Below are 115,343 nucleotides of genomic sequence, written 5' to 3'. Positions count from 1 at the left end.
TTACCGTATCCTGTTTTGTAAAAAAGTCCAACCAATTGATCTTGCCTTCTTTTGGGAGTTTTACGGGTAAACATATCATGGATGTCGAAGAAGGAGATCAGATTTTTGCAGTTACCGATGATGAGGTAATACGTATACAATAGTTATTTATTCTGTTAAAGGTGAATCAATCACTTCTTTTTTGTTTAACTATTTATTAAATTTGTTAAACAATGTTTTGCTGATGAAAAAAAGTAACCTTCCCCAAAAAACCTGCATTGCTTGTAAAAGACCTTTTACCTGGAGGAAAAAATGGGAAAAAGTATGGGATGAGGTAAAATATTGTAGTGAAAGGTGTAGAAGAAACAAAAAAATGGCAGTATGAGTAAGACGGGACTGGTTTGGTTTAGAAATGATCTACGCACAAAAGATAATACTTCATTACAAAAAGCGGTATCGGAGAACACGAATGTGATCGGGATGTATTTTTTTGATCCTAGACTTTTTGAAACTGATAGATTTGGGTTTAGGAAAACTGGAAAGTTTAGGGCCAAATTTCTACTAGAATCTGTTTCGGAGTTAAAGGAGAACTTAGCACAACTCAATATACCATTGTTTGTTTATCGACAATTCCCCGAGGATGTATTACCACAGTTTTTTGAAGATAGAGACATAGCTGCAGTATACCTGCAAAGAGAATGGGCTCAAGAAGAGAACGACGTCCTGGCTGCAGTCAAAAGCTCATTGAAACATTATACTGTTGATTGGTTTGAACACTACGATCAGTTTTTGTTTCATCCAGAAGATATTCCTTTTGAGATAACAGATATCCCAAAGGTGTTTACCAATTTCAGAAAGAAGTGTGAGAAATATAGTAAGGTGAGACCCGAAGTGGATATCGAAAGACTTCCGGAGTCTAATATGATTACAAATGATACAACATTTCCCTCCTTAGTTGATCTGGGTTTTGAAGCATTTCAGCCAGATCATAGATCAGCATTTCCTTTTAAAGGAGGCGAGAATGAAGGATTGCAACGAATCACCTCTTATTTCTGGGACACAAAAAAATTGTCATATTACAAAAAAACCAGAAACGGATTAATTGGTACTAACTATAGTTCAAAATTATCTGCATGGCTGGCAAATGGGTGTATTTCGCCACGAACTATTTACCACGAGGTAAAAAAGTATGAGCAACAAATCGCAAAAAATGATTCTACCTACTGGTTAATTTTTGAACTAATATGGAGAGATTTCTTTAAATACATCTCTCTGCAATATGGAAATGCAATTTTCTGGCAAAAAGGAATATTAGAACGTTCGTATGATTGGAGTGATAATAAGGAAGCTATACAAAAATGGATAGATGGAGAGACGTTTGAACCTTTTGTAAATGCCAATATGCTGGAGTTGAAATATACAGGATGGATGAGTAATCGAGGTCGTCAGAATGTAGCCTCATTCTTTGCCAAAGAATTGGAGTTGGATTGGAGAATTGGAGCGGCATATTTCGAGTCACTTTTGATCGATTATGATGTACATAGTAATTACGGCAACTGGATGTATGTGGCTGGAGTAGGTAACGACCCCAGAGATCGAAAATTTAATATAAAACTACAGGCAGAGCGCTACGACCCCCAACAAAAATATCAAAGCATTTGGCTTCAACCTACATTATTTTAATATGGTATTACGATTAATTCTTGGTGATCAACTCAATCAGCAGCATTCCTGGTTTCAGGATATTGATGAAGAAGTATGTTATTTCATGGCCGAGATGCGTCAGGAAACAGATTACGTAAAGCATCATATCCAGAAAGTAACCGCATTCTTTTTGTCGATGCGTAATTTTTCTGAAGGGTTAAAAAATCAAGGATTCAATGTCATTTATTATACACTTGATGATCCCAGAAATCAACAAGATTTGGTAAAGAACCTTTCGCAAATTATCACAGAAAAAAGTATTACCAGATTCGAGTATCAATTACCAGACGAATACCGTTTGGATCAACAATTGAAAGGTTTTTGTGATACTATTGATATAGATACCAATGCCTTTGATACCGAACATTTTTTGACCTCTCGTACTGATTTTAAAAACTTTTTTGATGGGAAGAAGCAGTACGTGATGGAATACTTTTATCGCTATATGCGCAAAAGGTACGATATTATGATGTTGGACTCCAAAAACCCGGAAGGAGGAAAATGGAACTTTGATCAAAGCAATCGAAAGAAATGGACAGGGTCTCCTGAAATTCCAAATGAGAAAACCTATAATCACGATGTTGCATCTATTGTCAGTTTGATTAGAGATCAAGATGTACAGACGATAGGAAATATTGACTCCAAACGGTTTAATTGGCCAATAAGTAGAGAAGAATCATTGGATTTATTGAACTACTTCTGTAAACACTTATTACAGTTTTTTGGGGACTATCAAGATACCATGCATGAAGAGCAAAGATTTCTTTTTCATAGTCGACTTTCCTTTGCTATGAATAGCAAGATGTTGAGCCCAAAAGAAGTCATTGGTACGGTGGTAACCTATTGGAGAGAACATCAGGATGATATTAGCATTTCTCAGGTTGAAGGTTTTGTGCGTCAAATTTTGGGATGGAGAGAATACATGCGCGGGATGTATTGGGCGAAAATGCCGGATTACAAAGGTTTAAATGCTTTAGATAATCACAATACGCTCCCAGATTTTTCTGGACCGCCGATACAAAGATGAATTGCATGCACCATGCAATCAAACAAAGTTTGGACGAAGCGTATGCCCATCACATCCAAAGACTTATGATTACGGGTAATTACGCATTGCTTACACAAATTCATCCCGATGCGGTAGACGAATGGTATTTGGGGATTTATATCGACGCTATAGAGTGGGTAGAAATCACGAATACGAGAGGTATGAGTCAATTTGCAGATGGGGGATTGGTCGCCACAAAGCCCTATGTATCTAGCGGTAGTTACATTAATAAAATGAGTAATTATTGTAAAAATTGCCATTACAAAGTGTCTAAAAAAGTAGAAGATGATGCATGTCCTTTTAATTCCTTGTATTGGAATTTTTTGGATGAAAAAAGAACTTACTTTTCATCCAATCAGCGAATGCGAATGATGTTGAATCTATTGGACAAAATGGACACGGATCAACTGATGAGTTTAAAGAAAAGAGCAAACGATATAATACAGAATGCGGATGAGTACTAATGTAAAAGAGCAGGTGAATGTAGTTTGGTTTAAAAGAGATTTGCGCTTAGAGGATAACGAAGCGATCCATAACGCAATATCTTCGGGTAAACCTACTTTACTATTGTATGTTTTTGAAAAATCGTTAAAAGAGGATCACCATTACAGTGAGCGGCACTGGAACTTCATTAGACAATCACTTATTGATTTGAATCATGAGTTAACGGCTTATAATACCAAAGTACTGGCGGTTTCTTCTGAGGTGATTCAGGTTTTTAGTACACTCCAGCAATTTTGGAAAATAGATACTGTGTTTTCTCATCAGGAAACAGGAATACGTAAAACCTATGATCGAGATAAAGTGTTCAGGATATTCTGTAAAAACAATTTGATTACCTGGATCGAAAATGGTAATAATGGAATCATCAGAGGATTAAAAAACAGAAGCACGTGGAAGGAAGATTTTGAAAAATACCTAACGGAACCCCAATTTGAATGTAAGGCTACCAAGGATAATTTTATCCCATTGGAGAAAATAAAAGGCCTGGAAAAAGTATTTAATATTGAATCTTTGGAAGTAGATGAGGCCTCCAAATTTCAACGGGGAGGTACCGAAACCGCTATGAGATATTTGAAATCTTTCTTCTATAAAGGAAGGTATAAAAATTATAGTTTTCACATTTCAAAGCCTGAACTATCCCGGAAAGGATGTAGCCGTCTATCTCCATATCTGGCATGGGGAAATCTATCGATACGTCAAGTATTTCAATATGCGATAGAATTTCGAAAGGTATCCGAAAACAAAAAACAAATTGATGCTTTTACCTCTAGGTTGCATTGGCAGGTCCATTTCATACAAAAATTCGAGATGGAAGATGTTATGGAATTCGAAAGTATAAACAAGGGATATCACAGACTTAAAAAGAAAGTGTCTGCGGAGTATCAAAATGCCTGGCGCGAAGGAAAAACAGGCTATCCTTTGATCGATGCTTGTATGCGCTGTCTGAAGGAAACAGGATATCTCAATTTTAGGATGCGGGCGATGGTGGTATCTTTTTTTACACATAACTTATGGCAACCCTGGCAAGAAGCGAGTGCCTATTTATCTAGTTTATTTCTGGACTTCGAACCGGGAATTCATTTTCCACAACTACAGATGCAAGCAGGAGAAACTGGAATCAATATGCTACGGGTATACAATCCGGTAAAGAATAGTATTACGCATGATCCAGAAGGCGAATTCATCAAAAAATGGGTGCCAGAACTGCGCAATGTTCCAGCAGAATTTATCCATGAGCCTTATAAGATGACCACCTTGGATCAAAAGTTTAACAACTTTGTGTTAGGAGAAGACTATCCATTTCCAATAGTAGATATTCATTCCACTCGGAAAACGGCAAGTAAAGCTTTATGGGATATGAAAGATGATCCCTTGGTACAGCGTGAAGCAGTACGAATTTTGAAAAAACATACCCTTCCTGGAAGAAAAAAATAGAATAGATGAAAGAGTTATCCATACGAGATATTGACAGAATTATAGAAATGGCATGGGAAGACCGTACGCCTTTTGATGCCATTTTATTACAATTTGGGCTCAAAGAGCAAGAAGTAATACAATTAATGCGCCGACAGATGAAACCTTCGAGTTTTAGAATGTGGCGAAAACGTGTACAGGGTAGAAAAACCAAACACCTGAAGAAGCGCTCTTTTGAAGAAGGACGTTTTAAGTGCACAAGACAAAAACAAATAACACATAATAAGATTTCAAAGCGATAATTGGTGCATACGATCAATAATTATTATTTTGTAATCAAAGGAGTATTATATAGCCAAGATAGATGAAAAAGAAAAAACCAGACCATATCGTATATAATGAGGAAAGCGAAAGTTATGATGCAGCCCTCAAGCCTTATGCAACAGATTTGGGAGCGCCAGTGATTACTACGAATGATACTGTTGCCTGGAAAAACACCAATATTCATAAGGTAAATAAACAAATTAAAGCTCGATATGATGAGCTCAAAGCAGCATATGATGCTTTGCTAGAAGAATACGAGTATAACAATTTGGTCTACAGTGCCAAATTCACTTTTGAACCCATTGTAGGAGAGATGTATCACTTGTATCGTAATAAAGATCAGAATCCTTTTTTATCCATCATTTCTCCAGATGAATGTACTTTTGATCATTTAGGCAGTTTTCGATTAAATGCCGACAAAATCTGGGAGAAAGTGTAATTTTTATGTTTTAAACTTCGGTCAAAAAGTCATTACATGTTAACCTTTTGTGGAATTCCGCATAAAGGAGTGTAAAGACTAAAATTATGACCAGAATTTTCACACTCTTATTCATTTTGAATTGTTCTTTTGGAGCTTTTTACAAACCAAAACCAAGTTTTGCTTATTGGCTTCCCAAAAAAATAATCGAAATCAATGAGGAACATCCAGAGCAACAAACGACCACAGCTTTTGGATATGATGAGTATCATCGTTTACTATCCATTATCAGATCCAATTCGCATAATCATCATATAACCACGGCGTTTATCCGATATAATGATGAAGACAATATCTCAGAAATTACAGAAACTTCTACGAATCCGGCAGTTTCAAAATCAAACTTTCGATTTGTATACGACCAGGGAATCCTTACTCAAATATACCTTCATAGAGGTGAGGAGTTTTTTAACATGCGGGTACATTATGATCTGCAGAATCATAGTTATTTGGTTACCAATGATACCAAAAAATCGCATTTCTTTCTAGGTGAGAATAATGACTTAAAAACCATTCTTACTGGTGATATCAAAGCTTTAGAAATCAATACTAATTCCAATTTGGGATTGTGCAAAGATATAATGGTCCCAACAGCTTTAACATTGATACAAGATCAACTACAAACCGCGAATTCGATGGCCATGTTGTTCTATCAAACAAGAGAAGTTACCTCAATCTTGTATGATGGATACCAACTCGTTTCAGAACATCAATATGATGAATATGGGAATATTGTTGAAGTGAAACTGCAAAATCATCCAAAAGGGATATTTACTTACAAGATTGAATACGATCATCAAAACATAAAGCTATAGATCAATAGCATATCAACACAAAATACATATTAAACATAAAAACAAGAAATCATGAGGGGATTAACAATAATACTCGTAGGAATAGCATTGTGTATATCACAAAATGCAGAAGCACAATTTTGGAAAAAAATAGCAAAAAAGGCTGAAGAAAAGGCCAAAGAAGTAGTCATTCAAAAAACCGGTGAAAAAGTAGCTCAAAAAACAAGTAAAACCATTGATAAAACCTTAGAGAAAAACCCTAGAGGAACATCCAATGAAAATGGGAATCAAGGAACTATAGAGCCAGAAACAGAAACGGTTTCAGAAAAGGAATATGGCAACATTACCATGTATACCAAGTTTGACTTTGTAGCAGGGAACGATATTCTGTTTTATGATGATTTTACCTTGGATAATTTGGGGGATTTTCCTTCAAAATGGGATACCGATGGTACTGGCGAGTTGGTAGAAGTATTGGGAAGAAAATGGTTAAAAATGAGTGATAAATCCAACTATTTACCACTGTTGGATCAAAAACTACCTAAAGAATATACGATTGAATTTGATATGATGCTAACCAATTACCCGGCAAACAATGGAGGGGTAGGATCGCGTTTCTGGGTCTGTTTAGATGAGGACGAGTCCTATAAGTTTAGAGGGAAGAATCGTGTTGAGGTTTCAGTTGGTTTTTGGACAGCCTTAAAGAACCAGGTATGGATTAATAATAGAGTTAACGGTAAACATCTCATTGCGAACAATATTGATCATGTGATCCATAAAGAGTTTTATCAGCCCGCCCATATTTCGATAGCGGTAAATAAGACCAGGTTTAGAATGTGGGTAAACAAAGTAAAAATTGTTGATGTACCGAGACTAGTTCCCAATGTGCAATTATCGAAGATAAAATTGCATATGAACGGGTATGCAGATGATTTTTTGATCTCCGACTTTAAATTTGCGGTTGGAGGGCAAGATATACGCAGTCAACTCATCGAAGAAGGAAAATTCTCTACCAATGCTATCCAGTTTGATTCGGGATCTGCAGTACTTAAACCGGAGTCTTTTGGAATTTTAAAGAGGATTGCAAATGCTTTACAGCAAGATAATTTTACTATTCATATTATTGGTCATACCGATGATGAGGGTGATGAGGAATCGAATCTAATACTGTCGGAACAGAGAGCTGAGGCAGTAAAAGATATATTGGTATCCCAGTTCAATATTGACGAAACCTTGTTGAGTATCGAAGGCAGAGGAGAGACAGAACCTGTAGCCGATAATTCTTTATTAGAAGGTAAAGCCAAAAACCGCAGGGTGGAATTTATAAAGTTGTAATCCGTAAATAATTGATTTGAAATGATTTAGTTAATTTACAATTGGTTACTTTTATAGACCATAGATAACCCTAAAGCAATACAATAACATCAATAATAAACATGCACACAATGAAAACAATAATAAAGCAAGGTTTACTTACATTCTTAATTGTCCTTTTAGGTAATGGATACATGAATGGACAGGTGAAAAATGATAAAATAACTACTAAAGTAAACATAAAGAATAGTAAAATTTCCCAGGATAAATTGAAGGGGAAAGAATGGAAATTAAGAATTAAACCAGAAAAAGGTGGTTATGTTATGCTTGAATCTGAATTATACAAGGGCTACTTAAAAAGTGAATTAACTACCTTAGAAAGCAGGAAAAAGGTTTTGTTGAACATCAATACTTCAAACAAACCACTGAAGAAAATTAAGAAAATAGATCTTAAAATCAAGAAAGTAAAGGTCGAGATGAAGAAGGCTGATATTAAACCTACAGACACACAAGTTTCAGATCAGGAAGAGGGGTGTAAAGGGGTTTTTACAACAGAACAGTGTAATAAATTAAGAGATATAATTGATGCTCAACTTGCAAGGGTGATCGATGAAGAGCTGGATGATCTTAGGCCATGTCCAGATGATAATGGTAGTCATTGCTTACCACTACCATTTGTTGCTAATTTGAGATATATTTTGGTGTCTCGAGATTTTGAAAGATTTGAAGCGAGTTTTCACAATGAAAATGGTAAGCAAATTGGAAAGACAGGTAAACCAATTTCTATAGAAGGAATCAAAAAGTATGTTGCTTACCCCGTGTTTGTCAAAAATGTTGGAGAAAGAGTTTCAATAAATATTTCCAAATCTGGATCAAAGTTTAAAAGAAGTTATACAGCAGAGATCTTAGTTAAGTGATATTGTATGATCTTCTTGTGTAATAAATTACGAGTTTAATTATTTCATAATTAATATATTAGCCTTAAATAATTTTAAGGCTTTTTTTATGCGTTATTTATGTGTTATTATATATTCAGTATTTACATTTTGTACTTATGGGCAAGGAGAAAATACAGATGTAATAAAGAAGGCAGAGGATCTTTTTGCAAAAGGGAAATCTTTTAGATTTAAGAATAAAGATTCTGCTTATTATTATTATAGAAAGTCTTATAAATCTTTCGTGAAACAAAAAGATTGGTTAAGCAGTATATATGCTCTTAAGGGAGTGAGTTTTACGAGTAGTTATCATTATGATTTAGAAATCTATAAACAAACCTTACAAACTATTGACTCTCTTATTTATTCAAAGTCTAAACATTTTGATACAATTTCAAGAATAAAATTAATCAAGAATCATAATCTTGTTGAAAAAGCAAACTACTACTCAAAAATTCGCGATTATAAAAACACAAGAGTTTATGCTACTCAGTTGAAAGGAATAATTGAAAAGATACCTGATTCAATTCTTACAGCTATCAATATTAGAAGATTATGTACTGCATTAGAATATGAGGCAGAATCATACAAATATGAGGGAGAATACACAAAAGCAGAGGAGCTATATAACAAAAGTTTACGGTTAATCTCAGAACATTTAGATGAGAGTTTTGCTATACCCACATATCGATTATTAGGAGATTTATATAGGAAAAAAGAGGAGTATTCAAAATCGAATACCTATTTAAGAAAACGTCTGGATCAGGAGATTGAGAAAGGCTCTCCCTCCAAAAATAGAATTGTAAAATCGTGTTTTGCCATCGCCGATAATCATGTAAAAATGAACCAAGCTGATAGCTCATTTTATTATCTGGATATTGCATATCAACAACTATTAGAAAACGATCCGCTAACGTTTCAGTATCATGAAAAAACTGGTAAAACTTATTTTTTACAGGGTAATATTGAAAAAGCAATAGAAGAATTAAACACTGCTATTAGACTGCTAAGTGCTGAACATTCCGATTCTAAAAGAATTGATATAGCAAGACTGTTTAGATTGAAGGGTACCGTGCTTAACGAAGCCAAAAAATATGATCAGGCCTTACAGAGTTATCAAAAATCCTTGTCGGCATTGGCTACGAATTTTGATAGTAATAGTTTTTCTGAAAATCCACTTCCAGAAACGGTTCAAAATAAAGTAGAATACTTAAAAGTATTGATAGAAAAAGTCAAAACATTGAATGCTGCAACCAACTTTGAAGACGCTCTACAATCGGCAAAAACAGGGATAAAAGTTATGGATGAGATCAGACTAACTTTTGAAAATGAAGAGGATAAGCAATTTTTGATCGAGACCTTTTATCCTATTTTTGATAATGCTCTAGCTGCTGTTTATGCTTTGCTTCAGAAAACAGGCGATGACAGTTACATTGATGAAGCTTTCTTTTTGTCTGAAAAAAGTAAGAGCACTATATTGTTACAAGCAATTCTTAATTCAAAAGCATATACGTTCTCCAATATTCCAGAAAAGTTGTTAGAAGAAGAACGCCAATTAAAGGCTTCAATCTATTATTTGCAGAAAAGTATATTAAAAAATAAAAAGGATCCAACTTTACAAGATCGGTTATTGTTAGCCAAATCAAATTATCACGCTCTGATTCAAGATTTGGAGACGCGTTTTCCATCGTATTATGATTTAAAATACAATACCGAAGTTTTGTCTCTAAAAGATTTTCAAAAAGGATTGGACCAAAAAACAACCGCGATTTCTTATTTTTTGGAAACAATACGGTATACGCTGTTACTATTTTAGATACCCAAAAGAGATTGATAAAAATAGAAGGATCAAAGGATCAGGGAGAACAAATTTTGCGTTATCATCAACAACTTGCAAATCCATTATCTTCAATAGATAGTTTACAGCAATCTTCAACTTTATTGTATGATCAATTGATAAGCCCTTTATTACAAGACAATGATGACACAAATGTGTTAATCATTCCTGATGGGATATTAAATTACATACCTTTTGAAAGTTTATATGATGGTAATACATATCTAATAGAAAATTATAACATCGCTTACGCAAATTCTGCTACTCTATGGCTACAGCAAAGAGAAAAAGAAATAGATGCAACCAAAATTTTGGCGTTTGCTCCAGATTTTTCCGAGGCATATCCATCCTTACCGCATACTCAAAAGGAGGTGAACAACATATTGTCTTACTTCAACGGGAAAAAGTATTTGGGTGGACAGGCTACTTTGGAACGATTTACTAAGGAAAGTCCAGCGTATAGCGTTTTGCATTTGGCTACTCATGCTATTTTGGATGATAAACAATCTGAAAACTCCCATTTGATTTTCACCCCTCAATCTACTGAAGAAAAGTTATATGTGAGAGATATTTATGCGATGCCAATCAATGCGTCTTTAGTATCATTAAGCGCTTGCGAAACTGGAATTGGTAGTTTAAGAAGAGGAGAAGGAATGCTGAGTCTTTCTAGAGCTTTTTTCTATGCAGGAGCTGCAAGTTTAACTAGTTCCAAATGGCAAATAAATGATTTGCCTACAGCAGAAATTATGGGTGATTTCTATAAGGAATTGTCAAAAGGAAAGAGAAAAGACGAAGCTTTGCGATTGGCGAAATTGACTTTCCTGAAAAAGAATTATGACAACAATTATGTCCATCCATATTATTGGTCTGGATTTGTTGTTATAGGTGATACCAGTGCTATCACAACTAAAACTTCAATCTGGATATGGATTGGATTAGGCATTTTTATGGTAGTGATTATTTTTCTGATCAGTAAGAAAATAAGAACTAATTGATCTGTTCCAACAATTTCTCAGCTTCTACCACTTTATATCCTTTTGTAGAACGAATTGATTCTAATGCTTTGATAGCGTTCTCTATATCTTCGTTTTTGAGATACGAAAGAGCTAAGTACCATTGCGCTTCTTCAGAAAATTGCTGCTGCTTTGAAATGATTTCTTGAAATTGAGTGATCGCTTCCTGGGCTTGATCATTATTCAAATACGATTGCCCCAAATAAAAATCGATATAATCAGCACTTTGCTCTTTTTGAAGTGTCTTAAACAATTCAATCGCCTTTGCATCATCATTCATTTCATAGGCTTCAAAAGCCTGGAATTCAGTTGATTTGTTTTGGTCACTTCCGCGGGTGATAGGAAAGACAGTGTTCGGATATTTCTGATAACTTTCTGCATACAAGCGCGATGGATCATCATTTTTAAAAGGATTAAAAACATAGATTCCTAAAGAGAACAAAAGTGCAATTGAAGCTGCAATTAATAAGGGTCTCCAGATAATCACTTTACCTTTAGGAGAGATATTCGATTCATTTTCAAATTCTTGAATTTTTTCCTGTAATTCTTTCCGTTTCTTACTCTTGATTGCACGTTGTACACTGCGTTCAAAATCGAATTGCTCCTTGAACTCAGCATCCTTTTCTAATAATGCTGTAAATTCAGAGTGTTCTTCTTGGGAAAGCTCCTCTAAAAAATATTTATGTAGCAATTCCTCCTTCTTCATAATCGTTTTGGGGTGTTGTTGAATAGTTGCTTTAGTGTTTTTAAACACCTTGATTTCTGGCTCTTAACTACATTTTCTGAGTTGTATTTGCCAGCTTTCATGATCTCCCGGATGCTGTATTTCTTGTAGTAAAATAAGATCAATATGTTCTTGCACTTTTCGCCTAATTGATCAAAGTATTTCTCCAACAAAACCTCTTCGGGGGTCAGTTCTTCGGTCTCTAAGTCAAAAGATTCCAGATACTCATCTTTTTGTTTGGTGAGCTCCAAAACCAATTCACTGTTTACGTGTTGTTTGTTCTTTCTTAATCGATCCAGGATTTTGTACTTACCAATACTAATTAGGTAAGTAGATAAGGTACTGGATAACTTGACCAGTTTCCCTTCTACTACATTTTCAAATAAGGTGATGTACGAATCCTGATAAATATCAAGCAAATCCTGCTGTTCTAACCCATATTTTTTGGCAAAGCTTAAAAACTTATTACGGTTGTCCTGATACACCTGTTTAAAGGCTTTATCATTCCCCTTTTTAAGCTCTTCGAGTAGAATATCGTCTTTGCTTCTATTCATTATTGTTTTTTAAAGATAAAGGTTAACACAAAAAAAGTATAAAGAATGTTAACCTTTTTGATTTTCTGTATTAAGAAAACAAATAACGCTTTGTAGCAGTCAAGGTAATAACATTTTTAAACCCCACCAATCGGATTTAACATTATTTGAATAACAAAAAATAAAAACCAATGAAAACAGTAGTAGTATTAATAGGGAGCTTATTCCTTTTTGGAATCACCGACATGTCTGCTCAGGTAAATCTGGATGAGGGCAGGATGATCATTAATGGAGTACAACTTTTACAGGATAGTAATGACAGTAGTAAGTATTATTATTTACCTGATTATCCCCGGTTAGCATTAAAAGATGATGGAGATTTTGAGTTAATGTGTATGAAATACATCGGCCAAGGAGGAAAAGCAAGCGGAGGACTTTTTCATGCTTTGATACAGTTTGATTTACCTGAAGAAGTAGTTGCTGGTTTGGAAAAAGAACTGAAAAATCGCACAGGAAATGGTGAAATAGCCGGTGTTGTTCCCATGAAACAAGCCATAAAGGATGGAGAAGATGGTTTGGCAAGTTTTAAAATTGTTTCTTCGATTCTCAATAATACAGATGGAGAAGAGGCTTTTACAGCTAATATCATTACTTCTGGTCATGCTCCTTTATATAAAAATTCTAAGGCAGCTATAGCAGCCAAACTCAATCAGGAAGGAGCAACCCTGTTGTGGGAATCGCTACAAGGACAAACATCTGATGTTTCGGTAGTTGTAAATGGCTATTATGAAGCAAAAGTGAAAGGGTATAATGCCGTTGTCAATGCGGAGATGTCAAATATCTATGAGCATTACAGTAAGATTTTAAGCCAACAGAAGGAGTTTACCAAACGACAGATCCGAAAGATCAATGATGATATGTTACAGGATCAGGTGCTGAAAATCGATGTGTTTGATCGATCTGCAGGATTGGGGATCAAGACGGATGATATCGACGGAATTTTAAATATCGTTACTGATAAGTTGATCGAACTCATGTTTGATGCAGAAATGGGATGGGCCAAGCAACCCGAAAAAGAAGTTGTAGTAGAACAAGGTCAAATCAAAGGAAGACGCGAAAGAGGTTTTTTCAGTAAGGTGTTTGGCGGAGCTCGTAACGAAAAATATGTAACTGATGATCAGTTTGTACTAAAAAAACGAAAAGATGTAAGAACCAATAAATTTTACCTAAACCTAAGCAAATCTACAACCATCAAGGTGCCTGTATATTCTTCTGGGAATATTAGCGGTTTGTATCAAACATTTAGCGAGGACCCTAAGAGTGTGGATAAATACTTCAGAGTAGTTAATCTTGAGGATAAAGACTTTCTGAAAAGGCAGGTGATATTTCAATTGGATGGAGAATATATAGATTCCTTCAAAGAAATTTTAAACTCTGTATCGGTGAGTTTCAAAAAAACATATGGAGAGGGGCAGGAAGATGTTACCAGAGATATCGTGATAAGCAGGAATGATCTCGAAAAAGGAGCGGATTATCAAAATGTATTTTATCCCAGATTAGGTATCGAAGACGCCAGTTGGCTGAATTTTGATTATAAGATCAGTTGGAATTTAAAAGGTGATGATAAAACCATTTACATCCCCAAAGGAAAAGGAAAATGGATGACTGGCAATGATGCTTCTATTGCACTTACTCCTCCTTTCAAAAAAGAGTAGTTCAGATCGACGCAGATCGTACTTTTTTCAAAGAGAAAAATATCCAGGCGTGCTCTGTTCGATTCTTTACCATACTTAATGGGAATCCGACACCGCAAAAAGCGGTTGTACTGCGCAAAAACGATACAGAAAATACCACCAGGATCAACCTTTATCATGACAAAGATGAACCGATCATCTATCAAGTAAGTTGGTATAGTACAAATGGTCCTATAGAGCTAGAAGCTAAACCACTAGAGAGTGATTACGTGTTTTTATTACCACCTCAAGAGCTTTAATACAACTTAAAAAACTTCACAAAAATGAGAACTTTAAAAACCATAATGTTCTACATCCTAATGGCTGTAGGTGCGCTAAGCGTAGAAGCTCAGCAAGTATTGATAGATCAGGGAGTTTCTGCCAATGGATTGATGTGCTTTCCGATTCACAACAAAGAAAATACGTATCTCTATCTCCCCCAAAGGGCGAGACTGTCCTTACAAAATGACTCGATTCCTGAGTTTTCATTCCTAAGGTATGTCTTAGAGAAACCTACAGAAAATTCTTCAAAATCCATCACCAAGGCTGACGGTGGAGGGATCTTAAATTTTTTGGTGCTGTATGATACACCAGAAGATGCCATTCGTAAAGCAGAACGTGTGCTGAAACAGAAAATGGAGAATGATTCTATCAAGCTTCAAGGGCCTGTGATTTTTGAAAGAGGGAAGTATACTTTGGTTTCTTCTATTGTAAACTCAAAATCAGGGAAAAATGAAAAGAAAATAATAGGGAGTGGTTCTGCACCAATTTTGGAGAATAGTAAAATCCCACTATCCTTTCAGTTAGATCCGGTAAAGTCAAAACTATTGCTAGAAAGTTTTAAGATGGCTACACCAGACATCTCATTGTTGTTTGAGTTGTCATTTTCTGGACTTACCGATAATTATGAAGCAGAGTTAGAAGTAGATTGGTCCGAGGTTAAAAAAAGCCATGCTTTTGATGCAGGTGGATCGATCTATTTTGTGGGGGTAGATGTAAGTCTAGGGTTTGACAAACTAAGAAAAGACCAAGCTATAAAGCTAACATCTACAGGTAGCGATGAATCCATGGAAAGCCTGGTAGAAACAGTATACTCTAAGCTTTTGGAATTGATGTTTGAACCGGTAGAGGCCTCAGAAGTACCTGAAGATCAAAGGGGAGGATTACAAGACGCTCTGGGATCATTAATTGGGCAAAATGGAACCATGGGAAGCTCGAACACCACAGGTTTTGGAATCAATGTTGGATATCAATACAAAGAACACCGTACTACCGGAAAAAGCAATATGACCTTTAACGGTCGTAGTGCTGTGAGTCGTAACCATTATATCACCTTTAATGCCGGAGATCTCTACAAAAAATTCGGTAAGAACAAAAGAGTATTCAAAGATGTTCCGCTTTGGGACCCCGTATTTCAGCAGCGAGATGTGCATGTGGGAGTAGATGGAAATCTGGAGAAAGAGTTCGACAGAATGCTGAATAGTGTAACGGTAAAACTCAGAAAAAACCATCAAAACGGAGATCAGACTTCAAAAGAGGTATTGCTAACTAAGAACACCTATGCAGATGCCAACGGAAAAATCTCTATGAAGTATCTCAACCACGATGATGCAGAACGAGAAAAATGGTTGGATTATGAATATCAAACCATATGGAAATTTATAGGTGGAGGTTCGTATTCAGAAAACTGGAAGAAAGAATCTGCTGCAATGATCAATTTATATACGCCTTTTAAAAGAAGAAAAATAGAGCTCTCTGGAGACTATTCGGTATTGGTAAGGGAACAGGTAAGGGCTGTGTCGGTAAAAATAGCCTACGATTTTTTTGAAGATCAACGTACCGATATGAAAACCATATATCCGGATAGAAAAACAAACGGTGATTTTTTTGAAATCACCCTCCCCAAAGATGCAGAGGAAGTACAATATAGTGTTACCTGGTTTTTGAAAGACGGATCGGTAAAGAAATATGAAGGAGTTGACAAATATGGGCTCATTTTTATTGATGAGTTACCAAAATTATAAACATGATTTTGCGTAGCATACATATCGCATTAGTGATGCAGTTTCTGTTCTTTTCAGACCAAGTAATAGCACAACGACTGGATGCAGACGATTGCGAATCTATTGTTGTCGCTGCAAATGTAGAGATTACGGCATGTAAAAGTATCGGGGACAACGAATATTATTACTTGCCTACCAACCTCCGTTTTGCAGAGACTAAGCAGAATGATATCTCTTTTTCATTTATAAAGTTTCAGGACAAAGAGACTTCGGGGGTATTCTACATTTTCTAATTACATGGGGATTAACAGGTTCACAATTTCAGAAAGCGCAAGAACAACTACGTGATAAAAAAGGAATACAGGCAAAATTGATGGGGGCTGTTATCCCTGATGTAAAGAATGATGTTGATGGATTTGTAATCGAAGGTACCTCCAAACTTGTCGATATACTCAATAGATCCATGGTACATATTGGTAAAGCCACTCCCATGGCTCATACCAAAATAGCAGCCTCTTTTCAACTTAATCAAGAAGATACTTGGTTTTTGGACAGTGCTTTAGCGAATAACCAAAAAGACTTAAAAAATACATACCTCACACTAGTGTTTTACCTCAATTATCCCCCAGAATCGTATCGAACGTATAAACTGAAGAAAAATTTTTATGAACTCTTAAATCATTCATTATGAAAACAAAAATTAAACATTACGCTATGACAGCAATCTGCTGTTTTGTGGTAGGGATAATGGCTGTCAAAGCCCAAATTGTGGACAACGAAAATAGATTGTCTGTTACGTTGAGAGATGGTACTGCAGTGACCCTTTTGGGGAAAGCGATTAGTCTATCCGATGCAAAAAGTAAGGACTATTATTACTTGCCATTTTCATTGCGATTGGCTACAAATACAGAAAATACACCCGAGTTTCTCTTTCTAAAATATATTACAGAAGAGAAAGAAGCAGAAGGAGGAATTGGTGGAGCATTGTTGCATATGTTAATGCATTGGGGGCCAACTCCACAGCAACAAGCTGAGTTAGAAATGATGCTTAAAAATGGAGAGCAAGGAGCCAAAAAAGGAAGTAGATTAATGGGAGCTTTGGAGCTTAAACCAGACGGAGAAAAATCTCTGAAAATCATTTCTGCTACTCTTGGAGATGACAAATTAGCAAGATCTGTTGTTCAATCGTTTAATGCGCCTATTCTTCCAGGAGGGAGAGCAGCTGTGGCCTCGTCATTAACGCCCAATGGTGCGCAACTGTTGGCAGCTACTTTCGAAAAAGATATGGCTATTACAGATCTTACAGTAGAATTAAGCTATAAATATACCACCAGAGTACCAGCAGCCAAAGGACGTGTAGAAGTACGTTGGAGGGAAATGATGAAGCATTTTGAAAAAGACTCGGCACAGTATAGACAATACAGAAGCAAAAAAAGCGAGGTGGACTGTTTGGAGGTCTTGTTGATGGACTTTTTGGGAAACGATCTTCTACGGATAGTATTACGTATGATGAAGTTCGCAGTGTGGTAGATGAAATGTATAAAAAAGAGTACATCAAAATCGATTGGGATGATAATGTAAAAGATGATCGAATTGAAAAGGTAAGAGAAGCGTTTTTTGATTTTTTCTTACAGAAAATGACCAACTCTGTAGAATCTCAGCAATTAGCACCTCCTACCGAAAAGGAGAAAGAGGCAATGCCTGATATAAAATATAGTAGAAAGTATACCTATAATAGGGAGTTTCTTAAAACTGCTGTTAAGAAGGGACGCGAGACCTATTATCTCAATCTTAGATTAGCTATAGAGAAACCGTTTACAGTTACGGCAAACCTTGCCAGTTGGTATAACGGGGTAAAAAACAACAAAAAATGTGTCTCTTCTGTACTGCTTAATGATCGGTTCTTTCAACACCGAGATATCAACTTTTTATTGGATAATGAATCCAAATTATTATTCGAAGAAGGAGAGGCTAATTATGCGACTATTACTGTAAAAAAAGAACGCAGTTCGGGTAACGACTTCAATGATAATGTGATCATCGATTATGATTATATGAAGAATAAAGGGCTTAAAACCGTGATTTCTTATGCCAGAGGAGATGATGAGAATACCGATAATTATAAATATTCGGCACAATGGAGCCTGAAAGGCGGTAACAAATTCCCAGCAGAACCCGAGTGGGTAGAAGGAGATTGGATGCATAATGATATTACTTTAGCCCCTCCTATTGTACCGCGAACCATAGAATTCGAATCAGATTTAGAAGAGCTTAAAGCACTTGGAGTAGTTCGAGCTACACTTCAGCTTCGGTATATGAAATTCGGTAACGAAACCGAGAGCAATATCCCAATTACGGTATCCAAAGGAGAACCCCTCGTAGAGCGCACCATTTTTACAGATAGAGATACTCAGGGGTATGCTTATCGATATATACTTACGCATAAAGAACGAGGTAAAATGGTATTGGATTGGGAAACAAAAATTAATGATGATTATGTCTACGCCACTATCCCTCAGGAGCTAAAGGATGAAGATCCGGATTACCTGGAAAAAATAATTGGCGCAGGAGAAGTACTGCTTAAGCCAGGAAAAGATGGGAAAGTAAGTAAAACGGCTAAGATTCTGGATAAATTCAAAGATGTTTTGAAGGTGGTAAAGACGGATAGCAAATAAAAAATGGAAACGATGAGAACTATTTCAAAATATATAAAAATAAGCATAACCTGCATACTGTTTTTGTGGGTTGGGCTTACTTTTTCGCAACGAACGGCAAGGGCAGTTGTAGCCAAGCCATCAACGATTCAAAAAGCTTTTAAACATATGGCCAGTGCATCAAACACATCGGGTCATATTACAACACTGGGTAATATACCTACCACCGGTATTGAGAATAAATTACTTTTTGTTACTCACGATTATGGGAATCGAGGACCGTATGTTACACAGTCATTAGGAGTATGGCTTAATGGTAAAAAATGGACCATCTTTAGTCAAAATAGAAGCGCTATTAAACCTGGATCAAAGTTTAATGTTCTGGTGGTTAGTAAATCATCAAACGCTTTTATACATAAAACTACTACAGCAAATAAAGTAGGTGCTGCAACCAAAATAAGTCATCGTGCATTAAACAATAATCCAAATGCTACTTTTTTGATTACTCAAAATTATGGAAAAGGAGGGCCTTATAATCCACATCATGTGGGAGTTCGATATTCCAGAGGGTTTTGGTATATCTTTAATCTAGACGGAAAACCGATGCCTAATGGAGCACAATTTAATGTACTGATCAATTCTGGAATTTTTAAGCATCAAGTCAATAGTAATAATCGTCGTAATCATACCACTGGGATTAACAACCCGAGAACAAATGGCAAAAAACAAGCATTAGTGTTTACGACTTTTAATTCTCAAGGAAGTATCAAAAATTTTGATAATGCGATTGGGGTATACCTTGTTGGTGATAAATGGTACATTTACAATGAAAACAAAAAATACTTACAAGGTAATGAAGCCTATAATGTATTATCCTATAGTGCTACACAAAATACCAAGCCAGGAATAGCGGTAGTGACCAAAAAACCAAGGGTGAGTACTACAGGAAGAGTTATTGTTAAACCTAGACCAAATACAGGACAAAGTAATACGGTAAGAGTGACTCCTAGAACATCTACTTCTAATGGTAGTGTACGAGTAGCTTCGGGAACAACAAATACTGGACGTCGTGTAAGGGTAGCTCAAAATAAACCTGCCAATCAAACCAACGTAATTCGCAATATAGGGATCGTAAGAACAATACCTTTTATAAAGCCTGCAAACCCAGGAAGTACTGATCGTTTGGGGCCTGAAACCAAATCAGTGCCTTTGGATTTTTCGAGGAGTATAGATGGGGAGCAATATCAGCTATTTACAGATACTTTTAATTTTTTTGAAGACATATACAAAGATCAGAACCCAAGATCTGATGTACTGTATTATTTTCCGGCAAACTATTCTATCAATTGGGATAAGCAGAGTAATAAGTACGATTTTAATGTCTACTATATGTCTGCAGAAGATCGGAAAAAAGGGAACGTACTCCTTAATGTCGAACTGACTTCAAATATTACAACTGATGATATCGATTTGGCCGAAAATTATCTGTCTTCACGATTAGGGAAGCGTATTACATTAAAATCAATCGACTTACGTGAGAATCCATCTGTAGATTTTGGCGCAACCCTTACTAATTTCAATGTGAAGCCAGAGAGTGTGAGTACCAGTGTCCCTTCAGATTATCAAAAACCGATCATTCTGGATTGGAAGATGGAAAGCAATGTAGATAATTTCGTAGGAGCGATGTTGAACAATCGAAGCGGAAATGTAATGTTGAATTTTAAGCCTTATGGAGATAGTTTGAAGGTAGTACAAGTACCCATTAATCTAAAGGTAAATTCACCTATTACCTACGGTAAAGTCAAATTTAATTCATTGCAAGAAGTAAAAGCGGGATGGACCAATTATCTGGATTATCCGATTATTCCCAAGAGGTTTATTGTACTCAAGAAAAGAGGTCGTAGTCAATATTTTGAAACCATAGACATCCCAAGACAGGAAATTGCATCTGGTTCAAAGTATGTTGAAAACGATCCCGCTATTCTAAACAAGATTTCAGGACAAAATACTGTAGTCAAAATATGGTTGGATTATGTGCTTAACGATGAGTGCAGAGAATGTAACCAAAAAGTAAAGAGAAAAATAATTGGAGGAACTTCTGGCAGTGAGATCGCCAATATCGAAGTGCAAATACTGAATGCAATAGAATTTTCTGGAGCTCATTCTATGAAGTTAAATCTCAAATCTTTACAAGGTGACCCAAACGGAATCAACGAAATCGAATTTCCATCGCTAAGTGTCAGCGAAGACGGTCAATCTTTTAACGAGATACAATTATTTGTTCCACAAGGAAAAGAAATGTTGTACGAATATCAAGTCATTTTAATAATGGACAATGGGGATGTAATGACCAGTAGATGGGAAAAAGGAAACACCAACTTACTGGTATTAGGAGAAAGTCAAATCAAAAGGCTTTTTCCAGATAAGAAAAAAGATGATCTATTGGATAAAGCAAAAGACGGTGTGCTCAAAAAAGTAAAAGACTCGATTCTAGGAGGTGATGTAAGTGAAGAAGAAATTCTTGATAAAGGCATCAAAATCATTGGTGGCTTGTTTAAGAAGAAAAAAGAGGAGCCTGAAGAAGAAAAAATGAAGAGCAACAATAGTATTAATAGTAAAATCATGGGGGTCGAGATTCTTTTTAAGAGGTTTTTTCATTGGGTCGTAATTGCTCTTACAACAGGTTGGGTTTATGGCCAACCAGTCTATGATTCAAAAAGAATGATTGACGGAGTTTCCCTCTATAAAGATCAAGTCGATCCCCATGTGTTTTATTACGAACCGGGTAAATTGCGAATTAAAAAACTATCCGATGGAACGCCTGATTTTCAGTTTTTAGATATGCGATATACCGGATCTAAATGCTATAATGATCAGGGCGAAAAGAGTTTTATGAGTCTATTACAGGTAGGGATGGAGATGGAGAAATTAGACAAGGAAATACTGAAAAGAGCGAAAATGAAACTCCCTTCAAAGTCAAAAGTAATTCCTTTACCTATTACGGGCATACACACCCAATTAATTATACCATCGACCAGTACAAACCCTTCAAAAAAAGATGTTGTAAAAAAAGGAGTGTTGGAGTCAAGTGGTAAAGAAAGTGTGTCGACCACTAGAGGATATTGGAAAACCAGGGTGTTCGCTATTCGATTAAACCAATACGAATCTCAAATTCTTATGGATTGCCTCAAAAAGAAAACTTTGGGTCTTAGCTTACAGTATTCTTTTTATGCTGACTTTTTAGGAAAATCAGATATAGAATATGCGGGATCAAAAGAAGTAGAAGAGCATTTGTATACTAAAGAAGAGGAGGATAAAGAAATTATAGAAAATAGAATTGTCCAATCCGATGCATTACCGATCAAAGTGGATATTGAACAATATCCAGATGTAGTCAAACAACTTGACCTTAACGAAGAAATCCCTCCGGCCTATGCGGGTTTAGAAATCAAATGTTATGATTTCAAGGAGAATATCCGCCCTGATTTATTCATGAAAATAGTAGAGATTGAAGCACAAAGTGTTGATGGTGTAGAAAGCGTGAAACAAGAGGTGAAATTTTTGAAGAAAAATACGGATTTACATACCTATCATATTTCGTTTCCTTATGCTATTTATGTAGATACTCCTATGCGATATCGAATTACTGAAATCGATATTGAAGGCAAAAGAACAATTTTGGAGTGGAAAGAGAAAGCAGAATGTAGTTCAGAGATTGATATAACTACCCCTATTGATACTCAATATATAGGTAATAGAAGAATTGAGATCGAAATTGACACTGATAATTTCGGTAAAGATTTTGATAGTGTTGAGGTTCTTTTTTCTTATTGGTTTAATGGAGTTCAGCATCACAAAGAGATCTTGTTTTCTGATAAGATGAATGTTGTTATTAACGAATTGGAACTAAGTTTTGACAAAAATAAGCCTATCTATTGTTCAGTTACTAAGTTGTTGAACAATGAATTGGTACAGGAAGAGATAAAAACAATTGAAGACAATTACTTATATATACATTAGAGAGGGATTTAGTAATTTGTCTTCGTACAAAAAAGAGGCTATTTAAGCCTCTTTTTTATTTGTTAAGTATAGGATTTAGAGTCTTCTTTCAAATCTAACATCTCTTACTGGAGTCCAATTCGAGTTTTGATATTCATTTCCTAACTGTTGATATTGTGCTTCGTTGGTTTCTACAAATTGATAAAAACGTCGAAAAGCTTCTGTGTAATTTTGCCTTGGATGAAGAAACCCTTGTCTAAAATGATTATTTCTTCCTAATACCCCATTTGGATATCTTATGATCTCGGTTCTTCCAGGTAATGCGTCCACTCTGCCTTCTTCCCGAGCTTCAAAACGAACTACTTTTACTACTTGTATGTCAAAGATAGAGTTGTACAAACCTCGGTGTGCATTTCTTAATCTATTTAATTCTTCTTGTAGTAATTCTCCCATGGGAGCAAGTATAGTAAACTTAACAGATTTAGGGTTTTGATAGCGATACCAAGGGAAAGTTGCTTCCAAGCCATCATAATCCCCATTTCCAGAGACGGTAAACGGACCAACATGAATATTGATATAAATTACACCTTGCCTGCTAGTGCGCACTCTAAACGAATTGAGGTATCTCACTATGGTTCTAAATTCAGCTACATGTTGATTAGGGATCAGTCGAGATAGATTACCGCTATGTTGATGGTTGAAATCCTGTAATCTTCTTAAATAAATGGTGCGATCTGAATCCGGGGGTAAACTGGAAAATTCTCGTAATACTTGGTCCCTTACATCGCTTTCTATCGTATGAGATAAAGCATCTTGAATTCTAGCCCTTTCTTGTCTAAAATGCGAAATGATATCAAAACGTTGAGAAGCGGCCGCTGCACGATCTCGTTCTTGTTGCATAGCTCTCAGTAATTGGTAACTTCTTGAAAATAAAGGAAGCCCTTGTGTTAATTGATTTAATCGACTGGTTAACTCTAGAGTCAGTTGATTAGCTATTACAGGCCCCATATTCACTCTTGTACTACTTTCGGTACCGGTCAATACATTATCGATAAGGTCAGTCATTACATTACTGTATACCCCTAATATATTTCTTCTGGCTTCGGTAACCAATTGCGCGTATTCTGATATAACCTGTCTGTCCTCTGGAGTGACTCCAGGATATCGTTGTTCTTCTCTATCGGTAACCGATGAGTCGGTAACCTGTGCTTGAATCATTGGGATGTTTAAATATAATATCCCAATGAATATGTATGTTATGATTGAGTTTTTCATTGTATTTGTTTTAAATTTTATCAGATAAATTGTCTAAAAAAAGAATAGAACTATTACTGGTTGATTTACCAGATGAGATGGCATCTTTTCCTGGGATATACCAGGTGATTTCGTAGTCATAGTTTAAATTATCAGGCTCTTGTATGATTTCTAGCTGACCGGAAAATTGTTGGGATCTTGTATTAAGTTTTAAACGCTTGGATTGTCTCTTACCTGCGATTTCATAGTGCAAAACAACCTCAATAAATCGTACTCCTGCATCCTTGATAATGTCTGGATCGGCTTCCAGGTCAATAATTGTTCTTCTAAAAGGAGGAGCAATGGGTATGGTATTAGTAATGGTTTCTTCCCAATCTTTTTCGACCTTTACTCCACCAAAGAAATTCCATTCGGTCTTGAATTGATATTTTTCCCAGTTCTTTCGATTGTTATCGCCTTTCCATCCGTAAAGCATTTTAAAATTATTACCAGATGCATTAAAATTATTTCTGTCAATCCGTACTTCGTCTATGGTGATTTCTCCTTCTTCGTGCTTTTTCTTCATAATCACATTTACATAGTTGATATATTTACCGAAATCTTCGAAATTAAGCCCATCCAAAAAAGCAACGATTTCACGTTGTTTATATAAAGGATCGTCTAAATTGATTTCTCTAAAGCAAGCTTCACAGTTGATCTGACCAAAATTTTCATCAAATCGAACCACAAGATTATCGGCTAAATACTTGTTGAAATCTAGTGTAAATGTCCCTCGTTGGCGGACTCTTTTCATCTCAAAACTTGCGGCTATTGCCAGAGAAGGAGTACCATTACTTCCTGAGTTTTGATTCCTCCCCTGTTGAGGAGAGTTACTACTTTCCGTTTCTCCTTCTCTATGGTTTCTTTGTATTTCTGCTGCTTCTTCCTCCGTAATATCCCGATTCAATTGTTCTTCAGGTACATTGTAACTTTGGATATTAGATTGTCTATTGGCTGTATTCAGCATATTTGTTGCCCGATCTAACATACTGGTCTGGCCACCTGTACCTAGTGTAGAAGAGAGTTGTCCCAAATTCGGTGTTCCTGTACCTTCTACAGGCTCAAACATCATACGCGTAAGTTTACTATACGCCATCTCGATGAGTTTATCCATGTTTTCATCTTCTCCAACCTGCGTTAATTTGATCGCCCCATTTTTTGTTAAATCTTCAAAAGAGGCTTTGATTTCGGCGGCTAGAATCGGTGATGCTACAGCTGCCTCAAAGTTTTTGTGTTCATAAATTTGATCAAAGTTAGCCTCTAGCAACGCCCGTATGGGAGATCGAAAACCGGAAAGTTCCATTTCGAATGAGATACTCATATCGGGAGTAGGGGTCTTGAAAGATTGCCATAAAATTTTAGCGCCCTTTTTGGTCAGTTCCATAGATACAGCGGCTTTTTGCCCATCTAGAATAGGAGCTTTACCCAAACCGATCACCTGTTTCGTCAAATCTCCTTCCGTATCTGTAAATGAAGAAATTAAGGCTATAGTACCGCCTTTGTACACAATAGGGCCTTCAATTTTCCCTCGGTTATTGATCCTACGCAGGGCGGTCCTTGCTTCTCGTAATTGATCTTCGGTTACTCCTAATTGAATTACGGCATGCACAATTCCACCTCCTTCTCCTTCTTTTCTCGCCTCCTCGTCACTTCCCGAGGCCACGTTCTCAACAAATCGTAGAAAAGAGAATTGTGGCCTGCCTTTATCATCTAGCCCTATTTTGGGTTTGTCTGATAAATAATAGTATACATTTTGATCGTTCAAATCTGGGAATAATGTAAGTTCCCCTGCCTTTACCGGTTTATCCAAAAGGATTTGCTGTGACCATAAATTACTGGTCATGACTATTCCTAAAACGAATGCCATTACCATGTTTCTTTTTAAGATCACCATCTTAATTTTTGTTTTCATTGGTATGTAATTTTAATTTATGTTGAAGTAATACCCTACTACTGGGTATGTCTAAAGCTTTATGAGAATTATGAATAAAGGTTAACACATCCTCAATGAAAATGGGTGAGGGACTGTCGAGATTCTAGTTTGTCATAATTTTAACAGAAACTAAATTTTGGTATTCTATTTTTAGGGAATTGTAACAAGATATTACCTAACTAATAGCCATTCGAAGATCCTGAAATGAGATTATTAATCGTTCTACTTTTATTGCTTTCGGTATCAATAAGCTGGTCACAAACCGATATTTTTCAGAAGAAATCATTCACAGTAGGTACTACCAATGAAGATATCCAGATCGATGGTGTTTTGGATGAGGGAGTGTGGAGTAAACTAACTCCGGCAAAAGATTTTGTGCAATATTTTCCGTCAGATTCTATTCCTGCAAAAGCACAGACAGAAATCTATATGTGCACCGATCAAAAGAATCTTTATATAGGGATCAAATGTTATGCAGCGGGTAATGATTGGATAGTTAATTCTCTTCGTAGGGATTACAGAGCGGGAGGTGCGGATAATATCACATTGCTTTTCGATACTTTTGATGATGGTACCAATGCACTTTATTTTGGAATTAACCCTGAGGGAGTTCGCAGAGAAGGAATCATTAGTAATGGAGGAAACGTTTTACGAGATTTTTCTACTTCTTGGGATAACAAATGGAAAGGAGAAGCCCAAAAATACGATGGATATTACACTGCCGAATTAGAAATCCCATTTAGCACCCTCAGATACCCCACACCATCCAAGAAATGGGGATTCTCTTGCTACCGTTTCGATTCCCAATCCAATGAGATTAGTACACATTCCAGAGTGCCAAGAAATCAGATTGTTTTTACTTTGGCGTATCCTGCTGAAATGATTTGGGAAGAAGAACTGACAACAAAAAGTAGTGCAGTTTCGTTAATTCCCTTCGTATCTTCTGGGGTAAATAAAGATTTCGAAGATGATACACCCTCTGATACTTTTTTTGAAGCCGGAGGAGATGCCAAAATAGCACTTTCGCCAGGACTTAATTTGGATTTAACGGTGAACCCTGATTTCTCTCAGGTAGAAGTAGATGAGCAAATTACCAACCTGGATCGTTTTGAAATCTTTTTCCCAGAACGCAGACAGTTCTTTCTGGAAAATGCAGATCTTTTTGGACAGTTTGGGTTCGCAAATATTAACCCTTTTTTTCCAGAAGAATCGGTGTTGGAGAGGATGTACGTACCGAAGAACTAGTTCAGAACAGGATATATGGCGGATTACGAATAAGTGGAAAGCTTGACCCCAATACCCGAATTGGATTTTTGAATATGCAAACAGCTTCTAGCCAAGAACAGGGGATTCCTAGTGTTAATTATGGAGTAGCTGTTGCGCAACGTAAACTATGGACAAGATCGAATATTGGATTCATCGCAGTAAACAGACAAGTAGCTGATATTGATGGATTGGACACCCTGGATATTAATCGTTATAACAGGATGGCAGGAATAGATTTTAATTATGCCACCAGGGATAATACCTGGTCAGGGAAGACCTTTGTGCATGGGACCTTTACGCCAGATACCGATATAGCTATTGCTCAAGGAAGTACTTTAAACTACAACACCAGAAAATTTGGTGTGCTTTGGAGTCATGAGTACGTGGATGAAGATTATAATGCCGAAGTAGGGTTTGTGCCAAGAACCAATTATTTTAGGATTAATCCAGTTACAGAACTTCGATATTACCCTCAAAATGAATTTATGAATAACCACACCTATAGGGCTGAAGCGGATGTATTTTGGAGACCTGAGTTTGGTAAAACAGATCATTTCTTTTCTGTAGGGTGGGGAGGAGAATTGGCAGAGCGTGCTACTTTTCAGTTTAATCTTAATCATAATTATGTGTATTTGTTTGATCCATTTGATCCTACAGGTACTGATTCTTTAGAATTGGATGCGGATCAGGACTTTTCCTATTTTAGTTTTACAGGTAATTTTAGGAGTGATCGAAGAAAAGCATTTAGTTGGAGCTTAAGCCCTTATATCGGAGAGTATTTTAATGGTTGGCGTTACGGAACAAGAGGTAGCTTTACCATCAGGTACCAACCCCGAGGTTCATTCTCCTTGAATTATGCGGTAAACTACTTCGATTTACCTCATTTGGATGGAGGCAGGGAAACTTTTTTGATTAGTCCTCGTGTGGATTATACGTTTTCAAAAAGTGTATTTACTTCACTATTTGTACAATACAACTCTCAAAGCGATAACACCAATATCAATGCTCGTATTCAATGGCGTTTTGCTCCTGTATCAGATTTAATTTTGGTGTATACTGATAATTTCCTTACTGGTGAGGTGGATCCCCTAGATCGTTTTGCGTTTGATGTTCGTACCCGATCCATAGTGCTGAAAGTTACTTATTGGCTTAACCTGTAACTTTTACCACAAATAAAAGAGGTTAAAGGAGGTAAGATACCTTGTGATTTCGAATATAGTCCGAAGGAGAAACACCATACTTACGTTTAAAGCATTTTGTAAAGTAAGAATGATCGGAGAACCCAGTTCGATATGCAATTTGAGTGACATTATCCACATTTTGTTGTAGTAGATAAGCAGCTCTTTCCAGGCGGATGCATCTTATAAAAGCTGTTGTAGAAAGCCCGGATAAACTCTTGAGTTTGCGATGTAATTGAGTCCTGCTCATGTGTGCCACTCTCATGATTCTACTCACATTAAGGTCTGGACTGGCAATGTTGCTAATAATGTATTGTGTTATGGTATGAAGAAATATTTCATCTCTTGTACGGACTATAACATCCGCGATAACTAAAGAAGGTTGGTGTCTTATTGTTTTTTTGGGTTGAGGGATTAATTTAATAATCGATGTTTTCGATATTTTGTTTTCAGAAAATGTGTCAATACTTGACACTTTGTTGTAAATAGGGTTTTGATTAATACTTCCCTTTTCTCCAAAAGAAACACTACGATGTACCACTTTCATTGGGGATGAAGCTGCCGCTTTTAATACAGACGTATTTGTGTTTTTAGTTGTATTCATAATTTGTTCACTTGACACTCAAATATAGACGTGCAATAGGCTTGATACCAAGTGATAACTCTACGGATTCCGGAAAAAAGGCTGCCAATTCCATGAATCCGTATTGTTAAATTTTTTATATAAACAATTGATTGTAAGGTTTTTGTGTTTGATTGTTGCTTAAATATAAATAAGTATATTTATGAAGTTGTAATTCTATCCAGGAGATTGGGTTTGTTTTTGAAGTAAGGATTATAACGTCCAAATATTTATGATAAATATTCGTTTAGAGTTTTAGATAATACTATGATTACCCCTTTAGATGATATTCGAAATCCTATCCTCATGAATTACAACGTACGCTTGTATGGTCTTATCCTTTTGATGTTTACTATTTCCCTATCTTCACATGCTTATCAAGTGGATAACGAAACAAAGGAAGATTATAAAGTATTAAGAAGAGCGTACTACAAACACAGAAGTGATTCTGTACAATTAGCCAAGGAAATCCTTAAGGAATATATCAAAAAAGCGAGACAGAATAACGATAGTCTTGTGCTTGCTGATGGGTTCTATTTGTATTCCAAGATTAGCGATTACGATCTCGCACAGCAATACAATGATAGTGTTATTGCCTTAAGTAAACCTCTGAATAATGCTCGCTATCCATTACTTGCCTATCAGGATAAAGCTACTATTTATTATAATACTTTCAATTTCAAAAAAGCGTTTGATTATTATTTAAAAGTCACCGAAGAAGCCAAAAAACACAATAAAGAATTCTACTACCATCAGGCACTTGTGGATATGGTTTTGATCAAGGCCCATGTAGGAGAGCACGAGACCAGTCTTCCTACGTTAAGAAAATGTGTTGCCTATTTTACAGAATTCAAAGAGAAAAAACCGCAGGACTATTTTACAACAGTATTTGCGTTATCTGATGCATATATCCATCACAGAAAATTGGATTCTGCTTCTTTGTTTAATAAAGCGGGATATTCGTTTTCTACAATTCTAGAAGATACTTATGAATGGAAATCTCACTTTATTCTTAATGAAGGAATTAATCAGTTTTATAAAGAGAATTACCAGGCTGCAAAAGATAGCTTAACAAAGTCAATTGATTTGATTTCGGATACAGATGATCCGGTAAGTACGGCAAATTTGAGTATGGGTTATTTTTACTTGGGTAAGACATTATCTGCTTTGGGAGAGCCATTAACGGCCCTGGAAGCTCATAAAAAAGTTGATGAAATATACAGCAAGAATCATATGGCGATTCCAGAGATTCGAAATAGTTATGATGTACTTATCGAACATTATAAAAAAAGCGGGGATAAGGATCTACATTTGAAATATATCGAAAGACGCTTAGCCATCGACAGTAGCTTGAATAGTGATTACAAGTATTTGATCAAAAACGTGGTTCAGAAATACGACACCCCAAGATTACTATCCGAAAAACAAGAAATTATTGATGCTCTCGAGAATGAGAAGAAATCCTATTCTTATATTACTATCGGACTTATTTCTATCAGTATTCTTTTTCTGGCTTTTTGGATTCAGAATTATATAAAACGAAAAACGTACAAGAAAAATTTAATGAATTGTACAACGCTACTACTACGATCTCGAATGATAAAGAGAAGAAAAAAGAATTAATAGCGGATACTCAGGATACCGAAATTGGTATCGCCGAAGATATCGTAGCAGATATTTTGAATCAACTTACGCGATTTGAAGAAAACAAAGGATTTTTGGAGCCAGATATTACTACGAATTCCCTGTCCAAGCGTTTTAATACTAATTACAAGTATCTTTCCAAAGTAGTAAATAAATATAAAAACAAGAGTTTTAGCACCTATATTAATGATTTAAGAATCGATTATTCGGTAACAAAACTAAAAGAGGATAAAAAATTTAAACAATATACCATGGCAGCTATCGCCAAGGAGATTGGATTTAATACCAGCCAGGCATTTTCAAAATCTTTCTACAAGAAAAATGGAATTCATCCTTCTTACTTTATCAAACAGCTTCAAAAACAGGATGAATAATTATAATTGTTCTCATTTTTAATTATTGATTTAATTTACGTAAAATTCTGAAAATCATAATTTTGAAAAGTGTTTTTCCGGAAAACGTAGAGGTAGTTTACTGATAAGACAGACTATAAAGTTTATTATTAGTAGTTTTAGAAAGACGCAATCAAATACAAACTCATGAAAGCAAAAAGTAAGCGGTTACAATTGAAAAAATTAAAGGTGGCCAAAATTTCTAATATGGATACCATAAAGGGAGGGATTGAAATTACCTACACCAACGATAAGGAGTGTGATTTAACCACCCGTCCAAGAGAATCTGTAGAAGGAAATAACTGTGAGTCTGTAGAATGCGATGATATTTTTGATTTTTTTTAATTAGCTAATTACAAATAATAAAATCATGAAAAAAGTAAGAAAACTGGATTTTGAGAAATGGACTATTGCTAGATTGTCTGACTACAGAACAATTAGGGGTGGTAGTGATTCATTTACTAGGGAATCCATTGATATTTCATGTCTAACTACAAATCCCAGAGAATCAGTACGCGGCAATAATTGCGAATCACAAAATTGCGAAGACATATTTGAATAGATCGATGGAAGATAGCTATTGTTTGCTATCGATGAAGTCGATCCAAAATTTCCATTACCTCATTCTTTTTTCGAACAGAAACAGGGATGTTTTCGCCATTTTTCAGCATCAAATAGCCTCCGTCAGTTTTGATAAAGGCACTAATACACTGTAAATTGACCAAATGACTCTGGTGTACTCTCAAAAACTGATAGTTTTTGAGCATATCTGCAAAATACTTAAGAGTTTTGGTCACAAATATTTTTTGCCCATCCTGTAAATAAAATATGGTGTTATTGCTATCCGATTCACATCGTATGATATCATCGAGATTTACAATAATGATCTTGTCTAGTGTATGAAGCGATATTTTATCGGGTTTTTGTTCTGGTGCCGACAAAGTATCTTTCAAAATATTCAATCGCTCTTTGTTGGGTTGAATTTGTTTTTTGGCTTTGGCGATAGCTTGCGCTAGCTCTTCGTTAGAATAAGGTTTTAATACATAATCGATAGCAGCAAATTTAAAAGCTCGTATGGCGTACTCATCACTTGCGGTCACAAAAATGATTTTGGATTGCAGCTCCGGAAAAATTTCCAAAACGTCAAAACCGGTTCCATCACCCAGCATGATATCCAAAAAAAGGATATCGGGTTCTTTATTGCGAAGAGATTTTGCAGCTCCCACAACACTTTGAGCAGTATCGATGATTTTAATTTCTGGATGATTGGCCTCTATATCGCTTTTTAAAAGCTGTAAGGCATCGGGCATATCGTCTACAATAATCGCTGTTAGCATAGTCTTAATAGTCAGTTTGTAATGGTATTTTGAACGCAATTTGTGTTCCTGCTACCGTATTTCCGTTGGTCATTATTTCTTCAATATTCAAGGAATCTTTTCCTGATATGAACTCTAATCGTTCTCTGGTTACCGTCAAGGCCATAGATTGATGGTCGGTATTTGTTTTAATTTTTTGGGATTGAAAAATTCCTTGTCCATTGTCGATTACAGTGCAATGTAAGAATTCTTCGGTTGTATGAAACTGTATCTGCAGTTCTCCGTCACGTACACCTTTCAAAATCCCATGCCTAACTGCATTTTCAACAAAAGGTTGAATGAGCATAGGAGGAATTAGAATCTCTTCTGGATCAAGATCAGAATCTATAGCAATAGTATAGGTAAATGGTTTGTTAGCCATTAATTGTTCTATTTCTATATAGTGTTTTAAGGTCTGTATTTCCTGATCCAGTGTAATGTAATCCTTTCTTGAGTTATCCAAGGTTTCTCTTAGCAAAGTAGCAAAAGTGTTGATAGTGGTATTCATGCGTTGAGGGTTACTGGTTCCCATCGCTTTTATACCATTCAGGGCATTAAATATAAAGTGAGGATTCATTTGTAAACGTAAAGCTTTTTGTTCTAGAGAAAGTAGATGATTTTGCATTTGTAAGCGTTCTCTTTCTTCCTTATTCTTTCGCTTCACACGTCTGATATAGGTTAGCGCATATCCTCCTAAAACCAATAGAATTCCGGCCAAAACAGATAACTGAAACCAAGTCTTTTCATAAATAGGACTATCGATAAAAAAATTAAAGCTGGCATTATCACTTTCTTCCCATCTATAATTACGGGATTGTGCAGTAAAGGAGTGGGCGCCATATGCCAATCCTGCCAAATTTTGTTTACTTTCAGAAGACCAGGGGCTCCATTCTGAATTATTCAATCGAAATCGATACTCTATATCGTTGGGGTGATCCAAATCTATCGTTTTGTAGCTAAAGGATAATTCGGTTTGATGTGGTTTAAGTTTTAGCACCTTAGGACTATTGGTCCACGAATTCAAGTTAATCGAATCAATACTTTGATAGGCTACTTCAACATCTTCAAAAAACAACCTGGGTTTTACGGTGACTTTGGTCGTCTCTGTAGGTTCGTATTTGGTAAGCCCATAAATGGCACCAAACCATAAATTTCCATCTTTATCTTTGGTCACGGCATTAAGATGAGTCTCGATACCCAAAAAACCGTCATTTCTACCAAAGTGAAAAATATCTACAATATCGTTGGATTGATTGAGTTCTATTTTGTCGACTCCTCTCTCGCTTCCTACCCATAAGTTGTCCTGATCATCGAATATCATTTGATAAATATTATCCGAATAGGGTCTTTTTCTTCCTTTTAACTTTTTAACCGAAAATGTTTTATCCTCTAAATCAGACCACCAAATCCCTCTACCTGCAGTACCTATAAACAATTTGTTTTTGTGAAAAAGCAATGTGCTTATAGCAGTCTTTTGGTTAAGTACGTTTCCGAGATGAGTAACACGATCTTTGTAGATGTAACCTAGGTGACCATTTTGGGTAGCATACCAAATTTTACCCAACGAATCCTGCTTCATGTATCGGATTTGTAGATCTTTAATTCCGTTGCGCCTTTCAAATTTTTTGAGTTGTGTAATTCGGTTTCTTATCGAGTCATACTTGAATCTGAAAATTCCAGAAGAATAAGATGCTGCCCATATTTTGTTTTTATCAATATGAAGAGTCCTTATCCATTCTGATGGGATACCATTATCTTTATCGATAATAAAGTTTTCGTAAACCACTTTCTTGATTGTATCTATTTGCACTACAGATTCGGTTTGGGAATCCTGAATTTTGCTAGAATCGATGACGATACTATCTACGAGTTTTGTTTTCTTAAATAATATTCCTTTACCGTCCGTTCCTGCCCAAATGTTTCCATTTAGGTCTTCTGTAATCGTTTTAATTTTTACTTCGGATAGGCGATCATCCTGTGGTATATGGTGTATACCCAAGGAATCAATTTTTACCAAACCTACTTCAGAGTTTGATGCCCATATACCATCTTTGGTTTGATGAACTGCATAAACCCGGTTACCTTTTAATCCGGTATCCTGATCATAGTGTATAAAATTGTTCTGAAAATATTTATAAAACCCACCACCAGAAGTAGCGATCCAAATATTAGATTGGCGATCCACGATACTTTTTCGAATATGTGATATTGATAAACCATTACGTCTATTAATCACTCTTTTTTGTGCATGAGTATTCGCGTCGATTATTCTTATCCCTTCATTGTCGGTGGCAAACCATAGTTCACTATCATTATGAACCGAAACATTGGTCACTCTTAGTGGTTTAGACACCCAATAATTACCATAAGATTTTGAGTTTGTATTAAGAATCAAAATCCCTTGATCAACTGCCGCGGCAAATATTTTGTTTTTATGATAGATAGCAGCAGTAAAATCATGGGCACTGTGGCGCTCCATAATGGTAGCTTTGTTTTGAATTTTATTTAGTTTCCAAAGTCCCTTATTGGTTGCTATCCAATAGAGTTTACCATCAAAGGCAATATCACTAATGATACTGGTATTGATTTTGGCGTTGAGGTTGATCTTTTTTAACCCTAGTTTTCTGTCATATCGATAGATACCAATATTTGTAGCTAGATAGGTCTTGTTATTAATTCTATATATTTTATTGATTCTAGGACCTTCTAGATTGGTGAATTTATTTTTGGTTTTTATGGATAGACCTCCTTTAGTTCCTATGAAAAGGCTATCATTGGCAGAGTGTAGTGCATGAATATAGTTAGATTGTAAACCATCGGTCTCGTTCCAGATTTCGAACTCTTCTCCATTAAAGCGGCATAATCCTCCTCCTTGGGTTCCTAACCAGAGATATCCCATCTCGTCTTGAATGATATCATAAACCTGTGATTGCGGTAATCCATCTTCAAGGGTATAGGCTCGTAATTGGTTATTTTGAGCAAAAGTGCTCTTAGTAAAAGCAATTAGGACTAAAGAAAAGAAACTTATATGTCTTAAAAGGGTCATAAAAGATAGATCTGGTTGGTAACAAATATAATTAAAACTGAGTTTGGCATTGGCATCATTAAAAACAAAACCGACAGATCATACGATCTGTCGGTATAATAAACAAAAGTTTCCCCCTTTTTGTTTATCAGATTGAGTTGTGTAAAGGTTACTAATATCCTGTAATGGCTGTCGTTTTTGAGATTCCTGTAATCCCTTCATTTTGGTTCCAGGTAAAACTCTGTTTAAGACTTACATACTTAGTATCGGATGTACTTTTATAAAAAGTTTGAGTACTTAGTATGTTACCATCAATTCCATATTCTTGATTCGGGAATATATATTGAAAATCAGTATCAGATTCTTCACAGTATATATTTTTAAGCTCAGGCAACGCTGTTACTTCTCCGTTTTCTTGTACCATATAGTAAAAGGATTCCACATGCGCACAGCAAGCCAGATATTCTACTTCCATTTTTATCACTTCAGAGACCCCATTTAGGCCGGGGTTCTCTAAAGTGGTAATAAAAATATCCTCAAAAAGCTCTGTGTCGTTAATCGTTAGCGTAGATATTTTTTCGGAGCTATTATCAGAACGCACCAAATTAACGACGTATGTAGGATATTCCTGTCCTTGATCAGTAATTTCGGTTGTTACCAAATACTTTTCAGATTTTTCAAATCCCTTTTGTGCTTGAAGGAATTGAAAACTTTGAAACAGGATAATTATTATGACTACCTTTTTCATAACAGCTTTATTTTGAGGTTGGCTATTTAATGTAAAAGTAGCACCTTCATTCATCTCTTCAGAGGTGCTTTTAGTATTCGTTATGATCGAATTAGAATTCGTTTGGACTTTATGAAGTTTGGTTTGCGTTTTTGGTTAGAAGAGCAGGTGAGGAAAAAGCTAGTTTGCGCTGCGATAACGGGTAAATAAAGAGCCTTGTTTTTTCTAGAAAACAAAAAGATTTTGAGTAAAGATCTAAATACAAAAACTCTGTTATGGCTTATTGTCACTTGCTTTACGTTAAAACCACAAAACTTAAAATTAATTTTTAGATAACATTTTTAATACGCTTTTTTTGTATCTTCACACAAGTTACCCCTTAAAAAATTATGTGCTTTTCGCATGTAATTTACTTGATTTATTTTTTCCCTATTAAGATAAATCAACTTCCTATCGATTTTAGAGAAGATGAAGATTCATATAGTTCTTATATGAGTCTATATGTCAGAGATTATTTTTTAGCGTGGGTGTCGTATGCACTTATGTGAAGTAGCTATTATAGTCCAAGTATAGCGTATAGTGCTATGCTCAAATATTAACTGATATAAAATGATTTTTCAGGTATTGCAAATAATTAAAGAAGAGTTGAATGGCTATTTTACAGATGAAAACCCTGTAGAGTTAGCTAACATAGCAACCATTGCCTCTGGAGAGGATAATAATGAAGAATCCGATATTATTTTAACATTGATCAATATCGATGAGGAATCTACCTTGAAAAATGTTCCCAATTATAAGGTGGAAGGAACAACGGTCTCTTATAAGAACCCAAAAGTGAATATTAACCTTTACATTCTTTTTAGCGCTAACAATAATTTATATACAGAATCTTTAAAAAGTGTTTCCAGAATAATTGAATTTTTTCAAGGTAAAAACGTGTTCACACATCTAAACACCAATTTCAATCGAGATGAGGCTGAAATGCAGGGACTTGGAGATTTTAAATTTATTACTGAGTTATATACGCCTTCTTTTGAACAGTTGAGTTACATCTGGGGTGTTTTGGGAGGGAAACAATACCCTTCTGTATTATATAAGGTAAGACTTTTAGAAATAGAAAGAGATGTGCTTCAATCTCAAGGAGCTGTAATCACAAACATTAATGCAACTTTAAACAAGAATTAATGAGTTTCCAAATAGTATACCGACTCTTGGCTAAGATTACAATTCATCATGATTTCTATTTGGATGACGGCGCTGATAAATTTGTGGATTTATCTGATGAAGAAAAGAAATCGCAATTAGCAGGTTATGATTTTTTAAACTTTTTAAAGATTACCCCAACTCCTATAACCAAAAGATTATTGCAAAATCATAAGGTTGTTTTACGAAATACAGGTTCAGAACTACTCCTTTTTGTAAATGTAGAAGAATATAACAAGGTTGGTGAGAGTGCTACTGCATTTTGCCCAAAAGTTGAAATGACTGATGACCAGGTGTTTACTTTTGAGCTTCGATTTTCTGATACTTATTTCAATAATTATACAAACAGCTTAGAGGCTTCAGAAAACAGGTTGTATTACTTCTCTAATAAGCGACCAGATAGTGAATCCAATGCATTTCCCAATTTTTTTACTGATCAGGCCATACATACAGATTTTCTATTACAACCAGAGGGCAGTAGAGAAATTATACATGATATACTTACCAAAGAGATAGCCCCTGTAGATGATTTGGGGTTGGAAACTATTCTAGCTATCGATGATACGGATATCGAAGTTCCCGAAAATGCGGCGGTTTTAAACACCTATATAGAAACCCAAAAAAGAAACGGACTACTCGGATACATACAAATGATGGTCAAAGGAGATTCGAATGCTGATCTTTTAGAAGATGTTACGGTAGAAATTCCCGGTAGCTCAAATCAGACGCTTGGGTGTTTACCAGAAGTCGAAGTGGCTCCTTTACTACGGTTTGAGAATAGAAAAACCTTTTGGCAATATATAGATCTACAAGGGGATAACATATATACAACCATACAAAAAGAACCTCTTACCAAAAAAGGTTTTGTAACTATAGAAGCTTCGGACTTAGACCCTAGCCCAGATACTGGACCGGGTAATTCAGGAGGTAACCCTGGCAACTCAGGAGGCAATCCGGGTAATTCTGGAGGTAATTCCAATTCTGGAGAACAGTTGTTTTTTCCGAATCCAGGCCCAGAACAACTAAAGGTTATTGAAGACGATTTTTATTCAGAAATATTTATTTAAAAATTTAATACAAATTAAAATTCACAATTATGGCAACGTACAGCACACCAGGAGTTTACATTGAGGAAATCGCAAAGTTTCCCCCTTCTGTAGCTCAAGTAGAAACTGCTATCCCTGCTTTCATTGGGTATACTCAAAAAGCAACAAATAAAGCAGAGGGGGATCTTCACGAAATTCCAACACGTATTACTTCGATGTTAGAGTATGAAACATATTTTGGTTTTGCACAGTTGGAAAACAGTATTACTGTTGATGTTAAAGACGATGTTATTTCGATACCACCTTTAACCACCAAATCGCCTTTCCTTATGTATTACTCACTACAGTTGTACTTTGCTAATGGTGGAGGACCATGTTATATCATGTCTGTAGGACAATATGGGGAAGGTTCTGCGCCAGTTACCGCTGTTGCTTTGGGGTCAGAAACAACTCCAGGTTTGGCCAAAGGATTAAAATTGGTAGAAAAAGAAGATGAGCCTACATTACTGGTTTTTCCTGATGCTACCTCGCTTTCTAATAGTGGTGATTTCTACGGATTATACAATAGCGCTCTTACACAGTGTAACAAGTTACAGGATCGTTTTGCAATCATAGATACCTACGCTTATGATGATAGTACTCCTGTAGATGCAAATATTCAAGGGTTAAGAGATGGGATCAATCTGGAAAAAGATTTCATTAAATACGGTGCGGCTTACTATCCATTCGTAGAAACCATTTTGGATTATAACTATGATGAAAGTCAGGTAGATGTGACACAAACAGCTGCTGGTCCTGCAGATGTACAACAAGCTGCACAAGACATCTCTGATGATATAGATACAACGGTTGTAGATACCCTGGTTGCCGATTTAGGAACTATAGAAGGGGATATTGCTGCCGCAGGTGATGACGCTGCTGCTGTAGCTTTGGTACCAAGTCTACAGGCAAAAATCAATGAGGTTATTAGTTATATCAACGGACTAAAAAATAATTTGAATGCTGCTTTAGCAATAGGAAGAGCTGCTGGAGCCGCGGCAGAATCTAATGATTTGGATACCTGGATAACAGATGAGTTAGACCAAACGGTACTTGATCTTAATAAAAGTATTGATCGATTGAATGAGGATGATACGCAATCTAAAATCAACAATGAGATCTCTGTAAATCAACCAGGACTTTATGATACTTTAGGAATTCATTCTTCAAGTGCTGCAGGAGATGCTTTAAAAGCTAAAATTGATACACTTATCGCCTCTGGGCAACTATCCCTTCTTATCGCTGCACTACCAGCATCGAGTATTCCTGCAACTACAGTGAAATTGAATACTCTGGAAGCTTCGGATAACGCTTTATACAATAGAATTAAAGCAGAAATCGGACAAGTACCAGTAATTCTTCCACCAAGTAGTGGGATGGCTGGAGTATATGCAAGAGTAGATAATGCCAGAGGAGTTTGGAAAGCACCAGCAAATGTAGGAATGAACTATGTGATCAAGCCTACCATACATATTTCTCATGAAGATCAGGAAGACTTAAATGTTCACGGAACAGGAAAATCAATTAACGCCATCAGAACATTTACCGGTAAAGGAACCTTGGTTTGGGGAGCTAGAACTTTGGCGGGAAATGATAACGAATGGAGATATGTATCCGTACGTCGTTTTTTCAATATGGCCGAAGAGTCTATCAAAAAGGCGACAGAACAATTTGTTTTTGAACCTAATGATGCAAATACCTGGGTGAAGGTAAAAGCGATGATCACCAATTTCTTGAATTTACAATGGAGAGCAGGAGCCTTAACTGGTCCAACACCAGATAAAGCTTTTTATGTAAATGTAGGATTAGGTGAAACGATGACCGCTCAAGATATTCTTGAAGGGAATATGATCGTAGAAATAGGAATGGCAGTAGTACGTCCTGCAGAATTCATCATCCTTAAGTTCTCTCACAAAATGCAAGAGGCATAAATAACAAATCATCTTAATAATTTATAAAGTTTATAAACATGGCAACAACATATCCATTACCAAAGTTTCATTTTAGAGTGTCTTTCGGAGATTCAGAATTTAATTGTACCGAAGTTTCTGGATTGGATTTTGAAAGAGAAATGATCGAATATAGAGCAGGGGCAGATAACGAATATCATAAAACGAAGCAACCAGGGCTTTCAAAATATAGTAACATCACTATCAAAAGAGGAACCTTTGTAGAAACCAACAAAGAGTTTTATGAGCAGTGGGTAAAAACCGTGTATTTTCAAGAAGGAGAAGAGCAGTACAGAGGTGACTTAACGATCAGTTTGCTTGACGAAAAACACGAGCCCGTAGTAACTTGGAAAGCCGAACGTGCTTACATTACAAAAATTCAATCCACAGATTTAAAAGCGGACGGTAACGAGATTGCTATCGAGACGGCAGAATTTGTTCACGAGAAATTATCTCTAGTTTAATATGGCGGCTTACTATCCACCGGTTGGTTTTCATTTCAAAGTCGAATTTCAGGACATTGAAAACAGGACTAATGATCATCAGTTTCAGTCGGTTTCGGGTCTTTCTGTAGATCTTGAAACCGAAGAAATTGCTGAGGGTGGAGAAAATAGGTTTAAACATAAAATTCCGGTACGAACCAAATATCCCAATTTGGTTCTAAAAAGAGGACTTTTGATAGATTCTGGGTTAATTGAATGGTGTAAAAAAGCGATTGAAGATTTTGAAATTCAACCGATCAATCTCACCATCAAATTGCTCAACGAAAAGCATGAACCCTTATTAACATGGAATGTGGTACATGCCTATCCGGTAAAATGGACTGTAGAGGATTTTAATGCCGAGGAAAACAAGCTATCGATAGAGTCTTTGGAGCTTTCCTATAACTATTTTAAAACCATTACCTAATGCCAATAGAAATTAAAGAGTTGCATATCAAAATCAATGTTGATGAAAGTAGCAAAGGACAAAAATCAGTTGCCACTTTCGGAAAAGAAGAAAAATCTGCATTGATCGCATCTTGTGTAGAACAAGTGATGGATATTCTTGAAATGCGTGGAGAACGATAATCAGTGAACAAATGAGTGAAGGTAAATTACAGAAATTAGTGATACGCTGTTTCAAGGATGAACGCTTTCAGGAAGAGCTTTTGGATCTAAAGTATACAGCACTTTTAAATCCGGAAACCTATTCGTTTTCTTTTAAAGCCGATTATCAGGAAGAACAGGCTCAAGGAACCAGTGGTGATGATCCCAAATTTGTGAGATCACTGCCCGAAGACCTTACATTGGACTTTCTTTTTGACCGTACAGGGGTAATCATACACTATGGAGATGATCCTTTATCAAGTTCTGGAGATACGGTGTATAAGGATCAGGGAAATGGGATTATCGATGATCTGGATGCGTTCAAAAAAGCGGTATACGATTACAACGGAGATAAACATAAGCCCAATTATCTGATTATAACCTGGGGATCTTTGTCATTCAGGTGTTTTCTCACTTCGATGGATGTAGAGTACAAACTGTTCAAGTCAGACGGTACTCCACTTAGAGCGATGGTAAAAGCTACTTTCAAAAGATTTATTGAAGCCGAAGAACGAGTAGCAGAAGAGAATAACAACTCGCCTGACCTTACCCACTATCGAGTAGTAAAAGCAGGAGATACACTTCCTTTGATGACGTATCGAATCTATGGGGACCCAAAGTACTATCTCGAGGTCGCAAGAGTAAACAATATTAGCAATTTTAGAAAATTGAAGGTAGGACAAGAATTGTTTTTTCCTCCATTACAAAAACAGTCTTAAATGAATAATAGCGGTGTCATACAAACTTCTCAAAGCGCAGATCTTGTTACTTTCAAGATATTGATGGATGGACAAGAGCTTTCCAAGAAATATCAGGTACAAAGTATTGTTGTCGATAAAGAGGTAAATAGAATACCAACCGCAAAGCTGGTGATTAACGATGGTGACCCATCCGCAAGAGATTTTCCACTGAGCAACGAGGATTTTTTGATCCCAGGTAAAGAAGTGGAGATTACAGCAGGGTACCATTCTGATGAAGCTACGATTTTCAAAGGAATCATCATCAAACATAATCTTAGGATTCGTCCTAAAAGCAATCAGCTAATCATAGAATGCAGAGATGAGGCTGTTAAACTGACGGTAGGTAGAAAAAGCAAATATTTTTACGATAGTGCCGATAGCGATATTTTTGAAGAGATCATCGGGACATATGGACTTGGTAATGATGTTGAAGCAACAACACATACACATACAGAATTAGTGCAGTACAATGCCTCAGATTGGGATTTTATCATGTCTAGAGCACAAGCCAATGGTAAAATCTGTATCGTTGATGACGGCGAAATCAAGATTGCTGCACCAGATCTTGGCCAGGAAGAAATTGAAACCATAACTTTTGGAGCAAGTATGTTGGATTTTGATGCCGAGATTGACGCGAGACATCAAATCAGTAAAGTATCTTCTTACGCTTGGAATTATGCAGATCAAGAGCTCCTGGAAATAGAAGCCAACGATCCTGCGGTTTCTCTCAATGGTAATTTGAGTGCTTCAGACCTTGCAGATACCATAGGAGTAGAAAATGTAGAACTTAGGCATGGGGGTGCGGTAACGGATTCTGAGCTGCAAAACTGGGCCGATGCCAAATGGTTATTTCAACAATTAGCTAAAATTAGAGGCCGGGTCAAATTTCAAGGCATACCAGATGTAAAACCTAATACCATTCTAAAGCTGGAAGGTGTAGGAGACCGTTTTAATGGCAAAATATTTGTGAGCGGAGTACGCCATTCTATTACCGAAGGTAACTGGACCGTAGATGCACAATTTGGTTTGGATCCCAAATGGTTTTCTGAAACCTACGAGATCGATATGAAACCAGCGTCTGGATTATTACCGGCTATACAAGGACTTCAAATAGGTGTGGTTTCTCAATTACAAGACGACCCCGATGGAGAAGAAAGAATTTTAGTACAACTACCGATTGTAAATAACGAAGAACAAGGAATTTGGTGCCGGATAGCATCCCTGGATGCGGGAGATAGTAGAGGTGCCTTTTTTCGGCCAGAAATAGAAGACGAAGTAATTGTTGGATTTATTAATCAGGATCCAAATGATGCTGTTGTTTTGGGAATGCTACATAGTAGCGCCAAACCAGCCCCCATTACAGCAAGTGATGACAATCACGAAAAAGGCTTTGTAACACGTAGTGAGATGAAAGTACTTTTTGATGATGATAAAAAGACCTTGAATATCACCACTCCTGCTGGAAAAAGAATTGCGCTCGATGAGGATGAAGGTACGATTATCGTAGAAGACGAAAACTCGAATGTGATTACTATCGATAGCGCCGGTATTTTGATGGAAAGTGCTGGGAATATAGAAATTAAAGCCTCTGGCGATGTAAATATTGAAGGAACCAATGTAAATCTTACTGCAAGTGCCTCTTTCAAGGCAGAAGGTTCTGCCGGAGCTGAAGTGTCCTCTGGCGCAACTGCGGTATTAAAAGGGTCATTGGTTCAAATTAATTAATAGAAAAATTTAAAAATATGCCACCAGCTGCAAGAGTAAATGATATGCATGTTTGCCCAATGGTCAACCCAGGAGGTGCCCCACATGTGGGAGGTCCGATCCTTCCTCCGGGAGAACCTACTGTTTTAATCGCAGGGATGCCAGCCGCTAGAGTTGGAGATATGGCTACATGTAGCGGTCCCCCGGATAATATTGTAGCCGGCTCAGGAACAGTATTGATTGGAGGTATGCCCGCCGCAAGAATGGGAGATTCCACCGCACATGGAGGTACCATCGTGGTAGGAGAACCAACAGTTTTGATAGGATAATATGGAAAATAAAAAGTCATTTTTAGGAATTGGTTGGAGCTTTCCGCCAGAGTTTAATAGAGATGCTGCTGCAGTAAAAATGATCTCAGACGAAGAGGATATCCAAAGTAGTCTTGAGATTTTGCTCACTACACGTTTAGGAGAACGAATAATGGTTCCGCAGTACGGCTGCAATTTGGATGAACTCCTATTCGAAAACCTAAGTAGAACATTGATCACTTATGTTTCCGAATTGATCAAAAGCGCTATTCTCTATCACGAACCTAGAATCGATGTAAATCGAATTGATATTTCCGAAAGCGATGTCCTGCAAGGCGAATTGTTTATAAAAGTAGAATATACGGTAAGAGCCACCAATTCAAGAAATAATGTGGTGTTCCCATTCTACTTAGAAGAAGGAACTGATATTTAATTATTAAAGCAAAACAATGTCAGAAAACTGTGAATATATAGATAGTATTTTAAGAAGAAACGGAAGAGATCAACAACAACGTTTCAACAAAGCCTTGAGTCCAGATAGTTTGAAACTTCATGATTTGGATATCGAAGATTGGATTTTGTTTGCTTATAATTTTGCCAAAAACGTAAACTATTTTAACCTCGATAACGATCAGGTGCCTTCTGGAAATTGGCAGGATTTATTTCGTTATTTCGATTTTAATGAAAATACGATCCCAAGACGAGGAGAGAGTGCTTATCAAAAACTAAAAGAAGAAATAACCAACACGCTTGCAGATCAGGAAAAGGATAGTAGAGTCACTCCTCATTTCACTTTGTTTATCTGTTTTTTAAGGTTATTGACTTTTTCACAAGATAGATTCAATGGTCTTACCAAAAGGCACTTAGACTTTTATTTTCAAGAGATCCTACAAGTAGATAAACTATCTCCTGAAGCAGATAAGGTGCATTTGCTTTTTGAAATCGCCAAAAAAAGTGCAAGTGAGCGGATCAAAGAAAACACAGAATTAGATGGTGGAAAAGATCAAAATGGGGTTAAGCGTATTTATAAAACTTCAGAAGAGCTTGTTGCGAATAAGGCAAGTATCGCGTTTCTGAAAAATATTTATAACCATCAAGAAGCGCAAACAAATCCCGAAAATGGAACGATTACCAATCTAAGAGAGCTGAAAGCTGCAGATATAGCAAATTCTTTTGATGGGATAGGAGGTGATTTTCCTGAAGGACAGGTTGATTGGTGGCCATTCGGATATCCGTCGACCATAGATACATATCCCCCTTTGCCCGATGCAAAAACAGGCTTTAGTCTTTCTTCTACCTTGTTCGAGCTCCAAGAAGGGATTCGTGACCTAACTATAACAGTCGATTATCAACGACCGCCTGCTGCAGGACCAGATGATCCACAACCTATTATACAATTGCCTTCAGAAACTTTTTCTTTTGAATCTTTAAATGAGAATATAAGAGTCTATTGTACCGGAGAGAAGGGGTGGCTGGGTCCTTATGAGTTGAGCAGCGAGTCGATTTTGCTACAAAATCAAATGATTTTGAAATTTCAAATAGTCTTAGATGAACCTGCTGTGGTAGCCTACCATAAAGAAACTCATTTAGAAGATTACCATACAGATCGACCAGTAATTCGTTTTTTGATTGATCAGTCCACTGAAGCGGGATATGATATCAATCGTAGACTGGCACTTAATACATTAACCAAAATAAAAGTAGATATAGCTGTAGAAGAAGTTACATCACTAGTATTAGAAAATGATACTGGAGTGATCAATGCAAAAAAACCTTTTTACCCTTTTACCACTGATCCAATCAAGAGATCGAACTTTACCATAGATTACCCCGAAGTCTTTAAAAAACCATGGACAAGCATTGATTTTAACATCGTATGGAAAGATACTCCAGAAGTCAGTTTTACTGATCAATATGCAAATTATGGTGTATCGGTAGATGACAATTATTTTACTGCAACCAAGGCAATTTTTGATAGAGGAGCCTTCAAAACTATCGGAACTTCGGTAGATTTATTTACAGCTCAAAGTGGAGTGTATGTCGCTGATATACCTTTTACAAATACAGGGTATGAATTAGATAGAAATGGTCCTTTACGATTATCACTCAATACTTCTTTTTTACAGGAAATATACCCAACAAAATATGCTTTAGCAATTTCTAAAGAGGTACTTACACCAACGACTAGCCCAAATGTGCCTCCTATTCCTAAAGAGCCTTATATCCCTTTGATTGAAACGATAACAATGAAGTATAGTGCTTCTACAGAAACAACACTACAGTTGATAGAAGCTACCAGACCTGGTGAAGTTATCGATGAGGAAACTCAGAAAAACGGGTACGAAAATAACCTAATTACCCTATTTCATGAAGCTCCCTTTGGGCAATTCGAAGAACATGAATATCTAAAACAGCAAGTTTTAGTGAAAAACGGGCAAGATCCAGCAAATAATACTGGTTTTTTGACCAATTATTTGGTGCCGCAACATTGTAGGGGAGGATCCTTGTTTATAGGTCTAGACAATGTAGAGATCGGACAACAAATTTCATTACTCATTCAGGTTTTGGAAGGGAGTGAAAACCCATTAACCATTTCTTTTGAAGGGAATGAGAAGGTAGAATGGTCGATTTTATGCGATAATCACTGGAAAAACCTACAAAACGATATCGTTAAAAATAGCACCGATAATTTATTGAACTCGGGAATACTTCGGTTTGGCGTCCCAAAACAAGCAACTACAGAAAATACGAGATTGCCTAGAGGATATATCTGGCTACGGGCTCGAATTCATAAAAATTATGACGCGATAAGTAAAGTAAAATCGATACACACACAGGCAATTTTGGCCGAGTTTGAAGATCGAGGTAATGAATTATCGCATTTGGAACAAGGATTACCAGATGGCAGTATCAGTAAACTAGTAACCAGAGTTCCTCAGATTAAAGGGATCACACAACCATATAATTCTTTTGATGGAAAAGCAGAAGAATCTGATGATGCGTATTACCGAAGAATTAGTGAACGACTTCGCCATAAAAACAGAGCCATAACCTTATGGGATTATGAGAGTTTGGTATTGCAAGAGTTTCCAGAAATCTATCAGGTAAAGTGTTTAAATCACTCTAGTACTTCTTCCTTTTTATCCCCGGGAGATGTTACTTTGGTGGTGATTCCGGATACAATTAATAAGAATGTCTTTGATATTTTTCAGCCTAGAGTGAGTAGAGCAACTTTGAATAAAGTAAGTGCTTACATCAATAAACTCAATTCTATGCATGTCAACACTGAAGTCATTAACCCAAGTTATGAAGAGGTTAGAATTTCGCTTTCGGTCAAGTTTTATGACCAATTTGATGAGAATTTTTACATCAAACAACTTAGTGAAGATATTACTCAATTTTTATCCCCTTGGGCGTTCGATACTTCCAGAAGTATAGACTTTGGGGTCACACTGCATCGCAGTGTACTTATTGATTACTTAGAAAAATTATTCTATGTGGATTATTTGCAGGATGTAGTAATGCGTAAGGACGGGGAAGTATTTCTAACGAGTATCGAACCTTCGAATCCCGCTTCAATTTTGGTTTCGGCCAAAGAGCATTCAGTAGATACCAACATAAACAAGTGTAACCAAGAAGAAGAAAAAGCAATAGACACATGTCAGGTATAGATCTCAATATAAATATTCCAAAAAATGTATCTTCAGAAGACGATCTGGATTTCTATTTTCTTCGAAAAAAGGGAATAGAATACATTTCACAACTCGGAGGTAAACTATGGACAGATTATAATTCTCATGATCCGGGGATTACCATGTTAGAAATGTTGTCATATGCCATTTCTGATCTTGGGATGAGGATTAATATGCCTATTGAAAACTTATTGGTAGGTGAAGAAAAAGATAAAAGTTTAGAAACTCAATTTTTCAAACCTGCAGATATTTTTCCTTCCAAAGCAGTTACAGCACTAGACTACAGAAAGATTTTTATAGATATCCCAGGGATAAAAAACTGCTGGCTTAGTAAGTTTGAGAAGCAGGTGTTTTTGGATTGTAAAAAGGATAGACTCACCTACAACAAAGCAGATATTGATCTTACAGGAATTGATGCCAGATCTACTTCCGAATTTATCAAGGAGTTTACACTGAAAGGATTATACAATATTACACTTGAATATGATGATGACTTCTTAGAAGAAGGCACGGAGAAGCTGTCTAAGCAAAAGAAAGAAGAACGGATACAGGTCAAAAAAGAAATTTTGATGGAGCAGGTAAGAACTACCTATCATCAAAATCGAAACTTATGCGAAGACTTGATTGATCTTTCTGAAGTGGCATTGCATCCGATTTCGGTATGCGCAAGTATAGAAGTGGAAAATGAAGCAGATGAAGAATTGATACATGCCAAAGTTTTATTGGCTATTGATAACTATTTTTCTCCTACCTTAAACTTCTACTCTATTCAACAAATGTTGGATAAAGGGTATACTACAGATCAAATTTTTGAAGGTCCAGTACTTAATAGAGGATTTATTGATACCAAAGAGCTTGAAGATGCTAATTTGAGAACTGAGGTAAGACTTTCGGATATCATAACACTAATCATGAATATCGAAGGTGTAAAATTTGTAAAGGAAATCTCTGTAGGAAATTGTGATGGTAACACAGCCGAATCCAACGAGTGGATTATTTGTGTAGATGATGGAAAAAAACCTGTGTTATGTGATAAAAGTGTGATCAATTACAACAAAGGATTTTTACCACTTAATCTCAATCAGGCTCAGGTAGCAGCATATCTAGACGAGCTTAAGCCCGAAGAAACACTGATTTTGGACCAGGAGTTATCCTTTCCAGAAGGACAATATTTTGATAATGCTTCGTATACTACCATACAAAATGATTTTCCGGATACTTACGGTATTGGGATAGATGGATTACCAACCAGAGCCACCACCGATCGAAAATCACAAGCAAAACAACTTAAAGGATATTTGTTGTTTTTTGATAAGATATTAGCAAGTTACTTTCAGCATTTGGGAAAAGTAAAGGAATTGTTATCCGTAAGTGGAGTTTCGGAAAACACCTATTTTACTCAAGCGATAAAGGATGTGGCTGGATTTGAAGATTTGGTGAATAATTACAATACCAATAATGATGATGAACTTACCAATGCATTATTTAAAGAAATAGACAACAATGTTGAACGCAGAAATCAGATTCTCGACCATCTTTTGGCACGTTTTGCAGAGCGCTTTAGCGAATACACCTTCTTAATGAAAACACTTTATGGAGATGCAACAGGAGAGGTTGTACTGCGAAATAAAGAAGCATTTTTGAGAGATTATAAAGTAATCAGTCAAGAGCGGGGTAATGCATTTAATTACTACAAGCAACCAGCAGTAAATCTGTGGAATACCGATAATGTGTCTGGGACTCAAAAGCGATTGGCACGTTTACTAGGAATCAAAGACTACAACCGAAGAAACATCTCCAACTCCTATATCAATATTAAAACTGATGTGGATGATAACGATTGCACCGTATTTCGATGGGAAATATTGGATACCAAAGGAAATCCAATATTGCGATCTACCGAGAACTATAATTCTAAAACCGCAGCAATTAATGAGCTTCATTTTTCAGTATTGTTACTTATTGAGACCAGCAAATACGACTTGGAAGAAGCTTTTTCTAAAACGATAAAGGACGACACCGACGTAGATCATATCAAGCTTAATAAATCAGAAAACACCGGAGTGTATTCCTTTAGTGTCATTAATCCTGAGTTTCCGCCATCAAGTACTAAGAGAATCACAGCGATACATTCCAGATTTTATGATACTCAAGAAGAGTTTAGAGATGGGATTTTTGAGACCCTTAGTTTCTTCGAAAACGATTTTACCGAAGAGGGATTGTTTTTGGTGGAGCATATCCTACTAAGACCTGACGTAAAGCAGCTTGATGCTCACGAAAAGAGTTTCATTCCCGTTTGTGCAGATACTTGCGACAATTGTGAGCCGACAGATCCATATTCGTATCGCGTAAGTATCATACTTCCGGGATACACGTATCGATTTGCAGATACAGATTTCAGAAATTATATGGAAAATGTAATCAAACAAGAAATTCCAGCCCATGTAGTGGCTAGAATTTGCTGGGTTGGACATAGAAAAGATGAAGTACCTGACGAGGAGAATGGATTATACCGATTAGAACAGGCTTATAAGGCCTTTTTGGAAGCCAAAACATTAAATACAGGAGAAGAAGAAATGAGATATACCGATGAAGATACAGGAGAGGAAACCTCTAAGCTAGAAACCTTTGTAGATAGTTTATTCAGTCTACAGACATTATATCCGGCAGGCCGCCTGATTGATTGCGAAAATGATGATGATATTGATGGTCAGATCATTTTGGGTAGAACGACATTAGGAACGCTATAATATAGAGCTAAAGATCAGATGTAGATAAAATATGTTTTCGCCAAAAACAGCACATACCGCCAAGGACAATAACACGCCTTCCGTTTTTAAACCAAAAAACGGGGGTGACTTGTTTGTGCAACCCAAGGTAAAGGTAGGGCAACCAGGCGATAAATATGAAGTAGAGGCAGATCAGGTAGCTGATCAAGTGGTAAATAAACAACAACAGGGTGCTGCATCAAACATTACTGCCACTCCAGCTTCGGTGCAAACCATGTCCGAAGACGAGCAAATTCAGGAAAAACCCATTGCCGAACGTATCCAGCCGTTAACCTATTTGTCAGGAACTTCACCTCTTCAGCGTATGGAAGAAGAGGAGCCAGTACAGTTGCAGGAAGAAGAGGATGTACAAATGCAAGAGGAGGAAGAAGTACAGATGATGGCTGAAGAAGATGTGCAACTTCAAGAAGAGGAAGAAGTACAAGCAAGAGAAAACCCCGGAAATACAGGCTTAAATACTACGTCTAACATTGGTCGTGCCATTAGAAATACCAGAGGACAAGGATCTCCATTACCTGGGGGAGTACAAACTCAAATGGAATCTGGTTTTGGAGCTGATTTTAGCGGAGTAAGAATACATACCGGAAGCGAGTCTATTACGATGAACCAAACATTGGGAGCACAGGCATTTACCAATGGAAACGATATTCATTTTAATCAAAATCGATTTAATCCCGCGACTACTGAGGGCCAGACGTTATTAGCGCACGAGCTAACGCACACCATTCAGCAAGGGGCATCTGGTCCAGCGACTCAAAATGAATCTACAACAACGAATACTGGAGGAAGTCAAGTATCTTCTGAAGCAACCGAAGAACCTTCTACAACTCCAGTTGCCGAAGCAACCGAACTTACTGAAGCACCGCCATTAGAAGGAGAAGTGTCAGCGGAACAAGGGACTCAAGAAGCAGGAGTTGCTGGCGAAGAAGTGCAACCTACTACGCCGCGTAGTCCAGAGGAAGATCCCAATTTCCAACAGTTAGAGCAGCGCGTAGAAAATAGAGCTGAAGATCAGCAAGAGCATGAACCTGCTACTGCATCTGCCGGTAGTGCACAAGCAGCAGCGGTATCGCCACCAAACGAACGTACTGGTGGAGCACAAGCAGCTCAAGTGGATTCGATGGAAGAGCAGGAGGCTGGAACTTTTAGTGCAGAAGCATTCAAAGCGCAGTTGATGCAGCGCATCGAGAGTATGCAATTGCCAGCTAACGAAGAGGAAGCTGCCGATTTTGAAAATAACAACAATATTGATGAGGTTCGTGAAGCAGCTACTCAAGATGTACAGAGTGAACAGGCCGCTGCAGCAGGAGATATTGCTGCTACAACAGCTCAAGAGCCTAATACAGATGCAATACCAGAACGAGAGGTTACAGCACTACCTCCAGCGCCTATAGGTGGCACTCCTAACAGTGTAAGAGCGCAAAATGCAATGCCACCAGCTCGAGGTGAAACAGAAGTAAGTCAACCACTACAAGATAATATGTCTGAGGTGGATCAGCAGATGACTGAAAATGAAATTACCGATGAGCAGTTAGCTAACTCCAACGAACCAGAATTTGTAGGAGCACTAGATGCTACAAATGATGCCAGAGAAGACACCGCACAAGCTCCCGGACAGTTCAGAACCGAAGAACAAGGCGTATTGCAAGGAGCACAAAATACAGCTGAAAATAATAGTCAGCAAACCCTGGAAGGGATGCATCAGGATCGTGCTGGGTTACTGAATCAGGTAGAAGGGCAACAAGTACAAACAGGTACAACAGATACCGCAGAGCGTGAGCGTATTGCCGGCGAGATTAATACCATTTATGAGAATACCAAGACCGATGTAGAAACGATCCTTAGTGATCTGGATACGAGAGTAAATGATCTGTTTACGGCTGGAGCAGAACGTGCTAAGCAAGCTTTTGAAGATTATGTAGAGCGTAAGATGGATGCCTATCTCGACGAGCGTTATGGAGGGTTTGGTGGATTCTTAAACCGGGTTGGTGATGTCTTTACCGGATTGCCCGACGAGGTGAATCAATTTTTTGTGGATGGGAGACAAGTGTTTATCGATCGCATGGATTCGGTAATTACGAATATTGCTGATGTTGTAGCTACAGAGTTAACTGCGGCCAAAGATAGAATTACTAGAGGTAAACAAGAGGTGCAGGATTATGTAACGTCATTACCTCAAAACCTGCAAGATATCGGTCGCGAAGCGGCAGAAGGTATTCAGGAACGTTTTGATGAACTGGAACAATCGGTAGATGATAAACAAGATGAATTGATCGATAGTTTGGCCAATCAGTATAATGAGAGTCTACAAGAGGTGGATGCTCGTATCGAAGAGATGCAGGCGGCCAACCGCGGATTGATCGATATGGCTCTAGATGCAATAGGAGGAGTCATCCAAACGATCATCAATATCAAGAATATGTTGACAGAGCTGTTAAGTTCTGCACTAAGTGTTATTGCCACTATTGTCCAAGATCCAATAGGATTCTTAGGATTATTGATCGAGGGAGTTGGCCAAGGGTTAAATAATTTTGTGAGCAACATTCTTACCCACATGCAGGAAGGACTTATTGCTTGGCTTACAGGATCCTTGGGCGGTGTAGGGATCACCATACCAGATAATTTGTTTAGCCTTTCGGGAATTTTCGATTTGGTGGCTCAAATTTTAGGAATCTCATGGGATTTTGTTCGCAGTATAGCCGTTCGAGTACTTGGTGAACCTGTGGTAAGAGTCGTTGAAACTGCATTCGAAATCTTTACCATATTGCGTAACGATGGTATTGCTGGACTTTGGGAGTATATCAAAGAGCAGTTCAATAACCTGAAAGAAATGGTGATGGATGCCATACGAGATATGATCATCTCTAAGGTCGTTGAAGCGGGAATCAAATGGATACTAGGATTGCTTAATCCGGCGGGAGCATTTATCAAGGCTGCCATGTTGATTATTGATATTGTAAAGTTCTTTATCCAGAGGGGCAGCCAGATTATTGAGATGGTACGTGCCTTTATCGATGGAGTCAAAGCAGTGGCTTCGGGGAATGTAAGTGCTATTGCCAGCGCGATCGAAAACGCATTAAAGAAATCGATTCCGGTATTGATAGGATTCTTAGCCTCTTTATTAGGAATAACAGGGCTGACCCAAAAAGTACAGGAGATCATTCAAAAAATTCGTAAAAAGATAGAGGATGCAGTTGTAGGATTACTGAATCGTGTTAAGAATGCGGCAAAAAGATTGTTTAGAAGGTTGACAGGTAGAGGATCAAACCAAGATGAAGAAGGAGGAGAGACAAAGGGAGATGAGGAATTAGATGATTCGGTGGTTGGGAAGACTATTAATTTTACGGCAGATGAACAACAACATAGAACATGGTTGCAAGTAGAAGGAAATAATGTTGAGGTCATGATTGCCAGTACGCCAATGTCCGTTTCAGACAAGATAAATAGTTGGGAGTCTAGGGTAAATACTTTACCAGAAGACGATCAGCAAAGGGCTACAGGGTTGATAGGAACAGCCAGATCACAATACACGCAAACTAAGACCGAAGGAGAGCAGGCAAATCGAGAAATACAAGAGGCAGAAACTAGTAGTGATGCGCAAGAAATACAGCAAGCAGAACAAGCCGATCAAGAAGCAGAAAATGCACAGGAAACTTTAAAGTCTACGCTGCAACAACTGTTTGAAATTTTTGGAGATGAGGAGCTGGATTTGTCAGAATTTAGAGAGCAGTTTGAAGCACCTGGAAATGAAACGCATACGTTATTCTTTGAAAGAGAAGGAGAGGAATATGAGTTAATGATCGCTAGTGAGAAAAAGACCTTCCAAGCATTTATTAATGGATTACAAATTGATACTTCGAATGCGGATAAAGTTAATGCTAAAACACAATTATTGAGCCTAGTACAACAGTTAAGTACTTTGGTAGATCAGGACGATGAGAGTGTTAAAGATCAAATCCGAGAAATATTTAATCAAATGCTAACCCATACTAGAACTTTATTTGAAGTAGGGCAATCTTCTGTTCCAGTATTTGAAGCAGTTAATGCCGCAGGATTTGGTGTTTCTATGACTATAGAATACTTGTCAAAAGTACCGTATCCCGGTGTGCAAGGATCTAATCCTACTAGTGTAAATACTAATACCTATGAATCCTTGAATAAGAGAAGAACTGGAAATGGATCTTATTACATCAAAGGACACTTATTGAGTGAGAGATTGCATGGCCCTGGAATTTGGCCAAATTTAACTCCATTATCAAGAAGTGGTAATAGCAACCATGAAGGACAAATAGAAAACGCGCTAAAGTCTAAGACAACCGAGGCTTCAGGATCAGGGCAGGTATTCTTTTATAGAATATTTGCTAGTTATGATAGTGGTGTAAATGCTGGATTACTTTCTCAGTTAGCGGGATCTAATGATGTTGATAAGGAAGTAAAAGAGAAGTTGTACTTGCAGAACAGTTTGTTCCTACCAGACTGACTGCGACAGCTGTTGAACTTGATCCTATGACCGGCGAAGCTAAGGCTGGAGGAGAAAATCTCTCTGCCTCAATTACAAATGTAATTGATCAATCCAGTGGAGATGCTTATCAAGTACAGAATATAGGAAGGCCTGATATACCATTGAATTTGAGAACAGCGAATGAGAATGATTTGAAACACTTTTTTAGTGAAAATATCGCAGAGAATATACCTGTAGCTTTTGAATTGTATTCAATAAATACTTTAGAAGACTTGGCAAATAATGTCCCATTTCTAAGGTTGTCAAGATTGAATCGTTTAAGAAGCGAAGGAATAATTATCCTATAAATTTTATTTCATGGAGAAAAATAAAGAATCAAAATTTTTGGACCCTGTAAGGCTAATTGTAACATCAATTGCTAAAGCAAAAAAAGTGATGGTTAGTGAGAGAAATTCTTTGATTCCAACAAATTTAGAAGATCTTAATAAGTTTAAAAGTCTTTTGCCTATATCAGTAAATGATTTTTATTCTTGGCGGGATGGATTTACTTATGGTTGGTCTCCTAAGAGCAATGACAACCCAGATATTTATGGGAGAATAAACCTATTAAAATTAGAGCATCTATTTGATGAGACGGTAGTAAAACTGGATCAGAAAGAAGGGTATACATTTAATGGGAATTCTTCAGAGAAGATCGAATTAGATGGCGTTTTTCGACCGTTGGATTATTTTACTGATGAGGCTTGTGTAGGTTTCTTCAGTAACTATGGTTCATTAGATGAATTGTACTATCACGATTTTGGAATTTCCTTCTATTCATTAAAGATAGATTTCGAAGGATATTTCAAATTGCTCACGAAATCCTATGGTTACGCATATTGGCAACAAGTCATACTTAATAAAGAGTATAACTATGGTACAGATACTACCAATAGATTTAAAGAAGATATGCCAAACTTATTTCCAGATTTCGATTATGATGCTTTTATCGAGTTATATGAATCGTTACGAATTGATAAATAATAAAGACACACAATAACAAAACACACATAAGGTTATGACAACGACATTAGAGGCAATAACCACCAATTTTAGAAGGTTTACTCAAAATCAGGTGCTTACCGAAGGGCATCTTAACCAAATTGTAGACTACTTTGATGATCAAATACGATTGTCCAGAACCTGCCTTAGTGGTGTTGGTATTGTCTGCGGTTTTCAGGTAAGCTGCGATGAATCTACTAGCGAAATTACCATTACTCAAGGAATAGGTGTAACCACCGATGGAGATTTGATGCATCTTTTTGAAACCAAAGAAGATGGGACCTTATCTATTGATCTGGAATCGATCACTTACAAAGGATATCAAACCTACGATAACTCCCAGGCACAATACAGACCATTTTTTTACAGAGGGGAAAATCAAATTACACTTCGGGAATTGACCACAACAACAAGTGGAGAAGGGGTAAGACCTTTAAGTAATTTGGCTACGCTCAAAGATATGGTGGTTCTGCTCTATCGAGAGACTTATATCGAAGATGCAGATTTATGTACTACGCTGGGGTGTGATAATCAGGGAGAAAGCAGAGTTGTGAACCATCGAGTGTTGTTGGTAAGCAAAACGGATGCTGCTTATATCATTAGTCACGACCCAACCATACAAAAAACCAACTATGGTAAGTTGTATTATGAACTACCAGAAGTAGTCATGAACAAAGTAGTAGCTACCCCAGATATATTTGATACCTATGCAGACCTAAAACAAAGTTTTTTTGATGCCATAACCGAAGACAATACAGTTCAGAAACTGATAGATGGTTATACTACATTGTTAAATGAACTGGATGCACCACAATTACTAAGTGCTATACAAGATAAACTCGCGGAGCTTTTTGTGTTTTCGACAGCTCAAATTCCAGATGATTTTCAGTATCGGTATGACGCATTAAAAGACCAGGTTGATACCTATAACGAGATCAAACAGCTGCTACTCGACATCGATGTATCAGATTGTTGTGCGGGGTACGAAGACTTTCCTAAGCATTTGATGTTGGGAGAAGTAGAAAAATCTGGACCTTGCTACGAATGCAGACATGGATTTTACAAGTCACCGATACTTGCAGGTCTTACCTCTACAACATGCGATAGTTGTGCTCCCATAGAATTGGACTATGATATTGGTGATGCCGGTGATGATCCTATTTGTGAAGGAAGTGTAGATTCTGACGGGAACCGAAGTTATCACATCGTATTTGTGATGGACGAGTCGGGCTCTTTCAGCCGGGAACGTGAAAATGTGAGAAATGCCTTAAATGCTTATGTCGAATCAGTGCGAGATACCAATACATTTATCTCGTTAATTCCAATGTCTTCCAATAGAAATGATAATTCGTTGTTTAGTATTTATAAAAGAGCAACAGATCCAGCCACTACCCAGTGGATACAAACATATGCTACGCGTGGAGGAGATAATGATGATTGGAAATCCGGTTTGTTAAAAGTTCAGGAATCGATCTTGAATGATCCTACCATTCCTAATCCAGATATTGTAATTACCATTAATGACGAGACTAGTTTTCTGGAACGACAGATTGATCCTATCAGTGCGTTTAATGTGCTTTTAACTCCAGCTTCAGAAAACACCAAGCTATTCCTGTATATCTTGGATAACAATCCTGTAGGGCAGATCAATACTAATATCAGGAATATTATTCCTCCAACTTCGGTCCCTAGTGTAGATGGAGAAACCGATTTGGATACTGCAGATTATTTCTTGGCACAGAACTTTAGGGATTTGGAAGCTAAGATTAGAAACTTGAACGAGATTTTGATCAATTCTAACATCTTTTGTCCAGAAACTACAGAAGACGAAGTGGTCATTGACCGATTTAATCAGGAACTGGCCATATGTTATAGTAGCAGTAAAACTGAGCAGCGTCTTTTTACGCTAATCAAAAGATCTGCGCAACAATTGACCAATTATAATGCAGATTATAACTTTATAAAGATCACTCCAACTATGGATTTGGGGGTATTGAGTAAAAAAGCAATCCCATTTTATTATAATGTAGGAGAAAAGTTAATCGAATACTGGGATTTTGACAAGACTATTCGAGGTACACAAAAAACGAATTTGAGTTACCATGATAATTTGTTAGCTATCAAAAAGCCTTTAGAATTTTGTATCGATCACGATTTTTATCGAGTTGAAGGACATTTGGGGAGAAACTATACCGAAGTGGTGCAACGAATCAATACGATCAAAAAGGCAAATAGTTTAGGATTTAATGTGGTGGCATTACCAATAGAAAATGTTGATATTATTGGTGGAGATTTTAAATCATTCTATCTCAATCGCAACTTTGGGTTAGAGCATAAAGCAGGTGTGCCTCCAGGAGGAACATTGGTTCTGTTTTATTTACAAAACAGTCAATCAGATTCGCAGTTTTTGGTAAGTGAAGCAGATGTAGCTTTTTCAGAGGGGGAGAATTTTTAGAAACAGCAGCCTTCGAAATCGACCCTAGAACAGTAAATCCTATAGTTGCTGATTTTTGTTTGCCATACTTGTGTTGCGATGAAAATGAAGTAGAAGTGAGTCTTCCGGATGAGGTGATTTGTTTTGACGACGATACACAACCTATTCCATTCGATGTGGTTCCTAGAAATGCTGTAGTAAGAGCAGATGTACCTGCCGGTCTTGATGGAGGTGTGATAAGAAACTCAGATGGTACATACTCTTTTGATGCACGTAGGGTAAGCAGAGAATTACATGGATTTAGTATACGATTCATTGTGAATAATCAAAACGCCAATTTTGGGGTAAAAGTTTACGAAAAACCTGAACTAGGAGTTACCCACACTGTCGCGTACAGTAATAATGGAGCTACGGCTACAGTAACTTTTACGGTTACCGGAGGAGAGATCAATACGATAAATGAATTTAGATGGGATTTTGGAGATGGCTCTCCTATTTCCAATACACAGCCAAATGTACTGGGTCAGGTAGTAAAAGTATACAGCCTTCCGGTAAATCAGGCAAATACGGTTTCGCCAGTTTTAACTGTTACCAGAGGTTTTTGCAATGTAAATGTCCCGATAGAATCCATCACTTTTGATAGAGTACCCTACTATTATGGGTATACGGGTGATGTAAGAAGGCTCAATGCCGGGGATGATGATATTTTATCTATGTCTATAGGAGATTTATTATAATAGCTTGGAACAACTTAAAATCATATACAGTCTATCTACTTACCCTATCATCAATAACAGATGGAACATGGGAAATAAGCTTATGGACACCATTTATATGACGGCTGCGAGTATTTTGCACAGTAGTCTGTGGTACGATCATATCGAACTGTATGTAGATCAAATTGGGTATGATTTGTTAAGCGATTTACCATGCGATGTAACCTTAGTCAATTTTGAAGAGGATGCAGAGTTGTGGATGAAACCCAAGGTATACGCTATCCAAAATCAAAATCAACCTTTTGTACACGTAGATACTGATATTTTTTTGAAGGAGAATATTGCTTTCGAATTTGATAAAGTTTTAGTAGAACGCAAAGACATAGGTTTTCATAATTATAAGGAACTGGTACTTTTTTTTGATGCCTATAGCAAAGGCCTGAGGTTTTGGAACAATGAATTAAGATATGCCTGGGGGTGTGGTATTCTTGGATTTAAAGACCTGGATATAAGAGATGATTTTGTGCAAAGCTTCAAAGAACTTGAACACATTTTAACCATTAACAAAGCCGCATTTAAGAATTTTAAAAATAGCAGGGATCAGCAAGGATGGTACATAGAGCCTGGGTTGTTGTTAGAACAATATAATCTGGCCAGTTTGTTATCCGTCAAAAAAATTGAACCAACGGTTCTAATTAATGGAGAATCCCATGAGGAACAGTCTTCTTATGCCAACGGCCTTGGTTATGCACATCTTTTTGGAGCATCTAAATATCATCCCAAGAATGTAAGTAAAATCAAAGAATTACTAAAGGATAAATTCTTTACTGAATATAAGCAAATAGAAGAGAGAATGGCTTTTGCAGAACCAGCTCTTTTTTGAAAAAATAATAAACCAAAATAAGATATCTGTAATTGATGAATAGAATTGTATACAGTTTTTGGACAGCTCCACTCACAAAAAGGTGGAAGGAATATAGAGAGGGACTAGACCTCGAAGATATTATACAATCGTCTCTACGATGTTTGTACCTGTCTGTGTTGTATTCAAAAAAATGGGGGTTCGAAGTTGAAATTGTTACAGATCTGGATAGTGCTCCCTATTTTGAAAAACTGCCAATAGATGATTTGTCTACTGATCTTACTTTTTTAAGCTTTGAGGGAAGTTCATGGATCGAAGGTAAAATGTTGGCGATCTCCAAACAAACCAAACCCTTTGTGCATATGGATTGGGATGTGATGCTACGAAAAAAAGAAGTAGCCGCAATGATCAAAAACTGCCAGTCAGATGTGATTGTTCAAAGTTTGGATGATATTTCTTTTGATGAAAATGCAATTAGCGGGAACGAAGTTCGATGGGATCAAATTGAGAATTTTAAGTGGATTGTAGACAATAGTCCGTTTTATATCGAAGAACTGAATAGAACCCATTACAAAGTATACAATACGGCAGTAATTGGGTTTAACAATCTTAAACTTAGAGATGCCTACGTTAAAGATTTTCTGAAATGTTTACATATCAATCGTAGCTCAAACAAAATACGATTTTTCAATGCCGATATATCCAAAATCATTGATCAATATCTGTTGTATTGTGTAGCCAAAGCTCAAAAAGCAACAGTAGAAACGCTGCTACTAAAAAATGAACGGATTCAAATTGAAGCAAAAAGAATTGGATATACTCATCTTACCTTTTTAAGCAAATACACCAAACCGGTACAGCAACAGATCAAACATCTTATCGCCAACGAATTCCCAGAGTATGATCACTTGATAGGTGCTAAATCACTTTCGGATAATAAAATCAAAATTAGTTTGTGTACTGTGGTAATGAACCGTTTTGATCATCTGATTACCACCTTGAAACACAACCTGGAAGTGGTGAAAAAATTTAAAGGTAAGGTTGATATCAATGTAATTGATTACAACTCTACCGATGGACTTGAAGATTTTCTGTTTAGCCAGGATTGGTTTATTGAAGGAGTGAGAGAGGGACTAATTATTTATTATAAAAATTACACTGCCGAATACTATCATAGATCCCTTCCCAAAAATGTGGTTCATTACCTGGCTTTGGGGGAGTATTTAATCAATATTGATGCGGATAATTTTGTGAGTAGTAGTTATCTCAATTACTGTCTTTCAGTTATTGGAAAAGAGAAAAACTTCTTTTTACGTCCTTCAATTCTATGTACCGGAGGGTCTTTTGGTAGAATCATGGTCCATCGCGAAGATTTTAAGAAAATCGGAGGATATAACCTGAAGATAGAAACCTATGGGTACGAAGATACAGAGTTTACGTTGAGGCTAAGAAAGATGGGAGTGAGACAACTGGCAGCACCAGGTCATTTATGCAGTGATGTTATTGAACATGACGATGCCTTAAGAACTGTAAATGAACGGAAGCATGCAGAAACTGAAGCCGAAGAATACTCGCATGATGAGTCGGATCACCAGAATAAAAAAATAAACTTCGAATTGTATCCTAATAAAGACAAGGTAATCAATATCGAATTATTCAAAGTAAATCATAACAAAACAAAAATAAAGGTTCATGACGCCAGTACAATTACTTTGGACTAAGCCATTTGATCAAAATAACGATAAGTTTCAATCGTGTATTCATATGTTTTTGAGTGCTATGATGATCAAAAAGGTATATGGCGAAGTACATATAATGACAGATTATTATGGTAGAGAACTAGTTCGGCAACTGGAGCTTCCGTACGATGTGATTTATAACGAATTAGGGCAAATGAGTGAGCTTTCTTGTTTTGTGGATGCTAAAATTTTGGGATACAAAATGTTGGCAGATTTGCTACCAGGATATTTGTATATGGATTATGATGTGTTTATTACCAGGCCCATAAAAAATAAGGAGATTATCGTGCAATGCGACGAGGGACTAAACTCTCACCCGTATTGCTTGTATCACTACTTTTTGGATAAAGGAGTGAAATTTCAGTATGAGTATGCCAATGAGGATTTAAGGTTTTTGAATATGGGATTGTTTAGATGTACCGATAGAAAAATAATCTACGACTATTACGAAGCCTATTTCTCGACCATTTATCAAAATCAGTATTTACAGTTTGATGATTATCATACCGCTCAGCTTACGATGTTTTTGGAGCAGACTTATGTTTTCAAAACCATTCAAGAGCACGGTAAAACAGATCAGATTTATGAGTATTATCCCAGAAATAAACCTACCCACAATGATTATGTGTATTCGGTGAGTGATCATAAGTTAGATCATATTATCAAAAGCTACGTAGGGCGCTCTAAACATCTTGAAGAGAGTTTTTATATCGCTCCTTCAGACATTAATCATATCGATAAAACCGGATATACGCATTTGATGCACTACAAAGGAATGAAGGAAGTATCTACGGATGTTATAGAATTTGCTTTCAAAAATTACCCAAAAGAGTTTGCCAATTTAATGCTTAATATGAAATACATCTGCTAGATGAGTATCGAAAAAAACATATCATCAATAAAATGTATCTGGAGTTGAATACAACATCCAGAGAGCAGGCGTATGATATCAAAGATAATCTTGATGTGTTTTTGAAAGAAAAGATACTCCCCAAATTAGAATTGTATTTCAAGGATTTGGATCATTCATTTACTTCAGACAGCATACAAATTGAAAAATTGGATGTAGATCTAAAGTTTGATGGAGAATTATCATTTGATGAATTAGAGGAGACACTAATCAAAACCATAGAGAAAGAAGTAAAAAAGAAAATCAGTCAGCAGCAAGGAGTTCAAAAAGAAGAAGAATCTGGTTTTGTAAGTAAAGAAACAAGCAAGTTTAGATCATTCTTTTATTTTCTTGAAAAAGGAACAACCCCCTGGTGGGAACATCAACATCCTGAGACATTATTTAATGATTCTGAAATAGAGGAAATAATTGGTGTTTCTGGTTTTGAGAATAGACTGGTTGATAGTATTCAACACTCCAATAATAGACGAAGACTGATCAAACAATTTCCGGATAAAGTATTGATTCAGATACTGCAAAAGGCTTTTGCAACTACCAAGTATGTCATAACTTTTGATGAATTGTTTAGCCAAGAAATGCTGTCCTTTTTTAAAGAAGAAATTTCATATAGAGAGAAGGTCTGGGAAGAGATTATCATTTTCCTGATAACAAGAGAACCCAAAGCACTATATGCTAGATTAACCAACTTACAGCAACAACAAAACCGAGAAGAAAGATTGCGATCATTTTGGATAGAAAATACCATCAAAAGATTGTCTGAAACCGGAAAACTCTTGGAAATAGATAGCGATAATCAAAATGCAAATAGCTCAGGAAGTAAATCTGAAATCGATGATGCTATTGTGAACGCTAAAAATTTAAGAGATCCGAAAGAAGAGGAACTTCAGGAACCTATTCAAAACCAAGATAAGAAAAGAGAGGTGTCAGAATACCTTGAAGAGGAGGAGTTAACAGCTACAGAAAAGGAGTTTGAGATACCATCGAATATAGATTTCCTTAGAAACAACGAGATTCAAACTACCGAAGAAGCATCATACTATATCGCTAATGCAGGATTAATTGTATTACACCCATATTTAAAACACTTCTTTGAGCATTGTGAGCTTTTGGATAAAACTGATGAGCTCAAAAACAAAGAGCTAGCAGCGCATTTACTGCATTTTCTAGCCACCAAAAGACAGGGGCAACAGGAGCACCAAATGATTTTTGAGAAATTCTTGTGTGGGATACCTATTTATGCGCCTATTTCTAGAAATATTGAACTAACCGAACAACAAATACAGCATTGTGGAGATTTACTGCAAGCTACTTTAGATAATTGGGGAGTATTGAAAAATGCTTCAACCGATCTTTTACAGCATGAATTTTTACAACGCCCTGGGAAACTATTTTTAAACGGAGAGAATCCTAAAGTGGTTATAGAAAGAAAAACTCAAGATATTCTTTTGGATCGGTTGCCATGGAATATAAGTGTGATAAAGTTACCCTGGAAAGACAAACTCGTATTTGTTGATTGGTAGCATTTTAATAGATAAAAAAACAATACAAAATAGACACAAATCATGATCACCAAGCTAGCAGAAATATCACCAGGCTTCAGAAGATTCTCTAAAAGTCAATTTTTGACAGAGAGTCATCTGAATCAAATTGTTGATCATTTTGACGATCAGATCCGGTTATCCAGAATTAATCTCAGCGGAGTAGGAGTCGTCTGTGGTTTCGATATCACGGGGGCTTCCAACGCAGTTACCATTACTCAGGGACTTGGGATTACTACAGATGGGGACTTACTGCATTTGTATAAGGATAGTGGAGCAAATAAAATCATTGATTTTCCTAGGATCACATATACGCATTATCGGAAATATGATAATAGTAAAGCCAATTATACACCATTTTTTTATGAAGATGATGTACAACTGGATTTATTCGAACTACTCCCGGTAAAAGAGGATAGCGAAACCTTTCCAATATCTCAGCTAGCAGTTAATGATGGAGCAGATTTTAGAGATATGGTGGTATTGATCTATCTAGAGCATTTCGAGAGAAATCTTAATCGCTGTAGCAGTCTAAGTTGTGATGGAGAAGGGATTGATGTGGTTGCCAACTACAAGATTTTGATGACCACCAAGGCCAATGCACAATATATCAATGGTCTGGATGCCACCATAAGCAGACCCAATTATAAAAATCTCTACTATCAGTTACCAGAGGTAATGGTTCCCAAGGTAATTCCAGTGATTGAAGATTTTCAAACTGCTCTTACGCTAATCAATTTGTTATTATCACCTTTTGAGAATACCCAATTGATTCAGGATTTAAAAACAGGTTTTGCTACTATTTTTCAAGTGTTGAAAGCACCAAGTCTTCAATCCAAGTTCGAAGCTAAAGTAGCGGAGTTGTTCGAATTCCCAGCAGAAGTAGTGCCCAACGATCTTCAATATCGTTATGATGTATTAAAAGATGTGGTGGAGACTTATAATGAAATCAAAAGATTATTGTTAGAACTTTCTCATAGTCAATGTGTCGCCAATCAGAATGATTTTCCTAAGCATTTGATGCTGGGAGAGATTTTTAAAGACGGGGAGGCATGCTACGAATGCAGGCATGGGTTTTATAAATCGGCTATCCATACTTCTGGAGCAGGGAACCGCTGTGGTGATTGTTCTGAAGAAGTGAGTAATGAAGAAATAAGTGTTTGTTTCGATACTCATAAAATCGAACAACGGCTATTCGGTTTGGTCTTACGTGCGGTACAGCAGCTTGAAAACTTCACTACGGATTATAAACTGATCAAAGTAACTCCCTCGATAACCAAAGGACACTTAGGTAAAAAAGCCATACCGTTCTATAATAAAGTAGATAAAACATTATTAAAACTTTGGGATTTTGATAAATCTTCAAAAGGCAGGGAGGGAGCAAATATTAGTTACCATACAAATTTAATCGACAATAAAATTCCTCTGGATATCTGCTTAGATAAAAACTTTTTCAGAATTGAAGGCCATCAAGGAAAACACTACAAAGAAGTTATAGAAAAGCTTAAAGATATAAAACGTAAAAAAGCAGTTAGCTTTAATATTGTAGCCTTGGGAGTTTCAAGTTTTGAAGTGTTGGAAGAAAATTATACTTCCTATTATATCAATAGACGTCAGGGTTTAGAACATAAAGCAGGAGTAACACCAAGAGGTACATTGGTGTTGGTGTTTTTAGAAGATACTCCAGCAATTGGAGATGGAGGAGAAGGAGAAACTGAATTAGAAGCCGTTTTCCAGCCGGTAATAGCCGATTTTATGGTTCCCTATCTATGTTGTGATGAGAGTGTATTAATGTTAGAATTGGCTATGGAAACCTTATGCTTTGGTAATGATACAGAACCTATCCCTTTCAAAGTAACTCCCAGAGATGGTTTTGTTACCGCACAAGTGCCTAGAGGTCTGAATGCTGGGATTATAAGGGATGAAAGAGGAGAATCCTTCTTTGATCCTAAATTGGTAAGCCCCGAGCTTATTGGTGTACCCATTCGATTTGAAGTAAATAATCAAGATACCGATGCGGTAATTACCATTCATAGAAAACCAGAACCGGTCGTTACTACAACGGTCGTATATGATAACCCTTTCAAAACAGAAGTTACGGTTACTTATAATGTATCCGGGCCTCATATCGACGAAATTGTTCGTTATGAATGGGATTTTGGAGAGGGTACCATTGCCGAAGTTTCGCCAGATGCGTCGGGGAATGTTGTTCGACAATATGATAATCTTCCGGAAACGGCACCCAATACAATTACACCTAGCTTAAAAGTAAATACAGAGTTTTGTGAAAATACGATAATCATTGACCCTATTACTTTTGAAGATCCAATAGTGATTGAGCTGGAATTAGATCGCAATGAACTTTGTGTAAATCCTGCGGATTGTGATATTCCTGTGCATATTGCATTACTGATTGATGAATCGGGATCGATAAGTGGTAATGAGATTACTGAAATTAAAAATGGATTGACAGTCTTTGTAGATGATCAGGAAGGCTCAGGTAACCTTATTACACTTTGTAATATGAATGTTGAAGATAATTTGTTGCCAACACGAATTATCGCAGAAACAGCAATAACCGCACAAACCAAAGGTCAATTTACCAATTGGATTACAAATTATAAAACAGATGGCTCTAATCTGAATTCTGCAGATTATTGGTCTAGTGCTCTTGGGTATTTAACAGGCCAGATTTCTTCGCCCAATCCAATTTCAGTTCCTTTGGATATTGTAATCATTATCACGGATGGATTACAGTCTAGAAATCTGGATGAACTGAGAAGTAGAATAAGCATAGTAGACGGGCTCACCCATATTTTCTACTATGCATTAAGTGATGGTTTTTATGCTAATGGAAATGGATTTGGGAATCTTGTTTCTACACTACCAATTTTACTCGGTAGACCACCGATTTTAAGTAATCCTGACTTCTCGGATATTGATAGTGCGGATTATTCTTCGTTCACCAACTTTACCCAATTAGGGCAGTTTTTAGGTAATCTGAAAAATATATTAGACAATACTATTGGTTGTATCGAGCGAATCAATATTACCCAACTTCAACCTGCAACAGGTCAGGTGACCACTTTGGGTATTGCACCTATCAATGGATTGCTAATTCAAGATCGAGTGATCACTGTAAACCCCAAAGAGTTCGACGCCTATGGGCAAGTGATAAGACTAGCAGTAGATGGATTTGATTCTGGAACAACGTTATTAGTAGGACGAGCACCAGAGTTTACCATTACCGTAAGACCAGAGGATATACAATACAATGAGGATAATTCTAAAGCGATAGTTACCTTTAATGTAACTGGAGATTATATCCCAGAACCGTTTGTCTTAAACTGGGATTTTGGGGATGGAAGTCCAGTTTTTAAAGGTTCGACCCTAACTCAAGAATATGAATATGAGGATCTTTCTGCATTAGAAAACAGATCTGTCATTGTAACACTAACCATCGAAGATCCAGCTTGTGGACCAGCATCCCAAGAGGTGCAGATCAATTTTGACCCTCCTGTAGAAGAGGTTTCCTTGACCGTTGGACCTAGAGTTTGTTTGGATTCTAGTGGAGAAACAGTCAATGAACTACCAGTCCCATTTGTGGTTACACCTACCGATGGAAAAGTAGCGGTAGTGAGAAGAGCGAATGGATTACGAGTGGGAACTAATCAATTGATATTGGTAGCAGGAACATTTAGAAGATATAACGAGCCTATAGAGTTTACTGTTAATGATCAGCCAGTATCGGCTACACTCACTGTTTTGAACAAACCGGTGTATCAAGCTAAATTTAGTCGTCTCAATAGACCACCACTAGGAGGAGAAGGAGATGTGATCATTACCGAAGGGCCAATCATTGATGGTTCACAACCCAATGCGTTCCCGATAACATTTACATTTGTTGCGGAAAACATAAGCGATGCAAATGATACAGATTTCAAATTTATTTGGGACTTTGGAGATGGCAGTTCTTTTGAAGGAAAGGAAATAGCACACCGTTATCGAGTACGAGATGTACGTATCAGGGTTACGGTAACGTTGACCATAGAAGGTAGTTTTTGTGAAATAGATCCAATACAATTAGAAATAGATCAAGTATTTTTAGGTTAGGATTTCAAATTATTAGATAGATGAGAACCATACGTTATAGATCTCAAGGAGAAGATGTACACCATTTGGAACAGATCCTAACTAAATTAGGATATACTGTGTTTGTTTCTAATTTTTTTGGAAAGGATACAGACCAAGCTGTAAAAGCTTTTCAGCTAAAAAACAATTTGGTTGTTGATGGGATCGTAGGTTTAAAAACATGGTCCAAACTCATTGAAGCTGAAAAGAACCTGGTGGCTTTTAATGATAAGTTTTTGTCGGAAAAAGATATTAAAGATTTTGCCAAGGATTTTGGTCTGGAACTGGCCATGGTAAAAGCGGTGAACGAAATAGAAAGCAGTGGTAAAGGTTTTTTATTGCACGGTCGACCAAGAATTTTGTTTGAAGGTCATATTTTTTGGAGAGAGTTAGAAAAAGAGGAGTTAATCCTGCTCAATATGTTTCTGAAAGAACCAAAAATGTGCTCTATAAAAAATGGACAAAAACGCACTACAAAGGAGGAGCGGGGGAGTACGATCGTCTGGAAAAGGCAGCTGGAATATCAGATAAAGCTGCTTTTCATGAAGCAGCGTATGCATCAGCTTCCTGGGGATCGTTTCAGATCATGGGTTTTCATTATAAACATCTGGGGTATGCATCTATAGATCATTTTGTTTCGGAGATGTACGAACATGAGCGAGAGCACCTGAAGGCATTTGGGAAGTTCATTTCAAAAACCAATTTCAAAGGAAAAAAATTGATCGATTGGGTAAAAGAGAAAAACTGGGCCAAATTTGCCGAAGGGTACAATGGGCCCGGGTACAAAAAGAATAAATACGATATCAAATTAAAGAATGCCTATGTCAAATATAGTAATGCCTGATACTCGCTATACGTCAGAAGTACAATCACTATTTCTGTATTTAGAACAATATATACGGTATCGCTTACATATTGAGCTCAAAAAAGAGGTAATGCCAGCACCTCAATTTCAGTTGACAGGAAATCAATCTCCATTGTCAAGATTTATCAAAGATAATCAGTTGTCTGAAGTTGATACGGTATTGCTGTTACTAGCACTTACTCCTCATTTTACACCTTCTTTGCTAAATACAATTATCTCTTCTTATTTTCCTAACGGGAACGAGTTTGTTGACTTTGGTGGGGTAAAAGGAAAATTTCATCGTGGTATCATCCCAACTGGCGAAACTGCGTTATATATATTGGCTGGGAATCATTTAGAGGAAAGAGCAACACTAATCGATTATCTGAATACAGGTTCTGGATTGTTTAGAGAACAGATTCTATATGTTGATGATGTTCCCAAAGGAGAGCCAAAAATGAGTGGTAAATTACTGATAGACGAAGAATTTTCATCATTTCTAACCACAGGGAGAATACAACGACCAAAGTTGAGTCAAAAATTTCCTGCCAGATTGATCAATACCGATTTGGTATGGGATGATCTTGTGCTTCAGGAAAAAACAATGCAACAGATTCAGGAAATTGAAATATGGCTGAAGCACAATGATGTGTTGATGAATGATTGGAAGATGGGTAATAAAATAAAACCGGGGTATCGTGTCTTGTTTTACGGATCACCCGGTACCGGAAAAACACTTACAGCTAGTCTGCTGGGAAAATACACCAAGAGAGATGTTTATCGTATAGATTTATCTATGGTGATTTCAAAATATATCGGTGAAACCGAAAAAAATCTATCTTCATTATTTGATAAAGCCGCAAATAAAGATTGGATTCTTTTCTTTGATGAAGCTGATTCTATCTTCGGAAAAAGAACTAATGTAAGAGATGCTCATGATAAATATGCCAATCAGGAAGTCTCCTATCTTCTACAACGCATTGAAGCACATCCAGGCTTAGTGATTTTAGCATCCAATTTCAAAACCAATATTGATTCGGCCTTTACCCGAAGGTTTCAGACCATGATCGAATTTCAAGTGCCTGGACCAGAGGAAAGACTCCAACTCTGGCAAAGAATACTGCCAGAAGAGATCGGCTTGGAGAGCACCATTTCTCTAGAAGAAATATCCCGTAAATATGCCATTACAGGAGCTAATATTGTAAATGTAGTGCAATACGCATGCCTCAAAACCATTGCCTCAGGTAAGAAAGAACTTCAACTCAATTATCTTTTGGAAGGCTTGAAAAAAGAATACAATAAAGAAGGGAAAACGATAAAGATCAATATCTAAATCCATTGGTAGTATGCTCATTTTTCGAACAATAAATTGTTTTACTAATATTGTTTAGAACGGTATTGTGTGAGAATCCCTTGATCTTTTATAATTTTACCTCATGATAGATAATTTTGAAAATGAGTTTTTCGGAATAGGGATTCAGAATGGGAAAACTCCAGAAAATTTGGGTGTACTATGGAGATCTGCTCAAAACATGGGAGCTAGTTTTATTTTTACCATAGGGAATAGATATGCTAAGCAAGCCAGTGATACCCACAATGCTGTAAAAGCTATGCCTTATTTTCATTATGACACCTTCGAAGATTTTTACAAACATCTACCCAAAGGAGCGATGTTGGTGGGCGTAGAATTAACAGAAGAAGCAGTACCTTTAGAAACCTTTAATCATCCTAAAAGATGTGTGTATTTATTAGGTGCTGAAGATCATGGCCTATCAAAAAAAGCTATCGAAAAATCTCAGTTTCTAGTAAAGTTTAGATCAGAATTAAGTATTAACGTTGCTGTTGCAGGAAGTATCATTATGTATGATCGGGGTATCGATAAGCCGCGATTTATACGTGCTGCAAAATGATTAGAAGTAGTACTAAATGTGAGTTTTAGATTGTTTGCAATAGTTCGTTTTCATTTTTTGTCACTACATTTATAGGAATTCTATAGATATGTTTAAAATTCTTGAAGGCCTGGTGGCAAAGTTCAGTTCTTGGGTTTGGGATTGGCCTTTATTAATATTACTCATTGGTGGGGGAATATTTTTCCTGATCTATTCAAGGTTTACGCCTTTCCTTTATTTTAAGCATGCCATCGATATTCTTCGAGGACGATATGATGATCAAAACACACCAGGACAGCTGAGTCACTTTCAGGCGTTGTCTTCTGCCATAGCTGCAACTGTGGGGATGGGAAATATAAGTGGAGTTGCAGTTGCCATTGCAACGGGTGGTCCAGGGGCTGTTTTCTGGATGTGGATCAGCGCTTTGATAGGGATGGCTACCAAATTTTATACATGTTCTCTAGCGGTAATGTATCGATCCAAAGATGAAAAGGGGAACGTACTTAGCGGACCCATGTATGTAATTACCGAAGGATTGGGAGCAAACTGGAAACCTTTAGCTATTTTGTTCGCATTAGCAGGTCTTATTGGTACCTTACCTGCGTTTACAGCAAATCAGCTTACACAAACATTAATTGATGTATGGGATTGGGAAGAAGAATACAAATGGCATATTGGATTTGCATTGGCGGGACTGGCATCTGTAGTCATTCTAGGGGGTATACAGCGTATAGGGGTTGTAGCCAGTAGATTAGTACCACTTATGGTAGGGTTATATTTTGTTACCGTCATCACTATTTTGGTGATACAATTTGACGTAGTGCCTGATATGTTTATGATGATTCTTACAGATGCATTTTCGGGAAGAGCAGCTGCCGGAGGAGCTTTAGGGTATCTGATAAAGACAGGAATAAAAAGAGGAGCTTTTTCTAACGAGGCAGGGATAGGAACCGCTCCAATGATGCATGGTACCGCAAAAACCAATGAACCTATTCGAGAAGGTTTGGTGGCTATGATTGGACCTGCAATTGATACGTTATTGGTTTGTACCTTGACTGCATTGGCGATACTCTCTACAGGGGTTTGGCAGCATAGTGATAAGAATGGGATATCCTTAACTTTGTCTGCTTTTAATAAGGTGCTACCCTACGGAATAGGAGATGGTGTAGTTGTAATTATGGTACTCGTTTTTGCACTTTCGACCTTGTTCTCATATTCCTATTACGGGACTAACTGTTTAGGGTTTTTGACAAAGCCTAAATACGGGAAATTCTATAACTATATTTACCTAGGTTCTATAGTAATTGCTGCAGTAGTTAAGATTGATTTTGCAATTAACTTAATAGACAGTGCTTTTGCACTTATGGCGATTCCTACTGTATTATCCGGCTTAATTTTGGCTCCTAGAGTGAATAAGTCGGCAAGAATGTATTTTGAAAAATTAAAGAAGTGATAGTGTTTATTTGATGACTATAAACTCACTTCTTCTGTTTTCCTGATGTTCTTCTTCGGTACAAGGTACATCGTCTGTGCAGTCGTTGATGAGTCTTCGCTCTCCATAGGCTTTTCCTCTCACTCTTCTCCAATTGATTAAACCATTAGTTATGATGTATTTTGTGGTAGCACGCATGCGTTTTACACTTAGTTTTTTGTTGTACCAGTAACTTGACCTACTATCTGTGTGAGAGCGAACTTCAATTTTTAACTCTGGATACTTCTGCAACGCAGAAATTACTTTTTGAAGTTCTACTTCGGCCTGTGGGGTTATGGTGGCATCGTCTAATCCAAAGTAAATAGATTCTAACTGTAGTATTTTTCCCAGATCATCCCCAACATTTACGGCTACCGACGTGAGCAGTAATTCAGGTTGCTGTTCTGGAGTAAGTGGAACAGGAACATCATGTAAAAACTCGTAAGTATCGTCGGAAGTGACAGGAATATCTTTAGGAATGAAAAAGTCCTTGGCTACATGCACGGTATATTGTTTTTCGCATTCGATATCAAAGGTGTATTGCCCCACACTATTTGTGGTAGTTTCAGTAATTGTATTTCCCGTTGCGTCAAGCAAAGCAAGGGTAACCCCAGGCATACTTTCGTTGGTTGCAGTATTACTCACAATACCTTGTATGTATTGCTTGCAAGTGGTAATAAGCTCTTCGGTTTGTTTAAAACTATAAATATCATCATTACCTTTTCCTCCTCTTCGATTGCTTGCAAAATATCCGATTTTTGTTTCTTCATTGAGTACAAAAGTAAAATCGTCTTTAGAACTGTTTACTGGTCTTCCCACATTAAAAGCCCCAGAAAAACCAGATTCTGAGGGTACTGCTACAAAAATGTCTAACCCTCCCAGGCCTACATGACCATCGCTGGCAAAATACAGTCTTCCACTGTCACTGATATAAGGAAAAGTTTCCCGTCCTTCGGTATTAATTTTGGGCCCAAGATTTTTTGGGTTTCCGTATTTCTGATTCCCCAAAATATCCACTACATAAAGATCTGATTGCCCCAAAGTACCTGGCATGTCACTGGCAAAATATAACTTTTTACCATCCGCACTTAGCGCGGGATGAGACACCGAATAGTTATCACTAGAAAATGGAAGCTCAATGATGTTTGTCCATTTCCCATCAATTAAAGAAGCTCTGTATATTTTGAGCAGTACCACCCCTTTTCTACTTTTTCCCAATTTATTATTGGTGAAGTTGTTTCTGGAGAAATAAACAGTTTTCCCGTCTTTGCTAAATGAAGAAGAAGATTCATGAAATTTTGTGTTGATTTTACCTTTTAATTTCACCGGTTTTTGCAAGTTGATCTGATCTTCTTGTATCGTTGCCGAGTATAAATCTAGGAAAGGTGTTTTGGTCCAGGCATGGATCTTGGAATCTTTGGTTTCCTTACTTCTGGAGGAGGCAAAAACAACTTGATTGTTATGATTAAAACTAGGCGCGTATTCAGAGTTTCGTGTATTGATATTTAATGTAAAGAGATCATATTTCCCAGATTGCATTTCTATGAAATCCAGATAATTTCTTTTATTGATAAAGGACTTTGCTCTTTTATCTCCTCCTGTGAGTTGATAAAATTGATCCATCATTTCATCTGCTTCTGCATAACGTTCTACGCTTTTTAAACTTTGTGCGTATCGAAAAAGATATTCGGGATCAATGTTTTCGGGGTAAGTACTGATTAATTTTTCATACCATTCTAGAGACTCTTCAAGATCTGCTGTAAAGTAGAACGAGTCGGCCAATTTTTGATATAGCAATTGAGATGCGTATCCCTTTTGTGCAACGTCTAGATATATAGCTCGGGCATCGATATAAGCAAATGCATCAAAACGTTCGTCGGCCTTTTCGATCAATTTATCATCGCCTTGTGCATAAAATAGTAACGGAATTAGAAAGAGAGTCCCTATCGTCACAAGTTTTTTGCTTGTAAAAATCGATAAGCTTTGTATTGCGCAATTTTTCAAAGTATCCCAGTATTTTGTTTCTAAAACTAGTTTTCACGGGGTTTTTGAAAACATACTGATATTAAAATTATAAAAAAATGAAGTAAAAATTAACATATTGCTAATTACTTGCTAACGATTTTCAGAATAAAAATGTTAACAAATAGCCACTGCTTAACATTGTGAGAGTAGAATTATACTATTGATAAATATTCATATACCTTTGTCAAAAATTAATTTTAGCATGGCGCATAAGGCGGGATTTGTAAATATTATTGGTAATCCTAATGTAGGTAAATCCACATTGATGAATGCTTTTGTAGGAGAAAAGTTATCGATCATAACTTCTAAAGCACAGACGACAAGACATAGAATCTTGGGAATAGTAAACGGAGATGATTTTCAGGCTATTTTGTCAGATACGCCTGGTATTATCAAACCAGCTTACGAATTGCAAGAATCCATGATGGATTTTGTGAAATCTGCCTTCGAGGATGCGGATGTGTTGATCTATATGGTTGAAATAGGAGAAAAAGAACTCAAGGATGAAGCTTTTTTTAAAAAAATAACCCATGCAAAGATTCCGGTCTTATTACTGATTAATAAAATAGATCGATCTGATCAGGAAAAATTAGAAGAGCAGGTTGCATTTTGGTCGCAAAAAGTTCCTAATGCAGAAATATATCCCATATCGGCCTTAGAAAATTTTAATGTAAAAGAGGTGTTTGATCGATTGGTAGCCTTATTACCAGAATCTCCTCCTTTTTATCCCAAAGATCAGTTGACCGACAAACCCGAACGTTTCTTCGTGAATGAAACTATACGAGAGAAAATTCTTCTACATTACAAAAAGGAAATTCCGTATGCCGTCGAGGTAGAAACAGAAGAGTTTTTTGAGGATGATGATATCATCAGAATCCGATCTGTAATCATGGTAGAAAGAGATTCACAGAAAGGAATTATTATTGGTCATAAAGGTAGTGCACTAAAAAGAGTTGGGGTAGAATCCAGAAAAGAATTGGAAAAGTTTTTTGGTAAGAAAATTCATATTGAATTGTATGTAAAAATCAATAAAAATTGGCGTAGTAACCAAAATCAACTAAAGCGTTTTGGGTACAATAGGTGATTGTAATCTGTTGGTTTTTATAGAATTGAATAAAAATTTGTAAGTTAAATACTACTTAAAAATGCTTTAATTTGCTTTTAAAAGTAGAAAAAAGTGTTTTTAACGTTTTTTGGTTGTGATAGTGTTGACATTCAATCGGTAATGCATAAATTAGCTGTCCAAATTTACACTAAAGCCCCAAAATATGAAACGTGAACACTTCTTCAATAGGACCTGTCAGCTAGTTAAACAGATATTCTTTTTGTAGCAATAAAAATAACCCTTGCGTAAAGTCTGGGATGATTGTATTGTGGTCTTAACGAACTTCTTTTCAGAATAACAAACCCAAAAATAAACTAACGATTCAAATTTTTGAATGTATAAACACAACTACCAATGTCAAAAATTACAAGAACACTTAACGGATATAGTAAGAGAGCATTTTCTTATATGTGCTTTAGTAGCTTACTGATGATCTTTATTCTTTTTTCTGGATTCAATACTCTGGATGCTGGTAAAAAAGGAAAAAACACCCCTGATCCAGATACGAATTGCCAGAATGCGATACATGCTAGTCTTGGATTTAATGCCTTTGTAAGAAATGAAACTCATGTAAAAGGAGGAGATACAGAGGGGCCTATCGCACTAGGAGGTGATTTAACAATGAAAGGTATTATTACTTTAGCCGCACATACGGGAGGTGAAAATTATTTTAATGGAGATAGCGAACCTTCTTCTTTGATCGTAGGAGGTGTAATTCACTACGAATCCGGAGAAGGAATTCATTTGAATCACGGATATGCAAAGGTTGGAAACCTTAATGGTTCTTCAGTTCATGATGTAGATCTTAATAACGCTTCGGTAAACACCCGAATCACATCTGGGAGTTACGATGCTAAACCTAGAATTCAGGTACAAAGGAAGCAGAACGGAGTTACTGTTGGAAAAAGTAATCTTATAGATTTTGCAGGAGCTTTCGAAAGTTTCAAGACCAAATCAACTTCTTGGAGCACGTTACAGGCTACTGTTACAGTGACTTCGGACTACAAAATTACACTTGCTGCCAATCAGGTAAATGTTTTAAATCTTTCAGCAAATGAGCTTTTGGGATTGCCCTACATGACTTTCGAAAATGCTCCAAATGCAACAACTCCATTGGTAATCAATGTAGATGCTCCATCAGATTTTGAATGGACAGTGTTTAATATGAACAATATTGGCGATCAGCATGGGCGCTTTATTCTTTGGAATTTTTACAACGCGAGAAAGGTAACCTTGAACGGAGGAGGAACTTTGGTAGGGACCTTATTTGCTCCAGAGGCAGATGTTATAAAAAACTCTTCAGGAAATATTAACGGGCAAGTGATTGCCAATAACTATTATCACAATCAAGGAGAGTTACATCACCACCCTTTTGAACCATGTATTGATCCGGAAACCCCAAACTGTTTGCTTGCAGTAGATGCAGGAGAGGATGTGTCAGTTTGTGGAGTTGACGAAGTTGTGCTTTCAGCCTCTGTTTCAAATCCTTCTACCTGTAATGACTGTACAGGAACATACGAAATAGAAAATACTGCTAGATGTGGAAAAAACTTCGAGTATGTATTATGGCTAAAAGATGATGGGAACAACATTGTAAAAAGATATAGTAATATCGATCTCAAATGGGAGGAGTTAGATAACGGAACAGCAACCTTAAAAGGATCTGTTGCTGATAATGATGATGCTCAAGTGACTTTGATAGTAGATGTAACCTATTCTGGAAGAACAACCAGTACTCCTGCAGGAAGCCCAAAAGATCATTTTTGTAATACAGAAAATACAGATGGATGGATTTATTATACCGAAGTAACAGGAACAATATCAAATACAGATGGTTCCTGGTCTTTTGATATTTCTAGAATGGGACCAGCTTTTCAGTTAGGGAATGGTGCAAACGTTACCGAAGAGGAGTTCGGAAGATACGGAGCCTCAGGATGGTTTAATACTACAGACAGTGATTTTAATAGAGGAGATTTTAACATCAACATTGGGGATTGTATTACTTCTGGGAATAACGAAGTTACCTATTTGTGGTCAACAGGGGAAACAACACCAACGATATCAGTTACAGAATCTGGATCCTATACAGTTACTGTAAAAGACTGTGCAGACTGCGAGGCTACCGATGAGGTTTCTGTAACTTTTGGGGATTCGCCAGTAGTAAGTGCGGGAGATGATCAAACCATTTGTACTGGTGAAGAGGTGACTCTTACCGCCACCGAGGGTGATACATATGAATGGTCTAATGGTGAGACTACACGATCGATTACAGTGGCTCCGGGAGTAACAACAATGTACTCGGTGACAGTGAATACTGGGGATTGTTCGGGTACGGATAACGTAAAAGTAATAGTAGAAGATTATGAGGTAACTATAGAAGGTAATCAGTCTATCTGTTTGGGAGATACCATTACACTAACGGCTAGTGAAGGTGACACCTACGAATGGTCGACGGGTGAGACTACCCAGTCTATCACGGTATCGCCAACTACGGATATCAATTATTCGGTTACGGCAACCAAAGGAAATTGTACCGCTACCGATGAAATTTTTGTGGCGGTTAATATATTGGAAGTTTCTGCCGGAGAAGATCAGGTAATTTGTACCGATGGAGGAGGTACTACAAGTTTTGCAAAAAATGCAGTAACACTTACCGCTTCTCCAGGTGAAACTTATCTTTGGTCCACGGGAGAAACAACAAGATCTATTACGGTTGCTCCTACGGTAACTACAAGTTATTTTGTTACCGTTACATTAGCAGCATGTGAGGGTACTGCTGAGGTAGCTGTGATAGTTAAGACCTGTGGTGGCGGAGACACTGCTAGAATAGCCAGTGTATTCCCTACTCTATTGAAGCCTACAGATGATCTTAAGGTAAACCTTTCCTTAGAACAAAGTCAATTCGTAAGAGTATCTGTATATAACTTATCAGGAAGAGCAATGGGGCCAGTAATCACCAAAAACATGACAGCAGGAGAAGCAACTATGGAGGTGAGTCTTACCGATTTTCCAAAATTATCGTCAGGTATTTATATGATTAGTATTAAAGGAGATAATGGATTTAATATGGTGAAACGATTTGTCGTAGACTAATATATCTAGGGAAACTAAACCCATAAAAGATAGGGCCCGCTATTAAAGCGGGCCTTTTTTTGTTACAAAAAGGTAATATTAGATCAAAGATGACTTGATGTTATTTAGCTTTTGGATAACATTAAAGAAATATTAGATACTAACATTTGAGGTTTTAATCACACAAAACGTATCGACAATGAAACTTTTTAACAAATCATTTCTTTTTGCAGCCATCACTATGGGAGTTTTAAGTTCCTGTGACCTTGATGATTTTCAAGGTGGGGGCGGCTCTCAAAATCTTAGTTTTACAAAAATAGGAGGCTTTAGTAATGGTAGTGGCGACGAAGGATTTGCCGAGATCTCAGCATTCGACGCTCGCACTGGAAAATTATTTATAGTAAACCCCAACGAAGCAGAACTTTCTGTTTGGGATATTACAAACCCTTCCACACCTGTAAAAGGAGCCAGCATAGCACTTTCGGGAATACCTAATAGTGTTGCGGTTCATAATGGAGTGGTAGCAGTAGCTTTAGAAAACGCAGCAAACAAGCAAGCAAATGGGGTTGTTGCTACGTATGATTCAGATTCTCAGCAATTACTAAATACATATCCTGCCGGACCTCTTCCAGATATGGTAACCTTTAGCCCTAATGGGAAGTTTATAGTGGCTGCAAACGAGGGAGAACCGGATGATTTATATGCTAATGATCCAGAAGGGTCTATCACTATTATTAACGCGCTTACAGACGAAGTTTTTAATGTAGGTTTCAATGCATTTAACAGTGCTAGTGCTGGAGATAATTTCAGAGTATTTGGACCAGGAGCTACATTTGCACAAGACGTAGAGCCAGAGTATATCGCGATATCCAAAGATTCGAGAACAGCGTATGTTACCTTACAAGAAAATAACGGAATTGCTATCGTTGATCTGAATTCAAAATCGATTAGAGATATTGTAGGTTTAGGAGTTAAAAATTATGCCCTTCCTGAAAATCAGATCGATGCAAGTGATAGAGATGACATTGTTGGGAATTTCCAGAATTGGCCAGTATATGGTTTCTATCATCCAGATGCGATAACCTATACGAATATTAGAGGAGCTGGGTTTTTAATAACAGCAAACGAAGGTGATGCCAGAGATTATGATGGTTATTCTGAGGAGGAAAGAGTAAAAGACCTTGTTCTTGATCCAACCGTTTTTCCTAATGCAGACGTATTACAGTTGGATGAAAATCTAGGAAGATTAAAAACAACTACAGCAAATGGTGATACCGATGGAGATGGGGATTTTGATGAGATTTATGCCTATGGTGGAAGATCTTTCAGTATTTGGTCTACTTCAGGGTCACTAATTTTTGATAGTGGAGATCAGATCGGAAAAACTGTTTTTGATATCGACCCAAGTGCTTTTAATAATAACGAAGGAAGCGAAGCTGATACAAGATCTGATGACAAAGGAGCAGAACCTGAAGCCGTAGTAACCCTTAGAGTGGGGAATAGAACGTTATTATTTGTTGGGTTAGAACGTACGGGAGGAGTAATGGTATATGATATGTCAAATCCTTATAATCCAAGATTTATCGAGTGGCTTAGAGATGCAAATGACATTAGTCCAGAAGGATTAATTGTAGTGAAGGCATCAGATAGTCCCACAGGAAAAGATCTTTTGATAGCGACTCATGAAGTTTCAAATACCATTGCGATCTACGAAATCAGTAAATAGTTGTGTTGTTAAATTCAAAAAAGTTAGGTTAAGTTATTGTTTTTAAAATAGTTAAATGTTATGTTAAATTACTTCCATAAAAACTTTGTTGTTTTACAGTAACCGACTTCACTACAATACATGCTATCTTTGAAGTAAGTAATTATTTCACTGACTGACTATCAATTATGAAAAGTTCCATAGGCCTTAACGCAGGCCGTGGGGCTTTTTATTTTTTACAAACTTCACTTCATTTTTAATCTATTACAAATCCTATGGCCTGCTAAAATAAAAAGTCTAATTTTGCACAAAATTTAGAAAGATCTCGAAATGAGTAATATTGTAGCAATTGTAGGGAGACCTAATGTAGGAAAATCAACTTTTTTTAATCGTTTGATAAAAAGAAGAGAAGCTATTGTAGATGCTGTAAGTGGTGTGACACGAGATCGCCATTACGGTAAGAGTGATTGGAACGGGGTTGAGTTTTCTCTCATAGATACAGGAGGATATGTGCTAGGTAGCGATGATATTTTTGAAGCAGAGATAGATAAGCAAGTTGAATTGGCTATCGATGAGGCTGATGCGATTATCTTTATCGTTGATGTAGAAACTGGAGTTACCGGAATGGATGAGGATGTGGCTAAATTGCTGCGAAAAGTAGACAAACCTGTGTTTCTTGCCGTAAATAAAGTAGATAATGCTAAGAGGGCTGCAGATGCAGTAGAGTTTTATAGTTTAGGATTAGGAGAATACTACACGATTGCAAGTATCAATGGAAGTGGTACAGGAGAACTTTTGGATGCCTTGGTAGAAGCATTACCCGAGAAAGAAGAAGATGAAGAAGATGAGCTACCAAGATTTGCAGTAGTGGGGAGACCTAATGCAGGAAAATCATCATTCATCAATGCGCTGATTGGTGAAGATCGTTATATCGTGACAGACATAGCGGGGACCACAAGAGATGCTATCGATACCAAATATAATCGTTTTGGTTTCGAGTTTAATCTTGTAGATACGGCAGGGATAAGGCGTAAATCAAAAGTGAAAGAAGATCTGGAATTTTACTCAGTAATGCGATCGGTAAGAGCCATAGAGCATTGTGATGTATGTTTGTTGGTTTTGGATGCCACCAGAGGTTTTGATGGGCAAGTGCAAAATATTTTTTGGCTGGCAGAACGCAATAGAAAGGGAGTGGTTATTTTGGTGAACAAATGGGATCTTATCGAAAATAAGGAAAGCAATACGCTCAAAGATTTCGAAAAGTACATCAGAAAAGAAATAGAGCCTTTTACTGATGTACCGATTGTTTTTATTTCTGCATTGACCAAGCAACGTATCTATAAGGCCATAGAAACTGCTGTTGAGGTTTATAAAAATAGATCTAAGAAAATCAAGACTAGTGAACTTAATGATGTATTGTTGCCAATTATAGAAAATAATCCACCTCCTGCATACAAAGGAAAATATATCAAGATCAAATACATCACGCAATTACCTACTCCGCAACCACAGTTTGCATTCTTTTGTAATTTACCACAATATATCAGAGATCCTTACAAGCGATTTATTGAGAACCAATTGCGTAAGGAATTTGATTTTCATGGGGTGCCTGTTTCGGTATATTTCAGGAAGAAGTAACAATTTGTACTCGTAACAAGAGTAAGAGATAAAAAACAGCCTCTCTCCAATGAAGACAAGGCTGTTTTGAATTGTAGTATAAGACTTAGTTGTTTTTGTATTTATATAAGTCTAAATGTTATGTAATCTCTGCTTCTAAGATTAATAGCACTGTAGATTTCCGCATCTGCTATGTAAAGCCGTTTGAGTACATGTAGGTGTACACGTATAGTGTTGCCCTCCTTTAATTGCTTTTTGACCCAACTTAGAAATAGTTTGCTTGTCTAGATTCAGTTTGATCTTTCTAGATTTTTTCATAATTAAGATTATTTGTGCCTACATTTTATAAAGGTTTTCAGCGATACCTTGTCACTAGTGATGAAGTCTAAACTATATAATATTTCAGAGTGTAAAAAAGTGGATTGCCTTAATTTGTACAATTTAGGGTGGCTTAGAATCTGATTTTAGTAAAAGGAAACATCCGGTAATAATATGCACTAGGCCTTTATAGGGAAAAGAGATGTTTGTACAAAAGGTTGGTTTTTTGAGTTGAGAAGAATTAATCAAATAATTACCTGCATCACAGTATAAAAAACCTATTCAATGCTAGAAGCCTTATTTTTATGAGAAAGTTGAAATGTTTAAATAAAGATAAAGAGAAGAATCTACGAATTATAGGTGTTCTTTAATCTTCAACAACTGCCCTTTGATGGATTCTAATTTTCTGATGATGTCGAAAGTGTCGAGAGTCTCCTGTTTTTGTTCTTTTAAATGGATTTTTGCTCCTTCTAGGGTAAATCCTCTTTCTTTTACGAGGTGATAGATAAGTTCAAGATTCTTAATGTCTTCAGGAGTAAACTTTCTATTGCCTTTGGCATTTTTCTTGGGCTTCAAAATGTCAAATTCTTTTTCCCAAAAGCGAATCAAAGAAGTATTCACATCAAATGCAGCGGCAACCTCGCCGATACCATAGTATAATTTCTTAGGTAGGTCTACGTACATGTGTTTACTCTTTTTGTTGTATAAAACTTCCGTCTTCGTTAAAAAGCAGCTTGCTTTCAGGAAAATCTTCTTGTGTTAGCTTTTGAATTTCCTTTAGAGCTCTTTTCTTTTCGTCCATAAAAGGATAAACTTCATCAATTTGCTTGGCAGAATGCAGTTTTCCTTTTACAAAATTCCCATCCAGATCAATATGTACTTCAGCAATAGGGGCATACCCTTTGATACCATCCAAATTGAATCTGGAATAGGTGCAAAAATTACCTAAACTGTAAGCGATAAATTTATTGTTATAAACTTCAAAAGCTCGAGATACATGAGGGCCATGCCCCAAAACCATGTCTGCACCAGCGTCTATCATAGCGTGCGCAAATCGGAAAACATCTCCGCGATCCTCTCCATAAAAACGTTCTGTTTTTCTAGGTACGTGGGTGTGTTTAAACCCTTCGGCACCTCCATGGAAAGAAACGATCACGATATCTGCTTTTTGTTTAAGTTCCTCAACAATTTTTTTTGCATTGGTTAAGTTATGAATTTTTAAGCAATCTTTGTTAGGAGCAAAGGCACAAAATCCATAGGTAATTCCGTTTTTCTCAAAAATTGTAGAGGGTTGCGCAAAAACACCGGCATATGCTATTTTATGTTTTTCGAGCGTTTTGGAAGTATTTTTAATACCGATCTCTCCAAAATCACCAATATGATTATTGGCAATACTCATGACATCAAAGCCAGTCTCTTCCAGATATTTTCCAAAAGACTCTGGTGACCTAAAAGAATAACATTTAGAGGGGTCAGAACATCTTTTTGCATTTTCTCCTTCATCCGTTAAAGTCCCTTCCAGATTTCCAAAAAGAATGTCTGCCTGCGTCAAAATTGAGTTTACATCATCAAAAGGTCCTTTGCCTTCGGGAGGTAAATAACTATCATTAGGAAAATTGGTACCCATCATGATATCCCCTACAGCCATGACCTTTATAAATTTGGGTTTGGCTAGTTCTTCTTGAGTTTTCTGAGCTATAGTGAACATAGAATCAATAGCCTCTTTTGAATATTTTTGAGCCCGTACAGTACTAGCGAAAACAAAAATAAAGGCAAATAGAAGTATCCTACGCATTGATGATTAGTCTAGAGTTTCGTTGATTAAGTTGGAGGCCTTCAGCATTTCACTGAACTCCTCAGAAGTTAAACTTCCGTAGTAGAAATTACGAGGATTGATACGTTCCCCATCTTTAAAAATCTCATAATGTAAGTGAGGTGCTACAGAACGTCCGGTACTACCCACGTATCCAATAACATCTCCTCTTTTTACTTTTTGTCCCTTTTTTACATTGTATCTGCTCAAATGGGCATAAAGGCTTACATAGTTAAAGCCATGATCAATTCGAATATGTCTTCCGTAACCAGATGAATTTGCATCAGCTCTGGTTACCACACCATTACCTGAAGCATATACTGGAGTTCCTGTGGCAGCAGAAAAATCCATCCCATAATGAAACTTTCTGGCTTTGGTAAATGGATCACTACGCCATCCATATCCTGAAGCCATACGCTTTAAATCAGAGTTTTGTATAGGTTGTATAGCCGGTATAGTCGCTAGTAATTCTTCTTTTTGTTCGGCTAAAGCAGCTATTTCGTCTAAGGATTTGGACTGCACTACTATTTGTTTGGTTAGTTTGTCAATTCGCTTGCTGCTTTCGACAATGATTTCAGAATTGTCGAAACCTTCAAGATCCTTGTATCGATTTACCCCACCAAAACCTGCACTTCTCACTTCTTCAGGAATAGGGTTAGCACCAAAGTATAAGCGGTAAATATTGTCATCTCGCTCTGCAATTTCTCCAAGGATATCTTCATTACGTTTTAATCTATTATTCATCAATTCGAATTGAAGCTGCATATTTTCTAACTCTCGTCGGTATGTCTTTTCTTTTGGAGTTTCTAATTGAGGGATATTCAGATAGACAAGAAGTAAAATAAAACCAGCCAGAAAAGCGCCAATGACACTCAAAGCCGCGATACCAAATTTGCGTCCCTTCTTTTGCTCTATTCGGCGGTAAGAAAGAGTATCGCTATCATAGTAATATTTAACCTTTGACATAATCTAAAATATGCTATTTTTGCAGGATATCAACCAAAAAAGTCCTGTTTCATAACAAGACAACGCAACAAATATAATAAAATGTTGTAAAGTCCAGAAAAAACTGACAAAAGGTAAGCCGAAATATCGATGTTAGTGATTGGATAAAAGGTTGATTTTTTTAGAATTTAGAGAATATTATTTGACAAAGAATAGCAATATTATAGAACGCATGAAATCCCAAGAAATAAGAAGTAAGTTTTTAGAGTTTTTTAAATCCAAAAAACACGGTATTGTACCTTCTGCACCTATGGTTATTAAGGATGATCCTACTTTGATGTTTACCAATGCAGGGATGAATCAGTTTAAAGAGTTCTTTTTAGGGAATGGTGTCCCTAAAAATAATCGTATTGCAGATACTCAAAAATGCCTTCGTGTAAGTGGTAAGCACAATGATTTGGAAGAGGTAGGAATGGATACCTATCACCATACCATGTTCGAGATGTTAGGGAATTGGAGTTTTGGTGATTATTTTAAGAAAGAAGCCATCCATTGGGCATGGGAGCTACTTACCGAGGTTTACGGAATCAACAAGGACATGTTGTATGTTTCGGTATTCGAAGGAGCCAAAGATGAAAACCTGGATATGGATCAGGAAGCTTATGATCTGTGGAAAGCTATCGTTCCCGAAGATCGAATCATTATGGGAAATAAAAGTGATAACTTTTGGGAAATGGGAGACCAAGGACCGTGTGGGCCTTGTTCCGAAATTCATGTAGATATCCGATCCGAAGAAGAAAAAAAGAAAGTTCCTGGTCGTGATTTGGTGAATGCAGATCATCCTCAGGTGGTAGAGATATGGAATCTGGTTTTTATGCAATACAACAGAAAAGCAGATGGTTCTTTAGAAAAATTACCGGCGCAACACGTAGATACAGGTATGGGGTTTGAGCGCTTATGTATGGTGTTGCAAGGTGTAAAATCAAATTATGATACCGATGTATTTACGCCATTGATTAGAGAAATAGAAACCATTACCAATTCTACATATGATAAAGATAGTTTGCCAACTGATGATAACGGTAAGGTAAGCGTAGCTATTCGTGTAATAGCAGACCATGTTAGAGCAGTTGCCTTTTCTATTGCAGATGGTCAGTTGCCAAGTAATACTGGTGCCGGATATGTGATACGAAGAATTTTAAGAAGAGCAATACGTTATGGGTTCACTTTCTTGAATACCAAAGAACCTTTTATGTTTAAGTTGGTAGAGACTTTAAGTCAGCAAATGAGTGATGCTTTTCCAGAACTTAAAACACAAAAGAACCTGATTGTTAATGTAATCAAAGAAGAAGAGCAATCTTTCTTGAGAACCTTGGATCAAGGACTTAGCTTATTGGATAATGTGATTAAAGAAACCAAAGGTAAAATGGTTTCAGGAGAAAAAGCATTCGAACTTTATGATACCTATGGTTTTCCGATTGATCTTACTGCATTGATTTTAAGCGAGCAAGGTTACCAATTGGATTACAAAGCATTTGAAGTAGAATTGCAAAAGCAGAAGGAAAGATCTCGTGCGGCAACGCAGGTATCTACTGGTGATTGGGAGCTTTTATTAGATAATACTTCTGAAACTTTTGTAGGCTATGACGAGTTGTCTTCTGAAGTAAAAGTGACTCGCTATCGCAAAGTGAGTAGTAAAAAAGATGGAGATTTGTATCAGTTGGTTTTTGACCGAACTCCGTTCTATCCAGAAGGTGGGGGACAGGTAGGCGATAAAGGGTATCTTGAAGCTGCCAATGGAGATGTTTCCTATATCATTGATACCAAAAAAGAGAACAATTTGATTGTTCATTTTGCAAAAAGCCTACCCAAAAATGTTGATGGTGTATTTACAGCGGTTGTGGATACAAAGCAACGTGCAAGAACAGCTTCGAATCATACAGCAACGCACTTGCTGCATCAAGCTTTGCGAGCAATTTTAGGTACTCATGTAGAGCAAAAAGGATCTATGGTGCATAGCGGTAACTTGCGTTTTGATTTCTCGCATTTCTCAAAAGTGAATAGCGATGAGTTAAAAGAAATCGAAGATTTTGTAAATGCCAGAATTCGAGAAAATCTGCCATTGCAAGAACAACGAGGAATTACCTACGATCAGGCTATTTCTGAAGGAGCTATAGCTTTGTTTGGTGAAAAGTACGGAGACGAGGTAAGAGCGATCCGATTTGGAGAATCTATGGAATTGTGTGGAGGTACTCATGTACAAAACACTCAAGATATCTGGCATTTTAAGATAACTTCAGAAAGCGCTATTGCAGCAGGTATAAGACGTATCGAGGCAATTACCGGTGATGCAGCAAAAGACTATTTTACAAATCAGTCTGAAGCTTATCAAGGTGTAAAAACAGTGCTTAAGAATGCCAAAGATCCGGTAAAGGCAATTACCTCTTTACAAGAAGAAAATGCAAATCTCAAAAAACAGATTGAGGTGTTGCTTAAAGAAAAGGCTAAAAATTTAAAAGGAGATCTTAAATCAGAATTTGAGCAAATCAATGGAGTGAACTTCCTGGCGAAGAAAGTGGACCTGGATGCTGCAGGAATAAAAGATCTGTCTTTTGAACTGGGTAATGAATTAGAAGATATCGTTGCCTTATTTGGATCAGAACAAAATGGTAAAGCTTTACTTTCTTGCTATGTTTCCAAAAATTTGGTCGAAGAAAAAGGTTTAAACGCTGGCCAGGTGGTTAGAGAATTAGGTAAATTTATTCAAGGAGGTGGAGGTGGCCAACCGTTTTTTGCTACCGCAGGAGGTAAGAATCCTGGTGGATTAGATGAAGCTTTGCAAAATGCAAAACAATATATACAGTAATATTAAGTTTGGAATACTAATTTTCTAACTTTAAAAGTATAAAAAGGTCTAAATGAACCTACAGACCAAAATACCATTAGTGTCTCAAGAGCCTAAGATCACCTATGCATCTGAGGTGCTATTGTTGGGGTCATGTTTTGCAGAAAATATCGGTGCAAAATTTGATTACTATAAGTTTAAAAATCTAGTCAATCCCTTTGGTATATTGTTTCATCCCAAGGCTATCGAGACATTGCTTTGGATGATCGCAGAAAACGATCAATACACCGAAGAGGATTTGTTTTTTCATAACGAAAACTGGCATTGTTTTGATGCGCATTCTACGTTGAGCAATCCAAATAAAAGCCAGTTGCTTACTGATTTAAACACTGCAATACGTTTAGGAAGAAAGGCAATTTCTTCTGCAACACATATCAGTATTACCTTAGGGACATCTTGGGTATATCGCCTAAAAGCGCTGGATTTGATCGTGGCTAATTGCCATAAAATTCCTCAAAAAGAGTTCTCAAAAGAATTGTTGTCGGTAAATGATATTGTAGAAAGCCTGCAAAATTGCATTCATCTTATTCGTAGTATCAATACTAATGTCGATATTTTGTTTACCGTGTCTCCTGTTCGCCATATAAAAGATGGTATTGTAGCAAACAACAGAAGTAAATCCCATTTATTGACCGCTGTTCATCAAATGGTAGATGTTTCAGCAAAGGTGAGTTATTTTCCTTCTTATGAGATTGTGATGGACGAGCTGAGAGATTACCGATTTTATAAAGAAGATATGGTGCATCCTAGTGCTCTTGCGATTGATTATATCTGGGAACGATTTTATCATACTTGGATTTCTGAAAAGACTGCGGATACTATGAAGCGGGTCGAAGAAATTCAAAGAGGCATGGCGCATAAACCTTTTTACCCCGAAAGCGAACAACATCTGCAATTTCTTGAAAAATTAGAGACGAAGAAGAGTCGTATTCAGAAGGACTTTCCCTTTATACAGTTTTAGAACCGCTTACTGCAGCATTTTTACACAGCTTGTGTATTTGAGATAATATCTAATCCACTACTGATAAGGTGTTTGATCTTCGGTTGATGTTTTTCAATACTTTTAAGGTATTCAAAAACCCGAGTTGCGAAATCTGTATTGCTATCATGGATAAGCTCGTAGATTTCTAGTGCTAATAACCAATTTTCTTCATGGTTTTGAGTAAGAATATCAAAAACGGCTTCAAGAGAAAATTTGGTGTTTTTACCTTCGCGAATGTTTCTAACCGATTGATACAAATCATGAAGTTCCTGTTGCTTGGCGCTGAATTCTTTTTTAAGGGTGGTTGTTGTATTTTGATGAGTCACCAAATCAAACGAATAATCGTCTGCAGGGCCAGAAAAAGCCGAAACGATTTCTTTTCCTACGGCTAGATCAAAAGTTCCCCATTCTGGTCTAAAGAGAAATTCTCCTTTGTATTTGATGGTACACTCACTAAACTGTATCAGGATCAACTCGCCTTGTATGTTCCGCATCCCGGTAATGTTGTTCCCAGCAACGGTAATCCCACTTTCAAACTCAAATTCGATATACTCCCCATCATAAAAGTTGTAGGCTTTCAAATCTCTTGGGGACATATTTTCTATGGCAAGATTGATCCCTTTCAATTTCCCTAAAGGAGATCTAAAACCATCAGGATGGGCATCTATACCATGGCCGATCAATTCTTTCTCGCGAAACGATAACGCGGTTGGCCCTTTGGTTTCAAAATAAATAACTTCGTTGTCCTCATTTTTTATCATTCGGGTAAACACTCCCGAAACTTGTAACCCCGTGCTTAGCTCGATGGTTCCTAGATTATTCGATTCAATCAGTTTAGCTAACCCTCTGTGTCCTCCTTTTCGCAAGGCCATGGTGTCTGCAAATTCTTCTAGTACTTGACACAGATAAGCAAAATCTGGAGTGACAAATAACTGCGGTTGTGGTTTTGTAATGTCAAAATCTTGAAAAGCAGCATCTGGCGAATAATTCAGTTTTTTTACCTGATCCGTCATGCACCATTCGCTCTCACCAATCGACGAAAGTAATCCAGCACCATAGATTTTAGGGTTTTCTGTAGTTCCTATCAAACCATATTCTACCGTCCACCAATGTAGATTTCGAATCAAAGCCATTTCTGAAGGATCTTCCTTTTGATTTTGAAGTGTTTCCACTTTTTGTTCTGCCTTTGTGATATCTTCTGGGGCCGTATCAGGTGCTTCTTTGAGTATGGATAAGGCCCGTACGGCTTCATACATTTCATAATCCTTTTTGGAAGAAATAGCTTTGCAACCAATTTTTCCAAAACGACGTAGGTATTCTGCATAATCCGGATTAGCAATGATAGGAGCGTGACCCGCAGCTTCGTGAATAATATCCGGAGCTGGAGTATATTCAATATTTTCGAGCTGCCTAATATCCGAGGCTATCACTAGAATATTGTATGCCTGAAACTCCATAAATGCATTGGGCGGGATAAAACCATCTACAGCAACAGCCGCCCAGCCGATTTCTTTTAGAATCCTATTCATGCCATACATACTAGGAATAGCTTCTATAGAAATTCCTGTCTTCTCTAGACCTTTTAGATAAGAATCGTGAGCCACTTTGCTTAATGAAGCAATGTTTTTTCGCATAACATACCTCCATACCGCATGATTAATTGGAGTGTAATCCTCATAATTTTGAGGTTTGATAAATTGTTTCAAGTGCGGTGGTAATCTATCAATAAGAGGATTGGATTCTATGGCTTCCGGCATGGTACTCATTGTTATCTGATAATTGCATTCAAAGATTCTAAAATATATACAAATCTACAATGCTTTGTCGTTTCTTTAGGAAAAACCAACAAAGATTTAGAGAAGATATCTTAAAGATCCTGTAAGAAAACACTTATTTTTGAGTTAATAGTTAAAAATAGCATCAGATTTTTGATTAAAAATGATGATTTGTCAATATAGATAATTTTGGATTTTATAATGGCTATTAAAAGATTTTATATCTGGTTTTTATTGTCGTTTTCTTTGTTTTTTACACAAAACGCCCAATCACAGAAAGATACACAGGATTCAATTTACCACAGGTTGAAAGGGTTGAAAAAGGAGCTAGGTATTAATCAACAATCTGATATACTAATTTCTTTAGCCAGATATCATATCAATCAAGGAAATTTGGATAGTTGTCAGTATTATGCAAAAAGAGCATTACAAACATCTTTAAACGAAAGTAGAAGAGATATTGCTCAAGAGGCCTATTGGTATATAGGCAGGTCTGATTTTTTGAAGTTTGATTTTGCTAGTGCTGCAATGTATATGCAAAAGGCAGAAGATATCTACAGAAAAGAGCCTGATACAGTTGCTTTAATTAATATTTTAAATACGAAAGGATTATCATTAAGAAACCTTGGTAGAATACAAGAGTCTGTTTCCGCTTTTAAAAAAGGAGTTTCTCTATCCGAAAAAATTGATCATCAACGTTTGCTTACAATTCATCTGATCAATCTTGGAGCAAATTACAAAAGATTAAACAATAATGAACAAGCTATTTTTTATTATGATCGGGCATTGAATATTGCAGAAAAAGAAAAAGATACATTACATCAAGGAGTTATCTTGACAAATTTGGGAAACTTTTATTCTTCATTAGAAGAGTATAGCAGATCTCGATCGTATTATGACAAGGCTTTGTTGATTTTAGAAGCTAGTAAAAACCATCGAGAATTAGGGATGATTTGGACAAACTTAGCTCATATTGATATCCAAGAAAAGAAATATGATGCTGCTATTCGAAACGCAAAGAAAACTATCTATTTAGCAGATTCCACAATCGTTCAATTGGATGCCTTAATCATAGCAAACTTAAATTTGGGCGAAGCCTTTCTGAGAAAAAAGAATATGATAGTTCCAGATATTACATTGATAAATCGTTGGGGCTATGTTTGGATAATAAAGTCGCTTCTTGGTTGGTTGATATCTATAGTTTGAAAGGAGAGTTAGAACGGGAAGAAGGTAATTTCTTGTTGGCATATGAAGATCTAAAGAAATCTAATACTATAAAAGATAGTATATCAAGTGATAATTTGATTCATAAGCTAAATCTAGAAGAGAAACAAACAGAGCTCAATCAAAAAGATAAAGAGATTAGTTTGTTAGAAGAAGATAATTCTATTCGAGAAGAAGAAAATCGTTCGCTTAAAAAATGGGCGGCTATAGGGATAATAGCATTGTTGTTCTCAATAACTATCGTGTATATCTATTTCTTAAGACAAAAGTCAATAGGTTTGGCATTGCGCAAGGAAGCGGCGGAAAATAAGTTGGAAGCACTGCGCAATCAAATGAACCCTCATTTCTTATTTAATAGCTTTAATGCCGTTCAAAATTATATTCTGAAATCGGATAAAAATACCGCTTACGAATACTTAACACAGATCGCATATTTGATACGTAAAATTTTGGATAACTCTCATAGTATGAAAATTGATCTCAAAGAGGAGTTACAAATTATCAAATCGTACGTCAAACTGGAAGCCCTTAGATTTAGAGATAAATTTAAATATGATATCACAATAGAAGAACGATTACTTGACATAAATCCAGTGATTCCATCCATGATTATTCAGCCCTATATTGAGAATGCAATTTTGCATGGGCTTTCAAATAGATCGATGCCTGGGGGGCAACTAAAAATAGAGTTCAAAAGCTTAGGAGAAGATAAAATTCAATGTATCGTAGAGGATAATGGTATTGGTAGAGAAAAAGCATTAGAAATATCAGCGTCCAAACCTGAAAGTGAAAAAGGAAATGCGATTGCAATGAACAATACCAGTAGAAGATTGCAGATTTTGGAAAAAGCAGGTTACCCAAAAGGAAAGGTTGTTATTCAAGATCTTAAAGAAAATGGTGTTGCCCTTGGAACTCGAGTGATAGTGGATCTTAGTATAATTTAAAAAGTAAGCATGATGAGGACAATAATTGTAGAAGATGAATTAAACGGTCAAGAAACACTTGCCATGTTACTAAAACAATACTGCCCTCAACTGGAATTAATCGGTATGGCGGCTACGATAAATGAAGCAAGAGATCTGATTAGTAAGCAGCATCCATCATTAGTTTTTTTGGATGTTAAATTAGGAACACAAACTGTATTCAATCTTTTAAATGAGTTAGACGATATCAACTTTGAAATTATTTTTATTACTGCCTATGAAAACTATGCCATTAATGCTATCAAATTTATGGCTATCGATTATTTGTTGAAACCCATTGATGTTACTCAGTTGAAAGAGGCAGTAGATCGAGCACAACTCAATCATACAAAGCGTAATAGTCAAGCGCAATTAAATGCTCTGATGAATAATCTTCAGCAAAAAGATAACAAACAGCATCGTATTGCACTAGCTACTACCGATAGTTATGAACTGGTTAGAGTAGATGATATTTTATATTGTATAGCAGAGGGGAGTTATACTCGTTTTTTTCTTATGAATAAAGAAGAGCGTTTTGTATCCAGGCATTTGAAGCATTATGAGCAATTGCTTTTGGATTATAGTTTTTTTAGACCGCATCAATCTTGCTTGATTAATCTTAATCAGGTAAAGAAAATACTTCGAATGGATGGGGGCACTATAGAGATGATTGATGGTAGACAACTGCCCATTGCTCGAAATCGAAAAAACGAACTTATTGATTTATTGAGTATCAGGTAGTTTTCTAATATCAAACAAAAACCACCGTTTATCAAACTGTATCTACCAGAAGTCATATCAGACTATTTCTTTTTTAGGGTTTTAAATAGGTTTACAACGCAAAGGAATGATCACACACATCTTAATCACGCCTTTCGAATAAACCATTTTTAACTTTAAAATTTAAACAATTATGAAAAAGTCAATTTATGGACTATGCGCGCTAGCACTTTTTGCTTTAGCATTGACGAGTAATTCATTCGACAATGCTGCCTTTACTGCTGACACTGTTGCAACAGTAGCGGCTCCAACCTTGCAATCTGATCTTTCAATGGATGGAAGAAACTCTGCTACGATTAGTGTAAACGGTACGAGTTCTTCGATTTCTGGAAGTGGAACTATTTCGGTAACATCTGAAGGAGGGACAGGATCTGCATCGGTTACGACAACGACAGGAGGAGGAACCACAGGTAATCCAACGTTTACAAGTTCTTCTACAACTTCTTCGACGACAACCTCCTCCTCGTCTAGTACAACCACTACATCAGGCGGTTTTAACATTTGTGATTATATCACTAGCCCGTATTTCCGTCAAAGATTAGGATGTGATGGTTAAGAAATAGCAAGCACATTTTGTTTGTGTTTCTGTAATTAATTAGAAGCATGCTGAGCTGATTCGGATCGAAAAAGCTCAGCTTTCTAAAAATTAACTTTCCCAAAAAAATAAAAGATATGAAAAGGTTGGTGGTATTCTTGTTTGCTTTGCATTTCGGTATGGTAACAATTTCAGTATTAGATAATATTCATGTTTTACCCCAAAACCTAATGACTGATGTTGTAAAAATGTATACCATCCCTTTTTTCGAACAGAATTGGGGTATGTTTTCCAATCCCCCGACAACAACGAGAAGGGTGTATTTTCAATTCCATACTCCTTCGGGTGATCAGAATAATAAGATAGAAATATCAGATTGGTATGATATCAATGCTACAATATACTCTTACAATAAAGATCATTTGTTCTCCATTGCACAACGCTTGATCAAATATGAATCAGGATGTTTAAATAATATTTTTTCCTACATAGAAAAATGTAAAGATCCTACGCCAGATGCCTGCATAGCGTATTCACCAGGTTTTCTTTCGCTTAAGAACTATGCCAGAATCATTTATGCAAATAGTACAGACAATGCTCCTAGTGCAACAGGAGTAAAATTTGTAATCAAGATCGTCGAGGAGCATTTTCCGAGATATGAGGATAGAGCTCTGGATTATTTTGATAAGAAAAACTATGAATATGCTACGCATTCCACAATTCCTTATGAATTGAATTAACTTCTGAAAACGATAAGAATTATGATACAGTTCCATAATAATAGAACCATCGGATTAACGATCGCTAGAGTGCTAATTTCTTTAATTATTATAAAGGACTTTTTGCTTTACTTGATGTTTTCTGATCAATTGATAGGGGATAAAGCGATTGTGCCTTTATTTACCTATATGCAAACTTTGGATGTATTAAATTTAGAATACTTGTTTATTGATTTTAGCAATACCTATGCGGTATATACTTTTTTATTAATAGGGTTGTTAGCAAGTAGTTGTTTTTTGTTTGGATTCAAAATGAAATTATCCGGAATGGTAGTATTCCTTTGTTTAATCACAATCAAATTACGAGCATTATTTACGCAAGATGGGGCTGATAATGTAATAGGAACTATGATTCCTTTACTGTTATTAGCAACTTCATTTAATTTAATCACTGGGAGGTTAAATAACGATTTTAAGAACAAGACTTTGAAAATGATTCCTTTGTTAGCGTTATATGGAATCATCTTTGAGTTTTGTTTGATTTATTTCGCAGCAGGTTTATCAAAGTTGTTACAGCCTATATGGCAAAATGGAGAAGCTTTGTATTACGTATTGAGAATTGAAGATTTTAGAGCGTCTGATCTTAATATCTGGCTTACTAAGAGTAGTTTTTTTGTGAAATCTACAACTTGGTTTACGCTTTTTTGGGAACTTACTTTTCCTATTGCGATTTGGTTTAAAAAATTAAGAAACTGGTATTTGCTATCTGGAATAGCACTTCATATTGGGATTTGGATGTTGATGCGAATAGACAACTTCTCCTTCATAATGCTGAGTATATATCCGGTTTTCTTTGCAGACAAAGAATATCTGGCATTTTACAACAAATATCTTAAGAAATGGCTTGGTGTTTTTAAGCCCAAACTGTTTTATGAGCTTTAACTAGTAATACTATGGAAATCGAAAAAGGTCAAAAAATCATCTTATTTGATGGAGAGTGTAACCTGTGTAATGGGTTTATTAATTTTGTTATTGATAGAGATTTGGAGAATATCTATGTGTTTGCTGCTTTACAATCTTCAATAGGTATAGAGTTGTTAAAGAGTTTGAATACGTATAGTTCAGAGATAGATTCTATTATACTAATAGATAAAGAATCTAAAAGAATAGAAAGAAAGTCTCGTGCCGCTATTAGTATCATCGGTGGTTTTGGAGGGTATTGGAGGTTGATTAAATTGTTTAAAATATTTCCTGTTTTTATAAATGATATTGCCTACGATTATGTGGCTAAGAACAGATATAGGTGGTTTGGAAAGAGCGCTTGTAGAATTCCTACCCCTGATTTACTCGAAAAGTTTTTACGATAAATAACATTGATTCTGTACCATGACTGAGGATTTTACAGAAAATTAGTTGTTAGTTGATGTACTTGAGTGCTGATCAAGTAGGTTAGATCTGATTCTGGCAGATAGAGATCGGATGCCTTTAATTAGGTGTCCGATTTTGGATTTCATTCTGGTTTTGTTTGAAGGTGAAATTTTACTTTTTTAAAAAATGGGGAATTAATTATTTAAATTTGTGAAGAATATGGTAGGGTAAACACATCATGCGGTGTTATAATAGGAAGAAACACTATGATTTTGTCATAGGTTTTTTTTACTAACAACTATAATTAAATGAATTTAGGATGAAGAAGTTATTTTTACTCGTTATGTTTTTATGTGTTGGTAATTTGGCAATAGCTCAAGTTACAAATGAAGGAGAGCCTCTAAGTTGGAGTTTGCAAAGCTTGAATAAAGAAAACATATCTCCGGTTAAAATGAAGCCTTTTGACTTGAATAAAATTAAGGCAGAAGATGCCATTAATGATACTAAAAGAGATGTTCCTTTTAGGTTTGGTCATGAGCTTAAGGTAAATCTTGGTTTGGAAAATGCAGGTGTTTGGAATGAATTGGCAAATGGAGATAGAATATGGCGAATAAATATTATTTCTGAAGGTGCTACATCTCTAAATTTTGTTTTTAGTAATTATGAAGTTCCAAGAGGAGCAAAGATTTATTTGTATAGTAATGACAGGAAGGACCTTTTAGGTGCCTATACCAATATTTTTAATCGACCAGATAAATTGTTAGGAACCTGGATGGTAGCTGGCGATAATGTTTGGATAGAATATTATGAACCGGCAAGTGTAAAAGGGCAAGGAGACCTTACTATTGCAAAAGTAATACATGGGTATCGTTCGGTTACCGACGCAATGGTACGTGAAAAAGCATTAAACAGTTCGGAGGATTGCAATCAGGATGTAGACTGTCCTGTTGGAGATGATTTTGAAGCAATCAAAAATCAATTAAAAAAGTCAGTAGGATTTATTATTTTAAATGGATTTGTGTGCTCGGGTACATTAATCAACAATACAAGTAATGATAGGGCGCCGTACTTTTTGACGGCAAATCATTGTGATTCTGGATCTACATCTACTTGGTCTTTTCGATTTAATTGGATAAGCCCGAATCCTTCTTGCGCGACAACCACTAATAGCACTGATGCTACAGTAAATCAAACTACCAGTGGTGCCACACTACTTGCATTAAATGATGAAACTGACATGAAATTATTAAATCTTGATGGAGGATTAGATGAATCCTGGGATTTAGAGTGGGCAGGATGGGACAGAACAGGAAACGTTCCTAATTTTGCAGTAGGGATCCATCATCCTGCAGGAGATATCATGAAGGTTTGTCGGGAAAATGTGTCTCCGGTAGAAACCGCAATTTCATTCAATGGGAACCCGCAAACCAAAATGTGGAGAATAAACGACTGGGACCTTGGAGTTACCGAAGGAGGGTCCTCTGGATCTGCTATTTTTGACCCTAGTGGTAGAATTTTTGGACAGTTAGCAGGAGGAACCGCAGCTTGTAGCGGTACCGATGATAACAACGAGCCTGATTTTTATGGTAGGTTTAGTATTTCCTGGGATTTTGGTACTACCGACGCTACTCGATTGTCAAATTGGCTAGATCCTAGCAATACAGGAAGAACAACTTTGGATATGCTTTCAGTAGAAGGAACTAATGGAGGTGCTAATCCTCCTCCTACCGGGAACGCAATTGTAGTTTCTTTTGTACCATCTACTGCAATCGTTTCTATTTCAAAAGAGAATGATGATGCTATTGAGTTTAAAATTTATGATATTTCAGGTGGCTTCATAGGGTCAGGTGCATTAACAGGAAGAGATTCTCAAATCGATATGAGCGATCGTTCTTCTGGCATGTATTTTATTAGAATTAGAAATATGGTAAACGGAGAATCCTTTACCAGAAAAGTAGTGATCAATCGTAATTTGTAAATGGGGATAACGGCTATTGGTCTAGGGTCATATTGCCTTTAAATACCACTTTGTTATTGTCGTCTTCAAAATAGATAGTGTTTTTTTCAACACGCTTTTTCTTGATAGAAGAAAGGGCGGTAAAAAAATCTCTTTCTAATTGATCTTTTTCTGCGCAATACATTTTTGAAGCCATTGCCAAGCCTAAGGAGATAGTATTTCCTTCTTCGGTATACTTACACGAAAATGTATTGCAACCCGAAAAACCAGAAGCGGTTTGATTTTCCTTATTAAAAACGATAAATAATTTTTCTTGGGATACGTCTTTTCCTTTGAGTTCTGTAATTGCAATTTTATTGCTTTGGATCTGTGTTTCCTGCTGCTGTGTACTGGCTTCAGAAATTTGAGTGTTCTTATTACAATTTTTTGTGGCAGTGACACTAAAGATAAAAAGCAAAAAGTATGTGAGTTTCATGATCTAAGTTACATTTTGAGGGTTATTTGGTGGTAAAAGCTATACAAATGTATTATAATCTTTGTTTTTAGGTTATAAAATCTAGGATATAAGGGATTAAAATTTATTTTTGATAGGGAAAACTATCAAATGTATTTATGAAATCCGAAAGTAGAAAGGAAGAAATAATAAGAGCGGCATCCATACTCTTCAAAGAAAAAGGATACAGTGCAGTAACCATGAGAGACCTTGCCAAGGCAATGGGAATAAAAGCGGCAAGTTTATACAACCATATCGATTCTAAACAAGAAATTTTATCCACCATTATTATTGAGTTGGCCGAAGAATTTACAACAGGAATGAATCAAATTGTAAATTCGAAGGTAGATGCTATCAAAAAACTTGAAAACATTATAGATCTTCATATCGATGTTACCCTGCGCAATTCTGATGGTTTAGCTTCTCTAAACAACGATTGGATGCATCTGGAAGAAAAGAATCTACAGTATTTCGAAAAGATGAGACAGGAGTATGAAGAAAACTTCCGGGCGATTGTGAAAAACGGAGTGGACAGGGGAGAAATTAAGTCCTTTAACATCGAAATCATGGTGTTTTCTACCCTTTCTACATTAAGAACATTGTATTTGTGGTATCCCAAGCAAAAAAACATTGATGCAGAAATACTGAAGCATGATATGATTTCCGTGTTGCTTAAAGGGATGGTGTAGAGGTCCAAGCGCTTTTAAAATTAACATACATTTATTTGTGTATAAAACTAACAATTGTTAGTTTTGTGTAGCTATAACGTTATAGTTAAACAAGACTTATGACAGATTTTTATCCCATATCAGTTTCTGAAGTAGTTAGAGAAACTAAGGATTGTACAGCTATCACCTTTGATATTCCTCAAGATTTAAAAGAGACATTTTCGTATACGCAAGGGCAATACTTGACCTTAAGAACAATGATTGACGGTAATGAAGTGAGACGTTCGTATTCGCTTTGTTCCAGTCCTCTTGAAGATAAATGGCAGGTGGCGGTAAAAAGAATACACGGAGGCCTTTTTTCTAACTATGCCAACGATATCCTGAAAGTTGGTGATGTGTTGGATGTCATGAAGCCTTCGGGGAATTTCTTTGTAGATGTGGATGCAACCAAAGCGAAGAACTATGTGGTTTTTGCTGCTGGTAGTGGTATTACTCCAATTCTATCCATCATCAAAACACATTTGGCATCAGAACCTAACAGTACTTTCAAGCTGTTTTATTTGAATCGAAACGCAAAATCAATTATCTTTAAAGAAGAGATAGAAGCGCTGAGAAATACCTATTTCGGGAGATTCGAGATATTTTATTTCCTGACCAAAGAACAAAGAGATATTCCTTTGCTTAATGGTAGGTTTACTTCAGAAAAAATAGAAGAACTTACTTCAAAAGTGTTTGATGTCGCTGATGTGGATGAATGCTTTATCTGTGGTCCTGAAGAAATGATCTTTTTGATTCGTGATGAGCTGGAAAAAGCTAGCTTGGCCAAAGATAAGATCCATTATGAACTCTTCTTTTCTGGAGCTACAGAAGAAGATAAAAAGCGTGCTGCAGAGGTTGCAGAACATAAATACGAAGGAACAGAAGTAACAATCATTGATGGTGGTAAAGAATTTCATTTCGCCATGGATGATGATTATGATAATATTTTAGACGGAGCCTTGGCGGCAGGAGCAGATTTGCCTTATGCCTGCAAAGGAGGAGTATGTAGTACCTGTAAATGTGAAATCGTTGAAGGTACTGTTGAAATGAAAATCAACTATGCGCTTGAAGAAGACGAAGTAGCCAAAGGCTTAGTATTGTCTTGTCAGGCGGTACCAACTACAGAAAAAGTAGTAGTTAATTTTGATGTTTAAAAACGCAAAGCTATGAGTGAAAAAGAAGTTAAAAATCTGGAAAGGCTATTCGAGGAGAGAATTGCTAGAGATGAAAAGATAGAGCCAAAAGATTGGATGCCCGAAAAATACAGGCAAACTCATATTCGTCAGATTTCTCAACATGCACATTCCGAAATCGTTGGGATGTTGCCCGAAGGAAACTGGATCACAAGAGCACCTTCATTACGAAGAAAAGTGGCCTTGTTGGCAAAAGTTCAGGATGAAGCTGGGCATGGATTGTATTTGTACAGTGCTTGCGAAACGCTTGGGATTTCTAGAGATGAATTGTATGAACAGTTACATACCGGAAAGGCGAAGTATTCAAGCATATTTAATTACCCTACGGTTACTTGGGCAGATATAGGAGCTATCGGATGGTTGGTTGATGGTGCCGCAATCATTAATCAGGTACCATTGTGTAATACCTCTTATGGTCCTTACGCAAGGGCAATGATTAGAGTATGTAAAGAAGAAAGCTTTCACCAACGGCAAGGTTTTGAAATTATGATGAATCTGGCCAAGGGAACCAAAGAGCAAAAAGAAATGGCTCAAGATGCATTAAATAGATGGTGGTGGCCATCTTTGATGATGTTTGGTCCTACCGATGCAGAATCTGTGCATACTGCACAATCCATGAAATGGAAATTGAAGCGTAAAACTAATGATGAACTACGTCAGCAGTTTGTGGATCAAACCGTTCCTCAAGCCGAGCTCATCGGGTTAACTATTCCTGATTCGGACCTAAAGTGGAATGAAGAAAGGGGGAGTTACGATTTTGGAGCGATCGATTGGGATGAGTTCTGGCAAGTAGTGAAAGGACATGGGCCTTGTAATCAAGAAAGAATGTCGGCAAGAGTGAATGCCTGGGATAATGGAGAATGGGTGAGAGATGCAGCAATGGCATATGCCGAAAAACAAGAAGATAAAAAGCTTAAAAAGGCAATTTAAAATATAAGTAATGAAAAAAAATTGGCCACTTTGGGAAGTGTTTGTGAGAAGTAAGAATGGTCTCGAACACCGTCATTTTGGAAGTCTCCATGCTGCAGATGCAGAAATGGCATTAGAAAACGCACGTGATGTATATACCCGAAGAAATGAAGGAGTGAGTATATGGGTAGTAGAGTCAAAGCATATTACTGCTTCTAATCCAGAAAATAATGGGGAGCTTTTTGAACCTGCTCAGGATAAAGTATACAGGCATCCTACTTTTTATACATTACCTGATGAGGTAAAACATATGTGATTTGCAAAGCTCATTGTCCCAGGAATTCCAAGGATAATATCTGCACTATTAAAGCAAACTTTGAATGATGAAAAACGAAAATTTAATACAATATATATACGGGATTGCTGATAATGCCCTTATTCTTGGGCAAAGATTATCAGAATTGTGCGGTCACGGACCAAGCCTTGAAACGGATATCGCTATCACAAATATGGCATTGGATCTTCTGGGGCAAACACGTAGCTATTATCAATACGTAGCACAATTATCTGGAGAAGGAAAGACTGAAGACGATATTGCGTTTTTAAGAACAGAAAGACAATACAAAAATGTATTGTTGGTAGAACAACCCAATAGACATTTTGGTTATGTAATCACCAGACAGTTCTTGTTTGATATGTTTCATTTGTTGCTATTGCAAAATCTACAAAATGGTAAAGATGAAATGTTGGCTGCAATTGCCAAAAAAGGAATTAAGGAAGTGAGTTATCATCAACGCTTTTCTTCAGATTGGATGAAACGATTAGGAGATGGTACTCCAGAAAGCCACGATAAAGTACAGGAAGCAGTAGATGATTTATGGAAATTTACGGATGAGTTATTTCATATGACTGAAGATGATCGTATAGCTTTTGAAGCAGGAGTAGGAGTAGATGTTGCTGGTTTTAAAGCATTATACTATCAAAAGGTTAGTGCTATTTTAACCGAAGCTACCCTTACCGTTCCTGAAATAAAATGGTTTCAAAAAGGTGGCAAACAAGGTATTCATAGTGAGCACATGGGATATCTGTTGGCGGATTTGCAATATATGCAAAGAGCATATCCTGATATGAAATGGTAAGCAAATCATCAATTTGATGGCTTTCAGAAATCAAAACAATGACCATTGATCTGGATCAACATATCGACCCTTCTTTAATTTCGGTTCTCGAAAAAGTTCACGATCCCGAAATCCCTGTGTTATCCATTATGGATATGGGAGTGGTGCGCTATGCACAAAAAGTTGATGATGTGGTGCAGGTAAAAATTACACCAACCTACAGTGGTTGTCCGGCAATGGATGTGATGGGAGATGATATCATCAAGGCCTTCGAAAATGAGAATATCAAAGCAGAAGTTTCCTTGGTATTAACTCCTGCTTGGACTACAGATTGGATCACTCCAAAAGGGAGAAAGGCCTTGGAGGATTATGGTATCGCAGCTCCTCTTGCAGAGCATGCCGATAAAGAAGCTCTATTAGGAAATAAGAAAATTGTTAAGTGTACCAATTGTGGTTCGCATAACACAAAATTAGTAAGTCAGTTTGGATCTACCGCCTGTAAAGCATTGTTTCAATGCCAGGATTGCTTAGAACCCTTTGATTACTTCAAATGTTTAAAATAAAATAGAATAATGCCTTCAATACAAATAGAAATAGAAAACGGTGTTGCCAGGATAACTTTAAATAGACCAGAAACTTTTAATAGTTTTAATCGTGAAATGGCTTTGTTGTTACAAGAAACTTTAGATCATTGTAATATCAATGATGAGGTAAGAGCAATTGTACTTACGGGTAACGGAAAAGCATTTTGTGCGGGTCAGGATTTGAATGAGGTCACCTCTCCAGAATTGAACCCTGGGTTCAAAAAAATACTTGAAGAGCATTATAATCCAATAGTAGAACGAATCCGAAGTATAGAGAAACCTATTCTTGCCGCAGTAAATGGTGTAGCAGCTGGTGCTGGAGCCAATATCGCTTTGGCTTGTGATATCGTGGTGGCTACAGAAAAAGCAAGTTTTATCCAGGCGTTTAGCAAAATCGGACTAATTCCGGATAGTGCCGGGACATTTTTCTTGCCAAGATTGATAGGTTTTCAAAAAGCTTCGGCCTTAATGATGTTAGGAGATAAAGTGGGAGCCAAAGAGGCAGAGCAACTAGGGATGCTCTACAAAGTTTTTGAGATAGATTCTTTTGAAGAGGAAGTGCATAAATTAGCTCTTCATTTAGCTCAAATGCCTACTAAAGCATTGGGATTAACCAAAAGACTACTCAATCAATCCATGACTAATTCGCTACAGGAGCAATTAGATATGGAATCGGTTTTACAAATTGAATCTGCAGAAAGCGAAGACTACCGAGAAGGAGTAAACGCGTTTATAGAAAAAAGAAAACCTGTTTTTAAAGGAAAATAATATGATTGTAGGCGTTATAGGATCCGGAACAATGGGTAGTGGTATTGCACAAGTGGCCGCTACGGCAGGTTGCAAGGTAAAAGTGTTTGATACCAATGAGCAGGCACTAGAGAAAAGTAAAAGTGCCTTAGAGAAAATTCTTTCTCGCTTGGTAGAAAAAGGAAGAATTGATACTTCAGAAAAGAATCGTATCCAGGAAAATATAGTTCATGTTGCTGATCTAAAAGACTTGAAGGATGCAGATTTGACTATAGAAGCGATTATAGAAAACCTCGAAATTAAGAAAAAGGTGTTTGCAGAGCTAGAAAGTTATGTGTCAGAACATACAATTATAGCCTCGAATACATCTTCACTATCAATCGCATCAATCGCATCTTCTTTGCAAAAGCCAGAACGATGTATCGGAATTCACTTTTTTAATCCGGCGCCTTTAATGAAACTGGTAGAGGTAATCCCAGCGGTACAAACTTCGCAAGAAGTGACAGAAAAGGTAGTGAATACGATCAAAGATTGGAAAAAAGTGGTGGCAATAGCCAAGGATACTCCCGGTTTTATTGTCAATCGAGTGGCGCGACCTTTTTATGGAGAATCACTTCGCATTTTGGAAGAAGGAATTGCAGATGTAGCAACGATAGATTGGAGTCTCAAAACATTGGGTGGATTTAGAATGGGACCTTTCGAACTGATGGATTTTATAGGGAATGACGTAAATTATACAGTTACAGAAACTGTTTTTAAAGCGTTCTATTACGATCCAAGATACAAGCCTGCTTTTACTCAAAAAAGATTGTCTGAGGCTGGATATTTAGGAAGAAAATCTGGAAAAGGATACTATGAGTACGGAGAAGGAAGCACTGCTCCTTCACCAAATAAAGACGAAGAGTTAGCTAAATATATTTTCGATAGAGTATTAGTGATGTTGATCAACGAAGCAGCAGATGCGCTGTTTTGGAACATAGCTTCTGCTGAAGATATCGACAATGCCATGACCAAAGGAGTAAATTATCCTAAAGGATTATTAAGCTGGGCCGATGAAAAAGGAATGGATTGGTGCGTGGATATGTTAGATGCATTATATGATGAATATCGTGAAGATCGATACCGATGTAGTCCAATGCTTAGAAAAATGAAAAGATCAAACCAGACGTTTTTTAATACCGCCCAAACGGTAAACGAATAATAGTATGATACAGTCAGAAACGATTCCACATAAGATGCTCTCTTTAGACCCTTTTAGCCAATGGCTAGGGATAGAGGTGCTGGATGTGAAAAAAGGATGCTGTACAGTAGGAATGACGGTTAGAAAGGAAATGCTGAACAGTATGGGTAAAGCTCATGGAGGTATTTCATATAGTTTGGCGGATACGGCTTTTGGATTTTCGGCAAACACACATGGTAAATATGCCGTTTCTATCGAAACCTCGATAAATCATATCGAAGCTTTGGAAGAAGGGGATTACCTTACTGCTCAAGCAACAGTAGATATTTCCAAAACAAAAGTGGGATTTAATATTGTGGAGGTTAAAAGAGGCGACCAAATCGTGGCGCTTTTCAAAGGAGTAGTATATCGAACTAATAAAGATTGGGAATAACAACGCGAACTATGATCAAAAAAACATTATTTGTACTTGTTTTAATTGCTGTGATTTCTTGCGGCAAAAACAAAACTGCTGAAAAAGAATCTTTACCTAATGTGGATACAGAATCTACGACACATACTTCTCCAGAAGATGAGAAAAAGGCAGCGTTGAATAATATTTTCAATGCAGATATTGAGATGGAGGTTGATGAAACCGTATTTGTGATCGATAATGGAACAAATCGGGTTACCGAAGATATGTCTGCAGGTATTATGAAGATGGTAGCGCCACAACCATATGACCTTTTAAAGAAACGATTAGAAGAGGAACCAGAAAATCAAAATGGGATGACCTCTTTGGGAATTGAAGAAGTAGAGTTGGAAGGAAAGAAAGTACTGGTTCAAAAATCAATGACACTAGACGATGCAGGTGATAAAATGATAATGATGATGCATGCAGTTCCTGCAGGAGAAAAAACGATGATGATTTCTTCCTTTTTCCCAGCTGATCAACAAGAAAAATATGTACCACTGATAGAAAAGTCGGTATTATCAGCAAAATTAGAACAATAAAAAGATACGAAAACACCACATTCATACGCTAATGAAAGAAGCATATATTATTGATGGAATCCGAACTCCTATAGGAAACTACAAAGGGACATTATCGGCAGTTAGAACTGACGATTTAGGAGCACTGGTAATCGAAAAACTGGTAGAAAAATATCCGAATATTCCCAAAGAAGCTTACGATGATGTGATTATGGGTTGTGCAAACCAGGCAGGAGAAGATAATCGTAATGTAGCTCGTATGGCATTGTTACTAGCTGGACTTCCATTTACGGTTCCAGGAGAAACAGTAAATAGATTGTGTAGCTCGGGACTATCTGCTATTATTCATGCCAATCGTGCGATAAAAGCAGGGGACGGAGACCTTTTTATCTCCGGAGGAGTAGAAAATATGACTCGTGGTCCATATGTTATTGCTAAACCTTCTTCGGCATTTGGTAATGATTCCAAAATGTATGACTCAAGTTTTGGATGGCGCTTTGTCAATCAAAAAATGCATGACCTTTATGGTACCGATGGAATGGGTAATACAGCAGAGAATCTGGTAGAAAAATATAATATCTCAAGAGAAGATCAAGATGCATTTGCCTATTGGAGTCAAATGAAAGCAACCAAAGCTCAGGAGTCGGGAAGGCTGGCCAAGGAAATTACTGCGGTAGAAATTCCGCAACGCAAAAAAGACCCAATTGTATTTGCAAATGATGAATTTATAAAGCCAAGTACAAGCAAAGAAGTATTGGCAAAATTACGACCTGCCTTCAAAAAAGATGGAAGTGTTACTGCCGGTAACTCTTCGGGATTAAATGATGGTGCTGCTGCAACTATTGTAGCTTCAGAAGATGCTATAAAGAAATATAACCTTACTCCCCTAGCAAGAATAGTAAGCTCTGCAGTAGTAGGTGTTGAACCAAGAATTATGGGTATTGGTCCGGTACAGGCTTCTAATAAAGCATTAGAAAAAGCTGGAATTACTATGGATGATATCGATGTTATCGAGCTTAATGAAGCATTTGCGTCCCAGGCATTAGCATGTATACGTGAATGGGGGTTAGCAGACGATGACCCAAGAATAAATCCAAATGGAGGATCGATTGCCATAGGACACCCACTAGGGGTTACGGGAGCTAGAATAGCCTATTCTGCAGCTTTAGAATTACAAGAACAAAAGAAACGCTATGCTTTAATCACCATGTGTGTTGGCGTAGGACAAGGATATGCTTGTGTAATCGAAAATACAAATCTCTAATCTATGCAAATATTAGAAAGTTATATCAACGGTAAATGGGTTACAGGTTCTGGAGATGGACTAGTAATGCATGATGCTGTTACTGGAGAGGTAATTGGTCGTTCTACTACCGAAGGTCTGGATATCCCGGAAGTTTTACAATATGGTAGAACCAAAGGTGGAGAGGTGTTGAGAAAAATGACCTTTCAGGAGCGAGGAAATATGCTCAAGAAATTGGCTTTGTACCTGACTAAAAGAAAAGAACAGTTTTACGAATTAAGTTACCGCACAGGAGCAACGCGAGTTGATAGTTGGATTGATATAGAAGGAGGTTTTGGAAACTTATTTGCCAATGCTTCATTACGTAAACTTTTTCCAAATCAGCCCTATCACGTAGAGGGAGATCCTATAGATCTTTCCAGAGGAGGGAGATTTATGGCGCATCACATCTTGGTACCCAAAAGAGGGGTGGCTGTACACATCAATGCATTTAACTTCCCTATATGGGGAATGCTGGAAAAATGTGCAGTCAACTGGATGGCAGGAGTGCCAGCGGTTGTATTACCAGCTCCGCAAACAGCTTATTTGACCGAAGCGGTGGTACGTGTTATTGTAGATTCTGGGATATTACCAGAAGGAGCGCTACAGTTATTGAGTGGGATGACCAAAAATATTCTGGACACCGTGCAATCGCAAGATGTAGTGACCTTTACCGGTTCTGCACATACAGGTAGAATTTTAAAGGCACACCCAAGATTAATAGAAGAGTCTGTTCCTTTTACTATGGAAGCAGATTCTTTGAATGCTTCAGTATTGGGACAAGATGCTGTTCCGGGAACACCAGAGTTTGATCTATTTATCAAAGAGGTGAGAAAGGAAATGACGGTTAAGTCTGGACAAAAATGTACGGCAATTCGTAGAATCATTGTTCCTAAAAACCTGGTGGAAGATGTGCAGATTGCTTTGGGTAAACAATTGGATAAAGTCACTATTGGTGATCCAAGGTTGAAAGAAGTACGCATGGGGGCTCTGGCAAGCAAACAGCAAGTAGAGAGTTTTAGAAATAATGTATCCGAAATCGCCAAAACAGCACAACTCGTTTATGGAGATCTGGATAAAATTGAAACGGTTGGAGCCGATGCCCAAAAAGGTGCATTTGTATCTCCAATCTTGTTAAGAGAAGATAACCCATTCAAAAATACAGAAGCACATAGAATAGAAGCCTTTGGTCCGGTATCTACAATTATGCCTTACGATACGCTAGATGATGCAATTTCCTTAACGCATATGGGTAAAGGATCATTAGTATCTTCGATTTTTACCTACGATGATAAAATCGCCAAAGAATTTGTAGTAGGAGCAGCTTCTCACCACGGACGTATTTTGGTAGGGAATCGAGAAAATGCCAGACAAAGTACTGGGCATGGTTCTCCGTTACCGATGCTTACTCATGGTGGTCCTGGTAGAGCAGGAGGAGGAGAAGAAATGGGTGGTATGAGAGGTATTAAGCATTATATGCAACGATGTGCCATACAAGGAACACCAACAACTTTAACCGAGGTTACAGGAATCTATCAGGCAAATTCAAAATACAAAACTGCAGATAAGCATCCATTTGCGTATCACTGGGAAGATATTGAGCCAGGGATGTCGCTCAAAACTCACAAAAGAACAGTTACTGATACCGATATTATCAACTTTGCAAATCTTACCTGGGATCATTTTTATGCGCATACCGATATTACCTCTTTAGATGGAAGTATTTTCGAGAAAAGAACTGCTCATGGATATTTTATTCTGGCTGCAGCAGCTGGATTGTTTGTATATCCAAATAAAGGACCGGTGGCCGCGAATTATGGTTTGGAGGAATGTCGTTTCTTACGCCCGATCTATCATAATGATACGGTGTATGTGCGATTAACATGTAAACAAAAAATAGATAGAGATCATAGAGGTAAAGAGTTACCGAGTGGTATCGTAAAATGGTTCGTGGAAGTGTTCGATCAAGATGACGAATTAGCAGCGATTGCTACAATTTTGACAATGGTACAGAAAAAAACACCATTTATACAAGTTGATCGATCAAATATTGAAGGATATTTAGCCAAGCTAACCGAGGATATGAAACCCAAATGGGGAATGATGACTCCGCAGCATATGGTCGAACATTTAGAATATACGATTAGGATAGGTGCTGGAGAAATTCAGGACTTCGAAATCGCCACTCCAGAGGATAAACTAGAGCGTGTTCAAGAAATGGTGTACAACCATAGACCAATGCCTAGAGAACACCAGCATCCGTTGATGAAAGCTGGGAAACTGGAGGATTTGAAATATGAAGATTTAGCTACGGCCAAAGCAAAGCTGATAGAGGCCTACGATGCATTTGAGACCTATTTCAAAGAGCACCCTGAGGCAATCACTAAAAATGCAGTTTTTGGAGAGATGAATAAATTCGAGTGGGATTTATTGAATACAAAACATATGAACCACCACTTCCAACAATTTGGCATATTATAAAAATTTAAGAATACAACATTGACAGCACCATACGTAAATATTGAAATTGAAAACGGAGTAGGAACTATAGAGTTTTTTCACCCTGCACATAATTCCTTACCAGGCGATATTCTGGCCAAGTTAGCGCAAACGATTACAAATGCCGGTAATAATGATGAGATAAAGGTTATTGTTCTAAAAAGCGGTAAAGACAGAACTTTCTGTGCCGGTGCCAGTTTTAAAGAACTGATTAATATCAATGATGCTGAGACAGGAAAAGTGTTCTTTTCAGGTTTTGCTAATGTCATCAATGCCATGCGCAAATGCCCAAAGTTCATTATTGGTAGAGTACAAGGAAAAACTGTTGGAGGAGGCGTAGGAGTAGCCTCTGCAACAGATTATTGTATGGCTACCAAATATGCATCGATTAAGCTAAGTGAGCTCAATGTTGGGATAGGACCTTTTGTGGTAGGACCTGCGGTAGAGCGAAAAATAGGATTATCTGCGATGTCTCAAATCGCAATAGACGCCAATACTTTTTATAGTGCAGAATGGGCAAGAGATAAAGGGCTGTTTACCCATGTTTTTGAAGATGTCGAAACCTTGGATCAAGAGGTAAAAGCCTTTGCCGAACATCTTTGTACCTATAATCCGGAAGCAATGAGAGAAATGAAAACGGTATTCTGGCAAGGTACAGAGCATTGGGATACACTTTTGGCAGAACGAGCAGTGATCAGCGGGCGATTAGTGCTTAGTGATTTTACCAAAGAAACATTAAAACGATTTAAATGATATACGCGTTCAAAGGATATATACCTGTAGTACATGAAAGTAGTTTTGTACATCCATTGGCAGCAGTGACTGGTAATGTAATTATCGGAAAAAACTGTTACATCGGACCTGGAGCGGCAATTCGTGGAGATTGGGGCGAAATTATCCTTGAAGACGGCGTAAATGTACAAGAGAATTGTACGGTACATATGTTTCCTGGCAAATCGATTGTGCTTAAAGAAAGTGCTCATGTGGGACATGGTGCAGTGATACACGGTGCAAATCTAGGACGTAATTGCCTGATTGGCATGAATACCGTGATTATGGATGATGCAGAGATAGGGGATGAATGTATTGTGGGAGCTATGTCTTTTGTAAAGGCAAAAACGGTGTTCCCTAAGCGTAGTTTGATCGTTGGAAACCCAGCAAAAGTTGTTAAAGAAGTGAGCGATGAAATGATTGCCTGGAAAACTAAGGGCACTCAATTATATCAACAACTTCCTACAGATTGTTTTGAATCTCTAGAAGAAGTTGAACCTTTACGAGAAGTTCCTAAAGAAAGACCAACACAAGAAGCTTTTTATAAAACTTTAGAAGAGTTTAAGAGTAAAATATGAACATCAACCATATCATAAAAGAACTAGAACCATTACGATTGCAATTGCAGACGCATCCGCTATATCAGGATATTAAGGATCTTGAAGGTGTTCGTGTATTTATGCAGAGTCATGTGTTTGCCGTTTGGGATTTTATGTCTTTATTGAAAAGTTTGCAGTTTCACCTTACTACAACGAGTATCCCCTGGACACCTTCATCAAACGCTAAGGTGAGACGTTTTGTGAATGAAATCGTATTAGGTGAAGAAAGTGATGTGGATCAAGCCGGAAAGTCTGTAAGTCATTTCGAAATGTACCTAAACGCAATGCAAGAAGCATGCGCGGATACTATACAGATAAATAAATTATTGCAGCAATTATGTGATAATAAAACGGTTGAGGAAGGTCTTGAATCAATAGCCATTATAGATGAAGTAAAAGACTTTGTAAAATTTACCTTTCAGGTTATTGCTACCAACAAACCGCATATTATAGCAGCGGTATTCACTTTTGGAAGAGAAGACCTGATCCCTGACATGTTTATCGAATTGGTAAAAAGTATCGGTAATGGCTCGGAATCAGAATTAAAACAACTGTTATATTATCTGGAACGTCATATAGAACTTGATGGTGATGAACATGGCCCTTTAAGTTTGGAAATGGTCGATGTTCTTTGTACTAACGAGAAAGAATGGAACGAGGCCTTACAGTACAGTAAAAAAGCGCTGGAGAAACGTATAGCCTTGTGGACAGGGATACGTAAAGCTTTGAAAAGTAGTGTGGTTCCCGCATAAGAATTTTGTATATTATTAAACTAACGAACATTAGTTAACCAAAATGTCAATAGTAGAGTTAAAAATGCCCAAAATGGGCGAGAGTATTTCAGAAGCGACGATCTTAAACTGGTTGAAGAAGGTTGGAGATCCTGTAGAAGAAGATGAAACCATACTAGAGGTGGCAACAGATAAAGTAGATTCTGAAGTGCCGGCACCGTGTAATGGAGTACTTTCAGAAATACGATTTGAACCTAATGAAGTTGTAGAAATAGGAACCGTGATCGCTGTTATTGATGCAGATGGAGAGGCCACGGTAAAAACTCCTTTAGATAAGGTTGAAGTTGCCAAAACTGAGGCTCCAAAACCCAAAGCTCAAACTGCAGCAGTAAAATCCGAAACAGAATGTGAGTTTAGATCATTAAATACTGGAGATAACGATGGATTTTTATCTCCATTGGTGATTAGCATTGCCAAAAAGGAAAATCTAAGTATAGAAGAGGTACAGAGTATACAAGGAACTGGCGAGGGGGGACGTATTCGTAAAAGTGATATCATGCTATATCTTAAAAATAGAAAATATCCTTTACCAAGTCGTCCACAAACCACTGCTCCAAAATCGTCTTACAATGCACCACCAATACAATTTACAGAAGGTAAGGATCGTATTGTGGAGATGGATCGTATGCGAAAAATGATCGCCGATCATATGGTGTACTCCAAGCATACTTCTCCACACGTTACCAGTTATATCGAGATAGATGTCACCAATATTGTGAATTGGAGAAACGCAGTAAAAAATGAGTTTCTGGAAAAGTATGGTGAAAAATTGACCTACACTCCAATTTTTGTTGAAGCAGTCGCAAAAGCGATTAAAGAGTACCCAATGATTAATGTATCGGTAGATGGAGATAAAATCGTAGTACATGATGATATTAATGTGGGTATGGCCACTGCGTTACCTAGCGGTAATTTAATTGTTCCGGTAGTACGAAATGCAGATGAAAAGAATCTTTTGGGATTGGCAAAAAATGTAAATCATTTAGCCAACAATGCACGTAACAATGCCTTGAAGCCTGATGAGATTGGCGGGAGCACTTTTACCATTTCTAATGTGGGAACTTTTGGAAGCTTGATGGGAACACCAATTATCAATCAACCAGAAGTAGCGATTTTGGCATTGGGGATCATTAAGAAAAGACCAGAGGTGATTACCACAGAAAAAGGTGATGAAATTGCGATTAGAAGCATGATGTATTTGTCATTGTCTTTTGATCACCGAGTAGTGGACGGATTTTTAGGAGGCTCTTTTTTACGTAAGGTAGGAGATGAGCTTGAAGCATTTGATAGTAATAGAAAAATATAGTTAAAAAATATGCGCAAGGGATAGAAACAAGCTACCGTGTAGCGTGAATAGCCCGACCCGAAGGGATGCGCCCAAAACATAATAAAAATGGAACAACAGATCAAAATTACAAGAACTTCGAATTCGGGATTACAACACATTGATTTTGATAATATCCCGTTGGGAACCGTATTTACTGATCATATGTTTGTTTGTGATTACCAAAATGGAAACTGGCAAAACCCGCGTATCGAGCCTTTGCAGATGATACCCACCCATCCAGCTGCTATGGCTTTGCATTATGGGCAAGCCATTTTTGAAGGAATGAAAGCTACTGTTGGGCAGGATAAAACCCCACTTTTGTTTAGACCCGAAGAAAATGCGAAACGTTTTAATCATAGTGCAGTTCGTATGGGTATGCCTACCGTTCCCGAAACCTTGTTTGTGGAAGCAGTAAAGCAAATTGTAGGTGTAGAGCATAATTGGATTCCGCCGCAAGATGGCAGTGCCTTGTATCTAAGACCATTTATGTATGCCGATGAGCCTTTTATTGGGATGAGAGCAGCTACAAGCTATAAGTTTATCGTGATTTGTTCTCCGGCAGGTCCATTTTTTACAAAGAAAATACGGCTGTATGCTGAAACCGAATTTATAAGAGCGGCTGATGGAGGAACAGGTGAAGCAAAAGCAGCAGGAAACTATGCTGCGGCAATTTTACCAACAGAAAAAGCAAAAGCAAAAGGATATGACCAGGTATTATGGTTAGATGCCAACGAACACAAATACGTTCAAGAAGTTGGGACTATGAACATCTTTTTTAAGGTATCTGGTAAGTTCATAACACCAAGTACTAGTGGTTCTATCCTGAAGGGAATTACCAGAGACAGTGTGATCACCTTGTTAAAAGACAAAGGTTTTGAGGTAGAAGAACGCCCTATTACTATTGATGAGGTGATTCAATTTTCTAAAGAAGGGAAGTTGGAAGAAGCTTTTGGAACAGGTACAGCGGTAGCCATTGCCATGGTAGAAGCTATTGGATATAAAGATGAGGTAATTACATTACCAACAGATAATCCAGTGAGCCAGGATATGAAAACAACCTTGGATGATATCAAAACCCAGAAGCAGGAAGATAAACATGGATGGATTATCCCTGTAGATGTGGAAGAAAAAGTTGGATAAATAATGAATGCCCGATGGGCAATCTGTATTTAAAAAAATGAAGAGTATGTTAGCTGAAAAAACCATCGCCAAAGAGGTATTGCAAGAAGCATTTATAACACTTTGCAAGGCAAAATCAATGGCCGAATTATACGAAGAGAATTTTAAAGTAGTTTCAAAATATGTACACGCTACCTCACGAGGTCATGAAGCCATACAAATTGCT

Annotated in this window: 95 protein-coding genes and 2 pseudogenes (2 of these 97 only partly in view); 82 read left to right on the top strand and 15 right to left on the bottom strand. The window is 37.0% G+C overall.

The features are described from left to right. From pdeM to AC0L3Q_RS20910, 12 genes and pseudogenes are all read left to right on the top strand, one after another. A protein-coding gene (gene pdeM, locus AC0L3Q_RS20965; protein WP_473282609.1) for a ligase-associated DNA damage response endonuclease PdeM crosses the window boundary here: on the top strand, window positions 1–143 show its 3' end. It extends 496 nt beyond the left edge of the window; 143 of the gene's 639 nt are visible here — the last part of the coding sequence; the start codon falls outside the window, past its left edge; its stop codon occupies window positions 141–143. A gap of 80 nt (window positions 144–223) precedes the next feature. Continuing rightward, window positions 224–364, top strand: coding sequence for a DUF2256 domain-containing protein (locus AC0L3Q_RS20960; protein WP_473282607.1), 141 nt, complete (start codon window positions 224–226; stop codon window positions 362–364). Further along, window positions 361–1,662 (top strand): DASH family cryptochrome, encoded by a 1,302-nt coding sequence (locus tag AC0L3Q_RS20955; protein WP_473282605.1) that lies wholly within the window; start codon window positions 361–363, stop codon window positions 1,660–1,662. The genes AC0L3Q_RS20960 and AC0L3Q_RS20955 overlap by 4 nt, the downstream gene beginning before the upstream one ends. Before the next feature lies 1 nt (window position 1,663). After that, a pseudogene (locus tag AC0L3Q_RS20950) lies at window positions 1,664–3,195 on the top strand (cryptochrome/photolyase family protein). After that, window positions 3,185–4,669, top strand: a complete 1,485-nt coding sequence (locus AC0L3Q_RS20945) for a cryptochrome/deoxyribodipyrimidine photo-lyase family protein (protein WP_473282603.1) — start codon at window positions 3,185–3,187, stop codon at window positions 4,667–4,669. Before AC0L3Q_RS20950 ends, AC0L3Q_RS20945 begins: the two are co-directional and overlap by 11 nt. Before the next feature lie 5 nt (window positions 4,670–4,674). Continuing rightward, entirely contained in the window at window positions 4,675–4,950 is a 276-nt protein-coding gene (locus AC0L3Q_RS20940; RefSeq protein ID WP_073319090.1) for a TIGR03643 family protein, read from the top strand. A 62-nt stretch (window positions 4,951–5,012) separates the two neighbouring features. Beyond that, window positions 5,013–5,411, top strand: coding sequence for a DUF2452 domain-containing protein (locus tag AC0L3Q_RS20935; protein ID WP_473282601.1), 399 nt, complete (start codon window positions 5,013–5,015; stop codon window positions 5,409–5,411). 86 nt (window positions 5,412–5,497) lie between these two features. Then, window positions 5,498–6,265: a hypothetical protein gene (locus AC0L3Q_RS20930; RefSeq protein WP_473282599.1), complete on the top strand. Its 768-nt coding sequence runs from the start codon at window positions 5,498–5,500 to the stop codon at window positions 6,263–6,265. 51 nt (window positions 6,266–6,316) lie between these two features. Then, the gene (locus AC0L3Q_RS20925) at window positions 6,317–7,579 is read left to right on the top strand and encodes an OmpA family protein (protein WP_473282597.1); all 1,263 of its coding nucleotides are present in this window, start codon (window positions 6,317–6,319) and stop codon (window positions 7,577–7,579) included. A gap of 110 nt (window positions 7,580–7,689) precedes the next feature. Next, window positions 7,690–8,475: a hypothetical protein gene (locus AC0L3Q_RS20920; RefSeq protein WP_473282595.1), complete on the top strand. Its 786-nt coding sequence runs from the start codon at window positions 7,690–7,692 to the stop codon at window positions 8,473–8,475. 88 nt (window positions 8,476–8,563) lie between these two features. After that, window positions 8,564–10,309 (top strand): tetratricopeptide repeat protein, encoded by a 1,746-nt coding sequence (locus AC0L3Q_RS20915; protein WP_473282594.1) that lies wholly within the window; start codon window positions 8,564–8,566, stop codon window positions 10,307–10,309. A 14-nt stretch (window positions 10,310–10,323) separates the two neighbouring features. Continuing rightward, the gene (locus tag AC0L3Q_RS20910; protein ID WP_473282592.1) at window positions 10,324–11,325 is read left to right on the top strand and encodes a CHAT domain-containing protein; all 1,002 of its coding nucleotides are present in this window, start codon (window positions 10,324–10,326) and stop codon (window positions 11,323–11,325) included. Here the strand turns inward: AC0L3Q_RS20910 and AC0L3Q_RS20905 are convergent. Continuing rightward, entirely contained in the window at window positions 11,318–12,049 is a 732-nt protein-coding gene (locus AC0L3Q_RS20905; RefSeq protein WP_473282589.1) for a tetratricopeptide repeat protein, read from the bottom strand. The genes AC0L3Q_RS20910 and AC0L3Q_RS20905 overlap by 8 nt on opposite strands. Beyond that, window positions 12,046–12,621, bottom strand: a complete 576-nt coding sequence (locus tag AC0L3Q_RS20900; protein ID WP_473282587.1) for an RNA polymerase sigma factor — start codon at window positions 12,619–12,621, stop codon at window positions 12,046–12,048. Before AC0L3Q_RS20900 ends, AC0L3Q_RS20905 begins: the two co-directional genes overlap by 4 nt. Before the next feature lie 170 nt (window positions 12,622–12,791). Here AC0L3Q_RS20900 and AC0L3Q_RS20895 point away from each other — a divergent pair, with 170 nt between their 5' ends. The 7 genes from AC0L3Q_RS20895 (at window position 12,792) to AC0L3Q_RS20865 (ending at window position 23,010) form a co-directional block, all read left to right on the top strand. After that, entirely contained in the window at window positions 12,792–14,315 is a 1,524-nt protein-coding gene (locus AC0L3Q_RS20895; protein WP_473282585.1) for a hypothetical protein, read from the top strand. Window positions 14,316–14,617: 302 nt separating this feature from the next. Beyond that, window positions 14,618–16,357 carry a hypothetical protein gene (locus tag AC0L3Q_RS20890; RefSeq protein ID WP_473282583.1) on the top strand — a complete coding sequence of 580 codons (1,740 nt, stop codon included), beginning with the start codon at window positions 14,618–14,620 and terminating at the stop codon, window positions 16,355–16,357. 2 nt (window positions 16,358–16,359) lie between these two features. Further along, entirely contained in the window at window positions 16,360–16,629 is a 270-nt protein-coding gene (locus tag AC0L3Q_RS20885) for a hypothetical protein (RefSeq protein WP_473282581.1), read from the top strand. A gap of 80 nt (window positions 16,630–16,709) precedes the next feature. Continuing rightward, a complete protein-coding gene (locus AC0L3Q_RS20880; protein ID WP_473282579.1) occupies window positions 16,710–17,027 on the top strand; it encodes a hypothetical protein in 318 nt (105 codons plus the stop codon). Then, window positions 17,024–17,866: a hypothetical protein gene (locus AC0L3Q_RS20875; RefSeq protein ID WP_473282577.1), complete on the top strand. Its 843-nt coding sequence runs from the start codon at window positions 17,024–17,026 to the stop codon at window positions 17,864–17,866. The genes AC0L3Q_RS20880 and AC0L3Q_RS20875 overlap by 4 nt, the downstream gene beginning before the upstream one ends. Window positions 17,867–17,871: 5 nt before the next feature. Continuing rightward, the gene (locus AC0L3Q_RS20870; protein ID WP_473282575.1) at window positions 17,872–19,011 is read left to right on the top strand and encodes a hypothetical protein; all 1,140 of its coding nucleotides are present in this window, start codon (window positions 17,872–17,874) and stop codon (window positions 19,009–19,011) included. Window positions 19,012–19,023: 12 nt separating this feature from the next. Beyond that, a complete protein-coding gene (locus AC0L3Q_RS20865; RefSeq protein WP_473282573.1) occupies window positions 19,024–23,010 on the top strand; it encodes a DUF7452 domain-containing protein in 3,987 nt (1,328 codons plus the stop codon). Between the two features lie 75 nt (window positions 23,011–23,085). Here AC0L3Q_RS20865 and AC0L3Q_RS20860 read toward each other — a convergent pair whose 3' ends face one another. Together AC0L3Q_RS20860 and AC0L3Q_RS20855 are read right to left on the bottom strand one after the other, a co-directional pair. Beyond that, window positions 23,086–24,264, bottom strand: a complete 1,179-nt coding sequence (locus tag AC0L3Q_RS20860) for a hypothetical protein (RefSeq protein WP_473282571.1) — start codon at window positions 24,262–24,264, stop codon at window positions 23,086–23,088. 10 nt (window positions 24,265–24,274) lie between these two features. Next, window positions 24,275–26,194, bottom strand: a complete 1,920-nt coding sequence (locus AC0L3Q_RS20855) for a hypothetical protein (RefSeq protein ID WP_473282569.1) — start codon at window positions 26,192–26,194, stop codon at window positions 24,275–24,277. Between the two features lie 225 nt (window positions 26,195–26,419). Here AC0L3Q_RS20855 and AC0L3Q_RS20850 point away from each other — a divergent pair, with 225 nt between their 5' ends. Then, complete coding sequence (locus AC0L3Q_RS20850) at window positions 26,420–27,460, top strand: carbohydrate binding family 9 domain-containing protein (RefSeq protein WP_473282567.1); 1,041 nt, start codon at window positions 26,420–26,422, stop codon at window positions 27,458–27,460. After that, window positions 27,424–28,641 (top strand): DUF5916 domain-containing protein, encoded by a 1,218-nt coding sequence (locus AC0L3Q_RS20845; RefSeq protein WP_473286992.1) that lies wholly within the window; start codon window positions 27,424–27,426, stop codon window positions 28,639–28,641. The genes AC0L3Q_RS20850 and AC0L3Q_RS20845 overlap by 37 nt, the downstream gene beginning before the upstream one ends. 22 nt (window positions 28,642–28,663) lie before the next feature. Here AC0L3Q_RS20845 and AC0L3Q_RS20840 read toward each other — a convergent pair whose 3' ends face one another. Next, window positions 28,664–29,263, bottom strand: coding sequence for a helix-turn-helix domain-containing protein (locus AC0L3Q_RS20840; protein ID WP_473282565.1), 600 nt, complete (start codon window positions 29,261–29,263; stop codon window positions 28,664–28,666). Between the two features lie 324 nt (window positions 29,264–29,587). Between AC0L3Q_RS20840 and AC0L3Q_RS20835 the strand changes: the two genes are divergently transcribed. The 3 genes from AC0L3Q_RS20835 (at window position 29,588) to AC0L3Q_RS20825 (ending at window position 31,662) form a co-directional block, all read left to right on the top strand. Beyond that, complete coding sequence (locus tag AC0L3Q_RS20835; protein WP_473282563.1) at window positions 29,588–30,904, top strand: hypothetical protein; 1,317 nt, start codon at window positions 29,588–29,590, stop codon at window positions 30,902–30,904. Further along, window positions 30,850–31,299 carry a helix-turn-helix domain-containing protein gene (locus AC0L3Q_RS20830; RefSeq protein ID WP_473282561.1) on the top strand — a complete coding sequence of 150 codons (450 nt, stop codon included), beginning with the start codon at window positions 30,850–30,852 and terminating at the stop codon, window positions 31,297–31,299. The genes AC0L3Q_RS20835 and AC0L3Q_RS20830 overlap by 55 nt, the downstream gene beginning before the upstream one ends. 165 nt (window positions 31,300–31,464) lie before the next feature. Then, complete coding sequence (locus tag AC0L3Q_RS20825; RefSeq protein WP_473282559.1) at window positions 31,465–31,662, top strand: hypothetical protein; 198 nt, start codon at window positions 31,465–31,467, stop codon at window positions 31,660–31,662. 242 nt (window positions 31,663–31,904) lie between these two features. On the opposite strand, the gene AC0L3Q_RS20820 is transcribed toward AC0L3Q_RS20825, so the two are convergent. The 3 genes from AC0L3Q_RS20820 to AC0L3Q_RS20810 all read right to left on the bottom strand — a co-directional run bounded on the left by AC0L3Q_RS20820 (window position 31,905) and on the right by AC0L3Q_RS20810 (window position 36,445). Then, entirely contained in the window at window positions 31,905–32,654 is a 750-nt protein-coding gene (locus AC0L3Q_RS20820) for a LytR/AlgR family response regulator transcription factor (RefSeq protein WP_084549604.1), read from the bottom strand. Window positions 32,655–32,658: 4 nt separating this feature from the next. Continuing rightward, entirely contained in the window at window positions 32,659–35,718 is a 3,060-nt protein-coding gene (locus AC0L3Q_RS20815; RefSeq protein ID WP_473282557.1) for a ligand-binding sensor domain-containing protein, read from the bottom strand. A gap of 151 nt (window positions 35,719–35,869) precedes the next feature. After that, a complete protein-coding gene (locus tag AC0L3Q_RS20810) occupies window positions 35,870–36,445 on the bottom strand; it encodes a hypothetical protein (protein ID WP_473282555.1) in 576 nt (191 codons plus the stop codon). Between the two features lie 588 nt (window positions 36,446–37,033). Between AC0L3Q_RS20810 and AC0L3Q_RS20805 the strand changes: the two genes are divergently transcribed. From AC0L3Q_RS20805 to AC0L3Q_RS20680, 26 genes and pseudogenes are all read left to right on the top strand, one after another. Continuing rightward, window positions 37,034–37,609, top strand: a complete 576-nt coding sequence (locus AC0L3Q_RS20805; protein WP_473282552.1) for a Pvc16 family protein — start codon at window positions 37,034–37,036, stop codon at window positions 37,607–37,609. Next, window positions 37,609–38,694 (top strand): hypothetical protein, encoded by a 1,086-nt coding sequence (locus tag AC0L3Q_RS20800; RefSeq protein WP_473282550.1) that lies wholly within the window; start codon window positions 37,609–37,611, stop codon window positions 38,692–38,694. Before AC0L3Q_RS20805 ends, AC0L3Q_RS20800 begins: the two co-directional genes overlap by 1 nt. Window positions 38,695–38,723: 29 nt before the next feature. Beyond that, window positions 38,724–40,643 (top strand): phage tail sheath family protein, encoded by a 1,920-nt coding sequence (locus AC0L3Q_RS20795; RefSeq protein ID WP_473282548.1) that lies wholly within the window; start codon window positions 38,724–38,726, stop codon window positions 40,641–40,643. A gap of 38 nt (window positions 40,644–40,681) precedes the next feature. Continuing rightward, window positions 40,682–41,125 carry a phage tail protein gene (locus AC0L3Q_RS20790; RefSeq protein WP_073319015.1) on the top strand — a complete coding sequence of 148 codons (444 nt, stop codon included), beginning with the start codon at window positions 40,682–40,684 and terminating at the stop codon, window positions 41,123–41,125. A gap of 1 nt (window position 41,126) precedes the next feature. Continuing rightward, complete coding sequence (locus AC0L3Q_RS20785; RefSeq protein ID WP_073319012.1) at window positions 41,127–41,570, top strand: phage tail protein; 444 nt, start codon at window positions 41,127–41,129, stop codon at window positions 41,568–41,570. Continuing rightward, window positions 41,570–41,731 carry a DUF5908 family protein gene (locus AC0L3Q_RS20780; RefSeq protein WP_473282545.1) on the top strand — a complete coding sequence of 54 codons (162 nt, stop codon included), beginning with the start codon at window positions 41,570–41,572 and terminating at the stop codon, window positions 41,729–41,731. Before AC0L3Q_RS20785 ends, AC0L3Q_RS20780 begins: the two co-directional genes overlap by 1 nt. Before the next feature lie 11 nt (window positions 41,732–41,742). Beyond that, on the top strand, window positions 41,743–42,468 hold the full coding sequence (locus AC0L3Q_RS20775; protein ID WP_473282543.1) for a CIS tube protein: 726 nt from the start codon (window positions 41,743–41,745) through the stop codon (window positions 42,466–42,468). Continuing rightward, window positions 42,469–44,214, top strand: coding sequence for a type VI secretion system tip protein VgrG (vgrG, locus tag AC0L3Q_RS20770; RefSeq protein WP_473282541.1), 1,746 nt, complete (start codon window positions 42,469–42,471; stop codon window positions 44,212–44,214). It abuts the gene before it with no gap. A gap of 17 nt (window positions 44,215–44,231) precedes the next feature. Next, on the top strand, window positions 44,232–44,522 hold the full coding sequence (locus AC0L3Q_RS20765) for a PAAR domain-containing protein (RefSeq protein WP_473282540.1): 291 nt from the start codon (window positions 44,232–44,234) through the stop codon (window positions 44,520–44,522). Between the two features lies 1 nt (window position 44,523). Next, window positions 44,524–44,934, top strand: coding sequence for a GPW/gp25 family protein (locus AC0L3Q_RS20760; RefSeq protein ID WP_473282538.1), 411 nt, complete (start codon window positions 44,524–44,526; stop codon window positions 44,932–44,934). A 16-nt stretch (window positions 44,935–44,950) separates the two neighbouring features. Then, a complete protein-coding gene (locus AC0L3Q_RS20755; RefSeq protein WP_473282536.1) occupies window positions 44,951–48,172 on the top strand; it encodes a baseplate J/gp47 family protein in 3,222 nt (1,073 codons plus the stop codon). Then, complete coding sequence (locus tag AC0L3Q_RS20750; RefSeq protein WP_473282534.1) at window positions 48,160–50,943, top strand: hypothetical protein; 2,784 nt, start codon at window positions 48,160–48,162, stop codon at window positions 50,941–50,943. Before AC0L3Q_RS20755 ends, AC0L3Q_RS20750 begins: the two co-directional genes overlap by 13 nt. A 31-nt stretch (window positions 50,944–50,974) precedes the next feature. Next, window positions 50,975–55,462 carry an eCIS core domain-containing protein gene (locus tag AC0L3Q_RS20745; protein WP_473282532.1) on the top strand — a complete coding sequence of 1,496 codons (4,488 nt, stop codon included), beginning with the start codon at window positions 50,975–50,977 and terminating at the stop codon, window positions 55,460–55,462. Between the two features lie 26 nt (window positions 55,463–55,488). Further along, window positions 55,489–55,791, top strand: a complete 303-nt coding sequence (locus AC0L3Q_RS20740) for a hypothetical protein (RefSeq protein WP_473282530.1) — start codon at window positions 55,489–55,491, stop codon at window positions 55,789–55,791. Window positions 55,792–55,801: 10 nt separating this feature from the next. Beyond that, entirely contained in the window at window positions 55,802–56,467 is a 666-nt protein-coding gene (locus AC0L3Q_RS20735; RefSeq protein WP_473282528.1) for a hypothetical protein, read from the top strand. A gap of 34 nt (window positions 56,468–56,501) precedes the next feature. Then, a complete protein-coding gene (locus tag AC0L3Q_RS20730; RefSeq protein ID WP_473282526.1) occupies window positions 56,502–58,940 on the top strand; it encodes a vWA domain-containing protein in 2,439 nt (812 codons plus the stop codon). Between the two features lie 95 nt (window positions 58,941–59,035). After that, window positions 59,036–59,656, top strand: coding sequence for a hypothetical protein (locus AC0L3Q_RS20725; protein WP_473282524.1), 621 nt, complete (start codon window positions 59,036–59,038; stop codon window positions 59,654–59,656). 67 nt (window positions 59,657–59,723) lie between these two features. Continuing rightward, on the top strand, window positions 59,724–60,518 hold the full coding sequence (locus tag AC0L3Q_RS20720) for a DUF6734 family protein (protein WP_473282522.1): 795 nt from the start codon (window positions 59,724–59,726) through the stop codon (window positions 60,516–60,518). Window positions 60,519–60,553: 35 nt separating this feature from the next. Beyond that, the gene (locus tag AC0L3Q_RS20715; RefSeq protein WP_473282520.1) at window positions 60,554–62,218 is read left to right on the top strand and encodes a DUF6734 family protein; all 1,665 of its coding nucleotides are present in this window, start codon (window positions 60,554–60,556) and stop codon (window positions 62,216–62,218) included. After that, the gene (locus tag AC0L3Q_RS20710; RefSeq protein WP_473282518.1) at window positions 62,190–63,107 is read left to right on the top strand and encodes a DUF6734 family protein; all 918 of its coding nucleotides are present in this window, start codon (window positions 62,190–62,192) and stop codon (window positions 63,105–63,107) included. The genes AC0L3Q_RS20715 and AC0L3Q_RS20710 overlap by 29 nt, the downstream gene beginning before the upstream one ends. Beyond that, window positions 63,095–64,666: a contractile injection system tape measure protein gene (locus AC0L3Q_RS20705; RefSeq protein ID WP_473286990.1), complete on the top strand. Its 1,572-nt coding sequence runs from the start codon at window positions 63,095–63,097 to the stop codon at window positions 64,664–64,666. Before AC0L3Q_RS20710 ends, AC0L3Q_RS20705 begins: the two co-directional genes overlap by 13 nt. Before the next feature lie 42 nt (window positions 64,667–64,708). Then, on the top strand, window positions 64,709–68,797 hold the full coding sequence (locus tag AC0L3Q_RS20700) for a hypothetical protein (protein WP_473282516.1): 4,089 nt from the start codon (window positions 64,709–64,711) through the stop codon (window positions 68,795–68,797). 20 nt (window positions 68,798–68,817) lie between these two features. Further along, window positions 68,818–69,659: pseudogene (locus AC0L3Q_RS20695) on the top strand (N-acetylmuramidase domain-containing protein). Continuing rightward, the gene (locus AC0L3Q_RS20690) at window positions 69,637–70,992 is read left to right on the top strand and encodes an ATP-binding protein (RefSeq protein ID WP_473282514.1); all 1,356 of its coding nucleotides are present in this window, start codon (window positions 69,637–69,639) and stop codon (window positions 70,990–70,992) included. The pseudogene AC0L3Q_RS20695 and the gene AC0L3Q_RS20690 overlap by 23 nt, the downstream one beginning before the upstream one ends. Before the next feature lie 103 nt (window positions 70,993–71,095). Next, entirely contained in the window at window positions 71,096–71,569 is a 474-nt protein-coding gene (locus AC0L3Q_RS20685; protein ID WP_473282512.1) for an RNA methyltransferase, read from the top strand. An 88-nt stretch (window positions 71,570–71,657) separates the two neighbouring features. Next, the gene (locus AC0L3Q_RS20680) at window positions 71,658–73,001 is read left to right on the top strand and encodes an alanine/glycine:cation symporter family protein (protein ID WP_473282510.1); all 1,344 of its coding nucleotides are present in this window, start codon (window positions 71,658–71,660) and stop codon (window positions 72,999–73,001) included. Window positions 73,002–73,007: 6 nt separating this feature from the next. Here the strand turns inward: AC0L3Q_RS20680 and AC0L3Q_RS20675 are convergent, their stop codons facing one another. Beyond that, window positions 73,008–74,972, bottom strand: coding sequence for an OmpA family protein (locus AC0L3Q_RS20675; RefSeq protein WP_473282508.1), 1,965 nt, complete (start codon window positions 74,970–74,972; stop codon window positions 73,008–73,010). A gap of 274 nt (window positions 74,973–75,246) precedes the next feature. Between AC0L3Q_RS20675 and era the strand changes: the two genes are divergently transcribed. The 4 genes from era (at window position 75,247) to der (ending at window position 82,564) form a co-directional block, all read left to right on the top strand. Next, window positions 75,247–76,128 carry a GTPase Era gene (era, locus tag AC0L3Q_RS20670; RefSeq protein WP_473282506.1) on the top strand — a complete coding sequence of 294 codons (882 nt, stop codon included), beginning with the start codon at window positions 75,247–75,249 and terminating at the stop codon, window positions 76,126–76,128. A gap of 375 nt (window positions 76,129–76,503) precedes the next feature. Then, window positions 76,504–79,242: a collagen-binding domain-containing protein gene (locus AC0L3Q_RS20665; protein WP_473282504.1), complete on the top strand. Its 2,739-nt coding sequence runs from the start codon at window positions 76,504–76,506 to the stop codon at window positions 79,240–79,242. Between the two features lie 178 nt (window positions 79,243–79,420). Beyond that, window positions 79,421–80,947: a choice-of-anchor I family protein gene (locus tag AC0L3Q_RS20660; RefSeq protein ID WP_473282502.1), complete on the top strand. Its 1,527-nt coding sequence runs from the start codon at window positions 79,421–79,423 to the stop codon at window positions 80,945–80,947. A gap of 309 nt (window positions 80,948–81,256) precedes the next feature. After that, on the top strand, window positions 81,257–82,564 hold the full coding sequence (gene der / locus AC0L3Q_RS20655; protein WP_473282500.1) for a ribosome biogenesis GTPase Der: 1,308 nt from the start codon (window positions 81,257–81,259) through the stop codon (window positions 82,562–82,564). Window positions 82,565–82,705: 141 nt separating this feature from the next. Here the strand turns inward: der and AC0L3Q_RS20650 are convergent, their stop codons facing one another. The 4 genes from AC0L3Q_RS20650 to AC0L3Q_RS20635 all read right to left on the bottom strand — a co-directional run bounded on the left by AC0L3Q_RS20650 (window position 82,706) and on the right by AC0L3Q_RS20635 (window position 85,640). Further along, window positions 82,706–82,861, bottom strand: a complete 156-nt coding sequence (locus tag AC0L3Q_RS20650) for a hypothetical protein (protein ID WP_473282498.1) — start codon at window positions 82,859–82,861, stop codon at window positions 82,706–82,708. 354 nt (window positions 82,862–83,215) lie between these two features. After that, window positions 83,216–83,545, bottom strand: coding sequence for a MerR family transcriptional regulator (locus AC0L3Q_RS20645; RefSeq protein ID WP_473282496.1), 330 nt, complete (start codon window positions 83,543–83,545; stop codon window positions 83,216–83,218). Window positions 83,546–83,549: 4 nt separating this feature from the next. After that, the gene (locus tag AC0L3Q_RS20640) at window positions 83,550–84,656 is read right to left on the bottom strand and encodes a CapA family protein (RefSeq protein ID WP_473282494.1); all 1,107 of its coding nucleotides are present in this window, start codon (window positions 84,654–84,656) and stop codon (window positions 83,550–83,552) included. A gap of 6 nt (window positions 84,657–84,662) precedes the next feature. After that, window positions 84,663–85,640, bottom strand: a complete 978-nt coding sequence (locus tag AC0L3Q_RS20635; protein ID WP_473282492.1) for a M23 family metallopeptidase — start codon at window positions 85,638–85,640, stop codon at window positions 84,663–84,665. A gap of 211 nt (window positions 85,641–85,851) precedes the next feature. Here AC0L3Q_RS20635 and alaS point away from each other — a divergent pair, with 211 nt between their 5' ends. After that, window positions 85,852–88,485, top strand: coding sequence for an alanine--tRNA ligase (gene alaS, locus AC0L3Q_RS20630; RefSeq protein ID WP_473282490.1), 2,634 nt, complete (start codon window positions 85,852–85,854; stop codon window positions 88,483–88,485). Window positions 88,486–88,537: 52 nt separating this feature from the next. Next, window positions 88,538–89,485, top strand: coding sequence for a GSCFA domain-containing protein (locus AC0L3Q_RS20625; protein WP_473282489.1), 948 nt, complete (start codon window positions 88,538–88,540; stop codon window positions 89,483–89,485). A gap of 20 nt (window positions 89,486–89,505) precedes the next feature. On the opposite strand, the gene AC0L3Q_RS20620 is transcribed toward AC0L3Q_RS20625, so the two are convergent. Beyond that, on the bottom strand, window positions 89,506–91,263 hold the full coding sequence (locus tag AC0L3Q_RS20620) for an aromatic amino acid hydroxylase (protein ID WP_473286988.1): 1,758 nt from the start codon (window positions 91,261–91,263) through the stop codon (window positions 89,506–89,508). Between the two features lie 333 nt (window positions 91,264–91,596). Between AC0L3Q_RS20620 and AC0L3Q_RS20615 the strand changes: the two genes are divergently transcribed. The 8 genes from AC0L3Q_RS20615 to AC0L3Q_RS20580 all read left to right on the top strand — a co-directional run bounded on the left by AC0L3Q_RS20615 (window position 91,597) and on the right by AC0L3Q_RS20580 (window position 98,847). Continuing rightward, window positions 91,597–92,487 carry a tetratricopeptide repeat protein gene (locus AC0L3Q_RS20615; RefSeq protein ID WP_473282487.1) on the top strand — a complete coding sequence of 297 codons (891 nt, stop codon included), beginning with the start codon at window positions 91,597–91,599 and terminating at the stop codon, window positions 92,485–92,487. After that, entirely contained in the window at window positions 92,442–93,449 is a 1,008-nt protein-coding gene (locus AC0L3Q_RS20610; protein ID WP_473282485.1) for a sensor histidine kinase, read from the top strand. The genes AC0L3Q_RS20615 and AC0L3Q_RS20610 overlap by 46 nt, the downstream gene beginning before the upstream one ends. 12 nt (window positions 93,450–93,461) lie before the next feature. Further along, entirely contained in the window at window positions 93,462–94,208 is a 747-nt protein-coding gene (locus tag AC0L3Q_RS20605) for a LytR/AlgR family response regulator transcription factor (protein ID WP_473282482.1), read from the top strand. Between the two features lie 172 nt (window positions 94,209–94,380). Continuing rightward, complete coding sequence (locus tag AC0L3Q_RS20600) at window positions 94,381–94,803, top strand: hypothetical protein (RefSeq protein ID WP_473282481.1); 423 nt, start codon at window positions 94,381–94,383, stop codon at window positions 94,801–94,803. A 116-nt stretch (window positions 94,804–94,919) separates the two neighbouring features. Then, complete coding sequence (locus AC0L3Q_RS20595) at window positions 94,920–95,522, top strand: DUF5819 family protein (protein WP_473282479.1); 603 nt, start codon at window positions 94,920–94,922, stop codon at window positions 95,520–95,522. Between the two features lie 21 nt (window positions 95,523–95,543). Further along, entirely contained in the window at window positions 95,544–96,443 is a 900-nt protein-coding gene (locus AC0L3Q_RS20590; RefSeq protein WP_473282478.1) for an HTTM domain-containing protein, read from the top strand. 11 nt (window positions 96,444–96,454) lie between these two features. Next, window positions 96,455–96,868 (top strand): thiol-disulfide oxidoreductase DCC family protein, encoded by a 414-nt coding sequence (locus AC0L3Q_RS20585; protein ID WP_473282477.1) that lies wholly within the window; start codon window positions 96,455–96,457, stop codon window positions 96,866–96,868. A gap of 320 nt (window positions 96,869–97,188) precedes the next feature. Then, window positions 97,189–98,847 (top strand): T9SS type A sorting domain-containing protein, encoded by a 1,659-nt coding sequence (locus AC0L3Q_RS20580; protein WP_473282475.1) that lies wholly within the window; start codon window positions 97,189–97,191, stop codon window positions 98,845–98,847. Between the two features lie 13 nt (window positions 98,848–98,860). Here the strand turns inward: AC0L3Q_RS20580 and AC0L3Q_RS20575 are convergent, their stop codons facing one another. Continuing rightward, the gene (locus tag AC0L3Q_RS20575) at window positions 98,861–99,301 is read right to left on the bottom strand and encodes an META domain-containing protein (protein ID WP_473282473.1); all 441 of its coding nucleotides are present in this window, start codon (window positions 99,299–99,301) and stop codon (window positions 98,861–98,863) included. A 137-nt stretch (window positions 99,302–99,438) separates the two neighbouring features. On the opposite strand from AC0L3Q_RS20575, the gene AC0L3Q_RS20570 reads away from it, so the two are divergent. The 18 genes from AC0L3Q_RS20570 to AC0L3Q_RS20485 form a co-directional block, all read left to right on the top strand. Then, window positions 99,439–100,008, top strand: coding sequence for a TetR/AcrR family transcriptional regulator (locus AC0L3Q_RS20570; protein WP_473282471.1), 570 nt, complete (start codon window positions 99,439–99,441; stop codon window positions 100,006–100,008). A 98-nt stretch (window positions 100,009–100,106) separates the two neighbouring features. Further along, the gene (paaE, locus tag AC0L3Q_RS20565) at window positions 100,107–101,180 is read left to right on the top strand and encodes a 1,2-phenylacetyl-CoA epoxidase subunit PaaE (protein ID WP_473282469.1); all 1,074 of its coding nucleotides are present in this window, start codon (window positions 100,107–100,109) and stop codon (window positions 101,178–101,180) included. Between the two features lie 12 nt (window positions 101,181–101,192). Continuing rightward, window positions 101,193–102,149, top strand: a complete 957-nt coding sequence (gene paaA, locus AC0L3Q_RS20560) for a 1,2-phenylacetyl-CoA epoxidase subunit PaaA (RefSeq protein ID WP_473282467.1) — start codon at window positions 101,193–101,195, stop codon at window positions 102,147–102,149. Between the two features lie 10 nt (window positions 102,150–102,159). Further along, complete coding sequence (gene paaB / locus AC0L3Q_RS20555) at window positions 102,160–102,444, top strand: 1,2-phenylacetyl-CoA epoxidase subunit PaaB (protein WP_073318888.1); 285 nt, start codon at window positions 102,160–102,162, stop codon at window positions 102,442–102,444. Window positions 102,445–102,511: 67 nt separating this feature from the next. Then, a complete protein-coding gene (gene paaC, locus AC0L3Q_RS20550) occupies window positions 102,512–103,267 on the top strand; it encodes a 1,2-phenylacetyl-CoA epoxidase subunit PaaC (RefSeq protein ID WP_473286986.1) in 756 nt (251 codons plus the stop codon). A 38-nt stretch (window positions 103,268–103,305) separates the two neighbouring features. Then, window positions 103,306–103,809: a 1,2-phenylacetyl-CoA epoxidase subunit PaaD gene (gene paaD, locus AC0L3Q_RS20545; RefSeq protein WP_073318882.1), complete on the top strand. Its 504-nt coding sequence runs from the start codon at window positions 103,306–103,308 to the stop codon at window positions 103,807–103,809. A gap of 9 nt (window positions 103,810–103,818) precedes the next feature. Further along, complete coding sequence (locus AC0L3Q_RS20540; protein ID WP_473282464.1) at window positions 103,819–104,598, top strand: enoyl-CoA hydratase-related protein; 780 nt, start codon at window positions 103,819–103,821, stop codon at window positions 104,596–104,598. Between the two features lies 1 nt (window position 104,599). Then, on the top strand, window positions 104,600–105,778 hold the full coding sequence (locus AC0L3Q_RS20535; protein ID WP_473282462.1) for a 3-hydroxyacyl-CoA dehydrogenase NAD-binding domain-containing protein: 1,179 nt from the start codon (window positions 104,600–104,602) through the stop codon (window positions 105,776–105,778). A 4-nt stretch (window positions 105,779–105,782) separates the two neighbouring features. Next, window positions 105,783–106,190 carry a PaaI family thioesterase gene (locus AC0L3Q_RS20530; protein WP_473282460.1) on the top strand — a complete coding sequence of 136 codons (408 nt, stop codon included), beginning with the start codon at window positions 105,783–105,785 and terminating at the stop codon, window positions 106,188–106,190. 11 nt (window positions 106,191–106,201) lie between these two features. Continuing rightward, window positions 106,202–106,750, top strand: a complete 549-nt coding sequence (locus AC0L3Q_RS20525; RefSeq protein WP_473282458.1) for a hypothetical protein — start codon at window positions 106,202–106,204, stop codon at window positions 106,748–106,750. Between the two features lie 31 nt (window positions 106,751–106,781). Then, window positions 106,782–107,993, top strand: coding sequence for a 3-oxoadipyl-CoA thiolase (gene pcaF / locus AC0L3Q_RS20520; RefSeq protein ID WP_473282456.1), 1,212 nt, complete (start codon window positions 106,782–106,784; stop codon window positions 107,991–107,993). 3 nt (window positions 107,994–107,996) lie between these two features. Continuing rightward, on the top strand, window positions 107,997–110,492 hold the full coding sequence (gene paaZ, locus AC0L3Q_RS20515; protein ID WP_473282454.1) for a phenylacetic acid degradation bifunctional protein PaaZ: 2,496 nt from the start codon (window positions 107,997–107,999) through the stop codon (window positions 110,490–110,492). Window positions 110,493–110,510: 18 nt separating this feature from the next. Beyond that, window positions 110,511–111,263, top strand: coding sequence for an enoyl-CoA hydratase/isomerase family protein (locus tag AC0L3Q_RS20510; protein WP_473282452.1), 753 nt, complete (start codon window positions 110,511–110,513; stop codon window positions 111,261–111,263). Further along, the gene (locus AC0L3Q_RS20505) at window positions 111,260–111,859 is read left to right on the top strand and encodes an acyltransferase (protein ID WP_473282450.1); all 600 of its coding nucleotides are present in this window, start codon (window positions 111,260–111,262) and stop codon (window positions 111,857–111,859) included. Before AC0L3Q_RS20510 ends, AC0L3Q_RS20505 begins: the two co-directional genes overlap by 4 nt. Further along, on the top strand, window positions 111,856–112,632 hold the full coding sequence (locus AC0L3Q_RS20500; RefSeq protein ID WP_473282448.1) for a DUF3050 domain-containing protein: 777 nt from the start codon (window positions 111,856–111,858) through the stop codon (window positions 112,630–112,632). Before AC0L3Q_RS20505 ends, AC0L3Q_RS20500 begins: the two co-directional genes overlap by 4 nt. A gap of 43 nt (window positions 112,633–112,675) precedes the next feature. Further along, window positions 112,676–113,977: a dihydrolipoamide acetyltransferase family protein gene (locus tag AC0L3Q_RS20495; protein WP_473282446.1), complete on the top strand. Its 1,302-nt coding sequence runs from the start codon at window positions 112,676–112,678 to the stop codon at window positions 113,975–113,977. A gap of 87 nt (window positions 113,978–114,064) precedes the next feature. Beyond that, the gene (locus AC0L3Q_RS20490; RefSeq protein WP_073318853.1) at window positions 114,065–115,138 is read left to right on the top strand and encodes a branched-chain amino acid aminotransferase; all 1,074 of its coding nucleotides are present in this window, start codon (window positions 114,065–114,067) and stop codon (window positions 115,136–115,138) included. Window positions 115,139–115,184: 46 nt separating this feature from the next. Continuing rightward, window positions 115,185–115,343 carry the 5' end (the start) of an alpha-ketoacid dehydrogenase subunit alpha/beta gene (locus tag AC0L3Q_RS20485; protein ID WP_473282443.1) on the top strand. The gene runs 1,920 nt beyond the window's last position, so 159 of the gene's 2,079 nt are visible here — the first part of the coding sequence; its start codon is at window positions 115,185–115,187; its stop codon lies off the right edge, out of view.

The sequence above is a fragment of the Aquimarina sp. KJ22-3 genome (genome assembly GCF_055808215.1).
The sequence above is the reverse complement of the archived record's forward strand: the minus strand, read 5'-3'. Positions and strand labels throughout refer to the sequence as shown.

What these genes read in the sequence shown, in the direction of transcription:
- AC0L3Q_RS20960 (WP_473282607.1), top strand. Translation starts at nt 224, where the DNA reads ATGAAAAAAAGTAACCTTCCCCAAAAAACCTGCATTGCTTGTAAAAGA.
- AC0L3Q_RS20955 (WP_473282605.1), top strand. Translation starts at nt 361, where the DNA reads ATGAGTAAGACGGGACTGGTTTGGTTTAGAAATGATCTACGCACAAAA.
- AC0L3Q_RS20945 (WP_473282603.1), top strand. Translation starts at nt 3,185, where the DNA reads ATGAGTACTAATGTAAAAGAGCAGGTGAATGTAGTTTGGTTTAAAAGA.
- AC0L3Q_RS20940 (WP_073319090.1), top strand. Translation starts at nt 4,675, where the DNA reads ATGAAAGAGTTATCCATACGAGATATTGACAGAATTATAGAAATGGCA.
- AC0L3Q_RS20935 (WP_473282601.1), top strand. Translation starts at nt 5,013, where the DNA reads ATGAAAAAGAAAAAACCAGACCATATCGTATATAATGAGGAAAGCGAA.
- AC0L3Q_RS20930 (WP_473282599.1), top strand. Translation starts at nt 5,498, where the DNA reads ATGACCAGAATTTTCACACTCTTATTCATTTTGAATTGTTCTTTTGGA.
- AC0L3Q_RS20925 (WP_473282597.1), top strand. Translation starts at nt 6,317, where the DNA reads ATGAGGGGATTAACAATAATACTCGTAGGAATAGCATTGTGTATATCA.
- AC0L3Q_RS20920 (WP_473282595.1), top strand. Translation starts at nt 7,690, where the DNA reads ATGAAAACAATAATAAAGCAAGGTTTACTTACATTCTTAATTGTCCTT.
- AC0L3Q_RS20915 (WP_473282594.1), top strand. Translation starts at nt 8,564, where the DNA reads ATGCGTTATTTATGTGTTATTATATATTCAGTATTTACATTTTGTACT.
- AC0L3Q_RS20905 (WP_473282589.1), bottom strand. Translation starts at nt 12,049, where the DNA reads ATGAAGAAGGAGGAATTGCTACATAAATATTTTTTAGAGGAGCTTTCC.
- AC0L3Q_RS20900 (WP_473282587.1), bottom strand. Translation starts at nt 12,621, where the DNA reads ATGAATAGAAGCAAAGACGATATTCTACTCGAAGAGCTTAAAAAGGGG.
- AC0L3Q_RS20895 (WP_473282585.1), top strand. Translation starts at nt 12,792, where the DNA reads ATGAAAACAGTAGTAGTATTAATAGGGAGCTTATTCCTTTTTGGAATC.
- AC0L3Q_RS20890 (WP_473282583.1), top strand. Translation starts at nt 14,618, where the DNA reads ATGAGAACTTTAAAAACCATAATGTTCTACATCCTAATGGCTGTAGGT.
- AC0L3Q_RS20885 (WP_473282581.1), top strand. Translation starts at nt 16,360, where the DNA reads ATGATTTTGCGTAGCATACATATCGCATTAGTGATGCAGTTTCTGTTC.
- AC0L3Q_RS20880 (WP_473282579.1), top strand. Translation starts at nt 16,710, where the DNA reads ATGGGGGCTGTTATCCCTGATGTAAAGAATGATGTTGATGGATTTGTA.
- AC0L3Q_RS20875 (WP_473282577.1), top strand. Translation starts at nt 17,024, where the DNA reads ATGAAAACAAAAATTAAACATTACGCTATGACAGCAATCTGCTGTTTT.
- AC0L3Q_RS20870 (WP_473282575.1), top strand. Translation starts at nt 17,872, where the DNA reads ATGTATAAAAAAGAGTACATCAAAATCGATTGGGATGATAATGTAAAA.
- AC0L3Q_RS20865 (WP_473282573.1), top strand. Translation starts at nt 19,024, where the DNA reads ATGAGAACTATTTCAAAATATATAAAAATAAGCATAACCTGCATACTG.
- AC0L3Q_RS20860 (WP_473282571.1), bottom strand. Translation starts at nt 24,264, where the DNA reads ATGAAAAACTCAATCATAACATACATATTCATTGGGATATTATATTTA.
- AC0L3Q_RS20855 (WP_473282569.1), bottom strand. Translation starts at nt 26,194, where the DNA reads ATGAAAACAAAAATTAAGATGGTGATCTTAAAAAGAAACATGGTAATG.
- AC0L3Q_RS20850 (WP_473282567.1), top strand. Translation starts at nt 26,420, where the DNA reads ATGAGATTATTAATCGTTCTACTTTTATTGCTTTCGGTATCAATAAGC.
- AC0L3Q_RS20840 (WP_473282565.1), bottom strand. Translation starts at nt 29,263, where the DNA reads ATGAATACAACTAAAAACACAAATACGTCTGTATTAAAAGCGGCAGCT.
- AC0L3Q_RS20835 (WP_473282563.1), top strand. Translation starts at nt 29,588, where the DNA reads ATGAATTACAACGTACGCTTGTATGGTCTTATCCTTTTGATGTTTACT.
- AC0L3Q_RS20825 (WP_473282559.1), top strand. Translation starts at nt 31,465, where the DNA reads ATGAAAGCAAAAAGTAAGCGGTTACAATTGAAAAAATTAAAGGTGGCC.
- AC0L3Q_RS20820 (WP_084549604.1), bottom strand. Translation starts at nt 32,654, where the DNA reads ATGCTAACAGCGATTATTGTAGACGATATGCCCGATGCCTTACAGCTT.
- AC0L3Q_RS20815 (WP_473282557.1), bottom strand. Translation starts at nt 35,718, where the DNA reads ATGACCCTTTTAAGACATATAAGTTTCTTTTCTTTAGTCCTAATTGCT.
- AC0L3Q_RS20810 (WP_473282555.1), bottom strand. Translation starts at nt 36,445, where the DNA reads ATGAAAAAGGTAGTCATAATAATTATCCTGTTTCAAAGTTTTCAATTC.
- AC0L3Q_RS20805 (WP_473282552.1), top strand. Translation starts at nt 37,034, where the DNA reads ATGATTTTTCAGGTATTGCAAATAATTAAAGAAGAGTTGAATGGCTAT.
- AC0L3Q_RS20800 (WP_473282550.1), top strand. Translation starts at nt 37,609, where the DNA reads ATGAGTTTCCAAATAGTATACCGACTCTTGGCTAAGATTACAATTCAT.
- AC0L3Q_RS20795 (WP_473282548.1), top strand. Translation starts at nt 38,724, where the DNA reads ATGGCAACGTACAGCACACCAGGAGTTTACATTGAGGAAATCGCAAAG.
- AC0L3Q_RS20790 (WP_073319015.1), top strand. Translation starts at nt 40,682, where the DNA reads ATGGCAACAACATATCCATTACCAAAGTTTCATTTTAGAGTGTCTTTC.
- AC0L3Q_RS20785 (WP_073319012.1), top strand. Translation starts at nt 41,127, where the DNA reads ATGGCGGCTTACTATCCACCGGTTGGTTTTCATTTCAAAGTCGAATTT.
- AC0L3Q_RS20780 (WP_473282545.1), top strand. Translation starts at nt 41,570, where the DNA reads ATGCCAATAGAAATTAAAGAGTTGCATATCAAAATCAATGTTGATGAA.
- AC0L3Q_RS20775 (WP_473282543.1), top strand. Translation starts at nt 41,743, where the DNA reads ATGAGTGAAGGTAAATTACAGAAATTAGTGATACGCTGTTTCAAGGAT.
- vgrG (WP_473282541.1), top strand. Translation starts at nt 42,469, where the DNA reads ATGAATAATAGCGGTGTCATACAAACTTCTCAAAGCGCAGATCTTGTT.
- AC0L3Q_RS20765 (WP_473282540.1), top strand. Translation starts at nt 44,232, where the DNA reads ATGCCACCAGCTGCAAGAGTAAATGATATGCATGTTTGCCCAATGGTC.
- AC0L3Q_RS20760 (WP_473282538.1), top strand. Translation starts at nt 44,524, where the DNA reads ATGGAAAATAAAAAGTCATTTTTAGGAATTGGTTGGAGCTTTCCGCCA.
- AC0L3Q_RS20755 (WP_473282536.1), top strand. Translation starts at nt 44,951, where the DNA reads ATGTCAGAAAACTGTGAATATATAGATAGTATTTTAAGAAGAAACGGA.
- AC0L3Q_RS20750 (WP_473282534.1), top strand. Translation starts at nt 48,160, where the DNA reads ATGTCAGGTATAGATCTCAATATAAATATTCCAAAAAATGTATCTTCA.
- AC0L3Q_RS20745 (WP_473282532.1), top strand. Translation starts at nt 50,975, where the DNA reads ATGTTTTCGCCAAAAACAGCACATACCGCCAAGGACAATAACACGCCT.
- AC0L3Q_RS20740 (WP_473282530.1), top strand. Translation starts at nt 55,489, where the DNA reads ATGACCGGCGAAGCTAAGGCTGGAGGAGAAAATCTCTCTGCCTCAATT.
- AC0L3Q_RS20735 (WP_473282528.1), top strand. Translation starts at nt 55,802, where the DNA reads ATGGAGAAAAATAAAGAATCAAAATTTTTGGACCCTGTAAGGCTAATT.
- AC0L3Q_RS20730 (WP_473282526.1), top strand. Translation starts at nt 56,502, where the DNA reads ATGACAACGACATTAGAGGCAATAACCACCAATTTTAGAAGGTTTACT.
- AC0L3Q_RS20720 (WP_473282522.1), top strand. Translation starts at nt 59,724, where the DNA reads ATGGGAAATAAGCTTATGGACACCATTTATATGACGGCTGCGAGTATT.
- AC0L3Q_RS20715 (WP_473282520.1), top strand. Translation starts at nt 60,554, where the DNA reads ATGAATAGAATTGTATACAGTTTTTGGACAGCTCCACTCACAAAAAGG.
- AC0L3Q_RS20710 (WP_473282518.1), top strand. Translation starts at nt 62,190, where the DNA reads ATGACGCCAGTACAATTACTTTGGACTAAGCCATTTGATCAAAATAAC.
- AC0L3Q_RS20700 (WP_473282516.1), top strand. Translation starts at nt 64,709, where the DNA reads ATGATCACCAAGCTAGCAGAAATATCACCAGGCTTCAGAAGATTCTCT.
- AC0L3Q_RS20690 (WP_473282514.1), top strand. Translation starts at nt 69,637, where the DNA reads ATGTCAAATATAGTAATGCCTGATACTCGCTATACGTCAGAAGTACAA.
- AC0L3Q_RS20685 (WP_473282512.1), top strand. Translation starts at nt 71,096, where the DNA reads ATGATAGATAATTTTGAAAATGAGTTTTTCGGAATAGGGATTCAGAAT.
- AC0L3Q_RS20680 (WP_473282510.1), top strand. Translation starts at nt 71,658, where the DNA reads ATGTTTAAAATTCTTGAAGGCCTGGTGGCAAAGTTCAGTTCTTGGGTT.
- era (WP_473282506.1), top strand. Translation starts at nt 75,247, where the DNA reads ATGGCGCATAAGGCGGGATTTGTAAATATTATTGGTAATCCTAATGTA.
- AC0L3Q_RS20665 (WP_473282504.1), top strand. Translation starts at nt 76,504, where the DNA reads ATGTCAAAAATTACAAGAACACTTAACGGATATAGTAAGAGAGCATTT.
- AC0L3Q_RS20660 (WP_473282502.1), top strand. Translation starts at nt 79,421, where the DNA reads ATGAAACTTTTTAACAAATCATTTCTTTTTGCAGCCATCACTATGGGA.
- der (WP_473282500.1), top strand. Translation starts at nt 81,257, where the DNA reads ATGAGTAATATTGTAGCAATTGTAGGGAGACCTAATGTAGGAAAATCA.
- AC0L3Q_RS20650 (WP_473282498.1), bottom strand. Translation starts at nt 82,861, where the DNA reads ATGAAAAAATCTAGAAAGATCAAACTGAATCTAGACAAGCAAACTATT.
- AC0L3Q_RS20645 (WP_473282496.1), bottom strand. Translation starts at nt 83,545, where the DNA reads ATGTACGTAGACCTACCTAAGAAATTATACTATGGTATCGGCGAGGTT.
- AC0L3Q_RS20640 (WP_473282494.1), bottom strand. Translation starts at nt 84,656, where the DNA reads ATGCGTAGGATACTTCTATTTGCCTTTATTTTTGTTTTCGCTAGTACT.
- AC0L3Q_RS20635 (WP_473282492.1), bottom strand. Translation starts at nt 85,640, where the DNA reads ATGTCAAAGGTTAAATATTACTATGATAGCGATACTCTTTCTTACCGC.
- alaS (WP_473282490.1), top strand. Translation starts at nt 85,852, where the DNA reads ATGAAATCCCAAGAAATAAGAAGTAAGTTTTTAGAGTTTTTTAAATCC.
- AC0L3Q_RS20625 (WP_473282489.1), top strand. Translation starts at nt 88,538, where the DNA reads ATGAACCTACAGACCAAAATACCATTAGTGTCTCAAGAGCCTAAGATC.
- AC0L3Q_RS20620 (WP_473286988.1), bottom strand. Translation starts at nt 91,263, where the DNA reads ATGCCGGAAGCCATAGAATCCAATCCTCTTATTGATAGATTACCACCG.
- AC0L3Q_RS20605 (WP_473282482.1), top strand. Translation starts at nt 93,462, where the DNA reads ATGAGGACAATAATTGTAGAAGATGAATTAAACGGTCAAGAAACACTT.
- AC0L3Q_RS20600 (WP_473282481.1), top strand. Translation starts at nt 94,381, where the DNA reads ATGAAAAAGTCAATTTATGGACTATGCGCGCTAGCACTTTTTGCTTTA.
- AC0L3Q_RS20595 (WP_473282479.1), top strand. Translation starts at nt 94,920, where the DNA reads ATGAAAAGGTTGGTGGTATTCTTGTTTGCTTTGCATTTCGGTATGGTA.
- AC0L3Q_RS20590 (WP_473282478.1), top strand. Translation starts at nt 95,544, where the DNA reads ATGATACAGTTCCATAATAATAGAACCATCGGATTAACGATCGCTAGA.
- AC0L3Q_RS20585 (WP_473282477.1), top strand. Translation starts at nt 96,455, where the DNA reads ATGGAAATCGAAAAAGGTCAAAAAATCATCTTATTTGATGGAGAGTGT.
- AC0L3Q_RS20580 (WP_473282475.1), top strand. Translation starts at nt 97,189, where the DNA reads ATGAAGAAGTTATTTTTACTCGTTATGTTTTTATGTGTTGGTAATTTG.
- AC0L3Q_RS20575 (WP_473282473.1), bottom strand. Translation starts at nt 99,301, where the DNA reads ATGAAACTCACATACTTTTTGCTTTTTATCTTTAGTGTCACTGCCACA.
- AC0L3Q_RS20570 (WP_473282471.1), top strand. Translation starts at nt 99,439, where the DNA reads ATGAAATCCGAAAGTAGAAAGGAAGAAATAATAAGAGCGGCATCCATA.
- paaE (WP_473282469.1), top strand. Translation starts at nt 100,107, where the DNA reads ATGACAGATTTTTATCCCATATCAGTTTCTGAAGTAGTTAGAGAAACT.
- paaA (WP_473282467.1), top strand. Translation starts at nt 101,193, where the DNA reads ATGAGTGAAAAAGAAGTTAAAAATCTGGAAAGGCTATTCGAGGAGAGA.
- paaB (WP_073318888.1), top strand. Translation starts at nt 102,160, where the DNA reads ATGAAAAAAAATTGGCCACTTTGGGAAGTGTTTGTGAGAAGTAAGAAT.
- paaC (WP_473286986.1), top strand. Translation starts at nt 102,512, where the DNA reads ATGAAAAACGAAAATTTAATACAATATATATACGGGATTGCTGATAAT.
- paaD (WP_073318882.1), top strand. Translation starts at nt 103,306, where the DNA reads ATGACCATTGATCTGGATCAACATATCGACCCTTCTTTAATTTCGGTT.
- AC0L3Q_RS20540 (WP_473282464.1), top strand. Translation starts at nt 103,819, where the DNA reads ATGCCTTCAATACAAATAGAAATAGAAAACGGTGTTGCCAGGATAACT.
- AC0L3Q_RS20535 (WP_473282462.1), top strand. Translation starts at nt 104,600, where the DNA reads ATGATTGTAGGCGTTATAGGATCCGGAACAATGGGTAGTGGTATTGCA.
- AC0L3Q_RS20530 (WP_473282460.1), top strand. Translation starts at nt 105,783, where the DNA reads ATGATACAGTCAGAAACGATTCCACATAAGATGCTCTCTTTAGACCCT.
- AC0L3Q_RS20525 (WP_473282458.1), top strand. Translation starts at nt 106,202, where the DNA reads ATGATCAAAAAAACATTATTTGTACTTGTTTTAATTGCTGTGATTTCT.
- pcaF (WP_473282456.1), top strand. Translation starts at nt 106,782, where the DNA reads ATGAAAGAAGCATATATTATTGATGGAATCCGAACTCCTATAGGAAAC.
- paaZ (WP_473282454.1), top strand. Translation starts at nt 107,997, where the DNA reads ATGCAAATATTAGAAAGTTATATCAACGGTAAATGGGTTACAGGTTCT.
- AC0L3Q_RS20505 (WP_473282450.1), top strand. Translation starts at nt 111,260, where the DNA reads ATGATATACGCGTTCAAAGGATATATACCTGTAGTACATGAAAGTAGT.
- AC0L3Q_RS20500 (WP_473282448.1), top strand. Translation starts at nt 111,856, where the DNA reads ATGAACATCAACCATATCATAAAAGAACTAGAACCATTACGATTGCAA.
- AC0L3Q_RS20495 (WP_473282446.1), top strand. Translation starts at nt 112,676, where the DNA reads ATGTCAATAGTAGAGTTAAAAATGCCCAAAATGGGCGAGAGTATTTCA.
- AC0L3Q_RS20490 (WP_073318853.1), top strand. Translation starts at nt 114,065, where the DNA reads ATGGAACAACAGATCAAAATTACAAGAACTTCGAATTCGGGATTACAA.